Origin of the sequence: Solwaraspora sp. WMMB335 (genome assembly GCF_049179075.1) — a bacterium.
Lineage (GTDB): Bacteria > Actinomycetota > Actinomycetes > Mycobacteriales > Micromonosporaceae > Micromonospora_E.
Window position 1 is genome coordinate 1,551,939 of the sequence record NZ_JBMHMF010000001.1, and the last position, 114,564, is coordinate 1,666,502.

General features: G+C 70.8%; 105 protein-coding genes, 2 pseudogenes and 1 CRISPR repeat array (1 of these 108 cut by a window edge). Of the genes and pseudogenes, 67 read left to right on the top strand and 40 right to left on the bottom strand.

Annotated features, from left to right (window positions below):
* Positions 1-1,360: 1,360 nt before the first annotated feature.
* Positions 1,361-2,833 (bottom strand): ATP-binding protein, encoded by a 1,473-nt coding sequence (locus ACN27F_RS06260; protein WP_421440004.1) that lies wholly within the window; start codon positions 2,831-2,833, stop codon positions 1,361-1,363.
* A gap of 20 nt (positions 2,834-2,853) precedes the next feature.
* Positions 2,854-3,510: a response regulator transcription factor gene (locus tag ACN27F_RS06265; protein WP_421431655.1), complete on the bottom strand. Its 657-nt coding sequence runs from the start codon at positions 3,508-3,510 to the stop codon at positions 2,854-2,856.
* A gap of 86 nt (positions 3,511-3,596) precedes the next feature.
* Between ACN27F_RS06265 and ACN27F_RS06270 the strand changes: the two genes are divergently transcribed.
* The 3 genes from ACN27F_RS06270 to ACN27F_RS06280 all read left to right on the top strand — a co-directional run bounded on the left by ACN27F_RS06270 (position 3,597) and on the right by ACN27F_RS06280 (position 7,104).
* Positions 3,597-4,805, top strand: coding sequence for a LolA family protein (locus tag ACN27F_RS06270; protein ID WP_421431656.1), 1,209 nt, complete (start codon positions 3,597-3,599; stop codon positions 4,803-4,805).
* A 261-nt stretch (positions 4,806-5,066) separates the two neighbouring features.
* Complete coding sequence (locus ACN27F_RS06275; protein ID WP_421431657.1) at positions 5,067-6,491, top strand: cellulase family glycosylhydrolase; 1,425 nt, start codon at positions 5,067-5,069, stop codon at positions 6,489-6,491.
* 181 nt (positions 6,492-6,672) lie between these two features.
* On the top strand, positions 6,673-7,104 hold the full coding sequence (locus ACN27F_RS06280; RefSeq protein ID WP_421431658.1) for an NUDIX hydrolase: 432 nt from the start codon (positions 6,673-6,675) through the stop codon (positions 7,102-7,104).
* Positions 7,105-7,131: 27 nt separating this feature from the next.
* Here ACN27F_RS06280 and ACN27F_RS06285 read toward each other — a convergent pair whose 3' ends face one another.
* The 3 genes from ACN27F_RS06285 to ACN27F_RS06295 form a co-directional block, all read right to left on the bottom strand.
* Entirely contained in the window at positions 7,132-7,827 is a 696-nt protein-coding gene (locus ACN27F_RS06285) for a DedA family protein (protein WP_421431659.1), read from the bottom strand.
* Between the two features lie 328 nt (positions 7,828-8,155).
* On the bottom strand, positions 8,156-9,685 hold the full coding sequence (locus ACN27F_RS06290) for an alpha-N-arabinofuranosidase (RefSeq protein WP_421431660.1): 1,530 nt from the start codon (positions 9,683-9,685) through the stop codon (positions 8,156-8,158).
* Between the two features lie 158 nt (positions 9,686-9,843).
* Positions 9,844-10,671 (bottom strand): SAM-dependent methyltransferase, encoded by an 828-nt coding sequence (locus tag ACN27F_RS06295; RefSeq protein ID WP_421431661.1) that lies wholly within the window; start codon positions 10,669-10,671, stop codon positions 9,844-9,846.
* Between the two features lie 402 nt (positions 10,672-11,073).
* Between ACN27F_RS06295 and ACN27F_RS06300 the strand changes: the two genes are divergently transcribed.
* Positions 11,074-13,155: an endo-1,4-beta-xylanase gene (locus ACN27F_RS06300; protein ID WP_421431662.1), complete on the top strand. Its 2,082-nt coding sequence runs from the start codon at positions 11,074-11,076 to the stop codon at positions 13,153-13,155.
* 232 nt (positions 13,156-13,387) lie between these two features.
* Positions 13,388-14,299: a universal stress protein gene (locus ACN27F_RS06305; protein ID WP_421431663.1), complete on the top strand. Its 912-nt coding sequence runs from the start codon at positions 13,388-13,390 to the stop codon at positions 14,297-14,299.
* Here the strand turns inward: ACN27F_RS06305 and ACN27F_RS06310 are convergent.
* The gene (locus ACN27F_RS06310) at positions 14,197-14,859 is read right to left on the bottom strand and encodes an HAD family hydrolase (protein ID WP_421431664.1); all 663 of its coding nucleotides are present in this window, start codon (positions 14,857-14,859) and stop codon (positions 14,197-14,199) included. The genes ACN27F_RS06305 and ACN27F_RS06310 overlap by 103 nt on opposite strands.
* Positions 14,860-15,007: 148 nt before the next feature.
* Between ACN27F_RS06310 and ACN27F_RS06315 the strand changes: the two genes are divergently transcribed.
* The 9 genes and pseudogenes from ACN27F_RS06315 (at position 15,008) to pflA (ending at position 24,786) form a co-directional block, all read left to right on the top strand.
* Positions 15,008-15,913: a universal stress protein gene (locus tag ACN27F_RS06315; RefSeq protein WP_421431665.1), complete on the top strand. Its 906-nt coding sequence runs from the start codon at positions 15,008-15,010 to the stop codon at positions 15,911-15,913.
* A gap of 122 nt (positions 15,914-16,035) precedes the next feature.
* A complete protein-coding gene (ppdK, locus tag ACN27F_RS06320; protein ID WP_421431666.1) occupies positions 16,036-18,738 on the top strand; it encodes a pyruvate, phosphate dikinase in 2,703 nt (900 codons plus the stop codon).
* A gap of 35 nt (positions 18,739-18,773) precedes the next feature.
* A complete protein-coding gene (locus ACN27F_RS06325) occupies positions 18,774-19,199 on the top strand; it encodes a hypothetical protein (RefSeq protein WP_421431667.1) in 426 nt (141 codons plus the stop codon).
* An 83-nt stretch (positions 19,200-19,282) separates the two neighbouring features.
* Positions 19,283-19,573: pseudogene (locus ACN27F_RS06330) on the top strand (helix-turn-helix transcriptional regulator); the annotation flags it as partial.
* A gap of 134 nt (positions 19,574-19,707) precedes the next feature.
* Positions 19,708-20,163: a universal stress protein gene (locus ACN27F_RS06335; protein ID WP_421431668.1), complete on the top strand. Its 456-nt coding sequence runs from the start codon at positions 19,708-19,710 to the stop codon at positions 20,161-20,163.
* Between the two features lie 17 nt (positions 20,164-20,180).
* Positions 20,181-21,113 carry a universal stress protein gene (locus ACN27F_RS06340; protein ID WP_421431669.1) on the top strand — a complete coding sequence of 311 codons (933 nt, stop codon included), beginning with the start codon at positions 20,181-20,183 and terminating at the stop codon, positions 21,111-21,113.
* Between the two features lie 46 nt (positions 21,114-21,159).
* Positions 21,160-21,693, top strand: a complete 534-nt coding sequence (locus tag ACN27F_RS06345; RefSeq protein ID WP_421431670.1) for a universal stress protein — start codon at positions 21,160-21,162, stop codon at positions 21,691-21,693.
* Positions 21,694-21,740: 47 nt separating this feature from the next.
* The gene (pflB, locus tag ACN27F_RS06350) at positions 21,741-23,984 is read left to right on the top strand and encodes a formate C-acetyltransferase (protein ID WP_421440006.1); all 2,244 of its coding nucleotides are present in this window, start codon (positions 21,741-21,743) and stop codon (positions 23,982-23,984) included.
* A gap of 1 nt (position 23,985) precedes the next feature.
* Complete coding sequence (pflA, locus tag ACN27F_RS06355) at positions 23,986-24,786, top strand: pyruvate formate-lyase-activating protein (RefSeq protein ID WP_421431671.1); 801 nt, start codon at positions 23,986-23,988, stop codon at positions 24,784-24,786.
* On the opposite strand, the gene ACN27F_RS06360 is transcribed toward pflA, so the two are convergent.
* Entirely contained in the window at positions 24,780-26,126 is a 1,347-nt protein-coding gene (locus ACN27F_RS06360) for an NAD(P)-binding domain-containing protein (protein ID WP_421431672.1), read from the bottom strand. The two genes, pflA and ACN27F_RS06360, sit on opposite strands and share 7 nt — an antisense overlap.
* A gap of 229 nt (positions 26,127-26,355) precedes the next feature.
* Positions 26,356-26,850 carry a cyclic nucleotide-binding domain-containing protein gene (locus tag ACN27F_RS06365; RefSeq protein WP_421431673.1) on the bottom strand — a complete coding sequence of 165 codons (495 nt, stop codon included), beginning with the start codon at positions 26,848-26,850 and terminating at the stop codon, positions 26,356-26,358.
* 205 nt (positions 26,851-27,055) lie between these two features.
* On the opposite strand from ACN27F_RS06365, the gene ACN27F_RS06370 reads away from it, so the two are divergent.
* The 5 genes from ACN27F_RS06370 to ACN27F_RS06390 all read left to right on the top strand — a co-directional run bounded on the left by ACN27F_RS06370 (position 27,056) and on the right by ACN27F_RS06390 (position 34,575).
* Positions 27,056-28,123 (top strand): Acg family FMN-binding oxidoreductase, encoded by a 1,068-nt coding sequence (locus ACN27F_RS06370; protein WP_421431674.1) that lies wholly within the window; start codon positions 27,056-27,058, stop codon positions 28,121-28,123.
* Positions 28,120-30,855: a cation-translocating P-type ATPase gene (locus ACN27F_RS06375; RefSeq protein WP_421431675.1), complete on the top strand. Its 2,736-nt coding sequence runs from the start codon at positions 28,120-28,122 to the stop codon at positions 30,853-30,855. Before ACN27F_RS06370 ends, ACN27F_RS06375 begins: the two co-directional genes overlap by 4 nt.
* Before the next feature lie 18 nt (positions 30,856-30,873).
* A complete protein-coding gene (locus ACN27F_RS06380; protein ID WP_421431676.1) occupies positions 30,874-31,890 on the top strand; it encodes an Acg family FMN-binding oxidoreductase in 1,017 nt (338 codons plus the stop codon).
* Positions 31,891-31,899: 9 nt separating this feature from the next.
* The gene (locus ACN27F_RS06385; protein ID WP_421431677.1) at positions 31,900-32,784 is read left to right on the top strand and encodes a universal stress protein; all 885 of its coding nucleotides are present in this window, start codon (positions 31,900-31,902) and stop codon (positions 32,782-32,784) included.
* A gap of 117 nt (positions 32,785-32,901) precedes the next feature.
* The gene (locus ACN27F_RS06390) at positions 32,902-34,575 is read left to right on the top strand and encodes a GAF domain-containing protein (protein ID WP_421440008.1); all 1,674 of its coding nucleotides are present in this window, start codon (positions 32,902-32,904) and stop codon (positions 34,573-34,575) included.
* Positions 34,576-34,604: 29 nt separating this feature from the next.
* Here the strand turns inward: ACN27F_RS06390 and ACN27F_RS06395 are convergent, their stop codons facing one another.
* A complete protein-coding gene (locus ACN27F_RS06395; protein WP_123600861.1) occupies positions 34,605-35,243 on the bottom strand; it encodes a response regulator in 639 nt (212 codons plus the stop codon).
* Between the two features lie 138 nt (positions 35,244-35,381).
* Here ACN27F_RS06395 and ACN27F_RS06400 point away from each other — a divergent pair, with 138 nt between their 5' ends.
* Positions 35,382-36,359: an Acg family FMN-binding oxidoreductase gene (locus tag ACN27F_RS06400; protein WP_421431678.1), complete on the top strand. Its 978-nt coding sequence runs from the start codon at positions 35,382-35,384 to the stop codon at positions 36,357-36,359.
* Positions 36,356-37,222, top strand: coding sequence for a universal stress protein (locus ACN27F_RS06405; protein ID WP_421431679.1), 867 nt, complete (start codon positions 36,356-36,358; stop codon positions 37,220-37,222). The genes ACN27F_RS06400 and ACN27F_RS06405 overlap by 4 nt, the downstream gene beginning before the upstream one ends.
* 27 nt (positions 37,223-37,249) lie before the next feature.
* Here the strand turns inward: ACN27F_RS06405 and ACN27F_RS06410 are convergent, their stop codons facing one another.
* The 3 genes from ACN27F_RS06410 to ACN27F_RS06420 all read right to left on the bottom strand — a co-directional run bounded on the left by ACN27F_RS06410 (position 37,250) and on the right by ACN27F_RS06420 (position 40,043).
* Positions 37,250-37,447 carry a hypothetical protein gene (locus ACN27F_RS06410; protein ID WP_421431680.1) on the bottom strand — a complete coding sequence of 66 codons (198 nt, stop codon included), beginning with the start codon at positions 37,445-37,447 and terminating at the stop codon, positions 37,250-37,252.
* Positions 37,448-37,635: 188 nt separating this feature from the next.
* A complete protein-coding gene (locus ACN27F_RS06415; RefSeq protein WP_421431681.1) occupies positions 37,636-39,684 on the bottom strand; it encodes a glycogen debranching N-terminal domain-containing protein in 2,049 nt (682 codons plus the stop codon).
* A complete protein-coding gene (locus tag ACN27F_RS06420; RefSeq protein WP_421431682.1) occupies positions 39,666-40,043 on the bottom strand; it encodes an SCP2 sterol-binding domain-containing protein in 378 nt (125 codons plus the stop codon). Before ACN27F_RS06420 ends, ACN27F_RS06415 begins: the two co-directional genes overlap by 19 nt.
* A gap of 250 nt (positions 40,044-40,293) precedes the next feature.
* Between ACN27F_RS06420 and ACN27F_RS06425 the strand changes: the two are divergent.
* The 11 genes and pseudogenes from ACN27F_RS06425 to ACN27F_RS06475 form a co-directional block, all read left to right on the top strand.
* Positions 40,294-40,776: pseudogene (locus ACN27F_RS06425) on the top strand (RICIN domain-containing protein); the annotation flags it as partial.
* Between the two features lie 63 nt (positions 40,777-40,839).
* Entirely contained in the window at positions 40,840-41,739 is a 900-nt protein-coding gene (locus tag ACN27F_RS06430) for a pectate lyase family protein (protein WP_421440010.1), read from the top strand.
* Between the two features lie 247 nt (positions 41,740-41,986).
* Positions 41,987-43,099, top strand: coding sequence for a lytic polysaccharide monooxygenase auxiliary activity family 9 protein (locus tag ACN27F_RS06435; RefSeq protein WP_421431683.1), 1,113 nt, complete (start codon positions 41,987-41,989; stop codon positions 43,097-43,099).
* Between the two features lie 226 nt (positions 43,100-43,325).
* A complete protein-coding gene (locus tag ACN27F_RS06440) occupies positions 43,326-44,168 on the top strand; it encodes a nitrilase-related carbon-nitrogen hydrolase (RefSeq protein WP_421431684.1) in 843 nt (280 codons plus the stop codon).
* Between the two features lie 22 nt (positions 44,169-44,190).
* Complete coding sequence (hydA, locus tag ACN27F_RS06445) at positions 44,191-45,597, top strand: dihydropyrimidinase (RefSeq protein WP_421431685.1); 1,407 nt, start codon at positions 44,191-44,193, stop codon at positions 45,595-45,597.
* A 16-nt stretch (positions 45,598-45,613) separates the two neighbouring features.
* Positions 45,614-46,630 carry a TIGR03842 family LLM class F420-dependent oxidoreductase gene (locus ACN27F_RS06450; RefSeq protein ID WP_421431686.1) on the top strand — a complete coding sequence of 339 codons (1,017 nt, stop codon included), beginning with the start codon at positions 45,614-45,616 and terminating at the stop codon, positions 46,628-46,630.
* Positions 46,627-47,505: an ABC transporter permease gene (locus ACN27F_RS06455; protein ID WP_421431687.1), complete on the top strand. Its 879-nt coding sequence runs from the start codon at positions 46,627-46,629 to the stop codon at positions 47,503-47,505. Before ACN27F_RS06450 ends, ACN27F_RS06455 begins: the two co-directional genes overlap by 4 nt.
* 7 nt (positions 47,506-47,512) lie before the next feature.
* Positions 47,513-48,310 carry an ABC transporter ATP-binding protein gene (locus tag ACN27F_RS06460; protein ID WP_421431688.1) on the top strand — a complete coding sequence of 266 codons (798 nt, stop codon included), beginning with the start codon at positions 47,513-47,515 and terminating at the stop codon, positions 48,308-48,310.
* Positions 48,307-49,071: an ABC transporter permease gene (locus tag ACN27F_RS06465; protein ID WP_421431689.1), complete on the top strand. Its 765-nt coding sequence runs from the start codon at positions 48,307-48,309 to the stop codon at positions 49,069-49,071. The genes ACN27F_RS06460 and ACN27F_RS06465 overlap by 4 nt, the downstream gene beginning before the upstream one ends.
* Before the next feature lie 105 nt (positions 49,072-49,176).
* Entirely contained in the window at positions 49,177-50,313 is a 1,137-nt protein-coding gene (locus tag ACN27F_RS06470) for an ABC transporter substrate-binding protein (protein ID WP_421431690.1), read from the top strand.
* 153 nt (positions 50,314-50,466) lie between these two features.
* Positions 50,467-51,573, top strand: coding sequence for an acyltransferase family protein (locus tag ACN27F_RS06475; RefSeq protein WP_421431691.1), 1,107 nt, complete (start codon positions 50,467-50,469; stop codon positions 51,571-51,573).
* 23 nt (positions 51,574-51,596) lie between these two features.
* Here the strand turns inward: ACN27F_RS06475 and ACN27F_RS06480 are convergent, their stop codons facing one another.
* Positions 51,597-52,523, bottom strand: coding sequence for an acetamidase/formamidase family protein (locus ACN27F_RS06480; protein WP_421431692.1), 927 nt, complete (start codon positions 52,521-52,523; stop codon positions 51,597-51,599).
* Positions 52,524-52,615: 92 nt separating this feature from the next.
* Here ACN27F_RS06480 and ACN27F_RS06485 point away from each other — a divergent pair, with 92 nt between their 5' ends.
* Positions 52,616-53,128 carry an NUDIX domain-containing protein gene (locus ACN27F_RS06485; RefSeq protein ID WP_421431693.1) on the top strand — a complete coding sequence of 171 codons (513 nt, stop codon included), beginning with the start codon at positions 52,616-52,618 and terminating at the stop codon, positions 53,126-53,128.
* 23 nt (positions 53,129-53,151) lie between these two features.
* Positions 53,152-53,766 (top strand): DUF1707 SHOCT-like domain-containing protein, encoded by a 615-nt coding sequence (locus ACN27F_RS06490; RefSeq protein ID WP_421431694.1) that lies wholly within the window; start codon positions 53,152-53,154, stop codon positions 53,764-53,766.
* Here ACN27F_RS06490 and ACN27F_RS06495 read toward each other — a convergent pair.
* The 11 genes from ACN27F_RS06495 to ACN27F_RS06545 all read right to left on the bottom strand — a co-directional run bounded on the left by ACN27F_RS06495 (position 53,723) and on the right by ACN27F_RS06545 (position 64,438).
* The gene (locus ACN27F_RS06495; RefSeq protein WP_421431695.1) at positions 53,723-54,412 is read right to left on the bottom strand and encodes a 4'-phosphopantetheinyl transferase family protein; all 690 of its coding nucleotides are present in this window, start codon (positions 54,410-54,412) and stop codon (positions 53,723-53,725) included. The two genes, ACN27F_RS06490 and ACN27F_RS06495, sit on opposite strands and share 44 nt — an antisense overlap.
* Positions 54,413-54,553: 141 nt before the next feature.
* Entirely contained in the window at positions 54,554-56,113 is a 1,560-nt protein-coding gene (locus ACN27F_RS06500) for a hypothetical protein (protein WP_421431696.1), read from the bottom strand.
* A gap of 28 nt (positions 56,114-56,141) precedes the next feature.
* Positions 56,142-56,945, bottom strand: coding sequence for an ABC transporter permease (locus ACN27F_RS06505; RefSeq protein ID WP_421431697.1), 804 nt, complete (start codon positions 56,943-56,945; stop codon positions 56,142-56,144).
* Between the two features lie 2 nt (positions 56,946-56,947).
* Positions 56,948-57,820, bottom strand: a complete 873-nt coding sequence (locus ACN27F_RS06510; protein ID WP_421431698.1) for an ABC transporter permease — start codon at positions 57,818-57,820, stop codon at positions 56,948-56,950.
* A gap of 48 nt (positions 57,821-57,868) precedes the next feature.
* The gene (locus ACN27F_RS06515) at positions 57,869-58,978 is read right to left on the bottom strand and encodes an ABC transporter substrate-binding protein (protein ID WP_421431699.1); all 1,110 of its coding nucleotides are present in this window, start codon (positions 58,976-58,978) and stop codon (positions 57,869-57,871) included.
* Positions 58,979-59,046: 68 nt separating this feature from the next.
* Positions 59,047-59,844, bottom strand: coding sequence for an ABC transporter ATP-binding protein (locus tag ACN27F_RS06520; RefSeq protein WP_421431700.1), 798 nt, complete (start codon positions 59,842-59,844; stop codon positions 59,047-59,049).
* A 71-nt stretch (positions 59,845-59,915) separates the two neighbouring features.
* Positions 59,916-60,959, bottom strand: coding sequence for an isocitrate/isopropylmalate dehydrogenase family protein (locus ACN27F_RS06525; protein ID WP_421431701.1), 1,044 nt, complete (start codon positions 60,957-60,959; stop codon positions 59,916-59,918).
* Between the two features lie 66 nt (positions 60,960-61,025).
* Positions 61,026-61,931, bottom strand: a complete 906-nt coding sequence (locus tag ACN27F_RS06530) for an EamA family transporter (RefSeq protein ID WP_421431702.1) — start codon at positions 61,929-61,931, stop codon at positions 61,026-61,028.
* 22 nt (positions 61,932-61,953) lie between these two features.
* Positions 61,954-62,799: a fumarylacetoacetate hydrolase family protein gene (locus ACN27F_RS06535; protein WP_421431703.1), complete on the bottom strand. Its 846-nt coding sequence runs from the start codon at positions 62,797-62,799 to the stop codon at positions 61,954-61,956.
* Positions 62,796-63,494 carry a hypothetical protein gene (locus tag ACN27F_RS06540; protein ID WP_421431704.1) on the bottom strand — a complete coding sequence of 233 codons (699 nt, stop codon included), beginning with the start codon at positions 63,492-63,494 and terminating at the stop codon, positions 62,796-62,798. Before ACN27F_RS06540 ends, ACN27F_RS06535 begins: the two co-directional genes overlap by 4 nt.
* Positions 63,495-63,505: 11 nt before the next feature.
* Positions 63,506-64,438 (bottom strand): DUF6282 family protein, encoded by a 933-nt coding sequence (locus ACN27F_RS06545; RefSeq protein ID WP_421431705.1) that lies wholly within the window; start codon positions 64,436-64,438, stop codon positions 63,506-63,508.
* Positions 64,439-64,783: 345 nt separating this feature from the next.
* Here ACN27F_RS06545 and ACN27F_RS06550 point away from each other — a divergent pair, with 345 nt between their 5' ends.
* Together ACN27F_RS06550 and ACN27F_RS06555 are read left to right on the top strand one after the other, a co-directional pair.
* Positions 64,784-65,488, top strand: a complete 705-nt coding sequence (locus tag ACN27F_RS06550) for a GntR family transcriptional regulator (RefSeq protein WP_421431706.1) — start codon at positions 64,784-64,786, stop codon at positions 65,486-65,488.
* Complete coding sequence (locus ACN27F_RS06555; RefSeq protein WP_421431707.1) at positions 65,485-66,585, top strand: tartrate dehydrogenase; 1,101 nt, start codon at positions 65,485-65,487, stop codon at positions 66,583-66,585. Before ACN27F_RS06550 ends, ACN27F_RS06555 begins: the two co-directional genes overlap by 4 nt.
* Position 66,586: 1 nt before the next feature.
* Here the strand turns inward: ACN27F_RS06555 and ACN27F_RS06560 are convergent, their stop codons facing one another.
* The 3 genes from ACN27F_RS06560 to map all read right to left on the bottom strand — a co-directional run bounded on the left by ACN27F_RS06560 (position 66,587) and on the right by map (position 67,871).
* On the bottom strand, positions 66,587-66,775 hold the full coding sequence (locus tag ACN27F_RS06560) for a hypothetical protein (RefSeq protein ID WP_421431708.1): 189 nt from the start codon (positions 66,773-66,775) through the stop codon (positions 66,587-66,589).
* Between the two features lie 25 nt (positions 66,776-66,800).
* Complete coding sequence (locus ACN27F_RS06565; protein WP_421431709.1) at positions 66,801-66,953, bottom strand: hypothetical protein; 153 nt, start codon at positions 66,951-66,953, stop codon at positions 66,801-66,803.
* A 99-nt stretch (positions 66,954-67,052) separates the two neighbouring features.
* Positions 67,053-67,871 carry a type I methionyl aminopeptidase gene (map, locus tag ACN27F_RS06570; RefSeq protein ID WP_421431710.1) on the bottom strand — a complete coding sequence of 273 codons (819 nt, stop codon included), beginning with the start codon at positions 67,869-67,871 and terminating at the stop codon, positions 67,053-67,055.
* Between the two features lie 76 nt (positions 67,872-67,947).
* Here map and ACN27F_RS06575 point away from each other — a divergent pair, with 76 nt between their 5' ends.
* On the top strand, positions 67,948-68,214 hold the full coding sequence (locus tag ACN27F_RS06575) for a helix-turn-helix domain-containing protein (protein WP_154943045.1): 267 nt from the start codon (positions 67,948-67,950) through the stop codon (positions 68,212-68,214).
* 67 nt (positions 68,215-68,281) lie between these two features.
* Here ACN27F_RS06575 and ACN27F_RS06580 read toward each other — a convergent pair whose 3' ends face one another.
* A complete protein-coding gene (locus ACN27F_RS06580; protein ID WP_421431711.1) occupies positions 68,282-68,641 on the bottom strand; it encodes a nitroreductase/quinone reductase family protein in 360 nt (119 codons plus the stop codon).
* Positions 68,642-69,227: 586 nt separating this feature from the next.
* Between ACN27F_RS06580 and ACN27F_RS06585 the strand changes: the two genes are divergently transcribed.
* From ACN27F_RS06585 to cas2, 9 genes are all read left to right on the top strand, one after another.
* The gene (locus ACN27F_RS06585) at positions 69,228-69,836 is read left to right on the top strand and encodes a hypothetical protein (RefSeq protein ID WP_421431712.1); all 609 of its coding nucleotides are present in this window, start codon (positions 69,228-69,230) and stop codon (positions 69,834-69,836) included.
* Positions 69,837-70,167: 331 nt separating this feature from the next.
* Positions 70,168-70,929 (top strand): CRISPR-associated endoribonuclease Cas6, encoded by a 762-nt coding sequence (cas6, locus tag ACN27F_RS06590; protein ID WP_421431713.1) that lies wholly within the window; start codon positions 70,168-70,170, stop codon positions 70,927-70,929.
* The gene (locus tag ACN27F_RS06595; protein WP_421431714.1) at positions 70,926-72,380 is read left to right on the top strand and encodes a hypothetical protein; all 1,455 of its coding nucleotides are present in this window, start codon (positions 70,926-70,928) and stop codon (positions 72,378-72,380) included. The genes cas6 and ACN27F_RS06595 overlap by 4 nt, the downstream gene beginning before the upstream one ends.
* A complete protein-coding gene (gene cas7i / locus ACN27F_RS06600; protein ID WP_421431715.1) occupies positions 72,377-73,420 on the top strand; it encodes a type I-B CRISPR-associated protein Cas7/Cst2/DevR in 1,044 nt (347 codons plus the stop codon). Before ACN27F_RS06595 ends, cas7i begins: the two co-directional genes overlap by 4 nt.
* On the top strand, positions 73,420-74,091 hold the full coding sequence (gene cas5 / locus ACN27F_RS06605) for a CRISPR-associated protein Cas5 (protein WP_421431716.1): 672 nt from the start codon (positions 73,420-73,422) through the stop codon (positions 74,089-74,091). Before cas7i ends, cas5 begins: the two co-directional genes overlap by 1 nt.
* A 13-nt stretch (positions 74,092-74,104) precedes the next feature.
* Positions 74,105-76,612, top strand: a complete 2,508-nt coding sequence (gene cas3 / locus ACN27F_RS06610; RefSeq protein ID WP_421431717.1) for a CRISPR-associated helicase Cas3' — start codon at positions 74,105-74,107, stop codon at positions 76,610-76,612.
* Positions 76,612-77,106: a CRISPR-associated protein Cas4 gene (locus ACN27F_RS06615; RefSeq protein ID WP_421431718.1), complete on the top strand. Its 495-nt coding sequence runs from the start codon at positions 76,612-76,614 to the stop codon at positions 77,104-77,106. Before cas3 ends, ACN27F_RS06615 begins: the two co-directional genes overlap by 1 nt.
* Positions 77,106-78,086 carry a CRISPR-associated endonuclease Cas1 gene (cas1, locus tag ACN27F_RS06620; RefSeq protein WP_421431719.1) on the top strand — a complete coding sequence of 327 codons (981 nt, stop codon included), beginning with the start codon at positions 77,106-77,108 and terminating at the stop codon, positions 78,084-78,086. The genes ACN27F_RS06615 and cas1 overlap by 1 nt, the downstream gene beginning before the upstream one ends.
* 4 nt (positions 78,087-78,090) lie before the next feature.
* The gene (gene cas2 / locus ACN27F_RS06625; protein WP_421431720.1) at positions 78,091-78,354 is read left to right on the top strand and encodes a CRISPR-associated endonuclease Cas2; all 264 of its coding nucleotides are present in this window, start codon (positions 78,091-78,093) and stop codon (positions 78,352-78,354) included.
* Positions 78,355-78,471: 117 nt separating this feature from the next.
* Positions 78,472-79,954: direct repeats of the CRISPR family, unit length 30 nt; unit sequence GTCCTCATCCGCCCTACGAGGGATCGCAAC.
* Between the two features lie 42 nt (positions 79,955-79,996).
* On the opposite strand, the gene ACN27F_RS06630 is transcribed toward cas2, so the two are convergent.
* Together ACN27F_RS06630 and ACN27F_RS06635 are read right to left on the bottom strand one after the other, a co-directional pair.
* Positions 79,997-80,467: an NUDIX hydrolase gene (locus ACN27F_RS06630; RefSeq protein ID WP_421431721.1), complete on the bottom strand. Its 471-nt coding sequence runs from the start codon at positions 80,465-80,467 to the stop codon at positions 79,997-79,999.
* 80 nt (positions 80,468-80,547) lie between these two features.
* Entirely contained in the window at positions 80,548-81,786 is a 1,239-nt protein-coding gene (locus tag ACN27F_RS06635; RefSeq protein ID WP_421431722.1) for a helix-turn-helix domain-containing protein, read from the bottom strand.
* A gap of 287 nt (positions 81,787-82,073) precedes the next feature.
* Here ACN27F_RS06635 and ACN27F_RS06640 point away from each other — a divergent pair, with 287 nt between their 5' ends.
* From ACN27F_RS06640 to ACN27F_RS06665, 6 genes are all read left to right on the top strand, one after another.
* The gene (locus ACN27F_RS06640; RefSeq protein ID WP_421431723.1) at positions 82,074-82,481 is read left to right on the top strand and encodes a hypothetical protein; all 408 of its coding nucleotides are present in this window, start codon (positions 82,074-82,076) and stop codon (positions 82,479-82,481) included.
* Positions 82,478-83,197 carry a GOLPH3/VPS74 family protein gene (locus ACN27F_RS06645; protein WP_421431724.1) on the top strand — a complete coding sequence of 240 codons (720 nt, stop codon included), beginning with the start codon at positions 82,478-82,480 and terminating at the stop codon, positions 83,195-83,197. Before ACN27F_RS06640 ends, ACN27F_RS06645 begins: the two co-directional genes overlap by 4 nt.
* A 38-nt stretch (positions 83,198-83,235) precedes the next feature.
* Positions 83,236-84,885, top strand: coding sequence for an APC family permease (locus tag ACN27F_RS06650; protein ID WP_421431725.1), 1,650 nt, complete (start codon positions 83,236-83,238; stop codon positions 84,883-84,885).
* A complete protein-coding gene (locus ACN27F_RS06655) occupies positions 84,882-85,529 on the top strand; it encodes a GNAT family N-acetyltransferase (protein WP_421431726.1) in 648 nt (215 codons plus the stop codon). Before ACN27F_RS06650 ends, ACN27F_RS06655 begins: the two co-directional genes overlap by 4 nt.
* A gap of 754 nt (positions 85,530-86,283) precedes the next feature.
* On the top strand, positions 86,284-86,799 hold the full coding sequence (locus tag ACN27F_RS06660) for a hypothetical protein (RefSeq protein WP_421431727.1): 516 nt from the start codon (positions 86,284-86,286) through the stop codon (positions 86,797-86,799).
* Positions 86,800-87,024: 225 nt separating this feature from the next.
* On the top strand, positions 87,025-87,501 hold the full coding sequence (locus ACN27F_RS06665) for a hypothetical protein (protein ID WP_421431728.1): 477 nt from the start codon (positions 87,025-87,027) through the stop codon (positions 87,499-87,501).
* 295 nt (positions 87,502-87,796) lie between these two features.
* Here the strand turns inward: ACN27F_RS06665 and ACN27F_RS06670 are convergent, their stop codons facing one another.
* Positions 87,797-89,554, bottom strand: coding sequence for an Ig-like domain-containing protein (locus ACN27F_RS06670; protein WP_421431729.1), 1,758 nt, complete (start codon positions 89,552-89,554; stop codon positions 87,797-87,799).
* 175 nt (positions 89,555-89,729) lie between these two features.
* Between ACN27F_RS06670 and ACN27F_RS06675 the strand changes: the two genes are divergently transcribed.
* From ACN27F_RS06675 to ACN27F_RS06695, 5 genes are all read left to right on the top strand, one after another.
* Complete coding sequence (locus ACN27F_RS06675; RefSeq protein ID WP_421431730.1) at positions 89,730-90,746, top strand: dehydrogenase; 1,017 nt, start codon at positions 89,730-89,732, stop codon at positions 90,744-90,746.
* Positions 90,724-91,122 carry a 6-pyruvoyl trahydropterin synthase family protein gene (locus ACN27F_RS06680; protein WP_421431731.1) on the top strand — a complete coding sequence of 133 codons (399 nt, stop codon included), beginning with the start codon at positions 90,724-90,726 and terminating at the stop codon, positions 91,120-91,122. Before ACN27F_RS06675 ends, ACN27F_RS06680 begins: the two co-directional genes overlap by 23 nt.
* Positions 91,119-92,189, top strand: coding sequence for a glycosyltransferase family 4 protein (locus tag ACN27F_RS06685; protein WP_421431732.1), 1,071 nt, complete (start codon positions 91,119-91,121; stop codon positions 92,187-92,189). The genes ACN27F_RS06680 and ACN27F_RS06685 overlap by 4 nt, the downstream gene beginning before the upstream one ends.
* A 44-nt stretch (positions 92,190-92,233) precedes the next feature.
* Positions 92,234-93,091 (top strand): class I SAM-dependent methyltransferase, encoded by an 858-nt coding sequence (locus ACN27F_RS06690; RefSeq protein WP_421431733.1) that lies wholly within the window; start codon positions 92,234-92,236, stop codon positions 93,089-93,091.
* A 106-nt stretch (positions 93,092-93,197) separates the two neighbouring features.
* The gene (locus ACN27F_RS06695; RefSeq protein ID WP_421440012.1) at positions 93,198-94,205 is read left to right on the top strand and encodes a lysylphosphatidylglycerol synthase transmembrane domain-containing protein; all 1,008 of its coding nucleotides are present in this window, start codon (positions 93,198-93,200) and stop codon (positions 94,203-94,205) included.
* A 26-nt stretch (positions 94,206-94,231) separates the two neighbouring features.
* On the opposite strand, the gene ACN27F_RS06700 is transcribed toward ACN27F_RS06695, so the two are convergent.
* The gene (locus ACN27F_RS06700) at positions 94,232-94,924 is read right to left on the bottom strand and encodes a RibD family protein (protein WP_421431734.1); all 693 of its coding nucleotides are present in this window, start codon (positions 94,922-94,924) and stop codon (positions 94,232-94,234) included.
* A gap of 132 nt (positions 94,925-95,056) precedes the next feature.
* On the opposite strand from ACN27F_RS06700, the gene ACN27F_RS06705 reads away from it, so the two are divergent.
* Positions 95,057-95,761, top strand: a complete 705-nt coding sequence (locus tag ACN27F_RS06705; RefSeq protein WP_421431735.1) for a GTP cyclohydrolase II — start codon at positions 95,057-95,059, stop codon at positions 95,759-95,761.
* A 77-nt stretch (positions 95,762-95,838) separates the two neighbouring features.
* On the opposite strand, the gene ACN27F_RS06710 is transcribed toward ACN27F_RS06705, so the two are convergent.
* The gene (locus ACN27F_RS06710) at positions 95,839-97,335 is read right to left on the bottom strand and encodes a family 43 glycosylhydrolase (RefSeq protein ID WP_421431736.1); all 1,497 of its coding nucleotides are present in this window, start codon (positions 97,333-97,335) and stop codon (positions 95,839-95,841) included.
* Between the two features lie 20 nt (positions 97,336-97,355).
* Positions 97,356-98,858, bottom strand: coding sequence for a family 43 glycosylhydrolase (locus ACN27F_RS06715; RefSeq protein ID WP_421431737.1), 1,503 nt, complete (start codon positions 98,856-98,858; stop codon positions 97,356-97,358).
* 433 nt (positions 98,859-99,291) lie between these two features.
* Here ACN27F_RS06715 and ACN27F_RS06720 point away from each other — a divergent pair, with 433 nt between their 5' ends.
* Positions 99,292-100,695, top strand: a complete 1,404-nt coding sequence (locus ACN27F_RS06720; RefSeq protein ID WP_421431738.1) for an AbfB domain-containing protein — start codon at positions 99,292-99,294, stop codon at positions 100,693-100,695.
* Between the two features lie 136 nt (positions 100,696-100,831).
* On the opposite strand, the gene ACN27F_RS06725 is transcribed toward ACN27F_RS06720, so the two are convergent.
* The 6 genes from ACN27F_RS06725 to ACN27F_RS06750 all read right to left on the bottom strand — a co-directional run bounded on the left by ACN27F_RS06725 (position 100,832) and on the right by ACN27F_RS06750 (position 107,109).
* Complete coding sequence (locus tag ACN27F_RS06725) at positions 100,832-102,436, bottom strand: PQQ-dependent sugar dehydrogenase (protein WP_421431739.1); 1,605 nt, start codon at positions 102,434-102,436, stop codon at positions 100,832-100,834.
* A 109-nt stretch (positions 102,437-102,545) separates the two neighbouring features.
* Complete coding sequence (locus tag ACN27F_RS06730) at positions 102,546-103,151, bottom strand: hypothetical protein (RefSeq protein WP_421431740.1); 606 nt, start codon at positions 103,149-103,151, stop codon at positions 102,546-102,548.
* On the bottom strand, positions 103,144-103,821 hold the full coding sequence (locus ACN27F_RS06735) for a nucleotidyl transferase AbiEii/AbiGii toxin family protein (protein ID WP_421431741.1): 678 nt from the start codon (positions 103,819-103,821) through the stop codon (positions 103,144-103,146). Before ACN27F_RS06735 ends, ACN27F_RS06730 begins: the two co-directional genes overlap by 8 nt.
* A 16-nt stretch (positions 103,822-103,837) precedes the next feature.
* Positions 103,838-104,989: an ABC transporter permease gene (locus tag ACN27F_RS06740; RefSeq protein WP_421431742.1), complete on the bottom strand. Its 1,152-nt coding sequence runs from the start codon at positions 104,987-104,989 to the stop codon at positions 103,838-103,840.
* Positions 104,990-104,991: 2 nt separating this feature from the next.
* Complete coding sequence (locus tag ACN27F_RS06745; protein WP_421431743.1) at positions 104,992-106,164, bottom strand: ABC transporter permease; 1,173 nt, start codon at positions 106,162-106,164, stop codon at positions 104,992-104,994.
* A gap of 3 nt (positions 106,165-106,167) precedes the next feature.
* A complete protein-coding gene (locus ACN27F_RS06750; RefSeq protein WP_421431744.1) occupies positions 106,168-107,109 on the bottom strand; it encodes an ABC transporter ATP-binding protein in 942 nt (313 codons plus the stop codon).
* A gap of 196 nt (positions 107,110-107,305) precedes the next feature.
* Here ACN27F_RS06750 and ACN27F_RS06755 point away from each other — a divergent pair, with 196 nt between their 5' ends.
* The 8 genes in view from ACN27F_RS06755 to ACN27F_RS06790 are tightly spaced (at most 22 nt apart) and all read left to right on the top strand, a layout consistent with a single transcriptional unit that may run on beyond the window.
* The gene (locus ACN27F_RS06755; protein WP_421431745.1) at positions 107,306-108,097 is read left to right on the top strand and encodes a sugar phosphate nucleotidyltransferase; all 792 of its coding nucleotides are present in this window, start codon (positions 107,306-107,308) and stop codon (positions 108,095-108,097) included.
* Positions 108,094-109,266 (top strand): glycosyltransferase, encoded by a 1,173-nt coding sequence (locus tag ACN27F_RS06760; RefSeq protein ID WP_421431746.1) that lies wholly within the window; start codon positions 108,094-108,096, stop codon positions 109,264-109,266. Before ACN27F_RS06755 ends, ACN27F_RS06760 begins: the two co-directional genes overlap by 4 nt.
* A 2-nt stretch (positions 109,267-109,268) precedes the next feature.
* Complete coding sequence (locus ACN27F_RS06765; RefSeq protein WP_421431747.1) at positions 109,269-111,017, top strand: B12-binding domain-containing radical SAM protein; 1,749 nt, start codon at positions 109,269-109,271, stop codon at positions 111,015-111,017.
* A 22-nt stretch (positions 111,018-111,039) separates the two neighbouring features.
* The gene (locus ACN27F_RS06770) at positions 111,040-111,351 is read left to right on the top strand and encodes an Os1348 family NHLP clan protein (RefSeq protein ID WP_421431748.1); all 312 of its coding nucleotides are present in this window, start codon (positions 111,040-111,042) and stop codon (positions 111,349-111,351) included.
* 13 nt (positions 111,352-111,364) lie between these two features.
* On the top strand, positions 111,365-112,291 hold the full coding sequence (locus ACN27F_RS06775) for a radical SAM protein (RefSeq protein ID WP_421431749.1): 927 nt from the start codon (positions 111,365-111,367) through the stop codon (positions 112,289-112,291).
* A 2-nt stretch (positions 112,292-112,293) separates the two neighbouring features.
* Positions 112,294-112,995 carry a hypothetical protein gene (locus tag ACN27F_RS06780; protein WP_421431750.1) on the top strand — a complete coding sequence of 234 codons (702 nt, stop codon included), beginning with the start codon at positions 112,294-112,296 and terminating at the stop codon, positions 112,993-112,995.
* Between the two features lie 7 nt (positions 112,996-113,002).
* Positions 113,003-114,262, top strand: a complete 1,260-nt coding sequence (locus tag ACN27F_RS06785) for a DUF6365 family protein (RefSeq protein ID WP_421431751.1) — start codon at positions 113,003-113,005, stop codon at positions 114,260-114,262.
* Positions 114,259-114,564: the 5' portion of a DUF6365 family protein gene (locus ACN27F_RS06790; RefSeq protein ID WP_421431752.1), read on the top strand. It continues 915 nt past the right edge of the window; only the first 306 of its 1,221 coding nucleotides appear in the window; it begins with the start codon at positions 114,259-114,261; its stop codon lies off the right edge, out of view. The genes ACN27F_RS06785 and ACN27F_RS06790 overlap by 4 nt, the downstream gene beginning before the upstream one ends.

The window sequence follows — 114,564 nt, forward strand, 5'->3', positions numbered from 1 at the left end:
CACCGGCGAGAGCGCACCGGCGGGCACCGATCTGCCGTGGCGTGACCTGCCCGATTCGCCCGCCCCGCTGCCGGAACTCGATGGCGACGGTCCGTGGACCCAACGCGGGTGGATCGAGCGGGATCCGGGCGCTACCGACACCACCGACGACCCGCTCTGGTCCCCTAGCGGCTGGCTGACCGACGCCGGCCGACGAGACGACGGGTCTGCCCCGCCGGACCCCGCGTCACCGGCCGACGAGACGTCACCGCTCGACGGTGCCCGCGCCGCCATCCCCCCGCCGCGGGCACCGACCGATACCTCCGCCGGGGACTCCCCGGTCGCCGGGATGGACTCCGACGCCGATCCGCGGCCGAAGCTGTGGCTGTTCGACGAGCCGTGGTGGCCGCCCGAGCAGGCCGAGCCCGACGACGATGCGGACCTGCCACCGGCCGGGTCGGCGGCCGGCGAGTCGATCAGCCCGTTCGGCCCGGTCCGTTACTCCATGACGGGCGGCGCTCCGGCGGGCACCGACGACACCACCGGGCCGCAGGCGCACGCCACCGGGCCGGACGCGCACACCGCGCCGCCGGACGCTTCGGCGTTCGTACCGAACCCGCGCGGACCGTACTCGGCCGGCACCCGGGCGTCGGCACCACCGGCACCACCGGCACCGACCGGCACCGACGCCGGTGAGGACCTGCCGGATCCCGGTGAGTCCGTCGACGAGACGACCGTGCCCGCTGCCGCCGTATCCGTGGCAGACCACGAGCAGCAGCCGTCGGAGGGCGGCTACGCGTCGCCCGGGACCCTCTCCCGGCTGCCCCGACGCGAGTTGAGCCGAATGCCGGATCGCCGGCACAACCTGCCGGTACGACGTACCCGCGGGCAACTCGTACCGGTACACCGGCCGGCACCACCGGCGCCTCGCCCGCGCCCTCCGATGCTGGTCTTCACGGGAGTGGTGGTCGTGCTGCTCGGTGCCGCCGCGGTCGTCGCCGGCGTCAGCCTGGTCGACGACAACCCGACCGGCCCGACGGCCGCGCCGACCGGCGGACCGGCCACCCCGCCCGTTGTCACGGTCAGCCCCACACCACCTCCGGCGCCGCCTGGCTCACCGCCGACCGACGTCAGTCTGCGGGACAACCGGGACAGCGTCAGCCTGGGCTGGACCTACCCGGCGGGCGCCGAAGGCCCGGTGCTGGTGTCCGGCGGTAGCACCGGCCAGCAGCCCCGGGCGTTCATGGAGCTGCCCGCCGGAGCGACCAGCTTCGTCGCGTACGGGCTCGACCAGTCGATCGACTACTGCTTCACCGTGGCGGTGGTCTACTCGACCGACGTCGTCGGACGGTCCGAGCCGGTCTGCACCGATCGGGCCGGCTCAGCGGCCCGCTGACCCCGGCGCCCCGTCGGCGGCGAGCCCGGACTCGGCATCGGCCGCGTCGGCGACGGCGCCGGTATCCGCAGGCAGCCTGACCCGCACCAACAGACCGGAACCTGACGCGGGCTCGTCGAGGTCGACCATGCCGCCGTGCCGCCGTACCAGCTGCCGCACGATCGCCAGGCCCAGGCCGCTGCCACCGGCGTCCTGGGCACGGGCGTCGTCCAGCCGGGTGAACCGGTCGAAGACCCGTTCCCGGTCGGCCGCCGGCACCCCCGGGCCGTCGTCGACGACCACCAGCTCGTGCCAGCCCCGATCGCCGGGTCGGGCGGTCACCAGCACCTCGGTCCGGGCGTGCCGGACCGCGTTGTCGAGCAGGTTCGCCACCACTCTGGCCAAGGCATCGGGATCCCCGGCCACCCACAGCGGCTGGGTCGACCGCGCCACCCGTACCGGCGAACCGGGATAGCGTCGCGCCACCGTCGCGGTCAGCTCGCCCAACTCGACCGGGCCGACCGCGCCGAGCCCCGCACCGGCCCGGCCCGGGTCCGGTTCCTGCTCGGCGCGGGCCAGCAGGAGCAGGTCGTCCACCAGCCGGCTCAGCCGCTGGCTGTCGGTGAGCAGGTCCTCGGCCACGGTCGGCCAGTCGGTGCGTTCACCCAGCCGTAGCGCGACCTCGATCTGGGTACGCAGGCTGGCCAGTGGGCTGCGCAGTTCGTGCGCCGCGTCCGCGACGAAGGCCCGCTGCCGTGCCCGGCCGGCTTCCAGCCGGTCCAGCATGTCGTTGAGGGTCACCGCGAGCCGGTGGATCTCGTCGCGGCCGTCGGGCACCGGCAGGTGCCCGGCCCGTTCCCCGCCGGTGATCGCCGCGGCGCCCGAGCGCAGTTCCTCCACCGGACGCAGCGCCGCCCCGACGGTACGCCACACGATCGCGGCCAGCCCGGCGACCAACGGCGGAACGGCGAGCAGCACCGCCACCCGTACCAACCGGACGCTCCGGCTGATGTCGTCCATCGACCGGGCCACCAGCACGGTCAGTGGATCCCGGTCGGTGCCGGCCGGCACCGTGAACACCCGTACCGGCCCGTGCAGGCCGAGCCGGACGCCGTCGATGGTGAGCGCGGAGCCGTCGTCGAGCCGATCGCGCTCGGCCGCGTACAGCATCGGTACCAGCCGGTCGGCGCCGATCGACGCCGCCCGCACCCGGCCGGCGGCATCGACCACCTGTACCCGTACGTCGTTGCCGGCGACCGGCAGCGGGTCGGGCAACGCGTCGGCGGCCACCAGCCGGGCAATGGCTTCACCGGTGGTGCGGGCGTCGGCCTCGGCGTTGCGGTGCAGGGCGAGGGTCAGTGCGGTGGTCAGCCCGATGCCGCCGACGACCAGGCCGACGGCGACGCCGAGGACGGTGATCGCGGCCAACCTGCTCCGCAGGCTCAGCCGGGCACGTAGGCCCGCTCCGAACCTGGTCACCAGGGCCGCACGGCTGGTGGTCACGGCACCAGCCGGTAGCCGGCACCACGGACGGTCTCCAGCCGGTCCCGACCGATCTTGCGGCGCAGATAGCCGATGTAGACCTCGACCGCGTTCGGCGCGGTGTCGACGCCGGCGTCCCACACGTGGTCGAGCAGTTCGACCTTGGACACCACCGCGCCGGCCTGCCGCATCAGGTACTCCAGCAGCGCGTACTCGCGGGCGGTCAGGGCGATCTCGGCGTCGGCGCGGGTCACCCGGCGCCGGGCCGGATCGAGGCTCAGGTCGCCGGCGGTGAGCACCGCCGGGCGCTGCGGAGCGCCCCGGCGCAGCAGCGCGCGTAGCCGGGCCAGCAGCACCACGTACGAAAAGGGCTTGGTCAGATAGTCGTCCGCGCCGCAGTCGAGCCCGTCCGCCTGGTCGTACTCGCCGTCCTTGGCCGACAGCATGAGGACCGGCAGCCAGTTCTGCTCGGCCCGCAGCTGGCGCACCACCCGGTAACCGGACAGACCAGGCAGCATCACATCCAGGATCATCGCGTCGTAGCCACCGTGCCTGGCCAGATCCAGCCCTTGCGGACCGGTCCCGGCGACATCGACGGCGAACCCTTCGGCCTGCAGACCACGGCGCAATGCCTCCGCCAGCCGGCTTTCGTCCTCCACCACCAGCAACCGCACCGGTCAAGGGTGCCATCATGACGTCCGGCACTCTCAGCCCACTCTCAGCCCGGCCGGCGCACCATGACAGGTAGGAGGTGCCGAAGATGTCGGTATTCACATCGCGGCCGGCGATGCGCTGGCTGGTTCCAGGGGCCGCGGCCGCCGTACTCATCGGGGGCGGCGCGGCGCTCGGCGCGCTCGCCGCGTCCGCGGACCCGGTGCTGCCGCCGCGCAGCGCCGAGCAACTACTGGTCGACCTGCAGACGGCGCAGGTCGACGGGATGTCCGGCACGGTCGTGCACCGGACCGAGCTGGGGCTGCCGCCGGCAGTCAACTTGGCCGCTCAGGTGGGCGGCAACGGTCTCGGCTCGTTGCTCGACGGCACGCACACCGTACGGGTCTGGTACGCCGAGCCGGATCAGGCGCGGATCGCGATGGTCCGCACGCTGGGCGAGACCGACGTGATCCGTAACGGCCGCGACGTGTGGATCTGGTCGAGCCAGCAGAGCGAGGCCAGCCACTTCGAGCTGCCGCAGGACGTCGCGGAGGCGGCGGATCGGCCGGCGCCGGAGGGGTTGGTCACCCCGCAGGCCGCCGCCGACGAGGTCCTCGACGCGATCGACGAGAGCACCGAGGTGTCGGTGGGCCGGTCGGCGGAGATCGCCGGGCGTACCGCGTACGAGCTGGTGCTGACCCCACGCGCGGAGGCGTCGCTGGTCAAGGAGATCAGGATCGCCATCGACTCGGTCGAGTTCGTGCCGCTGCGTTTCGCGGTGTACGCCAAGGGAGCGGATCGGGCCGCGATCGAGATCGCGTTCACCCAGGTCAGCTTCGAGCGCCCGGACGCGGAGCAGTTCGAGTTCAACCCACCGCCCGGCACCACGGTCGACGAGGGCGCGGACAGCGGCGAGCGGCAGTGGCCTGGAAACCACGATCCGGAGCTCTGGGATCCGGAACAGGCCGGGCCAGGTGGTCTGCTGGAGATGTTCGAGGACTGGCCCGGGGCTGCGGACAGCGGTGCCGAGGTGGTGCGCAGCGCGGGCAGCGGTTGGGCCACGGTACTGGTGGTGACGCCGCCGGTCGAGGTTGCCGGCCATGCTTCCGACGGCGGCCCGGCGGCCGGCGCGGAACCGGCCGACGGATCCGGCCCGCTGCTGACGCTGGGCGACCTGCCGGAGGTCAGCGGTTCATGGGGCAGCGGCCGGCTGTTCTCCAGCGCGCTGCTGACCGTGCTGCTCACCGACGACGGGCGGATCCTCGCCGGAGCGGTGGCACCGGAGCGGTTGTACGAGGTGGCCGCGCAAACCCGGTAACTTGACCGGTCCACTACCGGCGCTGGTGCGGTTCAATACCCGCATCAGCGCCGGTAGTGGCGTTCTACGATGTCTTCTCCCAGACCAATGGTCAGGGAAGACGGCGCCAGGAACTTAACCGGTTGCGTCCACCCGATCCATCGGTCTACTCTGATGCCTGCGCGAAGGGCCGGGTAGTTGTCGACACCGTGCTGACCGTTGTACGGGTGTCCCACGTTCCCGTGGTGCCGTCTGTCCACGGGCCTCTACCCGAGGTAGGTCATGAAGACACGACTCAGCGTCGCGGCCGCGACGCTTCTCGCGCTCCTCGCTTCGATCGTGATTTTCGTCCAGCCGGCTCACGCCGCCGTCGGTCTGCGAATCAGCGGCGGCCGATTGGTCGAGGCGAACGGTACCCCGTTCATCATGCGCGGGGTCAACCACGCGCACACCTGGTTCACGAACGAGACCAGCTCGTTCGCCAACATCAAGTCGCTCGGGGCGAACGCGGTGCGGGTGGTGCTGAGCAACGGCGTCCGATGGACCCGCAACGACGCCAACGACGTCCGCAACGTGATCTCGCTGTGCAAGGCCAATCGACTGATCTGCGTGCTGGAGGTGCACGACACCACCGGATACGGCGAGGAGGGCGCTGCCGCGACCCTGGCCTCCGCGGCGGACTACTGGATCAGCCTGGCCAGCGTGCTGCGCGGCGAAGAGAACTACGTGATCATCAACATCGGCAACGAACCGTTCGGCAACAGCGGCTACCAGAACTGGACCAGCCACACCACCAGTGCCGTGCAGCGGCTGCGCGACGCCGGTTTCGAGCACACCATCATGGTCGACGCGCCGAACTGGGGCCAGGACTGGACCTTCACCATGCGCGACAACGCGCAGTCGGTGTGGAACGCAGACCCGGCCCGCAACCTGGTTTTCTCGATCCACATGTACGGAGTGTTCGACACCGCCGCGGAGATCAGTGACTACCTGGGCCGGTTCCGCACGGCAGGGCTGCCGATCGTGGTCGGCGAGTTCGGGCACAACCACTCCGACGGCGATCCGGACGAGGACGCCATCCTCTCCTACACCCAGCAGAACGGGATCGGGTGGCTCGGCTGGTCCTGGAGCGGCAACGGCGGCGGGGTCGAGTACCTCGACCTGGTCAACAACTTCAACGTCAACAGCCTGACCACGTGGGGCCAGCGACTGTTCAACGGCACCAACGGCATTCGGCAGACGGCCCGCGAGGCGACCATCTTCAGCGGCACCACCCCGCCACCGACCACCGCTCCACCGACCACCGCTCCGCCGACCACCCCGCCACCGACCACCCCGCCACCGACCACCGCTCCGCCGACCGCTCCCCCGCCGACCACGGTCCCGCCGACCACTCCCCCGCCGGCCGGCGCGTGCAGCGCGACGTACTCGGTCATCGGCCAGTGGCCGGGTGGGTTCCAGGGTGAGGTACGGGTGACCGCCGGCGGCTCGGCACTGCGCGGTTGGCGGGTGACCTGGACCTTCTCCAACGGACAGACGGTCAGCCAGGCCTGGAACGCCACGATCACCAGCAGCGGATCGAGCGTCACCGCGACCAACGTGAGTTACAACGGCAACCTCGGTTCCGGCCAGAGCACGACATTCGGTTTCATCGGTAGCTGGAACGGAACCAACAGCGTCCCTCCGGTGGCCTGCACCGCCCTCTAGCGCGGCCGGCTCGCCCGGCCAGGGCGACCTCCGGGTGGCCGGACAGGATCGACCTGTCCGGCCACCCCGGCGCGGGACTCGCCGACGGCACAGCCTCGCCGATCGGCACGGCTTCGTCGATGCGCCAGCGCGATCACCCCCGGCTGTGACAGCGTGGACTCGCGACAATCTGGAGGTAACGGTGAGTGATGGTCCTCGACTACGGGTCGGCGCCTACGCGGTGATCGTCCGTGACTCGTCGGTGCTGCTGAGCCGGCTCTCCGAAGCGTCTCCGGTGTTCGATCCCGGAGCCTGGCATCTGCCCGGCGGTGGCCTCGATCCGGGCGAGCAGCCGGGTGACGCGCTGGTGCGGGAACTGCGCGAAGAAGCCGGTCTGGAGGTGACCACATCCCGGTTGCTGGACGCCCGGTCGTACTCGGCGCGCCGCAACGGCACCGACTGGCACGTGGTCGGCCTGCTGCACAGCGCCCAGGTCGGCGATGGTGAGCCGGTGGTCACCGAGGTCGATGGCAGCGCGGACGCGGTCCGTTGGGTGCCGGTGGACCAACTCGACGAACTGCCGCTGTCACCGCCCACTGCAGACGGTCTGCGGCTGGTCGACCTGCTGCGTTGAGCCTGCGTCGACCTGCCGCGTCAAGCCTCACTGGCCCGCGCGGCGGCGGCCCGAGCGGCGACGGTGGGCAGACTCCGGTTCGTTCCCACCGGTCACGCATTCGCGACGGTCCTTTCCAGCCGCGTGTTCGCCGTGGCTTTCCTCAGCCGCGCATTCGCGACGGGCGGACCGGATTCGCCAGATGACGAAGGTGGTCACCGCGAGCACCGCCACCCCGATCGCCGCAGCCGGGCCCGCCACCTGTTCGATCGCCGTATAGGACGTGCCGGCCAGATATCCGATCAGTACCGTGCCGATCCCCCAGACCAGCGCGCCGGTGACGTTGTACAGGAAGAACCGTCGGTACGGCATGTGGGCCGCGCCGGCCAGGGCGGGCATCACAGAATGGAAGAACGTCACGAACCGGCCGACGAAGACGGCCGCCCCGCCCCGTACCGCGAGCTGGTGCTGGGCCCGCTGTACCCAGGCCTGCCGCTTGCGCAGGAAGCGCAGCCGTAGCAGCCGGGCCCCGAACGCCCGGCCGATGAGGTAGCTGGCGGTGTCGCCAGCCACCGCCGCGCTGACCACGACCACCGTGATGCCGGCGAGCGAGATGGTGCCGAGGCTGGCGGCCACACCACCGAGGATCGCGGCGGTCTCGCCAGGGAAGACGAACCCGACGAAGAGCGCGTCCTCGGCGAAGACGAGTACCCAGACGAGCAGATAGACGAAAGTGCCATCCATCGACAGCAGTCGTTCTATCCACTCGGTCGGCACGGCACCCTCCGGTCGAACGGGGGGCCGCGAACACCGAACGTAACATCAGCCGGCGACACGGGGGTGCAAGTCCCGCAGAGTCCGGCGATCGCGTCGAGGCGTCATGGCGGCACCCGTGACGTCCGGCAGGTGCTCGCCGGGTCGCCACGGGCATCCTCCCCACCACAGAGAGGGCAAGCCGGTATCCTTAACCGGTTAAGCGTTAGGCTACGTCGAAGCCGGGAATGCCGTCAAGAGACCAGCTATCGACACAGCCCGCTGGAGAGCGGGTGTCTGCGCAGATCAGCCGAGGTGATCATGGCGAGGCCGCGGACAACCGCACCATCGTCCACGACACCGCTGGCAGGGCCAGCGCCAACCGACCCTGGTCGATCGCCGATCCGGTCACCTTGCGCGGGCGCACCTGGTCCGGCCGCGCCGAGGTGTTCGCCGCCCGTACGTCCGCCTCGTGCAGCCGGACCTGCTCGACCACCCGGTAGCCGGGAAACGCACGCAGGTCGACGTCGAGGGCGAGTTGTTCGTGTGCACTGCGGTTGACCGCGAACAGGGTCAGGGCCGTGGCGTCGTCGTCGTACGTGGCGACGGCGTCCAGCGCGGACACGTCCCCGTACCGACTGGTCTGCAGCAACGGAGCACGGCACTCGACCCGTAGCACGGTGCCGCTGGCGTGCCGGGCGGTGTACGCGAACGGATAGAAGATCGTCTGCCGCCAGGCCGGCCCGCCGGCCTCGGCACGGATCGCGCCGATCGTGTTGACCAACTGTGCCTGGCACGCGGCGGTCACCCGATCACTGCGGCGCAGCAGGGTGATCAGCAGCGAGCCGACCACCACCGCGTCCGCCACCGTGTAGTCGTCCTCGCACAGCGCCGGTGCGTGCATCCATCCCGCCGGGCCGTCGGCGCCGAATATCCCCCGACTCATGTACCAGACGTTCCACTCGTCGAAGGAGATGTCGATGCGCTTCTGCTGGCGGGTCTTGGCCCGTACGTAGTCGCAGGTCGCCACGATGTCGCCGATGAACCGGTCCATTTCCACGCCGCAGGCGAGGAAGCTGGCCAGATCGCCGTCGTGCTCCTCCTGGTACATGTGCGCCGAGACGAAGTCCACCTGGTCGTAGGCGTGCTCCAGCACGGTCGCCTCCCAGGAGGCGAAGGTGGGCATGCTCGGCCCGGAACTGCCGCAGGCCACCAGCTCCAGACCAGGATCGATCATCCGCATCGCGCGGGCCGTCTCGGCCGCCCGCCGCCCGTACTCCTGCGCTGTCTGGTGGCCCAGCTGCCATGGACCGTCCATCTCGTTGCCCAGGCACCACATCCGAATCCCGTACGGCTCGGCCCTGCCGTGCTTGTGCCGCAGGTCGGAAAGCCGGGTGCCGCCCGGATGGTTGGCGTACTCCAGCAACTCCATCGCCTCGGCCGGGCCCCGGGTGCCCAGGTTGACCGCCATCATCGGCTCCACCTTGGCGGTTTGCGCCCAGGTGACGAACTCGTGCAGGCCGAAGGCGTTGGACTCCACGCTGTGCCAGGCCGGCTCCAAGCGGGTCGGGCGCTGCTCCCGCGGGCCCACCCCGTCCTCCCAGCGGTAGCCGGAGACGAAGTTCCCGCCCGGGTAGCGGACCACGGTGACGCCCTGCTCGCGTACCAGGTCGAGCACGTCACGGCGCATGCCGTGCTCGTCGGCGCTGGGGTGCTCCGGCTCGTAGATGCCGGTGTAGACGCACCTGCCCATGTGCTCGACGAAGGAACCGAAGGTCCGTCGTCGCACGGGCGCGATCGCGAAGGCCGGGTCGATGTGAACCGTCACCGGCTGCATGGGCGCAGGCATCCGAACACCTCTCTTCGCGCACCGGATCGTTGCCCGTGACGCAGATGAACAGGCGCGTGAACAGGGTTGAGCGCGACAGCGGGCAGCTTGGCAGGGCCTGACCCTCTGGGACCCAGGGTGTGTTGAACGTTAACACGACCGGGCCGAAGAAGCCGGATTCAGTTCCTGCGGGCCACCGCGCCGACGAACGTGTAGTAGGTGTCCGTCTGCGCGGACAGTGCCTCGTCCGGCTCCGGCCGCCAGTCCGCCAGCGGCACCAGGCCCGGCTCGAGCAGCTCGAAGTCGCCGAAGTAGCTCACGATCTCGTCGTACTGACGCCACCGGCCGGTGCCCATCGTCTGGTTGAAGATCTTCTCCACCACCTGGGCCTTCTTCGCGGCTTCGGGATGGCGCTCGCCGGGATTGTGGAAGTGCGTGATGGCCAGGTAGCTACCGGCCGGAAGCGAGTCACGGTAGGCCGTCGCGATCGCCCCGGGATCCTCGGCGTCGGCCAGGTGGTGCAAGAAGCCAAGCATCAGCAGCCCGACCGGCTGTTCAAAGTCGATCATCGACTGAATCTCCGGGTCGCGCAGCAACTGTTGCGGATACCGTGCGTCGGCCTGGACGACCGTGGTCATCGGAGAGTTGGCCAGCAGGGCGTGACCGTGCGCGAGCACCATCGGGTCGCTGTCCACGTAGACCACCCGGACCTGCGGGTCGACCTGGTGGGCGATCTCGTGCACGTTGCCCTGGGTGGGCAGACCCGAACCGATGTCGAGGAACTGTCGGATGCCATGGTCGGCGACCAGGTGACGCACCGCCCGGCGGAGGAAACCACGGTTGGCCCGAGCCGCGTACGGACCGTCCGGGGTGATCTGCAGCGCCATCTGGCCCGCCTGGCGGTCGACCGCGAAGTTGTCCTTGCCACCCAGCATGTAGTCGTAGACCCGGGCCACGCTCGGACGGGTGGTGTCCACCCCGACCGGTGCTCGTTCCTCACTGCTCATCGCGGTGCCTCCGTGGGGTGTCGGGCCGGCGGATCGCCAGCTGGGAGCGCTGCCGCCGAGCAGTTTAGAGGACTTGGACCACACTCACCGCGCTGGCCCGTACGGCGGTCGGGCCGTTGCCGGGCAGGCGCGTTGACGCGCCTTTGCGGCACCCATAGGATCGATCACCATCGAGGTGGCTCGTGGTGCGTCGAGCACCGGCCACGCGCCCTACGGGAGCCAGCGCGGGCAGCCACCCACACCGGCATGCGGGCTCATGCCGGCCCACCAGCGCGAGATCGCGCCACGCGGCCGAGGCAGCCGCAGGCAGCGGCAGGCGCATCGCAGACCCGCCACCGCCACGGCCGACCCCTGCCACAGCGACACCGGCCAGCGGACGGGCAATCCGGAAAGGACATCAGCATGCGCGCACCACGGACGCGCCGGGCCTGGCCGTACGGCCTGCTCGGACTCGCCGTCGCGGCGTCGCTCGCCGTCGTCGTACCACTGGCCACCGCGCCGGCCGCCCAAGCGGCCGAGCCGGTCGTCGTCGCCACCAGCACCTTCGAAGACGGCACCACGCAGGGCTGGGTGCCCCGCGCCGACGAGACCGTCGCGCCGAGCACCGCAGCGGCTCACACCGGCAGCGGCAGCCTGCTCGTCACCGGACGCACCCGCAGTTGGGAGGGCCCGGTCCTGGACCTGCTGGACACGGTCGAGTTGGGTACCCGCTACACCCTGTCCGTCTGGGTCCGGCTGGCCGCCGGCGAGGCGGACGCCCAGGCCCGGCTCAGCGTCGAGCGGCGCACCGACGGCACGCCCTCCTACGACCAGGTGGTCGGCAACACCACCGTCACCGCCGGCACCTGGGTCAACCTGCAAGGCCAGTACACGCTGGCCCAGGAGGTCGAGTTCCTCACCGTGTACGTCGAGACCGCCAGCGGCACCCCGGCGTTGCACATCGACGATTTCGCTCTGTCGTACGTGCCGGCACTGCCGATCCAGACCGACCTACCGTCGGTGAAGGACGTGCTGGCCGGGGAGTTCCCGATCGGCGCGGCGGTGTCCCGCGCCCAGCTCATCGGCAATCACGCGCAGCTGTTGTCGAAGCACTTCGACTCGGTCACCGCCGGCAACGCGATGAAGTGGGACGCCACCCAGCCGGTGGAAGGCGAGTTCCGGTTCACCGACGCGGACGCCATCGTCGCCTTCGCCGAGGCCAACGGCATGCAGGTCCGCGGACACACGCTCGCCTGGCACAACCAGACCCCGAGCTGGGTCTTCGCCGACACCGCCGGCAATCCGCTGCCGGTCACCGCGGCCAGCAAGGAACTGGTGCTCACCCGGCTGGAGACACACATCCGGGAAATCGCCGGCCGGTACGCCGGCAAGATCAGCGCATGGGACGTGGTCAACGAGGTCATCGACGAAGGCCAGTCCGACGGGATCCGGCGCAGCCGGTGGTACGAGTTGACCGGACTGGACTTCATCCGTACCGCGTTCCGGGTGGCCCGAGAGGTCGACCCGGCGGCGAAGCTGTTCATCAACGACTACAACACCAACGTGCCGGCCAAGCGGGACCACCTGTTCAACCTGGTCAGCCAGTTGCGGGCGGAGGGGGTGCCGATCGACGGGGTGGGCCACCAGATGCACGTCAACGTGGACTGGCCGTCGGTGAGCGAGACCGAGGCGATGCTGACCAGGTTCATCCCGCTGGGAGTGGAACAGCAGATCACCGAGATGGACATCTCCATCTACACCAACAGCGGCGAGTCGTTCCCCACCCCGCCCCAGGATCGGCTGTTGCGGCAGGCGTACCGGTACCGGGACCTGTTCGACCTCTACCGTCGCTATTCGGCCGACATCACCTCGGTGACCCTCTGGGGTCTGGCCGACGACGACACCTGGCTGGACAGTTTCCCGGTCACCCGGATCGACGCGCCGTTGCTGTTCGACCGGCAACTGCAGGCCAAGCCGGCGTACTGGGGAGTGGTCGACCCGAGCCAGATCGGTGTGACGCCGACGCCGACCCCGTCGGGCTCACCGACGAGTTCCCCGTCGCCCACCGCCTCGCCCACCAGCGGTCCGACGCCCACACCCACCACCACGCCGAGTCCGACACCGACAGTGAATCCGACACCGACACCGACACCGACACCGACACCGACACCGACCGTACCGGCTGGTTCGTGCCGGGTGAGCTACTCGGTGGCCGGGCAGTGGCCGGGCGGCTTCCAGGGCGAGGTCCGGGTGACGAACACCGGCACCAGCGCGATCAACGGCTGGACGTTGCGCTGGACCTTCACCGCCGGCCAGCAGCTCACCCAGGCCTGGAACGGCACGGGCGCACAGAGCGGCAGCCAGGTGACGATCACCGCCGCGACCTGGAACGCCAACCTCCCGGCGGGCGCGTCGGTCTCGGTCGGCTTTCTGGCCGACTGGACCGGCAGCAACCCGGCACCCACCGCGTTCACCCTCAACGGCAGCTCCTGCACGGTGAGCTGAGCTGATCCGGTGATCACGCCGCTGGCGGGGCCGGCTCCCGCCCCGCCAGCGGTGTCCCGGCCATCGGTCGACGTGGCCGGACGGCAACGGGCCGGACGGCAACGGGCCGGACGGCCCGGACCGAACGCGGCATTCGGCCCGGACCGCCGGTATCGGCCGGCCCTGACCTCGTCACCGGGCCGACTGCTGGGATAAGGAACACAGGAGCCACGCGGGGGGCAGGGGGTAAGCCATGAGACCGCAGATCGTCGTCGGACTGGGCGGCAGCACCGGTGGGCACGCGCTGGCCTGGGCGCTCGACCAGGCGGCAGGCTGTGCCGGGCAGCTACTGATCTGCCACGGCTGTCGGCCGGACTCGGCACTGGCGACGGCGGGTCCGCATCCGCCGCTGGCGCTGCTGGAACTGGCCGATCCGGCCCTGGCCAGGGCCATCGCCGCGGCCCGCCGTCGACTCGGCGGTGACCGGGTCCAGTTGCTGATCCGGCCGGAACATCCGGCGGGGCTGCTGCTCGACGCGGCCCGGCGGGCCGATCTGGTCGTCGTCGGCGCGGCCACCGGCCGACCGGGCGACGACCGCGACCAACGGCACGACCGGTCCACCGGTACCGCCTACATCGTGGCCCGGCAGGCCGGGTGCCCGGTCGCGGTGGTTCGTCCGACCGGCGGTGCCGGACAGCTCGGACAGGTCGTCGTCGGCGCCGACGACCCGGGTCTGATCGACGCACAGCTGGCCGCCGCGTTCGACTGGGCCGACCAGCACCGTTGCGGGTTGACCGTGCTCACCGGCGGGGCGACGGACCACGACGGGCGACCGCCCGCCGCCCGGCTCGGCCCGTGGCGGCGGGCGTACCCCCAGGTTCCGGTCCAGGTGCGCCCCGCCGGTGCCGATCCGGTGCCGGAGATGCTGCGGTGCGCCCGGGGTGCGCGGCTGCTGGTGGTGGCCAGGGATCCACGGCGACCGGCCGGTCGGCGTACCGGGCGGGCGCTACGCACCTTGCTCACCCAGGCGACGGCGCCGGTCCTGGTCACCGGTGGCGCGGCTCAATCTGCCACGGCGAGCGAGTCGATCCGCTCGATGGTCAGGTCGTGTAGCCCGTCGAGCGTCACGGCGGCACCGGCCAGTGCATCCGGCGCCGGCGGGTAGTCCGGTCGCGGTATCGCCACCACGACCAGGCCGGCGGTGGCGGCCGAGCGCAGCCCGTTGCTGGAGTCCTCCACCGCCAGGCACCGCTGCGGCGGTACGCCGAGCTGGCGCGCGGCCACCTGGTACACCTCGGGGTCCGGTTTACCGGCCGTGCACTCCTCGGTCGACACGGTGAACCGGAACGCCTCGGTGACGTTCGCGCTGGTGAGCACCTGGTCGATGAGACGACGCGGCGACGAGCTGGCCAGGGCGAGCGGGAACCGGGCCGCGAGCCGGTGGACCGCGTCCAGCGCACCGGGGATCAGTGGCAGCTCGGCGCGGTAGCGCTCGGCCATCCGGTCGATGACCTCACGGGCCACCCGATCGGCGCCCCGCCCGACACCAAGATCATCATCGAGGTAGTGCGCCCATTCACCGGTGCTCATGCCCATCAGCCGGGACTGGGCGTCGGGCCGCCATCGCCCCCGTGCCTGCGCGACGTACTCGCGCCGGACCTGCTCCCAGACCGGCTCGGTGTCGATGAGCACCCCGTCCATGTCGAACACGATCGCCGCGATCATGGCCCTATCCTGCCCGGCCTGCCCGATTCGGCGGTCTTCGGGGGTGGCGGCGGGCTAGTCTCGCAGACGAGCTCCCTGTCCTGTCTTTGCCTGTCGGCGAGACGTCGTCGACTCGTCTGACCGGACAAAAGCGATGAAAGGAGCCGAGATGTCCGAGCATTCCGCACCGGCTCGCGACCGGATCGTGGCCGGTGTCCACGACTCGGCCTCCAGCTGGGCCGCAGTCGAACTGGCCGCCCGGGAGGCGGCCACCCAGCACCGGCCACTGCGGCTGGTGCACGCCCTCAACTGGATTCCCGACGAACTCTCCGGTGGCGACGACCAACCGCGTCCGGACGCCCAACAGCTCGTCGAACGGGCCGCCGACCTCGCCCGTGCGGTGGCGCCCGGAATCGACGTGACGGTGGAGATGTCCGAGAGCGCACCGTCCACCGCTCTGCTGCGCGAGTCCCGGATGGCATCGCTGGTCGTGATCGGCGACGGCGACCTGGCGCAGTGGACCTGCCTGCCGTTGGACGCGTTGGCCGTACAGGTGGCCGCCCGGGCCGACTGCAGCGTCCTCGTCGCCCGGGCGAGCGTGCCGTCGGTCACCCGACGGCCGGCGGCCGGCGGCGGACCGGCCGTCCCGCAGCCGGCGGCCGGCACCGCCGTACTGGTCGGGGTGGACGGTTCGACCGGCTCGGAACGGGCCCTCGGATTCGCCTTCGACGCCGCCGCCCAACGCGGTCGCGAGCTGATCGTCGTACGGACCTGGGAGAGCGAGCTGAGCTGGGCGGACACCTCGGCCGCCACCGCGCGGGAGCTCGCCGAGGCGGTGGCTCCCTGGCATGAGAAGTATCCGGAGGTGCCGGTGCGCCAGCAGGTGGTGCACGGTCCACCGGCCCGGGTGCTGATCGACCGCGCCGCCGACGCCGGTCTCGTCGTCGTCGGCGCCCGTGGCGACCACCCGCTGCGGGTACCGCTCGGCGCGGTCAGCCAGGCGGTCCTGCACCACGCGACCTGCCCCACCGCGATCGTCCGCGAGTGCGCCCCGCCGCCGCCGGCCGGCGACTGAGCCACCCGCACCGGTAGGACCAAGGCCCTCGGCGTCGGTCCTACCGGCCCTACTGCACCGGCCCCGCCCGCTGTTACCTCGGAAGGAGAGGGATTCGCCGACCGCACGAGGAGGCGGGCGCCATGCCGAAATATGTCTACGACTTCATCGAAGGCAACCGGGAACTCAGCGACCTGCTCGGCGGCAAGGGCGCCAACTTGGCGGAGATGACCCGGCTCGGGTTGCCGGTGCCGCCCGGATTCACCATCACCACCGTCGCCTGCCGCGCCTACCTCGCCGCCGGCGAGCCACCGGAAGGCATGTTCGACGAGGTCAACCGGCACCTGAGGGCGATCGAAGCCCGGCTGGGCAAGCGGCTCGGCGACCGGCACGATCCGTTGCTGTTGGCGGTGCGCTCCGGCGCCCGGTTCTCGATGCCCGGCATGATGGAGACCGTTCTGGACATCGGGCTCACCGATACCACGGTCGCCGGGCTGGCCACCTTGACCGGCGACGAACGCTTTGCCTGGGACTCGTACCGCCGGCTGGTGCACATGTTCGGTCGGACCGTCTTCGGCGTCCCCGACGAGCTGTTCACCGCCGAGATGGCGGCCGCCAAACGCGCTGCGGGCGTCACCGCCTACTCGGCGCTGAGCGCCGGCGACCTGCACGGGCTCGTCGGTGCGTACCAGAAGGTGTTCCACGAGTACACCGGCCGCGACTTCCCGCAGTCGCCACACGAACAGCTCGACCTGGCCATCCGGGCGGTCTTCGAATCGTGGAACGCCGAACGCGCGGTGTTCTACCGCAGGCAGGAACGCATCCCGGCCGACCTCGGCACCGCGGTCAACGTCATGGCCATGGTGTTCGGCAACCTCGGCCCGGATTCCGGCACCGGCGTCGCGTTCACCCGGGACCCGGCGACCGGCGAACGCGGCGTCTACGGCGACTACCTGGCCAATGCCCAGGGCGAGGACGTCGTCTCCGGATCCCGCAACACGGTGCCCCTGCAGCAGCTCGAACAGATCGACCCGCGCAGTTTCCACCGGTTGATGTCGATCATGGACACCTTGGAGCACCACTACCGCGACCTGTGCGACATCGAGTTCACCATCGAGCGCGGCGCCCTGTGGATGTTGCAGACGCGGGTCGGCAAGCGCACCGCCGAGGCGGCGTTCGTCATCGCCGGCCAGCTCGTCGACGAGGGCATCATCAACCTCGACGAAGCTCTCGACCGGGTCAGTGGCGCGCAGCTCGCCCACCTGATGTTCCCCCGCTTCGACCCGGCCGCCGCGCCCGCACCGCTGGCCGTCGGGGTGGCGGCGGCGCCCGGTGCCGCGGTCGGACGGGTGGTGTTCCACTCGGCCGACGCCGTCTCCGCAGCCGCGCGCGGCGAGCAGGTGATCCTGGTCCGACGCGAGACCAACCCGGACGACCTGCCCGGAATGATCGCCGCCACCGGAATCCTGACCAGCCATGGCGGCAAGACCTCGCACGCCGCGGTGGTCGCCCGGGGCATGGGCCGTACCTGCGTGTGCGGTGCCGAAGCGCTGACCGTCGATCCCGACGCCGGCACGATCACGGTAGCCGGTACGGCGGGCGGCGGTGCGGTCGGGACCGTACTGCGCGCCGGCGACCTGATCTCGATCGACGGCGGCACCGGAGCGGTGTATCCGGGTGCCGTCGCGGTGCGGTCCTCCCCGGTGGTGCGCTACATCGAAGGCGACCTCGCCCCGGAGTCGGACCAGTTGGTGGCGGCGGTGGACCGGTTGCTGCGCCATGCGGACACGGTCGCCAGGATGCGGGTACGCGCCAACGCCGACACCGCCGAGGACGCCGAGCGTGCCCGAGCCTTCGGCGCGGCCGGGATCGGGCTGTGCCGCACCGAGCACATGTTCCTCGGCGACCGGCGCGAGCTGGTCGAACGGCTGATTCTCGCCACCGACGACGCCGGACGGGACGAGGCGCTGGCCGCGCTGCGACCGCTGCAGCGCGCGGATTTCGAGGCCCTGCTCGCCGCGATGGACGGCCAGCCGGTCACCATTCGGCTGCTCGACCCACCGCTGCACGAGTTCCTGCCGGCGCTCGACGAACTGACCGCCCGGGTCGCGCGGGCGCGGGCGCTCGGCACAGATCCGGGACACGACGGGCAACTGCTCGCCGCGGTGCGCCGGATGCACGAGTCGAACCCGATGCTCGGCCTGCGCGGCGTCCGGCTCGGCCTGGTCGTGCCGGGGCTGTTCGAGATGCAGGTACGGGCGATCGCCGAGGCCACCGCCCAGCGCCTCGGCGACGGCGGGGATCCCCGCCCGCAGATCATGGTGCCGCTGGTCGGCGCGGTGCAGGAACTGGAAGCGGTGCGGGCGCAGGCCGAGGCGGTGTTGGCCGGGTTCGACGGGCTGCCGCCGATCCCGATCGGCACCATGATCGAGGTGCCCCGGGCCGCGGTGACCGCCGGCGAGATCGCCACCGCCGCGGACTTCTTCTCCTTCGGCACCAACGATCTCACCCAGTTGGGCTGGGGATTCTCCCGCGACGACGTGGAAGGCGCATTCTTCGGCCGTTACCTGGAACTCGGCATCTTCGCCGTGTCGCCGTTCGAGTCGATCGACACCACCGGCATCGGGCGGCTGATCGCGATCGCGGTCACCGACGCCCGAGCCGTGCGGCCCGGGCTCGAGATCGGGGTGTGCGGTGAGCATGGCGGCGACCCCGAGTCGGTGCGGTTCTTCCACGACGCCGGCTTCGACTACGTGTCCTGCTCGCCGTACCGGGTGCCGTTGGCCCGACTGGAAGCTGGCCGCGCTGCGGTCCGCCCCCTGCACAGCAGGTCCGACACCAGGTAGACGGCAGGTCCGACACCAGGTAAGGAGAGGCCACCATGAAGACGATGCTCGTGGTGCCGGCGGCCACCGCCCGCGCATCGGCGCCGTCCGGTGACGACCAGGCACCCACCACGTTCGGGCTCGCCGTCGAGTCCGGCGCAGACCGGGGAGTGACGGTCATCCCGGTCAGTCGTGGCGACACGCCGCTGGGTGTGTTCGTGGTCGCCGACGGCGGAGTCCGGTTCCGTCCGGTGATCGCGACCGACCGGATCCTGCGCACCGCGCTGGCGGTCGCCGCACTGGCAGCACTCGCCGCCACGGTGGCGACACGCCGCAGGCCGGCCGCGATCCAGACCGTCAGCATGGGACCAGGCGGCTGGCTCAGCCTCAAAGGGGTGCCGGGGCGCGCCCCGGCGGTCCGCTCCGGCGGCCGGCGGCCGTGGTGGGCACATCTGCTGCGGGCGGACCGGTTGCGCAGCTGACCGGCATCGGTCGATGTCGGCGAGTTCGCCGACATCGACCGATGCGCACAATGTTCACTTATTCGTACCCATATGATTACGCTGTGACAGCCCCCGATACGTGGCGCCTGCCGGCCTGGACCCTGCTCAGCAACCACGGACACGTCCTGCTCGCCATCGCCCGAGACCCACGGGCCCGGCTGCGCGACGTGGCGGCACGGGTGGGAATCACCGAACGTGCCGCCCACACCATCGTGGCCGATCTGGAGGAGGCCGGCTACCTCGCCCGACGCCGGGTGGGCCGACGCAACGAGTACACCGTCGATCCCTGTGTGCCGTTTCGACATCCCGCCGAACGTGACCACCTCGTCGGCGAGCTACTCGCCCTGTTCACCGGGCCCGGGGCCACCACACACGCCGAGCCGGACGAGCCAGGTCCGACGGCCCGCGACGGCGGGTCCTTCGCACCTGTGCCGCACCCGTCGCCGGGTGTGGACTGGGCTCAGATGCAGTTGAAGGAGTGAGGAAGATGAGCGCCAGCCACCTGATCGTCGTCGGTGTCGACGGCTCCGAGGGAGCCCGTCGGGCACTGGACTGGGCCGCTACCGAAACTGCGGCGCGCGGTGGCGCGCTGCGCGCGGTCACCGCTTGGCGGTGGGACGGCGGTACCGTCGTCAGCCCCGTCGAGGAACGTCAGCGAGCCACCGAGATGCTCGACCGGGAACTCGCCGAGTTGTCCACCCGGCACGGCTCCGCCCTACCGGTCGTCGGCGAGGTGCACGAAGGCCGCGCCGCCGACGTACTGACCATCGCGGCCCGCTCCGCCGACCTGCTGGTCCTGGGTAGCCACGGACACAGCCGGCTGCAGCACACGGTGCTCGGCTCGGTCAGCGAGGAGTCCATCCGCAAGGCCACCTGCCCCGTCGTGGTCATCCCGGCGTCCGTACCGGTCGCCCCGGCCACCGCCGCCATCGCCACCAGCTGAGCAGGGAGGAGAGCGAAATGACCAAATCGTCCGGCGACGGCAACGAGGGCCGTGGCCTGATCCTCGTCGGATACGACGGCTCGGCCAGTGCCGACGCCGCCGTCGAATGGGCCGTGGCCGAGGGCATCCGTACCGCGACCCCGGTGCTGCTGGCGTACGCGTTCGACTGGTCCGGCGGGGCCGGGCCGATCGTTCCCGGACCGGCCGGCTGGCCGAACGCCGAGGCACGCCGCGACGCCGAGGCCATGGTCCGGGTCGCCGCCGCCGAGGCCGCCGAGGCGCACCCACCGGCTGACGTCTCGGCTGTGCTGCTCGACGGGCCGGCGGCGGTGCGACTACGGGAACGTTCCCGTGGCGCCACCCTACTGGTGGTCGGCAACCGGGGGCACGGCGGCTTCGCCGACCTGCTGCTCGGCTCGACCAGCGTCGCGGTGTCCGCCCACGCGCACTGCCCGGTCGTGGTGGTCCGTGGGGACGACGCGGATGTCGGCACCACTGGTGGTGCCGGTGACGCCACCGGCACCATGCCGGTGGTCGTCGGGGTGGACGGATCCGACGAATCCCTGCTTGCCCTGCGGTTCGCGGTCGAGCAGGCGGCGAGCCGTGGTGTGCCGCTACGGGTGCTGCGGGCCTGGAGCCCGCCCGCCCAGCAGTGGCAGCTACCGCCGTTCGACACCCGCGAGATCGCGGCGGCCGAACGGGCGCTGGTCGACGACGTGCTCGGGCCGTGGCGGGAGAAGTACCCGCAGGTCGCGATGACCGCAGAGGCGGTCGGCGACAGCCCGGGCCGGGTCCTGGTCGATGCCTCCCGCACGGCCGGCCTGGTCGTCGTCGGTTCCCGGGGCCGCGGCGGCTTCACCGGGCTGCTGCTCGGCTCGGTGTCGCAGCAGCTGCTGCACCACAGCCACTGCCCGGTGGCGGTGATCAGAGAATTCATCACGCACCACTGAACGCACCACTGGCGGGGGCCTCGGCAAGGGAGCGGAGGAGTACACGATGGACGAGCGCCAGCCCCGGATCGCCGTCGGACTCGACCGCTCCCCTGCCGCGCACGTCGCGCTGACCTGGGCGGTACGCCTGGCCAGCGTATGGCACGCCACCGTACTGGTGGTCACCGCCTGGCCGGACGCCGACCGGGCGGTGGCCCGCGCCGTCGGCGCCCTGCCCAGCGGCCGGCGGCGGCTGCACCGAATGCAGCGTGACGCGATCGCCGCCGCCGGTAGCGGCCTGCATCCGCTCCCCCTGGTCGTGCGGGAGATCGTCTTCGCCGAGCCCGAGGTCGCGCTCTGCCACGCCGGCAACGGCGCCGACCTGCTGGTGATCGGTGCCAGCCGGCCGCAGCCGGTGCCACTGGCCGCCGTGCTACTCGACAAGCTGGCAGCTCAGCGGGCCCTGCGCGGCAGCGCGGCCCGGCTGGTGGTTATCCCCGCCGACAGTAGCCCGGACGGTAGTCCGACGGCCTGCGGACCCACGACCACCGGACCCGCGACCACCGGGGCCGAACGCGTCGCGCTCGGCGCGGCCGTCTGAAGCGGCAGCGCCCGAACCAGATGGAGACTGACGTGACGACCGAACAGATCCGCGACCCGCAGACCCGCGACGCGTGGCGGACCTTCCAGGGACGGCGGTGGCGCGACACGATCGATGTCGCCGCGTTCGTCCAGGACAACTACACCCCGTACACAGGTGACGCCGGGTTCCTCGCCGGAGCGACCGACCGGACCCGGCAGGTCTGGGACCGGCTGCGGGCGATGTTCGTCGAGGAGCGCCGCCGCGGCATCTACGACGTCGACCCGGCGATTCCGTCGACGATCACCTCGCATGCTCCCGGCTACCTCGACCGGGAGCGGGAGCTGATCGTCGGGTTGCAGACCGACGCCCCGCTACGCCGGGCGATCATGCCCAACGGCGGGCTGCGCATGGTGGAGAACGCCCTCGCGGCGTACGGCTACGCCGCCGACCCGCAGGTGCACCGGGTCTTCTCGCAGTACCGCAAGACCCACAACGACGCGGTGTTCGACGCCTACCCGGCCGACGTGCTGGCGGCCCGCCGCTCGCACATCGTCACCGGGCTGCCCGACGCCTACGGCCGGGGCCGGATCATCGGCGACTACCGGCGGGTCGCGCTGTACGGGGTGGACCGGCTGGTCGCCGAGCGCAAGGCGCACCGGGCCACGCTCGACCTGCTGCCCTCCACCGACGAGGTGATCCGCGACCGGGAGGAACTGGCCGAACAGATCCGCGCCCTCGGCGAACTGGCTCAGATGGCCGCGTCGTACGGCTTCGACATCAGCCGCCCCGCCGCTGACGGACGGGAAGCGATCCAGTGGCTGTACTTCGCGTACCTGGCCGCCACCAAGGAACAGAACGGCGCGGCGATGTCGCTCGGACGGACCGCCACCTTCCTCGACGTCTACCTGCAGCGTGACCTCGCCGAGGGTCGGCTGACCGAGATGGCCGCCCAGGAACTGGTCGACGACTTCGTGATCAAGCTGCGGATCATCCGGTTCCTCCGCACCCCCGAGTACGACCAGCTGTTCTCCGGCGACCCCACCTGGGTGACCGAGGCACTCGGCGGCACCGGCGCGGACGGACGGACCCTGGTCACCCGGACCACCTTCCGTTACCTGCAGACGCTGTACAACCTCGGCCCGGCACCGGAGCCGAACCTGACCGTGCTCTGGTCGCCCTCGCTACCCGCCGGGTTCAAACGGTTCTGCGCCCAGGTGTCGCTGGACACCAGCGCCATCCAGTACGAGAACGACGACACGCTGCGGTCCTGGTACGACGACGACACCGCGATCGCCTGTTGCGTGTCGGCCATGCGCCTCGGCCGGGACATGCAGTTCTTCGGGGCCCGGGCCAACCTGGCCAAGGCGCTGCTGTACGCGATCAACGGCGGCCGTGACGAGATCAGCGGCGAACAGGTCGCCCCGGTGTCCGAGCCGGTCGGCGGCGAGTACCTCGACTACGACGAGGTCCTCGCGGCCTTCGACAAGACGATGGACTGGCTGGCCGCGACCTACGTCACCGCGCTCAACGTGATCCACCACATGCACGACAAGTACGCCTACGAGCGGCTGGAGATGGCGCTGCACGACTACCCCGTGCACCGCTTCCTGGCCTGCGGCATCGCCGGCCTGTCGGTGGCCGCCGACAGCCTGTCGGCGATCCGGTACGGCCGGGTCAAGGTGCTGCGCGACGCCACCGGGCTGGCCGTGGACTACGCGGTGGAGGGCGACTTCCCGGCCTTCGGCAACAACGACGACCGGGCCGACGGGATCGCCGTGTGGCTGGTCGAGACGTTCATGGCGAAGCTGCGTCGGCAGAGCGCCTACCGGGGTGCCGAGCACAGCCTGTCGGTGCTGACGATCACCTCCAACGTGGTGTACGGCAAGCACACCGGGCACACCCCGGACGGCCGGCGGGCCGGCGAGCCGTTCGCCCCGGGCGCCAACCCGATGAACGGTCGGGACCGGCACGGGCTGATCGCGGCGGCGATGTCGGTGGCGAAGCTGCCCTACGACTGCGCCCGCGACGGTATCTCGTTGACCACCACGGTCACCCCGGACGGGTTGGGCCGCAGCCCGGTCGAGCGGGTGACCAACCTGGTCGGGGTGCTGGACGGGTACACCGACGCCGGTGGCTTCCACCTCAACGTCAACGTGCTCGACCGGGCGACCCTGGAAGACGCGATGGTGCACCCGGAGCGCTACCCGCAGCTGACCATCCGGGTCAGCGGGTACGCGGTGAACTTCGTCCGGCTCACCACCGAACAGCAACGGGACGTTATCTCCCGTACCTTCCACACCGGGCTGTGAGATGACCGCCGCCCTCCCCCGGTGCCGCGCCCACGCGGGCGCGGCACCGGGGCACCCCGCGACGGCAGCCGCGATCACCGGCGCCGTCCACTCCTACGATGTGTCGGTCGGGGTGGACGGTCCCGGCACCCGGTTCGTGGCCTTCCTGGCCGGCTGCCCGTTACGCTGCCGGTTCTGCCACAGCCCGGACACCTGGTTCCGGCGCAGCGGAACCGCGACCACGGTGGACGAGATGATGGCGTGGATACTGCGCTACCAGCGGTTCATCTCGGTGGCCGGCGGCGGCGTGACGCTCAGCGGCGGGGAACCGCTGATGCAGCCGGACTTCGTCCGCGAGGTACTGCGCCGCTGCCGGGCCGCCGGCCTGCACACCGCGCTGGACACCTCGGGATTCCTCGGCACCCGCGCCGACGACGCCCTGCTCGACGCCGCCGACCTGGTGCTGTTGGACGTCAAGTCGTCGGATCCGGCGACCTATCGCCGGGTCACCCGCACCGGCCGGCTCGGGCCGACGCTGCGGTTCGCACAGCGGCTGGCCGACCGTGGTACGCCGATGTGGATCCGCTTCGTGCTCGTCCCCGGCCTGACCGACGCTCCCGACAACGTCGCCGGGGTGGCCGAGATAGCCGCCGGGTTGGCCACGGTGGCGCGCGTCGACGTGCTGCCGTTCCACCGGCTCGGCGCGCACAAGTACGCCGAGCTGGGACTGGAGTTCCCGCTGGCGGACACCGAGCCGCCGGATACGGCGTTGCTCGACCGGGTACGCGGCCAGTTCCGCGAGCGGGGACTGACGGTCTACTGATTCGCGTACGGTGTCGCGGACACGGTCTCGTCCGGCTGGGCCACCGGCACGGGTCCGTCCGGATGGACCGGGTGCCATCGGGGCGGCCGGCGGAAGCGGTGGCCGGTGCCGTACCAACCGGTGCCGTACCAACCGGTGCCGTACCAACCGGCGGCGGACGAACCGGCGAGATGCGCGGCGATGGTGCGCACCTGTCGGTAGCCGGTGGCCATCAGGAACGCCGACGCCTGCCCGTAACTCTTGATCCCGGCCACGAAGTAGCCGGGTTCGGGGTGTCGCAACTCGGCGACGCCGTGCGGTGGGGCCGGCAACCGCCGGGTCAGATCCGGGTCGATCAGGGGGGCAAGTCCGCGGCTGGTGCCCAGCACCGGATCGAGATCGAGCCGCAGTTGCGCCGCGATGCGGTGATCGGCCCGGAAGCCGGTGGCCACGACGACCCGGTCGGCGACCACGGCCCGCCCGTCACGGGCGGTCAACCGGACCTGGCTGGCGAGCACGTCCACCCGGCCGGTGACGAATCCGGTGTGCAGGGCCACCGCGCCGGATTCGACGAGTTGGCGCAGTCGGGTGCCGATCGCCCCGCGTGCTGGCAACGCGTCGGGGGCGTCCGGGGCGAAGACCGGGTCGACGCCGACCCGGCGCACCACCCAGGTGATCCTGGTGCCGGGCTGCCGGGCGGCGAGTTCCACCAGATCGAGCAGTATGTTGGCAGCCGAGTGGCCGGCCCCGACGACGACGGTGTGCCGGCCGGCGTGCACCGGTCGGCCGGCGCCGAGCACGTCGGGCAGACTGAAATCGAGGTACGCCGCCGCCTCGGCCTCGCCGATCGCGGGGAGCCCTTCCCCACCGAGATGGTTCGGGTTGTGCCAGGTCCCGGAGGCATCGACGATCGCCCTGGCCAGCAGTTCGGTGCCGTCCATCAGCCGCACCACGAACGGTGTCCCCGCCCGGCCGGTGCCACCCAGCCGGTCCATCCCGTACCGGCCGATGCCGACGACGCGGGCGCGGTAGCGGATCCGGCCGGCCAGCGCGGGCACCCGCGCCAACGGCAGCAGGTACTCCTGGACCAGCTCAGCGCCGGTCGGTCGGTGGTGTGGGTCGGGCGGGGCCCAACCGGCCGCGTCGAGCAGCCGGCCGGCGGCCGGATCGATGTTGTCCCCCCACCGGCTGAACAGCCGTACGTGTCGCCAGTCGCCGATCGCGGCACCGGCCGCGGCACCGGCTTCCAGGACCAGCGGCGGGACCTCGTGTCCGGTGAGGTGGGCGGCGGCGGCCAGGCCCACCGGGCCGGCACCGATCACGACCACGGGTAACCGCCGGGCGGCGTACTCGGTCTTCATCTGTCTCCCCTCGACGTCGTGGCAGCCAGCCGAGGCACACCGCGCAGCGGGCGGACCGGGAGTCAGGCCGGTCCGCCCGTGAAGAATGAATAGATGCGCGCCGACGTCGACCACCACGTCGGCGGCCGTCGAAGCCGCGCATCATGCTGCGCCGCGCCCTGAGCTCCCCAGCTAGGCAGACACGCATCCAACGAAGCCGCCGCGCCGACGGCTCGCACACCGGGTCCGATTACCCACCGGTCATCTGGTCGGCGGGTCCCGGCTGACGCGGGTAGCCGTACAGCTCCATCAGTCGGGTCCGGGCCGCGTGCAGCCGGTCGACGACCACCTGCATGAACCGGGTGGTCAACTCCCGGCCGAGCGCGTCGTCCTGGCCGATCAGTCGCCGGGTTCCGGCCGCGTCGAACTCGATCAGCAGCGTACGTTCGACCGCCACCGCGCCGAACTGCCACTGGTACGGCTCGAACAACCAGGACCAGCCGAGCACGCTGCCGGCCGAGATGGTCTCGATGTCGATGTCCCCACGGCCGGGCACGTGAATGTCCAGGGCGACCTGCCCGGAACGCACCAACCAGAACCGGTCCGCCGTGCGGGCCTCGTGGAAGATCCGTTGGCCGCCGTGCCGCACGCTGGGGCGGGCCTGGTAGGACAACCGTTCCAGCCACGGTCGAGGCAGCCCGGCCAGGAACGGATGGACGTCGAGCAAATCGATCGTACGGATCATCTCGCCCCTCCTGCGGTCACCAGCCGGATGGAATCGACATCTCTATCGCAGCCCTCGACGCGGGCGCGGCGACAGGGCCAGAGGTCCCACGATTCCAGGCCCCCCGGCCTGGCCATGATCGGCGCAACGCCTCTGCCCCCCGAGCGGCCGACCGACGAGAGTGAGGGCTGGGTGAGCAGTCCAGTCCCGGAGGGTGGTGGCGGCGATGAACGCCGGATGGATCTGGAACGGCGGACCTGGCCCGCTGATGGCGGCCTGTCTGCAGGCCGCCGGGGCCGCGCCGTCGGTGCACAACAGTCAGCCGTGGCGGTTCCGGCCGCACCCGGACGGGGTGGACGTCCTCGCCGACCGGGACCGGCAGGTGGACCTGATCGACCCGAACGGACGGGAACTGGTCATCAGCGTCGGCGCCGCCGTGTTCAACCTGCGGGTGGCGATGCTGGCACACGGCCGGGTGCCGATGCTGCGGCTGTTGCCTGATCCCGGCGAGCCGGATCTGCTCGCCCGGGTGGTGGTCGGCTCGGCGATCGAGGCGGACGACACGGTACGGCTGTTGGCTCGCTCGATCGCCCACCGGCGCACCAACCGTCGCCCGTTCGCCGACCTGCCGGTCCCGCCGGAGGTGCTCGACGAACTGGCCGTCGCGGCCCGCACCGAGCACGGCGACCTGGCCGTCGTCGACCCGTTGCTACGCGGGTCGGTGGTGGAGCTGATCGGCCGTGCCGAGGACCGGCGGCGGACCGATCCGGCGTACTGGGCGGAGCTGGAGCGGTGGACCCGGGATCGGCCGGGGCGGCTCGACGGCGTACCGCCGCAGGCGTTCGGGCCGTGGCCGGTGCCGCGCACGGTGCCGATCCGCGACTTCGGGCTGGTCTGGCCGGCCCGGCGCCGGCGGGTCGCCGCGTTCGAGAACGAACCCGTGCTGGCGATCCTCTACGGCCGCGGCGACTCGCCTCGGGACTGGCTGCGCACCGGCCAGGCACTGCAGCGGGTGCTGCTCACCGCCACCGTACGCGGGTTGGCCACGACCCTGCTGACCCAGCCGATGGAGTTCGCCGATCTACGAGCGATGCTCGGCGGTGGCGGTGACCGGCGGCTGGCGCAGGCGATCATCCGCGTCGGTTACGGCCCGCTGAGCCCACCGGTGCCGCGCCGCCCGCTGGCCGAGTTGATCACCGCGATGCGCCCCGCCCCGACCTACTCCACCCCGATGTCCTCCACCCCGATGTCCTCCGCGCCGATGTCCTCGGCGCCGGTGGGTGCTGGCCGGTGACCGCGCGCCTGGCCGCAGCCGCACGGGACGCCCGGTCCGCAGGCCCCGGCCGGACCGGAAACGACGCCCGGGCCGATCAGGCGCCGGCCGGTACCTCCGCGCCGGCCGGACCGCCGACCGGCCCGGGCGGCCTGGACGCCGCCGAGGTGGCCCGTCGGCTGGATCGGTACGGACCGAACAGTGTGCCGAGCGGGCCGGCGAAGGTCGGCCTGCTCCGGCGGGTCGGCCGCCAGCTGACCGATCCGCTGGTCGCGCTGCTGCTCGCCGCCGCAGTGGTCACCACCGTGCTCGGCGACCATCCGAACACGGTGGTGATCCTGCTCGTCGTCCTGGTCAACACCAGTATCGGGGTGGTGCAGGAGGTCCGGGCGGACCGGGCGATCGCCGCGCTGGACCGGTTGGCCGCCCCGACCGCCAGGGTGGTGCGTGACGGCGTCGACCGGGTGGTCCCGGCCGCGCAACTCGTCCCCGGTGACCTGGTCAAGGTCACCGCGGGTGACGTGGTGCCGGCCGACCTGACGCTCACCGACAGTTACCGACTGCAGTGCGACGAGTCCACGCTGACCGGTGAGTCGGTGCCGGTACGCCGCAGCGACGGCGAGCCGGCCCACGCCGGGACGGTCGTGGTCGCCGGCCGGGCCACCGGCCTGGTGTCCAGGACGGGGGGCGGCAGCGCGCTCGGTCGGGTCGCCGCGCTCACCCGGGGCACCCGGCCCGGCCCGACGCCGCTGCAACGCCGGCTGGCCGGGCTGGGCCGGATGCTCGGCGTGACCGCGGTCGCCCTGTCCGGTCTGGTGTTCCTGATCGGTCTCGGCGGTGGGCAGCCCGTCACCGAACTGGCGATCACCGCCGTCAGCCTGGTGGTCGCCGCCGTGCCGGAGTCGCTGCCGGCGGTCGTCACGCTCGCGCTCGCGCTCGGCGCACACCGGATGGCCCGGGTACGTGCCGTGCCGCGTCGGCTGCACGCGGTGGAGACCCTCGGCTCGGTGACCGTCGTCGCCGCCGACAAGACCGGCACGATCACCGAGGGGCGGATGGCCGTGCAGCAGGTGTCGACCCGCTCCGGCGAGTACGCGGTGCACGGCACCGGATACCAGCCGCGGGGACGGATCACCCCGCTGGCGGCGGAGACGGCCGAACCGCCGGGCGTGGCGGGCGTGGCCGGCACAGCCGACCCGGGCACCGACGAGGACCTGCGGCAGCTGGCCCGAGCCGCCCTGCTGTGCAACGACGCCGACCTGGTCGCGCCCAGGACCGGGCAGGACGACTGGGCCGCCGTCGGCGATCCGCTGGAGGCCGCGCTGGTCGCCTTCGCCGCCCGCGCCGCGCTCGACCCGACGCGGGTCCGGCAGGCCTGGCCACGGATCGCGGAACACCCGTTCGATCAGGCGAACCGGCGGATGACCACGGTGCACCGCACCTGCGACGGCCGGTACCTGGTGATCTGCAAGGGCGCCCCGGAGACGGTCCTCACCGCGGAGGTCACCACCGCGGACGGGCAGGAGTTGGCGGACTGGGCGAGGCGGGCCGCCACACTCGCCGGCCGTGGGCTGCGAACGCTCGCCGTCGCGGCCACGGTCACCGCCACGGCGCCGGACGCGGCCCGACCCGCCGGGCTGCGTCCGCTCGGCCTGCTCGGCATCGGCGACCCGGTGCGGCCCGACGCATCCGCCGTCGCCGGCACGTTCGACACCGCCGGGCTACGGTTGCTGCTGGTCACCGGCGACCATCCGGGTACCGCCGCGGCGGTCGGCACCCGGCTGGGCATCTACTCCCCCGGCGACCCGGTGGCCACCGACCCGGACCCGGCGCAACCGGCCCGGGTCTTCGCCCGCATCCAGCCGGAGCAGAAGCTGGACGTGGTCGCCGCGCTGCAGCGGCAGGGTCACGTGGTGGCGATGACCGGCGACGGGGTCAACGACGGGCCGGCACTGCGCCGGGCGGACATCGGTGTCGCGATGGGCAGCGGCACCGACGTCGCCCGGCAGGCCGCCGACCTGGTGCTGGTGGACGACAACCTGGGCACCGTGGCCGCCGCCGTCGCCGAGGGCCGGCGCATCTACGACAACATCCGCCGGTTCCTGCGCTACGCGCTCGCCGGCGGCGTGGCCGAACTCGCGGTGATGCTGCTCGGACCGCTGTTCGGCCTGGCCCTGCCGCTGCTGCCGGCCCAGATCCTCTGGATCAACCTGCTCACCCACGGCGTACCGGGAGTGGCGTTGGGTGCCGAGCCGGCCGAGCCGGACGTGTTGCGCCGGCCGCCCCGGCCACCGACCGAGTCGGTGCTCGGCGCCGGACTGCTCGCCGGGGTGCTCACCACCGGCGCGCTGATAACCACGGTCACGCTGGCCGTCGGCGTCGCCGCGTACCACGCCGGCCGGCCCTGGCAGACGATGGTCTTCGTCACTCTCGGCCTGGCGCAGCTCGCGGTCGCGCTGGCCGTGCGGGCCCGGCGCCCGGCCGCCGGCCGCTGGTGGCGGCCGGGCAATCCGGCCCTGCTCGGCGCGGTTGCGGCGGCCGGTCTGGGCCAGCTCGCCGGTGTCTATCTCGGGCCGCTGCAGGCGTTGCTCGGCACCGAAGCGCTGAGCTTCGCCGAGCTAGCCGCCTGTGCCGCCGTCGCGGTGCTGCCCGCACTGGTGTTACATCTGTCCCGGAGCGGGAACCGAGGCGGTCGGGGTCCGGATTCCCGCACCCGGTTGCCGGTCGAGCAGGCAGCCGCGGAGCAGGCCTGATGCGGAAAGGGACACCAGATGGACGACGCTACGACCGGGACCGAGATCGAGCGACCGCTGGCAGCCGCGCTGGCCGAGGCCGCCGCCGCGGCCGGCTACGCGCCGTCGGTGCACAACACCCAGCCGTGGCGGTGGCGGGTACGGCCGGACCGGCTGGAACTGCACGCCGACCGGGGGCGCCAGCTGCCGGCAACCGACCCGGACGGCAGACTCCTCGTGCTCAGCTGCGGCACCGCGCTGCACCACGCCCGGATCGCGCTCGCCGCGCAGGGCTGGACCGCCGACGTCGCCCGACTGCCGGAGCCGGACGACAGGCAACTACTGGCGGTGTTGCGACCGACCGGGCGGACCCCGGTGCAACCCGAGACCATGCGGCTGGTGCAGGCGATGCAGGTCCGGCATACCGATCGCCGGCCGGTCAGTGACGAACCGCTGCCGGTCGCGGCGGTGACCGCGATCACCGCCGCCGCCGGCACGGCCGTACGGATGCAGATCCTCTCGTCCGACCAGGTCATGCTGCTCGCCGCGGCGGCCAGCCGGGCCGAGGAACTGGAGTCGGAGGATCCACAGATCCGGGGCGAGTTGGACTACTGGACCGGGCTGGCCGCGCCGGCCGGCACCGGGCTGCCCGAGGAGGTGCTGCCCGAGCGGGTGGCACAGACCACCGTCCCCGGGCGTGACTTCGGACGGGCGGGCACCCTGCCGGTCGGCGCCGGGCACGACCGGGCCGCCGTGTACGCGCTGCTGTTCGGCGACGACGACGAACCGGCCTCCTGGCTGGCCGCTGGTGAGGCCCTGTCGGCGGCCTGGCTGACCGCCACCGAGCTCGGCGTGTCGGTGGTGCCGCTGAGCGGCGCGGTCGAGGTCACCAGCACCCGCCAGACGTTGCGGCGTGTTCTCGCCGATCTTGGATACCCGTACCTGGTGCTGCGGCTGGGCATCGCCAGCCCGGACCACGCAGGTCCGCCGCACACGCCGCGAATGCCGGCCACGCAGGTGGTCGACACCAGCGAGGTGCGTGCGACCGAACCCTGAGGAGGCACCGTGAACACCCTGCATCCTGTCCTGGTCGGCGTCGACGGCTCCGAGTCGGCGCTGCGCGCGACCCGGTTCGCCGCCCGGGAGGCGGCGCTGCGGCACCGGCCGTTGCGGATCGTGCACGCTCTCACCTGGCCGGCGATGCAGGTGCCGATGGGGCTGGCACCGGCCGTCCCACCGGCGGACGACATCCGGCGCTACACCCGCGAAATCGTCGACGAGGCGGCCGACGCCGCGGGCAAGGCCGCGCCCGAGGTGGCGATCACCGCCGAGGTCATCGACGGCGCGCCCGCGCCGGTGCTGCTGGCGCAGTCCCGCACGGCCGCCCTGGTCGTCCTGGGCGATCGGGGTTTCGGCCGGATCTCCGGAGCGCTGATCGGCTCGGTCGCCTCCCAGGTGGCCACCCATGCGCCCTGCCCGGTGGCGGTGGTCCGGGGCGAAGGCAGGCCCGACGACGGACCGGTGATCGTCGGTGTCGACGGATCGGAGCTGTCCCGGCAGGCGGTCGACTACGCCGCGGCGGCGGCCAGCCTACGCGGCGTCGAACTGCTCGCCGTGCACACCTGGACCCATCCGCCGTCGATCGGCCCCGGCGACATGCAGCCACTCGTGTACGACGTCGACGCGCTGCAGGCCGAGGAGGACGCGCTGCTGGCCGAGTCGGTGGCCGGCCTGCGACAGCGCTACCCCGACCTGTCCGTCCGACGGCTGACCACCCAGGGGCGGGCCACCAAGGTGCTGGCCGAGGAGTCCGCCGACGGGCAACTGCTGGTGGTCGGCGCGCGTGGGCGGGGCGGCTTCGCCGGGTTGCTGCTCGGCTCGGTCAGCAACGCGTTGCTCTACCAGAGCCGCTGCCCGCTGGTGATCGTCCGCCCCCGCGCGGACGGGTGAGCCGACGCCGCCGGCCCGGTCGTGGCTGATCAGCGGCGAGTCGGTTGGTTTAGCATCGGTGGCGTGGCCGCGCCGAACCCCCTGCCGGAGGAACACCGGGACGCCCCCTCGCTCGGCTTGTCGCCGTTGTCGCGGGTGCGTCTGGACCAGTTGCTGCACGAGATGCTCGACCGGGTCGGTGAGGTGGTGACCAGTCGGGAGCGGCTGCGGGCGCTGCTGGACGCGGTGGTCGGCATCAGCACCGACCTCGACCTGCACAGCACCCTGCGGCGCATCGTCGAGGCCGCCTGCGGCCTGGCCGGAGCCCGGTACGGCGCGCTCGGCGTGATCGGGCCGGACCGGCAGCTGACCGATTTCATCACCCACGGCATCGACGAGGCGGTGCACGCCGCGATCGGCGACCTGCCCCATGGCCGGGGAGTGCTCGGGCTGCTCATCGACGACCCGGCGCCGGTGCGCATGCCGGACATCACCCGGCATCCCCGCTCGTACGGCTTCCCGCCGAACCACCCGCCGATGCACAGCTTCCTCGGTGTCCCGGTGCGCATCCGCGACCAGGTCTTCGGCAACCTGTACCTGGCCGAGAAGCAGGGCGCCACGGAGTTCACCGAAGACGACGAGGAGATCGTGGTGGCGCTGGCCGCCGCGGCCGGTGTCGCCATCGAGAACGCCCGGCTGTACGAACTGGCGAACCGGCGGGAGCGGTGGCTGGCCGCCACCGCCGAGATCACCGGCGTGCTGCTCGGCACGGTCCGTCGTACCGACGCGCTGGCCCTGGTCGCCCGGCGGGCCCGGGAGGTGGCCGAGGCGGAGCTGGTGTTGGTCCTGGTCAACGACGACGACGCGGGACAGTTCACCGTCGAGGTGGTCGACACCGGCCAGCAGACGCGGTCCGGCCTGGTCGGCGCGGTGCTGGCGACCGTCGAGACGAGCTTCGCCGACGCGGTGGCCAGCGGCGAGCACATCATGGTGGAAAGCCTCGCCAAGGCGGCGTCCTGGCCGGTGCCGGTCACCTCCGGGCCGGCCGTGATCGCCCCGCTACGGGTCGCCGAGACGCTGCACGGAGTGCTGGTGGTGGCGCACCGGCCGGACGCCAACGGGCCGACCGACGGCGACGTGCCGCTGCTGGCGAGCTTCGCCGGCCAGGCCGCACTGGCCATCGAACGGGCCCGGGCGCAGGAGGAACGCGAACTGCTGGTGGTGCTGGAAGATCGCGAGCGCATCGCCCGTGACCTGCATGACGTGGTGATCCAGCGGTTGTTCGCCACCGGGCTGCAGCTGCAGAGCGCCATGCCGCTCAGTGGCCGGCCGGAGATCGGCAAGCGGATCAACGCCGCCGTGGACGACCTGGACTCCACCATCCGGGACATTCGGCGGGCCATCTTCGAACTGCGTACGCCGATGAGCGCCGCGCTGCGTACCGATGTGCGGGAAGCGGTCGACCTGGCGGCGGACGGGCTCGGTTTCCGTCCCGAGCTCGAACTGGTCGGTCCGGTGGACAGCGCGGTACCCGATCCGGTCCGCCCCGATCTGCTGGCGGTGCTGCGGGAGGCGCTGTCGAACGTGGTCCGGCACGCACGCGCGACCCGGGTCGGCGTACGGGTGGAGACGCTGGACGGACGGTTGACGTTGTCGGTCACCGACGACGGCGTCGGCGCCGACGCGGCCGACGCCCGCGGCGGGCTGGTCAACATGCGCGAGCGGGCCGAGCAGCACGGCGGACGGTTCGAGGTCACCGCTGGCGTGCCGGGCGGCACGGTGCTGACCTGGACCGTTCCGCTGCGGGACTGACCTGGCCGGCCCGTTGGCCGGGACCGATGTCAGTGGCGCGGGCCGAGCAGGCGGGTGGCGAGCACGGCGGCCTGGGTCCGCCGCTCCAGGCCCAGCTTGGCCAGCAGGCTGGAGACGTAGTTCTTGACGGTCTTCTCGGCCAGAAACATCTTGCCGGCGATCTCCCGGTTGGTCAGTCCTTCGGCGACGTACTCCAGAATCCGTCGCTCCTGCTCGGTGAGCGACTTCAGCTCGTGCGGCTCCTCCACACCGCTGCGGATCCGCTCCAGCACCCGACGGGTCACCGCCGGATCGAGCAGCGACTGGCCGGCCGCCACCCGGCGCACCGCGTCCACCAGGTCGGTGCCCCGGATCTGCTTGAGCACGTAGCCGGCGGCACCGGCCATGATCGCCGCGAACAGCGCCTCGTCGTCCTCGTACGAGGTGAGGATGAGCCCGTTGATCGACGAGTCGACGGCGCGTACGTCCCGACAGACGTCGATGCCGTTACCATCGGGCAACCGGGCGTCCAGGATCGCCACGTCCGGCCGCAGCGCCGGGATGCGCCGGGCCGCCTCCTGGGCGGACCCGGACTCGCCGATCACCTCGATGTCGCCGCTGCTCTGCAGCAGGTCGGCCAGGCCACGGCGGACGACTTCGTGGTCGTCGAGCAGAAAGACGCGGATCATCCCATGTTTGTACCCCGTTGCGGACGGTGATGCCAGGGACCAAAGTCCCGCGCGGGTGGGCCGGGCGGGGCGGGCGGCCCGCGGATTCGGGACGTCCGACCCTGCCGGGCACCATTGCCAATGGCACACCGTGGAAACATGTTGACCACGACGTTCAGCATGGCGCAGCTGTACCCGGCAGTCGCGACGGCGGTCCGCGCCCCGTCGCTGCACAACAGCCAGCCATGGCGGTTCCGGCTCGCCGACGGCGCCATCGAGCTACGCCTCGATCCCGACCGGATGCTGGACGCCTGTGACCCGACCATGTGGGCCGCCCGGATCAGCTGTGGCGCCGCCCTGTTCAACCTTCGGCTCGCGTTGGCCGTGGCCGGCACGCCGGCGCGGGTACAGCTGCGGCCGGAACCGACCGACCCGGCGCTGATGGCCCGGCTGGTGCCGCTTGCGCCACGGGCCGCCACCCCGACCGAGTCACGCCTGCACGCGGCGATCCCCCGCCGCTACAGCAACCGGCTGCCGTTCCGGCCGGACCCGGTGCCGGCCGCTGCCCGTCACCGGCTGATCGAAGCGGCTCGTGCCGAGGGTGGCTGGCTGGAACTCGTCATCGGTTCCACGGCGGTCGGCGCGGTCGCCGAGATCGCGATGAGCGCCAACCGGGTGCTCGACCGCGATCCCGCCTACCAGGCCGAGATCGCGCGGTGGACCCGGCACGGCCCGGCGTCGGATGGTGTCCCGGCCGCTGCCGGTGGTCCGGTCGCCGAGCCGCACGACCTGTTGCCACAGCGCCCGTTCGGTGACTGGCACCGGGCGCCGGGGCGCGACTTCGAGACCGAGCCGCTGGTCGCGGTGCTCGGCGCCGCCGGAAACACCGTCGGCGACCAGCTCACCGCCGGCCAGGCACTGCAGCGGGTGCTCCTGACGGTCACCGACGCCGGCCTGGCCGCGTCGATGCTGTCCCAGCCGATCGAGGTGCCGCAGGCACGCGAGCAGCTCCGACTCGCACTCGGGCGGTTCGGATCCCCCCAAATGGTCATCAGGATCGGATACGGTCAGCCCGGTCAACCGACGCCACGTCGGGATCCGGCCGACGTGATCGACACGGTCCTGGAGGAAACATGACTGACCCGGTCATCGCGGGGGTGGACGGATCGCCGGCGAGCCTGTGCGCGGCCCGGCACGCGGCCCAGGCGGCGGCCCGGCACGGCAGCCCGCTGGTGCTGGTGCACGGCTATCTGCACGCGTTCGGGTACGGGATTCCGATCAATCCGTACGACGGTGAGCTGCCCGGTCCCAACGAGGAGGGCGAGCGGATGCTGGTCGAGACGGCGGCCCAGCTGCAGGCCGCCGAGCCGGGGCTGGTGGTGCAGACCCGGCAGGTGGCCGCCGGCGGGGCACCCACGCTGATCGAGGAGTCCCGGCACGCCGAACTCGTCGTGGTGGGCAGTCGCGGGCATGGTGGTTTCGCCGGGCTGCTGCTCGGTTCGGTCAGCTCGCAGGTCGCCGGCCACGCACACTGTCCGGTGCTGGTCGTACGCCCACCCGACGCACCGATCGACACGGACGGTCCGGTGCTCGTCGGCATCGACGGCTCGGCGCACGCGGATCACGCCCTGCACGTCGCCGCCGACGAGGCCGCCAGCCGGGGCACCGGCCTGGCCGTCCTGCACGTGTGGTGGCCGAGCCCGATGCGCGACGGCGCCGACGGCGGGGACGGGGCCCGGCAGGACGCGGCCGAGTTGCTCAGCGCCGCGGTCTCCGCGGTGCGTGGTCGGCATCCGCAGCTGCCGGTCGAGGAACGTCCGATGGAAGGCGTCGAGGCCGATGCCGTGATGGTGGAGGCCAGCCGCAAGGCCAGCCTGGTCGTGGCCGGCTCCCGGGGCCGAGGCGGCTTCACCGGGCTGCTGCTCGGCTCGGTCAGCCAGACGCTGGTGCACCACGCACACTGCCCGGTACTGGTTGCCCGTCCGCACTCGCACCGATAGACCTCGCGCGTCACGCGTAGCGCGACGTCACGCGTAGCGCAGTACCGCGCCGATACCGTCAAGGACCTGATCGGCGAGGTGCGTGGGAACACTGACCACGTCGGCGCCGGTGACGAGCGCCGCCCTGGTGGCACCGATCTGGGTCTCGCCCGCCACCGTCTCGACCGGCTCCTCGCCGTGCGGCGTCAGCACGGCCAGGTCGGCCCCGGTCCGGTCGGTCGCCACGACCAGCATGGGCCGCGTCCGGGCGGTGGCCGCCGGTGTCGAGGTAGAGCGACACGAACGGGTCAGGAGCGCTGGCCAACTCCGCCACGGTGGTGTGCACCTGAGTCGAGGTCACAAGTCTCCCTTCCGGTGGTAGCGGCGGTGGTCGTCGAGTTGACGTACCCGACGGTGCATGGCGCTACTCCCGGTCAGTGACCGCGCCCGAACGCGTCGACCACCCCCCACCGGCCCGGAATGTCCAGCAGCTCGATCCGTCCGATGCCCTTCGGCAAGCACGGGTGGACGATCAGGTGCTCGCCCTTGGGCTCCAGGCCGAGCATCGTGCGCAGGAACATCAACACCGCTCCGGCCGACCAGGAGTGCGGACTGCACGCCGCCGGAAACTGGACCGGGTACTTGGTCAACGACCGGTCGTAGCCGGCGAATGCGCCGGGTAACCGGCCGTCGAAGAACTGGGCGGCGTCGATCATGGCGCCGGCGATCCGACCGGCTTCCTCGTGGTAACCGTACCGGCGCATGCCGAGGGCGATGAGCGAGTTGTCGAACGGCCAGACGGTCCCCGTGTGGTAGCCGACCGGGCTGTAGCGCCCTTCGCCTTCGGCGAGGGTGCGGATGCCCCAGCCGGAGAACAGCCGGCGGCCCATCAGCCGGGCGACGACCGACGGCGCCTTGTCCTCGTCGACGATGCCACTCCACAGCAGGTGGCCGATGTTCGAGGTGCAGGCGTCGATCAGGTTGCCGTCGGCGTCCATGCCGAGCGCGAAGTACTCCCGGTCGGCGATCCAGAAGTCCCGGTTGAACCGTCGCTTCAGTTCGGCGGCCTGTCTTTCCAGCTCGGCGGCGTACGTCGGATCGCCCCAGACCTCACGGGCCAGCCGGGCGCCGCGGCGCTTGGCGTCGTAGACGTAGCCCTGCAGTTCGCAGGTTGCCCGCGGGCCGATCGGCAGCCGGCCGTCGCGGTACGAGACGCCGTCGGCGGAGTCCTTCCAGCACTGGTTCTCCGCGCCCAGCCGGTCGTTGCGCCGGGCGAACCAGAGGTAGCCGTCGCCCATGATGTCGCCGTACTCGTCGATCCAGCGCAGCGCCTGGCGGGTCTGGAACTCCAGTTCCCGGGCGATCGCGGTGTCGCCGGTCCACCGCTCGTACGCCTCGATCAGGACGACGAACAGCGGTGTGGTGTCCGCGCCGCCGAAGTAGGGACAGGCGGCGATCTCCTCGAATCCGGCCCGTTCGCCGTAACGGAACTCCTGGAGGATCTTGCCGGGTTCCTCCTCGGCGAAGTCGTCGAGCCGGCTGCCCTGCGTGTCGGCGAGTCCGTGCAGGATGTTCGGCACCAGCGACGGCGCGAACGGCAGGATCTGCAGGCAGGTGATGATGCTGTCCCGCCCGAACAACGCCATCAGCCAGGGCAGCCCGGCGGCGAGCAGCATTTCACCCCTGGTGTTGCCCGCATAGCGCAGTGCGGCCAGATCGACGAGGCTGCGCCGGTACGCCTGGTCGAGTGTTTGGGAGTCGCAGCTCAATGTGGGAGCGGCGGCGAGCCACTCGTCCAGCACCCGGCTCATCTCCACCTTGGCCGGGGTGTCGTAGGTCGGCACCGCTTCGCGGATGTCGCGGCCCTGGGCACCCCGGTTCCAGTAGACCAGCTGCAGGGTGGTCTCCCACGCGCTATGCGCAGCGATGCGTACGTCGAAGGTCATCCCGTGGTCGTCCACCGCGGCGGCCGCGCTGCTGGTGATGACCACCTCCCGGTACTGGTTCTCCCGGGCGTAGAGCAGCCGCAGGGTACCTTGCTCCACGGCGGTGGACAGCTTGCCCTTCTTCTGCACGTCGGCGATCTCGGTGATGTCGGCGAAGTCGGTGCCGATCTCCAGCCGGATCCGCAGGTCGGCCTCGACCTCCTGGTGGTTGAGCACGGTGAGTTGTTCGAGGAACAGCCCACCGCCGAGCGATCGTTGCCGGATGATCGAGACTTTCGCGTCGACGTAGTGGGTCGGTTCGCCGGGCACCAGGAAGAAGCGCGACTCGAAGTACTGCAGGTCGTCGACGGACAGGGCGGACAGCGCCTCGCCGTTGACGGTGAGGTTCCAGGTGGACAGGTAACGCATGTCGTAGGCGAACAGTCCGGTCGGCAGCTCCGCCGAGGGCAGGATGTCACCCCGGCCGTCGCTGATCATGAACATGTTGCCGTTGAGGATGCTGGTGTAGCTGAGGTTCCTCACCGGGCTTCCTTCCATCCCTGCGCGAGTTGCCGGGGATGCCGGGCGCCGAGGGTGTCGGGCAGTAACCGGCGGAACATGAGCAGCAGCGGGAACATCCCCTCCAGGGTGAACGCGTAGCGGACGAACGCGGGATCGAGGCGCTCCTCGCCGCGGAGGAGCCGGTCGAACAGCCCGGAGTCGATGGTGACGACGCAGTCCGCCGGGGCGTCGGATTCCTCGGCCCGCACCTCGCCACGGTTCATCCGCAGCAACCAGTGCCCGGTGTGCCCGCCGTCATGAACGTCGAACCGCAGGCTGCCGTCCATCATCGGCGGCACCCGCTGCGAACCGTTGTCGTTCACCTGCGCGAAGAAGATCCGCGCCGCTGCCGACATCCGCCACCCCCGTCGTCGCCTGTGCTGGAGTCTCCCGGCCGGGCCGGTGGCCGGCCGCAAGATGCCCGAGGTTCACCCGGGAAGGTGACGGTCACCGCTGTCGTGGATCGCTCCAGCGCTGGCAGATCCAGTCCAGTTCGCGAGACTCATCGATAGATTCCATTGAAAACAACGAATCGCTTCGATAGCCTGTCGACCACCGGAAAGCGCTTTCCGTCCTGCGCGTTCCCGTACCCGGAAGGAAGCAACCATGAGAGCCTCCGTCCCATCGGGCTCCACCCACCACCGCCGTCGCCACTGGCGGGCACTGGTGGTCGGCGCGACCGCGCTGCTGCTCGCGGGCACCGGCACCGCCGTGGGTGTCACCGCGGCGTCGGCCGCCACCGTCGACACCGGCGCCACCTACGTGTTCGTCAACCGACACAGCGGCAAAGCCATGGACCTCTACAACTGGGCCACCACCGACGGCGCACCCATCGTCCAATGGACCCGCAACGACCTCGCCGTCCAACAGTGGCAGTTCGTCGACGTCGGCAGCGGCTACTACCGCATCCGCTCCGTACACAGCGGCAAGTTCCTCGAACTCCCCAACGCCACCGACGGCACCGCCCTCGTCCAGAACCCCGACAACGGCACCACCCGCCAACACTTCCGCCTCGCCGACTCCGACAGCGGCTACGTCCGCTTCGTCAACCGACACAGCAACAAAGTCATCGACGTCTGGGAATGGTCCACCGCCGACGGCGGCGCCCTCACCGGCTACACCGACCTCAACGGCTGGAACCAGCAATGGCAGATGATCACCGTCAACGGCGGCAACCCGCCACCGGGACCGGCCCCGACCGGCATGGTCGGCTGGGCCACCCAGAACGGCGGCACCACCGGCGGCGGCAGCGCCAGCCCGGTCACCGTCACCAGCTCCTCGGCGCTGGCCTCGGCGATCAGCTCCTCCAGTGCCTCGGTCATCCGGGTGTCGGGCACCATCAGTTGCTCCGGCATGCTCAGCGTCGGCTCCAACAAGAGCATCCTCGGGGTCGGCTCCTCGGCCACGATCGCCGGCTGCGGATTCAACCTCAACGGTAGTGACAACGTCATCATCCGCAACATCAACTTCCGCGACTGGAACGACGACGCGATCAACGTCCAGGAATCGGCGACCAACGTCTGGGTCGACCACAACAGCTTCACCAACGGCTACGACGGCGCCGTCGACATCAAGCGCGGCTCCGACTTCATCACCGTGTCGTGGAACCGCATCTTCAACCACGACAAGTCCATGCTGCTCGGCCACTCCGACAGCAACGCCGGTCAGGACGTCGGACACCTGCGGGTGACGTACCACAACAACTGGTTCGACGGCTCCGGCACGCGGCATCCGCGGGTGCGGTTCGGCAACCCGGTGCACGTGTTCAACAACTACTACTACGACAACGAGTACGGCGTCGCCTCCACCATGAACGCCGGCGTACTCGTCGAGGGCAACTACTTCGAAAACGTCGACGGACCCACGTACGTCGGCTACGCCGCCTCGGACCCGGGCACCCTGGTCCAGCGCAACAACTACTTCGTCAACTCCGGAACCCCGGAATCGGCCGGCAGCGTGGCGAGTATCCCCTACTCGTACTCGCTGACCACCGCCAGCCAGGTCAAGTCGGTCGTCACCAACGGCGCCGGCACCGGACGAATCGGCCTGTGAGCTGACCCCGGCGGCGGGGTCGGGCGGGCGCACCACCGTCCCGCCCCGCCGCCGGCCCCCGCTTCCAGCAAGATCACCACTTCCAGCAAGATCACCATCAATTGACAGAAGTCGATCAATATGTCAGCCTCAGACCAAGACCGGGAGCCGACATCCGCGCGGGGAGCACGGGCAACTCCCCGCAATCAGTCCTGAGTCTTCCCAACCGCGCCGCTGTCCGGCGCACCTAATGAGGTTGGAGTCAACGATGTCCTCTGCCACCGCAACCCGCCGACCACTGGGAGCGTATGCCCTGGTGGTCGCCGTCATCGCCGGGTTGTTGCTCACCACCGCCCTGGCCAACGTCGCCTCGGCACACGGCTCCGTGGTCAGCCCGGCGTCACGCAACTACGGCTGTCTGGAACGCTGGGGTGAGAACCACATGGCCCCGGAAATGGCCGACGAAGACCCGATGTGCTACCAGGCGTGGCAGGCCAACGCGGCCGCGATGTGGAACTGGAACGGCCTCTACCGCGAAGGTGTCGCCGGCAACCACCAGGGTGCCATCCCGGACGGCCAGCTCTGCAGCGGCGGACGCACCGAGGGCGGTCGGTACAACGCGATGGACGCCATCGGCGACTGGCACGCCACCAACATCAACAACTCGTTCACCGTCCAGCTGTTCGACCAGGCCAGCCACGGCGCCGACTACATCCGGGTCTATGTCACCCGGCAGGGATTCAACCCGGTCACCCAGGCCCTGGGCTGGGGCAACCTGGAGCTAATCGCCCAGATCGGCAACACACCCGCCGCCCAGTGGCAGAGCGTGCCCAACGGGGTGCAGATCGGTATCCCGGTCAACGCCCCGGGACGCACCGGCCGGCACATGGTCTACACCATCTGGCAGGCCAGCCACATGGACCAGTCGTACTACTTCTGCAGCGACGTGAACTTCGGCGGCACCGGTAGCACCCCGACCCCGGCACCGACCACCCCGCCCCCGCCGACCACCGCACCGCCGACCACCGCACCGCCGACCACCGCACCGCCGACCACCCCGGCGCCGACCACCCCGCCGCCGGCCGGCGCGGGCTGCACCGCGAGCTACACCGTCGCGTCGCAGTGGTCCGGCGGGTTCCAGGGTGACGTGCGGGTGACCGCCGGCTCCTCGGCGATCAGCGGCTGGACGGTGACCCTCACCTACCCCAGCGGACAGACGGTCCAGCAGGCCTGGAACGCCACTGTCACCGCGAGCGGGTCAACGGTGACCGCCCGCAACGTCAGCTACAACGGCAGCCTCGGCGCCGGAGCGAGCACCAACTTCGGTTTCATCGCCTCGTCGGCCGCCGGGACACCATCGGTGACCTGCGCCGCGTCCTGACGATACGGACAACCCCCCGCCGGGCGGTGCCGCGTTGGCGGCACCGCCCGGCGGCCGTCCGTGCGTGCCGACCGGCAACACGCGTAGTTGACCGCATTACACGTTTGAAACACCCGGTAACACGTACCTGATTGTCAGTCACTGCGGGCGTGGTTACAGTCGTACCTTCTCGACGCCGGGAAGGGCCAGGTCAGGCCGGAATCCGGCCGAGTAGGGAGGATTCGCCATGCCCGAGATCGTCCGAGCCGCCATCGTCCAGACTGCCTGGACCGGCGACAAGGAGTCCATGATCAAAGCGCATGAGGAGTACGTCCGGCAGGCCGCCGCGCAGGGCGCCCAGGTCATCTGCTTCCAGGAGCTGTTCTACGGACCGTACTTCTGCCAGGTGCAGGAGAGCGAGTACTACTCGTACGCCGAGTCGGTCCCCGGCCCCACCACCGAGCGCTTCGCCGCGCTGGCCGCCGAGCACAACATGGTCATGGTGCTGCCGATGTACGAGCGGGAGCAGGCCGGCATCCTCTACAACACCGCGGCCGTGATCGACGCCGACGGCAGCTACCTCGGCAAGTTCCGCAAGACGCACATCCCCAACGTCAAAGGCTTCTGGGAGAAGTTCTACTTTCGCCCCGGCAACCTCGGCTACCCGGTCTTCGACACCGCGGTCGGTCGCGTCGGCGTCTACATCTGCTACGACCGGCACTTCCCGGAGGGCTGGCGGGCACTGGGTCTGGCCGGCGCGCAGATCGTGTTCAACCCGTCGGCGACCAGCCGCAGCCTCTCGTCGTACCTGTGGAAACTGGAACAACCGGCCGCCGCCGTGGCCAACGAGTACTTCATCGCCGCGATCAACCGGGTCGGGGTCGAGTCCGCCTATGGGGACAACGATTTCTACGGCACGTCCTACTTCGTCGACCCGGAGGGCAAGTTCGTCGGCGACACCGGGGATCCGTACCAGCCGGAGTTGATCGTGCGTGACCTCGACCTCGGTCTGATCGAGACGGTCCGCAACCGGTGGGCCTTCTACCGGGACCGCCGCCCGGACGCCTACGGTGATCTCGTGCAGCCCTGACCCCGAGGCCGGAAGGGAACCCATGCCTCTGTTGATCTCCGGCGGCACCGTCGTCGGACCGACCGGACCGCACCCCGCCGACGTTCTCGTCGACGGCGAGACCATCGCGGCGGTCTACGCACCCGGCCGTGGGCCGGCCGACGGCGTCGACGTCCTCGACGCCAGCGGCAAGTACGTCATCCCTGGCGGCGTCGACGTGCACACCCACATGGAGTTGCCGTTCGGCGGCACGTTCGCCTCGGACACCTTCGACACCGGCACCAGGGCCGCCGCCCACGGCGGCACCACCACGATCATCGACTTCGCCGTCCAGCGCGCCGGCGAGGTGGTCGGCGACGGGCTGGCCGCCTGGCACGCCAAGGCCGAGGGCAACTGCCACGTCGACTACGGATTCCACATGATCATCGGTGGGGTCGACGACGAATCGCTCAAGGCCATGGACTCGCTCGTCGCCACCGAGGGCATCACCAGCTTCAAGCTGTTCATGGCCTACCCCGGAGTCTTCTACAGCGACGACGGACAGATCCTGCGGGCCATGCAGAAGGCCCGGGACAACGGCGCCACCATCATGATGCACGCCGAGAACGGCATCGCCATCGACGTCCTGATCGGCCAGGCCCTCGCCCGCGGACAGACCGATCCGATCCACCACGGGCTGACCCGGCCGGCGGCGCTGGAGGCCGAGGCGACCAGCCGGGCCATCGCGCTGGCCGGGGTGGCCGGCGACTGCCCGCTCTACATCGTGCACCTGTCCGCCAGCGAGGCCCTCGCCGCGGTCGCGACCGCCCGCGACGCCGGCCGCAACGTGTTCGCCGAAACCTGCCCGCAGTACCTCTACCTGACCCTGGAGGACCAACTCGGCGCGCCCGGCTTCGAAGGCGCCAAATGGGTCTGCTCCACCCCGCTGCGCAGCAGGCACGAGACCCACCACGCCGACCTGTGGCGCGGGCTGCGCGGCAACGACCTGGCGGTGGTCTCGACCGACCACTGCCCGTTCTGCTTCAAGGACCAGAAGGAACTCGGCCTCGGCGACTTCTCCAAGATCCCCAACGGTATCGGTGGTGTGGAGCACCGCGTCGACCTGGTCTACCAGGGCGTGGTCGACGGCAAGCTGTCGCTGGCCCGCTGGGTGGAGACGATCGCCACCACCCCGGCCCGGATGTTCGGGCTCTACCCGCGCAAGGGCGTCATCGCACCCGGATCGGACGCCGACATCGTCGTCTACGACCCGACCGGGCGGACCACCATCTCGGTGGACACCCACCACATGAACATGGACCACTCGGCGTACGAAGGGTTCGAGATCGCCGGCCGGGTCGACACCGTGCTCTCGCGCGGCACCGTCCTGGTCGACCCGACCGGGGCCTACCACGGACGGGCCGGGCACGGCCGCTACCTGCACCGTGGCCTGTCGGACTACCTGATCTGAAGAGATGGGGCAGCGGATGGACTTCGGTGTCGTCTTCCAATGTGATCCACCCGCCCGCGAGCTGGTCTCCCTGGCGGTGCAGGCCGAGCAGGCCGGCTTCAGCCATGTGTGGACGTTCGACTCGCACGTGCTGTGGCAGGAGCCGTTCGTCATCTACGGGCAGATCCTGGCCGCCACCTCGGCGCTGACGGTCGGCCCGATGGTGACCAACCCGAGCACCCGGGACTGGACCGTCACCGCCTCGATGTTCGCCACCCTCAACGAGATGTACGGCAACCGCACGGTGTGCGGCATCGGCCGGGGCGACTCGGCGGTGCGGGTACTCGGCGCCCGCCCCACCACCCTGGCCGAGCTACGCGAGTGCGTCACCATCATCCGGGACCTGGCCTGCGGGCGGACCGTGCGCTACCGCGACCGTGACCTGCAGCTGCCCTGGGTCGACGACGGCGTGCTGGAAGTGTGGGTCGCGGCGTACGGGCCGAAGGCGCTCGCCCTGGCCGGCGAGGTCGGCGACGGCTACATCCTGCAGCTCGCCGACCCGGACATCGCCGCCTGGATGATCGGCGCGGTGCGCACCGCCGCGCAGCGGGCCGGCCGCGACCCGGACGCGGTCACGTTCTGCGTCGCGGCCCCGGCGTACGTCGGCGACGACCTCGCCCACCAACGGGAGCAGACCCGTTGGTTCGGCGGCATGGTCGGCAACCACATCGCCGACATCGTGGCCCGCTACGGCGGTGACGGCGCCGGGGTGCCGAAGGTACTCACCGACTACATCGCCGGCCGGCAGGGCTACGACTACGCCCAGCACGGACGGGCCGGCAACACCCACACCGATTTCGTACCCGACGAGATCGTCGACCGGTTCTGCCTGCTCGGCCCGGTCGACGAGCACCTGCGCCGGCTCGGCGAGCTGCGTGAGCTCGGCGTCGACCAGTTCGCCGTCTACCTGCAGCACGACGCCAAGCAGGCCACCCTGGCAGCGTACGGGGAGCAGATCATCCCGCGGGTGCGCGGCGAGGTGGTCACCTCTTGACCCGCGACTGGCCGCGCCGGGCACGGGTCGGGGCCGGCACCGGCGTCGCGGCGCTGCTGGTGGTGGGCCTGTGGGAGGGGTACAAGGCGGTCGGCGACCCGGACGGCACCGAACTGCTCGGCGTACGGCTGCTGCCACGCACCGACGACGCGGCGATGCCGCACGTGTGGCAGGTGCTCACCCGGTTGACCGACCCGGACGCGACGGCCGGGCTGCCGGTGTGGCGGGTGGTGCTCGACGCCTGCCTGTTCACCCTCGGGGTGACCACGGTCGGATTCGCCGCCGGCACCGTGATCGGCCTGCTGCTGGCGGTGGCGATGCAGCGACTGCGGATCGTCGAACGTGGACTGCTGCCGTACGTGGTGCTGTCCCAGACCGTGCCGCTGGTCGCGCTGGCCCCGGTGATCGCCGGCTGGGGTGGCCGGCTGTCCGTCGGTCCCTACCCGTGGCAGCCCTGGATGTCGGTCTCGGTGATCGCCGCCTACCTGGCGTTCTTCCCGGTCGCGGTGGGCATGCTGCGCGGCCTGCAGTCGCCGCCGGCGGCCGGGGTGGAGCTGATGCGCAGCTACGCCGCCGGCTGGTGGCGCACCCTGGTGAAGCTGCGGCTGCCGGCGGCGGTGCCGTACCTGTTCCCGGCGTTGCGGCTGGCCGGCGCCGCCGCGGTGGTCGGGGCGGTGGTCGGCGAGATCTCCACCGGCACCCGGGGCGGCATCGGCCGGCTGCTGCTGGAGTATTCCCGGCAGGCCACCAGCGACCCGGCGAAGGTGTACGCCGCGATGCTCGGTGCCGCCGCCCTCGGCCTGGTGGTGACCGTCGTGGTGAACCTGCTGGAGATTCCGCTGACCCGGCACCGTAGCGCCACCGGACAGGGATGAGGTCGCGATGAGTGTCGACGCGGTGGTGCTGGACGGGGTCGGCAAGGTGTTCCACCCCGGCCGTCCGGGTGCGGTGACCGCGCTGACCGGGGTGGCGCTGACCATCGCCGGGGGCGAGTTCGTGTCGCTGATCGGCCCGTCGGGCTGCGGCAAGAGCACCCTGTTGCGGTTGATCGCGGATCTGATCGAGCCGAGCACCGGCTCGGTGACGGTCAACGGCAAGCCCGCCCGACGGGCCCGGCTGGACCAGGAGTACGGCATCGCGTTCCAGCAGGCCGGCCTGTTCGACTGGCGGACGGTGCGGCGCAACGTGGAGCTGCCGCTGGAGCTGCGTGGCGTGCGCCGGGCGCAGCGGCGGGCCCGCGCCGCCGAGATGCTCGACCTGGTCGGCCTCGGCGAGTTCGCCGGCCACTACCCGACACAGCTGTCCGGTGGGATGCAGCAGCGGGTGGCGATCGCCCGCGCGCTGGCGGTGCATCCGCCGCTGCTGCTGATGGACGAACCGTTCGGCGCGTTGGACGAGATGACCCGGGAACGGTTGCAGAGCGAGCTGCTCGGTATCTGCGCCACGGCGCGGACCAGCACGGTTTTCGTCACGCATTCGATCTCCGAGGCGGTCTACCTGTCCGACCGGGTGGTGGTGATGTCGCCGCGACCCGGTCGGATCACCGCGGTGATCGACGTCGACCTGGGGGAACGTTCGGAGCAGACCCGCCAGTCGCCGGAGTTCTTCGCCGCCGTCACCGCCGTACGCCAGGCGCTGCGCGGGACCCGTCCCGCCGACCGGGAACCGGTCACGCCATGAGGTCGGCGTACGCCGTGCTGGCACCGGTCGCGGTCGGGCTGGGCGGGCTGGCGCTGTGGGAGGCGACGGTACGCCTCGGCCGGGTGGCGTCGTACGTGCTGCCGGCACCGTCGGCGATCGCCGAACAGTTCTGGGCGAGCCGCTCCGTGGTATGGCAGGCCAGCCTGGCCAGCGGAGCCAACGCGCTGGCCGGTCTGGTCGCAGCGGCGGTGCTGGGCGTGCTGTGCGCGCTGCTGGTCGGCCGGGTACGGCTGCTCAGCGAGGTGTCGGTGCCGCTCGCCGCGCTGATCAACGCGCTGCCGATCATCGCCCTCGCTCCGGTGTTGAACAACATGTTCGACGCCACCAGCAGCGTGCCCCGACGGCTGGTGGTCGGCCTGGTCGCGTTCTTCCCGATCTTTCTCAACACGTTGCGCGGGCTCGGCGAGGTGCAGCCGATCCACCGCGAGCTGTTGACCAGCTACGCCGCCGGCAGTTGGACCTTCGCCCGGCTGGTACGGCTGCCCGGCGCGCTGCCGTTCGTGTTCACCGGGCTGCGCCAGGCGTCCTCGCTGGCGGTCATCGCGGCGGTGGTGGCCGAATACTTCGGTGGCCTGCAGGACGGCCTCGGTGCCCGGATCACCTCGGCGGCGGCTCTCACCGCGTACCCCCGGGCCTGGGCGTTCGTGGTCGGTGCCTGCCTGCTCGGGCTGGTGTTCTACCTGGCGACGCTGCTACTCGAACGGATCTCGATGCCGTGGCGGGTCGCAGCGGCCCGGTAGGCGGCTCCGCACCGCGCGAGAGTCAGACACCGGTCAACGCTGAACCACCGGTCGGCTTCCGACCACCCACCCATCCATCCATCGCGACGAGGAGGATCGACGGATATGAAAAAATGGCACGGCGCCGCAGCGGCGGTGACGGCGGCGGCACTGGCGCTCGCCGGCTGCGGCACGGCGGACGAGGAGCCGGGCGGCAGCGACGCCACCGGCGGCACCACCAGCATCAAGGTGCAACTGCAGTGGTTCTACCAGGCTCAGTTCGCCGGCTACATCGCCGCTGTCGAGCAGGGCTTCTACGCCGATGAGGGCCTCGACGTCGAGTTGCTCGAAGGCGGCGTCGACATCGTTCCGCAGACGGTGCTCGCCCAGGGGCAGGCCGACTACGCCATCGCCTGGGTGCCCAAGGCGCTGGCCTCACGCGAGCAGGGCGCGGAGATCACCAACGTGGGGCAGATCTTCGCCCGTTCCGGCACGTACCAGGTGGCGTTCGCCGACGCCGGCATCAGCGAGCCTGCGGACCTGCGCGGCAAGAAGGTCGGCAACTGGGGCTTCGGCAACGAGTTCGAACTGTTCGCCGCGATGACCCAGGCCGGGTTGGACCCGGGCGCCGACGTCACGCTGGTGCAGCAGCAGTTCGACATGCAGGCGCTGCTGCGCGGCGACATCGACGCCGCCCAGGCGATGAGCTACAACGAGTACGCCCAGTTGCTGGAGGCGGAGAATCCGGACACCGGTGAGCTCTACACGCCGGAGGACTTCACGGTGCTCGACTGGAACGAGGTCGGCACCGCGATGCTGCAGGACGCGATCTGGGCCGACACCGGCCGGCTGGACGACGAGGCCTACCAGGAGACCACGGTCAAGTTCCTCACCGCCACGATCAAGGGCTGGGCGTACTGCCGGGACAACCCGGAGCAGTGCCGGGACCTGGTGGTCGCCGCCGGTTCCACCCTCGGCGCCAGTCACCAACTGTGGCAGACCAACGAGGTGAACAAGCTGATCTGGCCGTCGGAGGCCGGCATCGGGCTGATCGACGAGGCGGACTGGGCACGCACCGTGGAGTTGTCCCTGGCCACCAGGAACCAGGACGGGCAGACCGTGCTCACCGCGGAGCCGGAAGGGCTGGCCTACACGAACGACTACATCGAGCAGGCGTTGGCGGCGGCGCAGGCCGACGGCGTCGACGTGACCGGCGGCGACTTCACCCCGCTGACGGTGACCCTCGAACCCGGCGGCGCCTGAGCCACGGCGACCGTGAGATCGCCCGGCCGGTCCCGCCCGAGCAGGCGGGACCGGCCGGCGACGACTCGGCCACCAGTCGTTCATCTACTGGCCATGACAGAGACAGACACTTGTCGTACCCAGGCCGGCACAGCCCGTCTACCTTGTCCGGCCATGCCCGCCAGCAGGCCCCCGTGTGAGGACGACCGCGCTGTCGCCGTGCCCGCGCCCCGCCGGGCGGACCCGGTCGCGGGCGACGGCGAGCCGCGACACCGGCCCGCGGGCCGCAGCGGCTACATCGACGCGTTGCGGGCGCTGGCGATCCTGCGGGTCTACCTGCTGCACACCCTGTGGGTGACCTGGCTGCCGATGGTGTTCCCGGCGATGCCGGTGATGTTCGCGCTGGCCGGCTACCTCACCGCCGCCTCGCTAGAGCGCCGCAAGCCGCTGCGGGTGGTCGGGTCCCGGTTGCGTCGGCTGCTGCCTCCACTGTGGGCACTCACCGTGGTGGCCGTACCGCTGATGCTGGCCCGTGGTTGGGGCAACGATCCCGACGGCGGCCCGAGCGTGCTGGATCTTGCCTGGTGGGTGGTGCCGCTGGCCAACCCGCAGTCCAGCGAGTGGGGCGGGCCGTTCTCACTCGGCCTGTGGTACATCCGCGCCTATCTGTGGCTGGTGCTGCTCTCACCGGCGTTGTGGTGGGTGTTCCGGCGGTGGCCGGTCGGCGCGCTGCTGGCCCTGCCGGCGGCGACCGTCGTGCTCTACTCACCGCTGGTGCACGTGCCGCCCACCCCGGTCGGGGATGTCATCTGGTCCAGCGCCGCCTACGGCACCTGCTGGCTGATCGGGTACGCCCGGCACACCGGCCTGCTGGACCGAATCCCGCTGGCGGCGTACACGCTGCTGGTCGCCGCCGTCGGTTTCGGTGCCCTGGCCTGGCTCGCCGAACAGGGCGAAGCCGACCGGCTCGGCCGGCTGGCGTGGGGCTGGACGGCGGTGCTGGTGCTGATGCGGGCCCGGCCCCGGTTGGACTGGTTGGCCCGAGTCCGATGGCTGTCCTGGCTGATCGCCGCGATCAACGCCAGGGCGGTCACCATCTACGTCTGGCACCTGCCGGTGTTGTTCGCGGCCGGCGCGCTGCTCTCGGCGGCGGGCGTGCCCGCCGGCAAGGTCGCCACGTTCGGCGCGGGCACCGTGCTGCTCGCCGCCGTCGTGCTGGCGATCGGCTGGATCGAGGACCTGGCAGCCCGCCGCCGCCCGGCACTGCTGCCGCCGGGCTGACGCGCGGGCGGACGGGCCGGCGGTCAGCGGATCGCGTCGTCGGCCAGTCGGGCATGCACCCCGACGACCTTGTTGACGATCTGGGTCACCCGCACATCGACCACCACGCTGGCGAGCGCGACGGCGTCACCGCGGGCCAGGTCGTACCGGCGGGTCAGCATCGTGATCATGGCGTCGAGCGCGTCGGCGGCGGCCGCGTCGAGGGTGTCCCCGAGGCCGAAGGTGAGCCAGGCGCCATCGACCCGGGCCACCGGCCCGGTCAGCGGCTGATCCTCGATCAGGTCGAAGGTGAGCCGCACGCGGTCCATCGGGCATTCGATCGCCGTGCCGCAGATCTCGCCGTCGCCTTGCGCGGCGTGGCCGTCACCCGCGGAGAACAGCGCGCCGTCGACGGTCACCGGCAGCAGCAACGTGCTGCCCGCGACCAGGTCCTTGCAGTCCAGGTTGCCGCCGCAGCGGCGCGGCGGGATGGTGGAATGCTCGCCCGGCTGTGCCGGCGGCAGGCCGAGCACGCCCAAGAACGGTTGCAGCGCCACCGTGTGACCGAACTGGTTGCGGCCGGTCGACCCGGTCGGGTTCAACTGCCAGCGGTGCACGGTCTCGGCGCCGGCGATGCCGTACCGCTGGTCGTGCGGGGTCAGGCCGGCACCGGCGAGCGTGGTGCCCCAAGCGGCCGGCACCACCTCGTCGATCCGTACCGACAGGGTGGTGCCGGGCCGGGCACCACGGACCGCGATCGGCCCGACCAGCGCATGGCCGAAACCCGGCCGGTACGACGTCACCCGCGGCCGGTCGTCATGGCGACCGCCCTGGTACGGCCCGGCCGACCACCAGCAGTCCAGGGTCCGCAGGGTCACGGTGTCCCCCGGATCGACGGTGAGTACCGGCGGGTAGTCGGGCGAGAAGTATCCGTGCAGGGTCCGGCTGTCCGGCTCCAGGATGTGCCGCATCGCCGCAGGCTACCGCTACCCTCGTCGCACCGGCACCACCGCGGCAGGGCACGGAGGGCCGGGGTGTGCGGCAACGCGTATCGTCGGGCGCTGTGACCGCCACGCCGTACTCGTTCTGCTCGTTCTGCGGTGCCGGCTACCCGGCCGACGCGGCCTGGCCCCGCGAGTGCACCCACTGTGGACAATTTGTCTGGCGCAACCCCGCACCGGTCGCGGTGGCGGTCGTGCCGGTGTGGACAGCGGACGGTGTCGGAGTGGTGGTGCAGCGCCGCGACATCGAACCGGCGCGGGGCAAGCTGGCGCTGCCGGGTGGCTTCATCGAGTACGGCGAGGACTGGCGGGCCGCCCTCATCCGCGAGCTGTGCGAGGAGACCGGACTGTCCGGACCGGTCGACCAGGTGCGACTGTACGACGTACGCAGCGCGCCGAGCGGCGGGACGCTGCTGGTGTTCGGGCTGCTGCCGCCCCGGCCGGCGGCCGAGCTGCCACCGGTGACGGCGACGGCGGAAGCGTCCGAGTGGCTGGTGGTCACCGATCCGGTGGAACTCGCCTTCGCCACCCACACCGAGGTGCTGACCGCGGTCCTGCGCGATCCACCGGGCTGACGTCGGTCGGTACGCTGTGCGGCGTGAGCAACCTTCCTGACCGGCTGCCCCCGGACGAGTTGCGGGCCTCTGACGCGGACCGGGAACAGGTAGCGGAGGTGCTCCGTGCGGCCACGGCCGAAGGCCGGATCGAGCTGGCGGAGTTGGACGAGCGGCTGGGCCGGGCGTACGCCGCCCGCACCTACGCCGAGTTGGAGCCACTCACCCGGGACATCCCGCGGGCCGTCTCCGACGCGGTGGCCAGGCGGGCCGGCCATGACGTCGAGCGGCACCGGCCGCCGAAGTGGGCGATCGGGGTGATGAGCGGGTTCGACCGGCGGGGACGATGGGTGGCCCCGCGCACGTTCCGGGCGCTCGCGTTCTGGGGCGGCGGGCGGATCGACCTGCGGGAGGCACAACTCGACGGCAACGTGATCCGGGTGCGTGCCTGGGCGGTGATGGGCGGGATGGAGATCATCGTGCCGGACGACGCGGACGTGTCGGTCACCGGTCTGGGCATCATGGGTGGCTTCGACCAGCGGGCCAGCGGGTTGGGCAGTCCGGGCGGGCCACGGATCCGGGTGAGCGGACTGGCCTTCTGGGGTGGGGTGTCCGTCAGGCGGCGCGCCCGGTCGCGTCGCTGGCAGCCGGGAGACTGATCGCCGCCACGAGCAGACCGTTGCGCGCCAGCCAGCGTCCGGTGAATCCGGTCAGCCGGATCCCGTCGGGCAGCAGCGGGCCCTCGACCAACAGGCGCGCGGTGAACCCGCCGGTGGCCGGGTCGATCTCGACGTGTGCCTCCTCGAAGCCCAACCAGCGTTGCGCCAGCGGGTACCACGCCTTGTAGACCGATTCCTTGGCGCAGAACAGCAGTCGGTCCCAGCAGACGTGCCGATGGTCGGCGTGCAGCGTCGCCAGCAGTCTTGTTTCGGCCGGCGACGCGATGCTGTCGAGCACCCCGTCGGGCAATGGCCTGTGCGGTTCGGCGTCGATGCCGATCGAGGTCAGGTCCTGGACCCTGGCCACCGCAGCCGCCCGGTAGCCGTCGCAGTGGGTGATGCTGCCGACGATCCCGTCCGGCCAGCACGGCTCGCGACGCGGTCCGGACAGCACCGGTACGTCGACATGGCCCAGCTCGGCCAGGGCCTCATGGGCGCAGCGACGGGCCGTGCCGAACTCGCGGCGTCGCTTGTCGACCGCCCTGCCCCCCAACGCCTTCTCCTCCTCGGGATGCAGGGTGACCGGGACGCTGTCGTCGAACGCCTCCCGGGCCACCGCCGTCGTTGGCAGCAGTTGCTCGATCATCCCGCTTTGTCCTCCGCCTCCGCGTGCGTCCTGTCGGCCGGCCGGCGCCACCGGCGGATCCGCCGCCCGCGCCGACCTCCTGGACCAGTTTGCTGGCCTCCTGCCGGGTCGCGCCACCGGCGCAGGTGGGGCCGATGGCCACTACCGTCGGGGTCTGGCCGTCGACGGTGGAGCCTTCGGCGCGGATGCGTCGTTCGCGTAGGAGCGGGCGATCCGGCGGTGTGCCCGGTCGTCAGTACGGCTCGCCAACGCCCGCAGCTCGGCGTGCCCGGTGCGGCCCTGGTGCGCGCACCAGGCGGACAGCAGCCGGTCCGCACTGTCCGGATCACTGTCGGCGGCGATCGCCACCACCACCTCTGCGGTTTCGTCCAGCAGCTCCGCCACGGTCGGCACCCGTACCCCGTGCTCACGCAGCCGGTGCGCGACCAGCGCGGCGCCGAACGGGGTCAGGGCGACTTCGTCGTCGTCGAGCCGGACCGCGCCGAGCGCGGCGAGCAGCTCGAACAACCGGTCGGCATCGTTGTGCGCCAGCCGGCGCCAGGTCTGCTGCTGTTGCTCGGTGCCGACGCCGGGGATCAGCATCGTATCCTCCACCGCGCGGTACAGCACCTCCCGCAGGGCCGGCACCGGCAGCGGCTGCGGCGTGGTGTAGAGCGCGAGACCCGCGGTGAGCACGGCGTCGTCGAACCGCCACCGCAGCACCGACTCGTGCCAGCCGCTGCCGCACACCGCCGCGCCGATCTCGGGCAGCGCTGCGTACGCCCGGTGGGCCAGCGCGAGCGGATCGGCCAGCACCTTGGCCGCGCTCTTGACCGGCACCAGCCGGCCCTTGACCGCCCGGACGACGCGGGCCGAGCGCGCCCAGGCGACGAGCACCGAGAGCTCGTAGAGTTCCGTACTGCTGCGGGTCTTGTGAACCTCCGCGCCGAGCACGGGATCGATGACGTCGGCGGTGCCCAGCAACGCGATCAGCTCGCGCGCGTCGGCCAGCCGGAGGTTGCCGGTCTGGGTGAGCGTGCGCCCGTCCCCCACCCACGCCACCAGCTGCCGCAGCCGGCGCAGCACAGTGGATGCCTCGGCGGCTGCCCGCAACTCGGCGTCGTCGGGCACCGCCACCAGCGGCATGGCCGGCGACCGGCCGGCGGCCGGCGCGTGGTTGGCCACGACCTGGTCGAGCAGCCCTCGGTCGACGGGAATCCGGCCGGCGTGCACGTCCGCGATGAAGGCCTGCGCGGCGGCCGGATCGGTCGGGTCGACGCCCTCGGTCATCATCCGGGTGGTCCAGTACTTCGCCGGACCGTAGCGGGTCTGGTCGGCCATCGCCTCGGCCACCGCCCCGGTGAGCTTGTCCAGGACGGCGTGCAGCACCCCCTGGTCGGCGCAGCGCCGGTCGGCGAGCCCTTCGTCGAACAGGAAGTCGATGAAGCCGCGTACGCTCGGCACGACACCGGTCCACTCGTCGGGCCGCAGCGTCACCTGCCGGGGGAACCACTCGGTCAGCGTCTCGGTCAGGTCCTCGGGTTGCCAGCGGCCGAGCAGTCCGTCCCCGTCGTGGTACCGGTGGTCCAGCAACGCCTCGATCAGGAACAGGTCGATCTCGGTCCGCCGCCGGGTACGTGCCCACTTCTCGATCCGGTGCATCAGCCGCTGCCGTGCCGTGTGGTAGGTGTCGTCGTCAGCTGAGGTGTAGACCATCCGCATGCCCGGCGACACTACCGGTGGGTGGTGGCTACCGCGCGCCGCCCCGGACGAACCAACGTTCCAGCAGGGTCACCAGACCCATGACGAGCAGGGCCGCGGCGATGATGGTGGCGGTGACCGCCCAGACCCCGGCGATGTTGAACTCGCGCGACGAACGCATCAGCAGCCAGCCGATCCCCGCCGTCGAGATGATCACCTCCGCGTTGACCATGCCCCGGATGCCCCGGCTCACGCCGAGCCGGATCCCGGTGATCGCCAACGGCAGCGCCGACGGGAGGGTGATCTTCATGATCACCTGCATCGGTGAGGCCGCGTAGGCGTGCGCGAGCTGCTCGTGGGCGGGGTCCACCTTCTTCAGCCCGGCCTGCATGGAGACCACGATGATGAAGAAGGAGTAGAGGAACACCACCGCCACCCGGGTCGCCGTCCCGAGCCCGAACACCATCATCAGGATCGGGATGGTCGCGGTGATCGGCACCGACATGCCGGCGTCGATGTACGGGGCGATCACCTGTTCGGCGGTACGCGACAGGCTCATCAGCAGCGCGACCACGATCGCGGTGCCGATCGCCAGCCCGATGCCCATGCCGAAGGTCTTGGCGCTTTCCAGCAGGACGGTGAACAGGACTCCGTCCTGGTAGAACGACAGCCAGGTGCGGTAGATCTCGGAGACCGGTGGCAGCGCCCGGTAGTCGGCCAGCCGGCCGATGATCTCCCAGAGCAGCAGGAACACCGCCAGGGACGCCGCCGTCACCCAGGGGAACCTGGCCGGCAGCGTGGCGATCCAGGATCTGACCGGTGCCGGGGCGCGCGAGGTCAGGGTCACCGCCATGGCTAGTCTCCCGTGCCGTACAGCCCCTGCGGGGCGATCCTGCGTTCGACCCAGCGGCCGAGCGCCATCAACAACAGTCCCTCGGCGACCACGACAGCCACCCCGGCGTACACCACGTCGGCCCGGAAGAAGCTGCGGGCCTCCATCACCAGCCCGCCGATCCCGACGGTGGTGAGAGTCAGCTCGACGATCACCATCCCGACCACGCCGCGGCTGACGGCCACCCGGAACGCGCCGCCGAGCGCCGGCAGCAGGCCCGGCAGGATCACCTTGACCCACAGTTGCCAGCGGGTGGGGGCGAACGCGGTGGCCATGTCGATCAGGTTCGCGTCGACGGTACGGGCACCGGTGCGTACCAGGGAGACCACCAGCGCGAACGCGAAGAGGAACACGACCACCGACCGTGCGGTCAGGCCCAGCCCGAACACGATGATCACGATCGGGATCAGCGCGATCGTCGGTGTCGCCAGGTCGATGTCGATGTACACCCCGAAGATCCGGTTGAGCAGTGATGATCGACCCAACGCGATCCCGATCGGCACACCCACCGCCAGGGCGGTCGAGGTGCCGATCAGCAGCGCCTGGTTACTGCGCCACAGTGCCGGCCCCAACTCGCCCGACACGGTCATGTCCCAGGCGGCGGTCGCGATCGCGATCGGCGTCGGGAACAGGATCGAATCGCTGGTCTGTGCGGCGATCTGCCAGATGACGAGTAACACGAACGGGCTGGCGATCCGGAGCACTTTCGCGGCGCGGGTGGTGCCCTGCGGGGCATCGTCGCGCGCGGGCCCCCGCCGGGGCCGCCGCGTGCGCGGCGGCCCCGGCGGCTGCGACGCCGTCGACGATCTGGAGCTGATGGAGCTCGTCGCGGTCATCTGCGGCTCGCTCTCCTTTCCGGGGGACGCGGTGCGGGCAGACGGCGGCTATTCCAGCAACGTTTCGGCGACCTGCCAGATCGACGGATCGATCAGCTCGGCGCCGGACGGGAAGCTGTCGTCGGGCTCGATCTGCTCGGTCTCGATCATGAGGTCGACCTGCTGGTCGACCGTTTCCGCGGCCACGCCCATGTCGTCGAAGAACAGGGAGAGCAGCACCTCGGCGCTCGGCGAGGTGGTCACCTCGTGGTAGGCCAACCATTCGTCGAGGACGGCCGGGTTGTCGCCGAGTTCGCGCACCGACGCGGCGTGGTACCGCTGGAACTCCTCCAGGAAGACCCGGGTCTCGTCGTCGAAGCTGGCCTCGTTGTAGGTCAGCACGGTGTCGACCAGGAACGGGTACTCGTCCAACGGACGGTAGAGGACGCCGAACTCACCGGGATCGCCCTGGTCGACGACCTCCTCGTCGAAGCCGATGGAGACCGCGGTGGCGTCCAGTTCGCCGGCGACCAGCGCCTCGACCCGGACCGCGGAGCCGGTCATGGTGATGAACTGCGGTTCGACGTCGGCGTCGAGCACCCACAGCCGGGCGGCGAGGGTGCCGGCCGAGATCGGTGCCTGGTAGGCGATCCGCTTGCCGTCGAGGTCCTCCGGGCCGCTGATGTCGGTGCGGCCGACGATGGTGAAGCCGAACCTGGATCCGCCGCCGAACACCCGCAGCGGTACCCCGCCGGCGACCGCGGCGAGCACGGTGGGCAGCGCGACGTTGATCGCGTCGGACTCGCCCTGGACGAGTGACTGCACGACGTTCTCGTTCGCCTCGATGAACCGGGCCTCGACGTTCCAGCCGTCGGCCTTCATCGCCTCGGCCGCCCGTACGGTCGGCATCTTGGCGACCGTGAAGTCGAGGCTCTTGCCGTCGACCACGACGCCCGGGCCACTGGTGGTGACGACCCAGGTCTTCTCCCGCGCCTTGGCCGATTCGAGCACCGCGTCACGGCCCTCGTCGGCGATCGAGCCGCCGTCGCCGCCACCACCGCAGGCGGACAGCAGCAACGCCGTGCTGATCAGGGCGGTCGTAGCGGCCCGCCAGCCGAAGCGCCGACGGCGACGGGCAGGATGATCCGGGCACACGGGTACAACGGGGTATCTATCCATCCCACTGTTCCTTCTCAGTCAGTTGAACGTGCTGGGGACGGGTGCGTGACGCCGGAGAGGTCAGGCGGCTAGGCGGACGCCGCGGCCGGGCTTTCGTCGCCGGAGACCACTTCGTTTTCGATGAGCTTCCAGACCCGGTCGACGTAGTCGGCGAACTCGTGCGAGCGCTTGACCGCCAACGTGCGGGGACGGGGTAGGTCGATCGTCAGGATCTCGCGGACCCGGCCCGGCCGGGCGCCGAGGACGATGACCCGGTCGGACAGGTATACCGCTTCATCGAGCTGGTGCGTCACGAACACCACGGTCTTGCGATCAAGGTCCCAGATCCGCAGCAACTCGGCCTGCATGACCTCGCGGGTCTGGGCGTCGACGGCCGCGAACGGCTCGTCCATGAACAAAATGTCGGGTTCGATAGCCAGCGCGCGGGCGATGTTCACCCGCTGCTGCATCCCGCCGGATATCTCCGAGGGGTAATGCGACTCGAAGCCGGTGAGTCCCACCAGTTTGATGAGCTCCCGAGCCCGGGCCTTGGCCTGGGCGCCGGGCAGGTGGTCGAGTTCCATTCCGAAGGTAACGTTGTCCAGCACGGTCCGCCACGGCAACAGACTCGCCTGCTGCAGGACGAAGCCCCGCTGTCGGGTCGGGCCGTCGATCCGCTCACCGTCGATCAGCACTTCGCCGGTGGTCGGTGCGATCAGGCCGTGCAGCATGCGCAGCAGCGTCGTCTTTCCGCAGCCGCTGGCACCGATGATGCTGACGAACTCGCCGGGCCGGACCGCGATCGAGACATCCTCCAGGACGGTCAGCGCGCTGTCTCGCCTGGTGAAGGTCTTGCCTAGGGATCGACCCTCCAGCTTGTAGCTCATCTTCGTATCGTATATGACTTGTGACGTCACCTCAATGACATCAGCCCGTAAAAATTGAGTCAAGACGCAGGTCAGCGACCCTGCGTACCAGCACGAACGCCGAGCGCGGCGACGATCGCGTCGGTCATCTCGACGCTGCCGGCCGACCCACCGAGGTCGCTGGTACGCGGTCCGTCGGCGAGCACCGCCGCGACCGCCTGCTCGACCGCCTCGGCCGTCTCGGCCTGCCCGAGCTGGCGCAGCAGCATCGCCGCGCTCAGCACCGTCGCGACCGGGTTCGCCCGGGCCTGTCCGGCGCGGCGCGGCGCGGTGCCGTGGGCCGGCTCGAAGTACGACCACCGCTCCCCCACGCAGCCGGACGCGGCCAGCCCGATGCCGCCGGTGACCCCGGCCGCCACGTCGGACAGGATGTCGCCGAACGCGTTCGTCGTCACGATCACGTCGAACTGCTCGGGATGCTGCACCAGGTCCAGCGCGCACGCATCGACGTTGCGGGTGTGGTACTCCACGCCCGGGTAGCGCTCGGCGACCTCGGCCACCGCGTCGAGGAACACCGAGTCGGTCAACCGCAGTGCGCCGATCTTGTGCGCCGCGGTCACCGAACCGCGCCGTGACCGCGCCTGCCGGAAGGCGACCTCGGCGGTACGCAGCGAAGCCCGGCGGGTGACCACCCGTTCCGCGACGGCGCCCGGTTCCTCGGTCAGCGGCCGTTCCCGGCCGGCGTACAACCCTTCGGTTATCTCCCGCACGATCAGCAGGTCGACACCTGGCACCGCCCGCGGCACCCCCGGGAAGCTGCGCGAGGGCCGCAAGCTGGCCACCAGTTCCAGCCCACGGCGCAGGCCGCGCAGTGGATTCGGCACGCCGGCCGGCACCCCGGCGACGTCGAGCGCGCCGAGCAGCACGCCGTCGGCCGCCCGCGCCGCGTCCAGGGTCTGCGCCGGCAGTGGATCACCGGTACGCCGGTAGCAGTCCAGCCCGGCCGACGCGTGGCGCAACCGCAACCGTGGTCCGTCGGACACGCTCGCGGCGGCGGCCCGCAGCACCTGCTCGGCGCAGTCGGTCACCTCCGGACCGATGCCGTCGCCGCCGATCACACAGATCTCGTAGGTCATCGTCGTCTCCTCCCCACCGCCGATCGGTGCGATCAGCCGGTGCCATCCGTCAGCCGGTGCCATCCGTCAGCCGGTGCCGTCGATCAGCGACGCCACGGCGATTCCGCCGAACACGACCAGCGCCCCGGTGACGGTGCCGGCCCGGACCGCCTCCAGGTCCCGCAGCACCACGGCACCGAGCATCACCACGAACACCGGTTGTGCGGCGATGATCGGCGCGACCAGGGAAAGGTCCCCTGCCCGCAGCGCGAGAAACAGCAGGGTCGCGGCGAGCGCGGTCAACAGGCCGTGCAGCGCGAACCACCCGTACGCCGGTGGTGCGCGGCGCAGCGCACCCGGCTCGCGCACCGCCATCACCAGCAGCCACCCGCTCGTCGCGGTGGCGACGCCGAGGAAGGCACCGAGCGCGGCGTCCGGGTGGATGTCCAGCGCGGCCTTGCGCAGCAGGTCCGAGGTCGCCAGCGCCACGCCGGCGGCCACCGGCCAGACCAGCAGCCGGGCCAGGTCCGCCGGCCCGGTCCGCAGCACGGCGATCCCCCGGTTGGCCGAGCCGCCCCGGGCGCTGAGCCACAACCCGGCCACCACGAGCGCCAGCATCAGCAGCCGGCCGGTGGTCGGCTGCTCGCCCAGGAACGCGACGGCGAACCCGGTCGCCGCCACCGGTTGGGTGCTGGACAGCACCGGCGAGGCCACCGACGCTCCGGCGTCGCGGACCGCCCGCATCATCAGCAGCCGGCCCAGCCCGGCGCCGGCGACGCCGGCCAGCACGAACAGCACCGTCGCCGACACCGGCACCTGCCACGACCCGACGGTGGCCAGGCACAGCACGCCCAGCGCGAGGGTGCCCGTGACGAGGCTGACCACGAGGCCGCTCATCACGTTGCCGTGCCGGGTGGCCAGCTTGCTGACCACCTGGCTGCTGGCGTACGCGAACGCGGCCAGCAACGCCAGCAGTTCGATCGGCAGTGTCATCGCCCCGCTGTCCGCACCCGGCTCAGACGATCGCGTTGCGCAGCGTCCCGATGCGGGAGACCTCGCTCTCCAGCACGTCGCCGGGGTGCAGGTACTCCGGGGGCCGGCGCTGGTGGCCCACGCCCTCCGGGGTGCCGGTCAGCACGATGTCACCGGGCAGCAGGGTCAGCCCGGTCGACAGCTCGGCGATGACCCGCGCGATCGGGAAGATCATCTGCCGGGTGTTGCCCGACTGGACCGTCCGGCCGTTGACCCGGCAGGAGATGTCGAGCGACTGCGGGTCGCCCACCTCGTCGGCGGTCACCAGCACCGGGCCCATCGGGCAGGTCCGGTCGAGGCTCTTGCCCTTGAGCCACTGCCCGCCGTACTCGGCCTGCAGGTTACGGGCGGTGACGTCGTTGGCGACCGTGTAGCCGAAGACGTGCCGCAGGGCGGTGTCCTGCGCGATGTCGGTGCCCCCGGTGCCGATGACGATCGCGACCTCGACCTCCCAGTCCAGCTGGCCGGTCAGGTGCGGGTGCGCCGGGATGTCGTCGTACGGCCCGGCGACGCTGCCCGGCGCCTTGGAGAAGATCGTCGGCCGTTTCGGCAGCTCCAGCTCGGGCCGGGAGTGCCGGCCCTCCTCGAAGTGGGCGAGGTAGTTCCAGCCGATGCAGTAGATGTTGCGCGCCGGCGCGGGCACCGGCGCGGCGAGTTCGACGTCGGTCATCTTGACCACCTCCGGCGAGGCCGCGGCGATCAGTTGGTTGGGCGACCAGTCGAGCACGTCGAGCATCGAGGCGACTCCGGCGAGCGGGCGCAGCGTGCCGTCGTCGACGAGGGCCACCCCCGGCCGTCCGTCGAGCCGGTAGGACGCGAGCTGGGTCATGATGGCCGCCGTTCGTATTCGGCGCGCAGCGCCGGTGACAGGGGGTACGCCTCCGCGAGCGGCACGCCGTCACGGATCTTGGACAGGGAGAAGGCGTCCAGCGACTCCTGCTCGACGGCCGCGTCGACGATCTCGGCCACCCGGCCGGCGGGCACCACGGCGACGCCCTCGTCGTCGCCGACCAGCAGGTCACCCGGGTTGACCAGGACACCGGCACAGCCCACCGGGGCGTTCACCTCGATCGCGACGTGCCGGGTCGGGAACGTCGCCGCGTGCGCGCCGGCCGCGAAGACCGGCAGCCCGACGTCGCGGATGCCGGGCAGGTCACGGACGCAGCCGTCGGTGACCACGCCGGCGCCGCCCCGGTTGGCGATCCGGGCGGCCAGCAGGTCGCCGAGGACGGCCGCGCCGAGCTCACCACGGGCGGCCACCACCAGCACCTCGCCGGCGGATATCTCGTCGATGGCGATCCGGTGCGGGTCGCTGGACTTCGGCTTGGCCCGCCGCTCGGCGAGCACGTCCTCGCGCATCGGCTCGGTGCGCAGCGTCCGCGCGATCCCGATGAACCGCGACGCGCCGGGGGTGACCGGGCGGATCGGCAGGAAGCAGTGGTAGAGGCCGGCGTGCTGCAGCACGTACACCACCGTGCCGACGCCGATGCCGGCCAGTTTCGTCCGGATGTGTGCGAGATCCATGCCGTCGACCGTCACAGTCCGAGCAGCCGGGCCGGGTTGGTCTTGGCCATCGCGACGATGTCGTCGAGGGCGACGCCCTGGAAGTAGAGCATCTCGCAGAGCACGTTCATGGTGATCGCCGGCATCGGGTTGTACGGCTGTCCGCCGTCGGTGATCAGGTTGCAGTTCTCCGAACCGACCTGGCCGATCAGATCGACGAGTTCGTCGAAGTTCCGCCGTCCCATGATCGGCTGGTACGGGTTGTAGGACATGTTGAACGTCGTGCCGCAGTCGATGAGCCGCTGGTAGTCGTCCCGGCTCCACCAGTCGCTGGAGTTGGGGTGCTCGATGACCTTGTTCGCGATGCCCAGGTCGGCGGCCCGCTGCATGATCGGGATCGCCTCCTCCGGCCCGAGGTGCCCGGCGGAGAGGATGGCCTGTGGGTGGTCGGCCACCGCCTGCAGCACGTCCTCGGTGTGCGGCAGCACCTTGCCGTCCTCGACCGCGAGGATCGGGGTGATCTGCTGGCCGAACGAGTGCTGGACCTGGATCGCGCCCGGCTTCTTCTTCTGGATGTACCGGATGCCGTCGAAGGTCGGGAACATCACCACCCGGGCGCCGCCGGCGAGCGCGGCCAGGACCGGACGCACGGCGATGCCACCGGCCGTGCCGTTCATGGTGATGCCGCCGAAGACCTGCAGACCGTCCACGACCTGATCGGTCAGCACCGCCTTGGTGTACGACGGGAAGAGGTGGTCCTTGAGCACGATCGCCTTCATGCCGGCCGCGGCTGCCGCGCGGGCGATGTCGACGCTGGTGCCGATCCGGTCGATCGCGTCGGGACCGCTGTGAACGTGCAGGTCGACGGCATCGGTCAGGAAGTCCGGCCGCGGCCCGGGGTAGCCGATGGAGATCATCGACGCGGGCGGCACGGCCTCGTATGGGGAGAAGTCGTCATTGCACATGCGTGGGCTCCTCAGGTTGGCGTCATATACGATATTACGCAGACCGGCAACACGCCCGCAACCAACCGATCATCAACCGGGCCACCGCAGACAGGCCCTCCGAGCTGGGCATTCACCCCTGCGGTGAGCGGCGTGGGCCGTCGTCCGCGCAGGGGCCGCGCCCACGACCGGTCCCCCACCCGGCCCGACGCGACCGGGCCGGAACCATCGACGAGTGATGCTGCCCACCAGTGGGCCGAACCGGTCTCACGGGGCAGAGCGATGTGGCGAAAATGGTATAGTATCTTGTACGCCGACGCTCGTCGGCCGCCCCGGTATCACCACCACCTACCGAGAGAGGCCGGAGTGTCCAATCTCAAGTCGTCCGAGCTGTACCAGTCCCTGCGTACCCGCATCATCGACGGCGCCTACCAACCCGGCGACCGTCTCGTGCTGCGGCGCATCGCGCACGAATACGACGTCAGCGAGATTCCGGTGCGTGAGGCGATCCGGATGCTCGAACGCGACGGCCTCGTCGAAATGATCCCCTACACCGGTGCCCGGGTGATCACGCTGTCGCCGCAGAAGATCCGGGAGTCACTGTTCGTCCGCGGCCATCTGGAGAGCATCGCCACCGGCCTCGCCGCCACCCGGCTGACCGCCGGTCAGCTCGACGAGTTGAGCGCCCTGATCAGCGACATGGAGAACGCGGCGGCGAACCAGGCCACGGTGGAGTACGCGGAGATGAACCGCACCTTCCACGGGCTGATCATCGCGGCCAGCGGCAACCAGGTGCTGTGCGACACACTCGCCGACCTGGAAGGCGCGCAGATCGGTTTCCAGGCCCTGTTCCGGCTGCGGCCCCGCCGGTTCGACGTCTCGGTGCACGAGCACAAGGAGATCCTCGGCCACCTGCGTGCCCGCGACGCCGACGCGGCCCGCGAGGTCGCGCTGCGGCACAAGTTGGGCGCGTCGGCCGAGCTGGAGGCGTTCTTCCTCGAACACGACGGCCGACCGGCGACGACGACGGCGAAGGAAGCGACAACGACGAAGGAAAAGGTGACCGCGTGACGTCGCGTCGATACGACATCGCCGTCCTCGCCGGCGACGGGATCGGCCAGGAGGTGGTGCCGGCGGCGATCGCCTGTCTCGACGTGGTCGCCGAACGGCACGGCTGCGCCTTCGACTGGCGACCGTACCCGTGGGGTTCCGACCACTTCCGTCAGCACGGCCGGATGATGCCGACCGACGGCATCGACCAGCTCCGCCGCCACGACGCGATCTTCCTCGGCGCGGTCGGCGACCCGGAGATCCCCGACACCGAAACGCTGTGGGGCCTGCTCATCCCGATCCGACGGCACTTCGACCAGTACGTCAACCTGCGGCCGGTCCGCTCGCTGGCCAGCGTCCCCACCCGGGTGGTCGACGCCGACGACATCGACCTGGTCATCGTGCGGGAGAACGTCGAAGGCGAATACAGTACCGTCGGCGGCCGGATCTACCCGGGCGACGACCGGGAGGCGGCGGTCCAGCAGACGATCTTCACCCGCATCGGGGTGGAGCGGGTCGCCCGGTTCGCCGGGGAGCTCGCCGCCCGCCGCCGCGGGCTGGTCACCTCCGCGACCAAGTCGAACGGCATCATCCACACCATGCCGTTCTGGGACGAGGTCGTCGAGCGGACCCTGCGCGACATTCCCGGCGTACGGCTGCACAAGGAACTGGTCGACGCGCTCGCCGCGAAACTCGTCCGCGACCCCATGTCCTTCGACGTGATCGTCGCCTCCAACCTGTTCGGCGACATCCTGTCCGATCTGGCCAGTGCCGCCGCCGGCTCGATCGGCGTCGCGCCCAGCGCCAACCTCAACCCCGAGCGGGTCTTCCCGTCGATGTTCGAGCCGGTGCACGGCTCCGCCCCGGACATCGCCGGCCAGGGCGTCGCCAACCCGGTCGGGCAGATGTGGGCCGGCGCGCTGATGCTGGAGCACCTCGGTGAGCCGGCCGCCGCCGCCGAACTCGTCGCCGCGTTCGAGGCCTGTCTCGCGGCCGGGGTGCGCACCCGGGACCTCGGCGGCACCGCCGGCACCCAGGAGTTCACCAACGCCGTCGCCGCCCACCTGCGGGCGCTGCCCGCACCGCTGGTCACGTCGCCGGCACGATCGCGGGCGTAGATCACGGCAGCAGAAGAATGGTGACGAGAGCCACGTAGAGAAGCCCGATCATCACGATGACGGCGTTCGAGGCGCGGACCATGCGGAATCGATCTTCCCGCCGTACCGCTGACGGATGTTCCTTTCCGTCGAGGACGATCGTCTGCGTCTCCCCGTGCGCGAGCGGAATCCCCCGGCTGAGGGTACGCACTGGACGCAGGTAGCGCTCCTCCAGCTCACGGGCGGAAAACAGCCAGTAGAAGAAGTAGGTTGCCTTCGAACGCCATCAGCGAAACCGCGGCCTGATAGCCGACCCGGGCGTTTTCCAGCTGGGCATCGTCGTCCTTTGCGGACTGCAGGAGCGGTCGCGTATCGGAATCAACGGCCATGCATGCACTGTAGGTCGGGTAGGCAAATAGGTCGGTCGGTCGGCCGACGCGATGCCGCGCCCGGCGTCGCCCAGTGCCGACCCGGGCTGTGACCCGGAGTCAGGAGGCGGCGGCCCGCTTCGTGGTGGACCGGGTCGAGCTGGCGCTCTGGGTGGGACGGCCCGTCAGGACCTGGGGGCCGGACGGCGTGATGGCGACGGTGTGTTCGGAGTGGGCGGTGCGCGAGCCGTCGGCGGAGCGGATCGTCCAACCGTCGGCGTCGAACCTGATCTTGTCGGTGGAGCGGCAGAACCAGGGCTCGATGGCGATGGTGAGGCCGGGGTCGAGTCTCAGGCCACGGCCGGCGCGGCCGTCGTTGGCGACGTGCGGGGCCTCGTGCATGGTGCGGCCGATGCCGTGGCCGCCGAACTCGCCGTTGACCCGGTAACCGTAGGAGCGGGCGACCTCGCCGATCGCGGCGGACACGTCGCCGAGTCGGCCGCCGGGCTGGGCGGCGGTGATCGCGGCCCGCAGGGCGACCTCGGTGGCCTCGATCAGCGTCAGGTCGGCCGGATCGGGCGTGCCGACGACGACCGACAGCGCGGAGTCGGCGGCCCAGCCGTCGATGCCGACCGCCATGTCGATGCTGAGCAGGTCACCGTCGCGCAGGACGTAGTCGTGCGGCAGTCCGTGCAGCACCGCGTCGTTGACCGACAGGCACAGCACGTTGCGGAACGGGCCACGACCGAACGACGGGGCGTAGTCCCAGTAGCAGGACTCGGCACCGCGATCGGCGATCCGGCGACGGGCGTGATGTTCGAGGTCGAGCAGGTTGACGCCGACCGCGGCGATGCCGCCCAGCTCGGCGAGCAGCTCGCCGACGAACTGACCGGTCACCGACATCCGGGCGATCTCGTCGGTGGACTTGAGCTCGATCACGACAGCCTCCCTCTCCGTATCCGGTATTTTTATACCACGCCGGCACGAGGGCGCACCGGACGGCTATCCTGCTGGCATGGTTCGCCAACCGCTCACCGCCGAACAGATCGCCGCTGGCCAGCGTCTCGGCGCCGCGCTGCGGGCGGCACGGGCCGGTCGCAGCCTCGTCGAGGTGGCCCTGGCGGCCGGCATCTCCCCCGAGACACTGCGCAAGATCGAGGCGGGCCGGCTGCCCGCACCGGCGTTCGGCACCGTCGTGTGCCTCAGCCAGGCCCTCGACGTCCCGCTCAGCGACCTGGCCGACGTCTGGCTGGCCGACATGCCCGTCCGCCAGGCGTCCTAGGGCTGGCCAGATGGGTTGCGATCGGCGCCCTGGGCAAATCGGGTAAGCCGCTACCCAGATGTCGTTGCTACCGGTCCGACCTGGGCACGAAGACATCGATCGAGGTCTCGGTGGAGCGCAGCGCGGCGTAACCGTCGAGGTTCGGATCTCTCTCGCGCAGACCCGCCCACAACCGCGACCGGTCCTCGCCTGCTGCGGCGTGGGCACGCACCAGGCGCCGCCCATCGACCAGGTCGACCGCCGCGTCCGGATGTGCCTGCAGGTTGAGCCACCAGGCTGGCTCGCCCTCGCCCAGCCGTTCATCGCCAATGCGATCAGGTTCGGCCCATCCTCGAAGTACGCGAGCATGACGCTGCGCTGCCGACCGGTGCGGCGTCCGGTGGTGGTCAACCGCAGTGCACCCCAGCCGGTGCCGCGCGGGCGCCACAGCCCGACCCGGCTGCGGAAGATCCGATACACACCCCGATGCGCCACCCAGAACAGCCGGATGAACCAGCGCGGCGGAACACGTAGAGGCTTCGCCGGCCGCTCGATCGGCACAACGGTCTCCTTCAATCAACGGTTCGCTCGCCAGAGTACGACCGGGACGCGAGTTCCAGCCTCGACAAGATCAGGTCGAGTCGGCACCCCAAGACGCGCGCGGAGCTGACAGCAGTTTGTCCATGTTGCGATGATTTATTATCGCCGGCCGTCATGAGTTTCGGTCATCCGGTACTCTGTCTCGGTCTACAGACAGACGCGTCGGTTCAAGCATGATCGGAATCCCGAGATGACAAATAATGGCATCAGCTTCGCACTATCATACCAACGTTTCCCACTAGGCCGAAAATCAGCCGTTACCACCTAATAGCAGTAGTGCACCATCCAGTCCAGTCAAGGCCACTATCATTTCTCAAGCATCCCTAGAAGTCGAACGAAATGGCGCAATTAGAGTGATGGCCACGAAAGATGGTCGCGCAAGCGAAAGCCGGCAGGGCCAACTGGGAACCACCGTAAATACAATCGTCGGAATCTTGGGAACTATAGTCACTGTCGGCTCCTATGCTATCGGCTGGTCACTGCTGGCAATAGCCTCCGGCTCCCTCCTACTTTTCATGGGCATCATGCTCTTGATCAAAAGTTGGAAAAGACGGAGGGCAATGCTAGCAACAGTTGCTACAGCCACAATATCGATTTCTTCCTTACTGATAGGCGGCGGTCTAGTGCAGCTTCTTTCTCACTCGCCCGGTTTCGAGGAAGATGCAAGTATCAAACGAAGTACTGGCGATAAACCCATAACCCTGACCGGGGGCTACTCGGTAAATCTCGACTCCGATGAGCCCAACTGGGAGATAAAGCAAGGACCAGGGGGTGACCTCTATCTCTGGGGAGGCCTGAACAGCGGCCTCGGCATGGCAACATCGGGCAGCGTTTCGTATGTTGAAGGAAAAATTGACATCACCCGATGCAAGGAGGCAACAGATCTTCAGCCAGAAGTGGCGAGTCAATATCTCCGGACAGGCACGGCATTCTGCCTCGTAGGCACCAGCGAGAACAGAATCGCTTGGGTGTCTATCGCCGGAAGAAAGGACGATCCATACCAAATCCGCATCGAGGTAACCGTATGGAATGAGAGTGCATAGCGGTCGCCTCAGCAAACCAATAACGTAGTGCCATCGACCCCGATCGCCGCCACCTCGAAACCTACGTGGTCGCGCTCCCCAGACCAAGCCCAACACAGCGTGCGACTTGGAGTCGACTCTGCCTCTGCATATGGATCTGTACTGCCGACATCATCTGTCCACAAGGATCGCAACTCATTCGTGATATTGTGCTCGCATTTGGCCAGGCAGCTACGTTCTGAGGCCCAGCAGTGGGCGATGTAGGAGTCAGGTAGGCGACAGTCCTCGGGTTCTGTCGGACGTACGTTGTAGCGTTCCGCCGGTCTCGGCACGGCTAGTCCAAGGAGGGCTGATGCGTCTGCAGATCGAGGTTGTCACCTCGGCCACCGAACTGCCCTGGTCCAGTGTGTTGGCTCCTGGGCGGAGCCTGGCGTACGACTTGTTGTCCCGAATGGCACGCGGGCTCGGACAACGGCTCCACGACGACGGCTGGGGTCCGCACCGGATGACGCCGTTCGGCCACAGTGCTCCGATCTTTCCGAACGCGCCCCGCGTGCCCGGCAGGTATGCGGCCGGTGGGCACGGGTCTGTCGAATTCGGCAGCCCGGTGCCCGACATCGTCGAGGCGTGGGCGGCCGGCGTGCGGCAACGCGAGCTGATCGACTGGGGCGGGGTGGCGTTGCGGATCACCCGGGTCAGCGCGATCGATCCGCCGGATTTCAGCAGTGGCATCGCACGGATGCGGACCGCCACGCCGGTGGTGATGAAGGGTTCCGGCCGCAACGAGGACGGTGAGCGGACCACCCGGCAGGCGTTCCTGTTCCCGCAGGACGCCGAGTTCCCGGCGTACTTCGATCAGAATCTGCGGCGGAAGATGGAGACGTTGGGTCTCGATGCCAAGGTTGCTCTCGAACGCGTGACCTGGGTGGGAGCCAAGCGGTCGTTCTCGGTGGGCAAGGGCGGCAAGCCCGGCATGCCGATCGAGGTCGAGCTGCGTGGCGACCAGGAAGGGCTGCAGGCGATCTGGAGCTGGGGCCTGGGTCAGTCCAACCCGGCCGGGTTCGGCTGGGTGGCCGCCGAGGATCGAGTAGCAGCCGAAGGCAAGGCCGGGTGAGCACGCCGTCACCTGACCAGGTCGTGCTGACTCCGCATCCGCTGCAACGGGTGGGCGCCTACGCACTCGCGGTCCTGGCGAAGACGCCCGACCCGCAACGGCTGACCGCCGACAGCTTCGGCGACGCGGTGGCGGCCATGAGACGCGACGCGGTCGGCGCCGCGAGGATCCGCGACACGAAGGCGGCGCGGGGCTACTGGTTGAAGTGCAGCTTGTCGTTCTTCCCGAACTCACCGATGAACCATCCGAGCAACGGCAGGAAGTCCGTCGAGACCATCACGGACGCCGTCGAGCGATGGCGGACCAGGCCGGTGGAGCAGAGCTGGCCCGGGGTGCCGTGCGCGTTGTGTGGGCGGGAGGCGGTGCGCTTCTTCGGCAAGGTCGACGTACCGTTGGCCGAGAGCGACATCTATCGCAACAACACGCCTCGCGGGCATGACGGGTTGGCGCTGTGCTGGCCGTGCGCGTGCAGTTTCCATGCGCTGCCGTACGGGTGCCAGCTCACCGGCGGCCCGGCGATCGCCGTACACAGTTGGGACGAGCGGTTCCTCGCCTTCAGCGTGCGGCGACAGGTGCGCGGCAACCGGATGGTCATCGACATCGGTCGGGAGCCACGCCAGCCACCTTCGCGCGAAGTGCTGGCGTTACGGCGGCTGCGTGACTACACCCATCCACTCGACGCCGGCATCGAGCTGATCGTGTTCAGCAACAACAACCGTGGGCAGACGCTGGAAAGCTACGCGCTGGATCAGCCGTTGGCGGAGTGGCTCCGCTCGACACTGGCCGGTGCCCGGCACCAGGGCAGTTTCTGGTCGCTGTTGACGGCACATCGCAGCAAGGACCGGCCGGGCATCGTCAACCTGGCCCGCAACGTGTTCCGCAATCCGCAGCGAGTGGTCAGCGCCGGTGCCCGCTACCTGGCGTCGGCCGCCGTCACCGGTCACCTCCGGCCGGACACCGGTCGGCTCGCCGCCATCTGTTACTCGTACTCGATCGAGGTTCTCGACATGGATGAAAGCGCACTGAAGGAACTCCGGGAGACGGCGGCCCGGGTCGCCGCGCTCCTGGCGGCCGAGGACAGCGCCGGCAAGGTCCGCGCGTTCTACGCGACCTTCCAGAAGCCGACGGCGCTGGGGACCTGGCTGCGTCGGCGGGCGCTGGACTGGATGCTTCAGCCGCCGACCACCACCGCCGATTCGACGGCTCCGCTGGTGACCACCTACGGCTACGAGCTGCTGTTCGACCCGAGTGTGGACAACAAGGCGTGGTTTCACCGGGAGGTGTTCCTGATCGCCGTGCTGGAGGAGCTGCACCAGCGGCAGTGGCGGCCGTCCGACGCCGCGAAGGTGGCTGCCGAGCTGGCCGATGACGAGGACGACGATCCAGACCAGACCGACATCACGTTCATGAACCGCAGTGACGGAGACGATGACGAGGAGGGTCAGCGGTGACCTACCTGGTGGGCAAGGTGGCGCTCGGGGTGGTCGCCGGGGCACCGAACAACGGACTGGGTGAGGACAACGTCGCCAAGGTCAAGGCGATGCGGGTCGGCCGGGACGTCTTCCCGTACGTGTCGGCGCAGGCGTTCCGCCGCTGGCTGCGGGACTCGTTGCCGGCCGACGAACCCCGGTCGCCGGTGATCCGGGCCGGCAGCGGCAAGAAGCAGCAGGCGTACACGTCCGGCCGGCCGCACCGCTACCTCGACGACGATCTGTTCGGTTACATGGTGGCGGTGAAGAAGGACGCCGACGGCAGGTCGGGCACCTGCCAGCGGGACACGGTCCTGGCCACCGGCACCCTGGTCGCGGTGGCTCCGCGCTACCCGGAGTCCGACTTCGGCACGATGAGCCGCGGGTTCGGTGCCGGGGAGAACCCGGTCATCCACGGGCACGAGTTCTACACCGCCGAGTTGGCCGGCGACGTCATGGTCGACCTGCCCCGGGTCGGGGTGTTCGAGACCGACGGCTCCGGGTTGAAGGTGGCGTTGACGGCGGTCGGTGCCGCCGAGGCCAAGGAGGGCGGTGCCGAGCCGACCGAGTTCCGCGACGCGCAGGCGCTGCGGCTGCCGCTGGCCGAGCGCCGCCGGCGGGTCGCGCTGCTGCTGCGTACGCTCGCCGCCGTGCGCGGCGGTGCCAAGCAGTCGCTGCACTACGGTGACCGGGCTCCGGCTCTGGTGCTGCTGGCCCCGGTCAAGGGCGGGGTGAACCCGTTCACCCGGGTGTTGGCGGCGCAGGACCGGCAGACGGTGTTCCGGGCCGACGTGTTGCGCGAGGAGCTGGCCGCCTGGGCGGACGAGCTGGACGGGCCGGTACTGCTCGGCTGGGCACCGGGTTTCCTCGGCGACCAGCGGGAACGCGTCCGCCGTGAGCTGGCCGACCTGATCGAGGCGGGGCGGGTCGTGTTCGGACACCCCCGATCGTTGCTGAACGAGCTGGCCAAGGAGTTCGTCGAGGGCGGGCGCGACGCGTGGTTCGAGGACGCGAAGCGCTGATGCCGGGTGAGCTGCGTGCGCTGGAGGTGACGGTCACCGCGCCGGTGGTGTCGTTCCGCAATCCGTTGTACGCCGGGGTCCAGGTCGGGTTGCCGTGCCCGCCACCGGCCACGGTCGGCGGGATGCTCGCCGCCGCGGCCGGTGGTTGGCACCGGATCGACCCGGGTCTGCGGTTCGCGATGGCGTTCCGGTGCGGTGGCTCCGGCGAGGACCTGGAGACCTACCACCCGTTGGAGTCGTCCGGCCGCAAGGCGGAGCCGACGCCCCGGTTGCGGGCGTTTCTGGCCGACGCCCGGTTGACGGTGTGGCTGGTCGACGGCGCCGACGGAGCCGTCGGCGTCGACGGCTGGTGGCGGCGGTTGCGACGGCCGGTGTGGCCGCTGCGGCTGGGCCGCAGTCAGGACCTGGTCGGGGTGCGGCTGCGCGAGGTGACGCTGCGGTCCGGCGGCGGTCGGCAGGGCGCGGCGGTCGTGCCGGGGACGGATTCGTCGTACGGGTTGCGGCTGCGCCTGCCGACGGCGGTGTCGCTGGACCGGGCGCGGACCCGGTGGGACGACTACCGCTACGACGCCTCCGGCCGGGCCGGTGTGATCGGGTCGCCGTGGTCCGACCAGGATGGTCAGGCGGTGACGCTGCTGCCCGCACCGCACCCGTCGCTGGCGGCGCGATGACGGCCACGGGGCGGTGACGGCAGCGGGCCGGACCCGGTCGGCGCTCCCGCCGCCGGGTGCCGCGCTGAGCCGGGTGCTGGCCAAGAGCGCACAGCGCGGCCGGGCGGCCGAGTCGTTGACGGATCATCTGGCGGCCACCTTGGCGGCGGCGGGTGACCTGGCCGGGCGGGTCGGTCGGATCGCGGTGGTGGAGACGGTCGTCGGGGACATGTTCTGGCCGGCGGTGCGGTGGGCGGCGGTGAGCCACGACGCCGGGAAGGTAGCCGACGGCTTCCAGGCCATGATCAGTGGCAGGTCGGCGGCGTGGGGGCAGCGGCACGAGGTGCTGTCGCTGGGTTTCCTGCCGCTGCTGATCGAGGACGAGGCGCTGCGCCGCTGGGTGGCGTTCGGAGTGCTCACCCATCATCGGGCGTTGGCCCCGTCTGTCGACGGCACCGGCAGAGCGTCGATCGCCCAGACGTACGGCCACGGTGGCCTGTCGTTGGCGGATTTCCGCGCCCGGATCGGCCGGGTCGACCCGGTGATCGTCGCCGATCTGTGCCGTTGGTTGGCCGGCACAGGGGTCGGGATCGGGGCCGGGATCGGGGCCGGAGCCGGGGCCGGAGCCGGGGCCGGAGCCGGGCACGACGCGGGCCGGGACGTGGTCGCGCTGGCGCACACCGTGCTGGCGGACACGCTGCGCTACTGGGAGGAGCAGGGCTGGGCCGGCGAGGACCACGATCTGACGGCGATCCTGGTCCAGGGCGCGGTGACGTTGGCCGACCATCTGTCGTCGGCGCACGGCTCGCTGCACCATGCCCAACCGATCGGTCCGGCGTTCGCGGCCGGGCTGGCCGGCGACTTCTCCGCCGCCGGCCACGCGCTGCACCGGCATCAGGAGCAGGCTCGGGACGTACCCGGGCATCTGTTGTTGCGGGCTCCGACCGGGACCGGCAAGACCGAGGCCAGCCTGTTGTGGGCGGCCGGCCAGGTCGCGGACCTGGCGGGCACGGTCGGCGGGGTGCCGAGGGTGATCTACACGCTGCCGTACCTGGCGTCGATCAACGCGATGGCGGACCGGCTCGGCGTGGTGCTCGGCGACGCCGAGCTGGTCGGGGTGTCACATTCGCGGGCCGCGTCCTATCACCTGGCTACGGCGATCCGCGCCGAGGACGACAGCGCGGCGGCCACCGGCGGCGGCGAGCCGGACGTCGAGGACGCCCGGCGGGCGGCGGCGGCCCGCAAGGCGGTGTCGCGGGCGGCGGCGACCCGGCTGTTCCGCGAGACGGTGCGGGTGTCGACGCCGTACCAGTTGCTGCGTGGTGCGCTGGCCGGTCCGGTGCACGCCGGCATCGTGCTCGACTCGGCGAATTCGGTGTTCATTCTGGACGAGCTGCACGCGTACGAGCCGGTGCGGTTGGGCTACATCCTGGCGGCGGCCCGGCTGTGGGAGCGGCTGGGCGGGCGGGTCGCCGTGCTGTCGGCGACGTTGCCGACCCCGCTGGCCGGGCTGTTCGCGGACACGCTGCGGGCGCCGGTGCACCAGGTGTCGGCCGCGCCGGGCTGTGTCGCGCGGCGGCACCGGATCCGGGTCCGGGACCACGCGTCGACCAGCCCGGACGCGGTGGCCGAGATGCGTGGGCGGCTCGCCGCGGGCGAGGCGGTGCTGGTGGTGGCGAACAACGTGGCGCACGCCCAGCAAATCTACGACGAGCTGGCGGATGCCGGCCCGGCGGTCCTGCTGCATTCGCGGTTCAAGCGGGGGGACCGGTCCCGCGTCGAGCGGCGGATCACCGACCGGTACGGCACCCGGGTCAGCGCGGCCGGGCTGCGACGGGGCGGGCTGGTGGTGGCGACCCAGGTCGTCGAGGTGTCGCTCGATGTGGACTTCGACGTGCTGTTCACCTCCGCCGCCCCGCTGGAGGCGCTGCTGCAACGCTTCGGCCGGGTCAACCGGCTGGGCCGTCGCCCGCCGGCCGATGTGATCGTGCATCCGGCGGCGTACGGGCCGCGTCGCGGGGACCGGTCCGGCGGCGACTTCGCCGACAGGGTCTATCCGCGGGAGCCGGTCGAGGCGGGCTGGCGCACCCTGTGCGGGCACGACGGGCAGCCGGTCGACGAGATCGAGGCCGGCGGCTGGTTGGACGACGTGTATGCCACCGCGTGGGGTCAGGCGTGGCGGGCCGAGGTCGAGCAGGCGCGCGACCGATTCCACGAGGACTTCCTGTCGTTCGCCGAGCCGTACGCGGACCGGTCGCCGCTGGCGGACCGGTTCGACGAGTTGTTCGACGGCACCGAGGCCATCATGCAGGACGATCTGGGCGACTACGAGCGGGCGTTGGAGCTGGCCGATCAGAAGGCGGCGGGCCGGCTGCTCGCCGACGACTTCCTGATCCCGATGCCGGCGTACGCGTCGCGGCTGGCCCGGCTCGACCGCCGGCTCGGGGTCCGGGTCGTCGACGGCGAATACAACGAGGAGTACGGCTTGACGACGGTCAACGCGGTCGAGGGCGAACGCTACCGGCTGGGTGAGGTGTTCTGATGCGACCCGAGGACATCGGCGGCGTACACATCAAGTATCTGCACCATTGTCGACGGCAGCTTTGGCTCTATGCCCGTGGGGTGCGGCCGGAGCAGCTCAGCGCGGCCGTGCAGTTGGGTGAGGCGGTGCACGACCTGTCGTACCGGCGCAACTCGCCGGTGGATCTCGGTGCGGCGGTGCTGGACTTCGTTGACGGCGAGCAGTGGGTGCACGAGGTGAAGTCGTCGTCGCGGTCGACGACCGCCGACGAGGCGCAGGTGGTGCACTACTGCTACCGGTTGCGGCAGGTCGGGGTGGCGGCGCGCGGCGCGGTGCTGCACTACCCGAAGACCAGAAGGACCAAGAAGATCGAGTACGGCGACGCCGAAGCGGCCCGCGCCGAGCGCGACATCGCTGAGGCGTTGGCGGTGACCGACGCCGCCGAATCCCCACCCCGACTGTCCCGGTCCCGCTGCCGAGGGTGCAGTTTCGTCGACTACTGCTGGAGCGACTGATGCCCGCCGCCACCCGCACGTACTGGCTGACCAGCGCCTGCCGGATCCGCCGGCAGGACCAGTCGCTGGTGATCGAGCGTGAATCCGGTGACAAGGTGCACGTGCCGGTGACCGACGTCCGGGACATCGTCGCCGTGCAGCCGGTGGACATCAACACGGCGGTCGCGTCGCCGCTCAATCGGCACCGGGTCAGCGTGCACCTGCTGGGCCACTACGGCGACTACGTCGGCTCGCTGCTGACCAGCGAGACCAGCGTCTCCGGGGAGACGGTGCTGGCGCAGGCCCGGCTGGTCACCGACCCGGCGGCCAGCCTGCGGGTCGCCCGGGACCTGGTGGTGGCGACCGCGTTCAACGTGCGCCGGGTGATCGACCGCGATCTGCTGGCCGCGCCGTACGCGACGGTGAAGGAATCGGCGGCGAAGGCGACCAGCGCCGCCCAGTTGATGGGTGCCGAGGGCACGTTCCGCCGCTCGGCGTGGGAGATGCTCGACACCCGGCTGCCCGACTGGTTGCAGCTCGGCGGCCGGTCGCGACGGCCGCCGAGCAACGCCGGCAACGCGTTCATCAGCTACGTCAACGGCATCGTGTACGCGCGGGTGCTGACCGCCGTCCGGTTGACGCCGTTGCACAGCGGGCTGGCATTCCTGCACTCCACGATGGAGCGGCAGCGGCATTCGCTGGTGCTGGACCTGGCGGAGGTGTTCAAGCCGTTGTTCGCCGAGCGGCTGCTGCTGCGCCTCGCCGGCCGTAACCAGCTCAAGCCCGAGCACTTCGACAGCGACGTCAACCAGGCGATGCTCAGCGAAACCGGCCGCCGGTTCGTGGTGCAGACCGTCCGTGACGAGCTGGGAACCACGGTGCAGCACCGCAGCCTCGGCCGGAAGGTCGCCTACGACGAGCTGCTCTACCTGGAGGCGCTGCGACTGGCCCGGCACTGTCTGGAAGGCGAGCCGTACAAGCCGTTCCGGATCTGGTGGTGACCGGGTGTACGTGATCGTCGTCTACGACACCGCCGCGAAGCGCAACCCGTTGATCCTGCGGACCTGCCGGCAGTACCTGCACCACGTGCAGCGCAGCGTCTTCGAGGGCGACCTCAGCGAAGCGCAGCTGCGCCGCTTCCGGGCAGCCGTCGAGGAGGTCATCGACAGCGGCTACGACAGCGTCCTCGTCTACACCTTCCCGCCCGGCACCAGCGGCCAGCGACAGGAGTGGGGCCGTGCCCAGCCCGCGCCGTCGGACATCCTGTAGATCAACAACACCGATTTCAGCGACACGCCGGGGTAGTCTGCACAACCGGAGGTTCGCTGCAAAACCCGGCCCGACGCCGACCCCGACAGGCCGCCTGACCTGCGACTTAAGCTTCGGGTCCTCATCCGCCCTACGAGGGATCGCAACCCACAACGGCGAGCCGGCATACTCGGCCGGCACCGAGTCCTCATCCGCCCTACGAGGGATCGCAACAGGCCGACGAGCCGGCCGACACTGACCCTGACGAGTCCTCATCCGCCCTACGAGGGATCGCAACACTGGCCATGGTGGTTTGCCGCGCGCACCGTGTCCACCGGTCCTCATCCGCCCTACGAGGGATCGCAACTCACCGATCGCCGTGCTCTACGACGAGTACGTGCCGAGTCCTCATCCGCCCTACGAGGGATCGCAACACATCGCGGCAACCAGGTCGCCGACGTTGATGCGGAGTCCTCATCCGCCCTACGAGGGATCGCAACACGGCCAGGAGCAGACCACGGTCACCGCCCTGCCCGGCGGTCCTCATCCGCCCTACGAGGGATCGCAACCATCGTGCTCACGCTGGCCGAGTTGCAGCCCTACAGGTCCTCATCCGCCCTACGAGGGATCGCAACATGGTGCACGGCGGTGAGCGCCACTGTGAGCACCAGTCCTCATCCGCCCTACGAGGGATCGCAACGTACACCGGGACAGCTGGTGCACGATGACGTGAAAGTCCTCATCCGCCCTACGAGGGATCGCAACCCTTCGAAGCCCTGCTGAAAGAAGCAGGAATCGACGAGTCCTCATCCGCCCTACGAGGGATCGCAACCGCCAATCAGGGACTTGCGCTGCCGGCCCAGCGCCTTGTCCTCATCCGCCCTACGAGGGATCGCAACGGCAGGCGCCGATGGATGCCGCGGTCCGCAACGCCAAGGTCCTCATCCGCCCTACGAGGGATCGCAACGTGTTGGACGGCGCCCGGAACCGGTGGTGCGTCGAGTCCTCATCCGCCCTACGAGGGATCGCAACACGCCGAGCCGAGCGCGGCCGGGTCGGTGCAGCTGATGTCCTCATCCGCCCTACGAGGGATCGCAACGCGGATGTCGTGTCGTTCTCCGGATCAGGCTGGGGCGTCCTCATCCGCCCTACGAGGGATCGCAACGCGAGGGCCTGGCGGGCGTCCGCGTCGAAGACCTGCAGTCCTCATCCGCCCTACGAGGGATCGCAACAATCCGTCGACGATGCCGGCGACCATCTCGCCGGTCGTCCTCATCCGCCCTACGAGGGATCGCAACCGGCGTCGCCGCGCAGATGGTGCACAACTCGACACGTCCTCATCCGCCCTACGAGGGATCGCAACCGGTGCAGGCTGGGGTAGAGCTGCTTGGCGATCTGCCGGTCCTCATCCGCCCTACGAGGGATCGCAACCGGCGGGACGGAAACGGTAGAGGGGTCAGAATGCGCAGGTCCTCATCCGCCCTACGAGGGATCGCAACTGTGCGGGTTGCTGCCGCTGTACGGCCGCCACGGGCGTCCTCATCCGCCCTACGAGGGATCGCAACCCCTCGCTGCTACCGCCGAGGTGTCTGTCCTCATCTGCCCTAAACGGGACCGCAGCCAGAACGCACCGATGCGACATATCGTGCGCAGCATCCTCAAATTAGCCGATGTACGGCTTGTCGCGATCCTCGTAGCCATGGTCAATACGGAGTCTCATGGAAGGATGAATCTGACGGCTGTTCAGATCACTCCTGGTGATCCAGTCGACCTCAGATGACTCGTCGCTCGTAGTCGGCACTCCAGCCACGTACCTCGCACGGAAGCAGATGGAAAACTGCTGCCGCACCTCGCCATCGCTATACTCAACTAAATGGTTCGGATTTGTATAGATGCCAACTACGTCCGTTACTTCAATCTCAACGCCGGCCTCTTCTCTGGTTTCACGTACCGCCGCCTCAGCGATGTACTCGCCGAAATCCTGCGCACCACCGGGAAGTGCCCACAGGCCATTGTCGGTCCGACGAATGAGCAACACTCGACCTTGATCGTCGAGGACGAAGACGGTCACCGCGACGACGATCGAGTTCGGTCGCGGCGCGTTCGGGTTGTTGAAGTGTTCGATTCTAGCCACGGATACAGCCTGCCATAAGCCCGCTCCCGACCGTTAAATCAAAATCCACATCCAGCCCCAACATTGGGTAAGGGCCACAGCTACCGAAGGCTGACAGCTCGAACCTCTGCGTTCAGCATTACCGCTTCACGAGAGCGGACATAAGGTTTTTGCAGCAGCATGTCCGCAAACCGGTTAAGTCGCTTCCGAATCCAGCTGATATGCCGCTCGCGTGGCAAATCAAGGACCGGCCGGACCGCCGCCGCAGCGGCATCGAGCTGCCCGAGCTGCAAATGCGCCGTTCCCTGATAGATATGCGCAAGGGCCTCGTCATCCAAGGATCGCGCCGCAGCTGGCTCCTTCTTCCACAACTCAATTGCTTCGGTCGCTTCGCGTACAGCACGGTCGGCGTCAGCGCGGCTATCAAGCCAGATCAGGCTGCTGCCAGCGTAGTAGTGCTGCTTGGCCTCGCTGAACCCGAAGACCCCCTGCGACAAGTCGAGGCTGGGTGACTTTTCACGTACACGCTGCGCCTGATCGAGAGCGCGGTTACTCCCCCGCGAGTCGCCGAGATTCGCATGGCACTGCGCGTAACCGCAAAGCAGTCGGAGCTTACCTTTTCCCTCATCTCGTAGCCCGTCAGCGATGTAGGATAAGGCCCGAGTGTAGTCGCCATCGAATCGAGATATCAAACTCTGAGTGCCGCGAACCCAGGAACGAAGTTCTCGGTCGCCGGCCCGATCAGCGCAAACCAGGGCAGCATCCGCGTGGGTCATCGCCGCCGAGGAGTCACCGAGATCGAGAGCAGCGTAGGCAAGGATTCCTTGTAGCCGACCGGTGATGACGTATAGATCCGCAACCTCTCGCGGACGGTATTGGTGGCTCCGCAGACGCCGCAGTGCTTCGCTCCGTAGCGCCACGGCGTCCTGCAGCATCGGCCCCGGAGACTCACTGAGGTACGACACCGCGAGTTGCTGCGTCGCGTGATGCAGATCAGCGAGTTCCATACCCTCATCCGCACTGGCGATCATGCGGAGCGAGTCTCGCGTCGAGGCAACCAACAGCCGGCCTGTCCTCAGCGCTTCCTGCCGGTCATCTGCTATCGCCTGCCAGGTTGCCAGCAAGCTCCCAGCCGCACCTAGCGTCCGGTCAGCAAGCTCCGCGAACTGACGCTCCGGAAATTTCTCACCTTGCTCAACCTTGCCGATGTAGCCGCGGTTGAAGCGAATGCGATTGGCAAGATCACGCAGAGACCAACCGTGCGCGGTCCTCAGCGAACGCAGCAGGTCGCCGAACCGCGAAGAGTTGTGCCCAGCCACGCCATCGACCTCGGCTGCCACCGTGCCCACCCCCTGCTGTCGCCCACTGGTGTGTCGGGGTCACAGACGACACCTTACCTCTGTTGCCGGCTATCACGGCCGGTCCACTGTATGCGGTAGCAGTTGGCCGATCGGATTTCCTGTACTCGAAATGATCAAAGACCGGGACACGCACTCGTCTTCGCGTCAGCTCACACGCTGGATTGCGCCGTCCTGCCACGGGAGGAAGCGTTGTGTCTTTTCGTAGTGATCATGGTTGGTGTGGTGGCCGGGCTTGTCGGGGTGGTGGGCGGGTTCGCGTTGTGCCGATGCCGGCACCGGTGGTGCCCGCGCTGCGGGCAGACGCTGACCTGCCGGGACTGCACCGCCCCGATCGACCGCACCTGGGGTCTGGGGCGGCCACCGGCGCAGAGCAGCCGCCGCTGGCCGACCCGCCGCCCGCGCAACCAGGCCGGCGTCCAGAACCGCTGACCAACCCCGACGCCGTCCTGCACCTGCCCGTACGACCGACCTGGACCTGCACCGGCTGCGGGCCGGACACCGGCTGGCCGTGCGAATGGGCCCGCGCCGAACTCACCGCCAACCTCGACCCCATCTCCCGCGCCATCTACGCCGCCGAACGCATGACCGAAGCCGCCGCCGACCTGTGGCGCACCGCCACCCCCGGCGAGCTGTACCAGCGGTTCCTCTCCTGGACCAGGCAGCCGCGCCGATGACCACCTACCGCACCCACACCCCGCCCCGGCGGTCCGCCGCCGCGTCACCACCGCCGCCACCGTCAGGGCCGCCGCGACCGGTCGCCGGCCGGCAGCTCGCCGACGAGTACTTCCTGATCGCCCACCACGACGTCACCGGCCGGCTGCTGACCACCCCACGGGCCGCCGGTCTCGGCCTGGCCGCCGCCCTGCTCACCGACCTCACCTGGGCCGGGGCGATCACCGTCACCGCCGCCGGCACCCTCACCACCACCGACCCGACGACCGCCGTCGACCCGTGGGGGCAGACCGTCCTCGGCTGGGTCGCCGCCGAACCCGGCCACCCCGCGTCCACCTGGCTACCCGTACTCGCCGGACACGCCCGCCGCACCGTCGCCCACCGGCTCACCACCCGAGGCGTCGTCCGCCCCCGCACCGCCCGCCGGCTCCTGCGCCGGCACACCACCTACTCACCGGCCGACATGAACACCGCCGCCTGGTCGTGGGCCCGCATCACCACCCGGCTACGCCGCCACGAACCCCTCGACCCGTTCGACACCTGCCTCGCCCGGCTCTGCGTCGACACCGGCCTGACCGGTCAGATCTGCGACACCACCACCGCCGACGTCCACCGCCGCCTCGACCGGCTCGTCACCGACGTACCGCCGCAGGTCGACGCCCTGCTGCGGCACCTCGCCGCCGCCGCCGGTCGGGCCGTGCTCGCCGGCCGCGCCTGACCCCGACCCGACCCGCCGACCCGACCGGAGTCTGCACCGTGCCCACACCACCCGGCCGCCCCCGCCGCGCCAGCGTCGCCGCCGCCCTCGCCCGCTCCCGCCTCGGCGTACCCCAGGTGTTGTTCTTCGTCCTGGCCGCCGCCGCGCCGATGACCGTCGTCGCCAGCGCTGTGCCGACCGCGTACGCGGTCACCGGCCTGCCCGGCGTCCCCGTCGCCTACCTCGCCACCGCCGCGATCATGGCCCTGTTCGCGGTCGGCTACGTCACCATGTCCCGGCACGTGGTCAACGCCGGATCCATGTACGCCTACGTCGCCCACGCCCTCGGCCCGGCCGCCGGTGTCGCCGCCGCGTTCGTCGCCGTCACCGCGTACGCGATCATGCAGATCGGCCTGTACGGCGCCTTCGGTGTCGTCGCCGCCGGCACCGCCGCCGCCCTGTTCGGCGTCAGCCTGCCCTGGTGGTTGTGGGCGCTCGCCGGCTGGGCGCTGATCGCCGGCCTCGGCCCGGCCCGCGTCGACCTCAACGGCCGCGTCCTCGGCGTGCTGCTCGTCGCCGAGGTCGGCGTCGTCATCGCGTACGACGTGGTGCTCGCCGCCCACCCGGCCGCCTCGACCATCCTGCCGGTGACCTATCCCCTGCACCCGGCGCACCTGCTCGCCCCCGGCATCGCGGCGATCCTGGTCGGCGGCATCGCCGGCTACGTCGGCATCGAAGCCACCACCGTGCTCGCCGAGGAGACCCGCGACCCGCGCCGTACCGTCGCCCGCGCCACCTACCTCGCCATCGCCGTCACCGCCATCCTGTACGCCGGATCCGCGTGGGCGATGGCGGTGGCCACCGGAGCGGACCGCGTCGTCGACACCGCCGCCCGCCACGGCCCCGACCTGATGTTCGCGCTGGTCGCCGCGCACCTGCCGGCAGCCGCCGTCGACGCCGGCCGGCTGCTGCTCGCCACCAGCCTGTTCGCCGCCCTGCTCGCCTTCCACAACCTGGTCGCCCGCTACCTGTTCGCCCTCGGCCGCGAGCGGGTGCTGCCGGCGCGGCTCGGCCGCACCAACCGGCGTACCGGCGCGCCCGCGCTCGGCTCGTTCACCCAGACCGTCCTGTCCGCGGTGGTCGTCATCGGGTACGCGGTCGCCGGCTGGGACCCGATCGTCCACCTGTTCTTCTGGCTCACCGTCACCGGCGGGCTCGGCGTCCTGATCCTGATGACCGCCGCCACCGTCAGCGTGCTCGTCTTCTTCCACCGACACCGACACCGACACCCGCACCAGCAGTGGCAGCAGCACCAGCACCCGCACCAGCGCCCGCAGGCGCGCCGGCTCGGTGAGAGTCGCTGGTCGACGCTCGTCGCGCCCGGTCTGGCGCTGGCCGTGCTGACCGTCGTGCTCGCCGGCACCCTGATCGGCTTCGGTGACCTGCTCGGTGCCGCGCCCGGCTCTCCCGTCCGCTGGGCACTGCCCGGCCTGTACGCCGCCGCGATCGCGGCCGGCCTGACCTGGGCAGGCGTGCTGCGCGCCAGCCGGCCACACGCCTACGCCGCCGTCGGCTACGGCGCCGACGCCAACGTCGACACCACCCGCCCCGCCGTCCCGACCCCCCGCCCGCCCTCGCCCCCGCCCTCGCCCCCGCCCTCGACCACGACCCCGACCCCCATCCCCACCCGGCAGGAGACCCGACCGTGACCGCCACCACCAGCACCACCATGGTCCGCCGCGCCCGCCCGGACGACATCCCGCACCTCGCCCGCGTCCTCGTCGCCGCCTTCGTCGACACCCCCGACATGGCCTGGCTCGTCCCCGACCGCCGCGACCGGCGCCGCATCCTGTCGCTGCTCGCCCCCGGCATGGTCGCCCACGCGATGACCGCCGGCTCGGCCTACACCACCGTCGATCGGGCCGCCGCCGCGCTCTGGCTCCCCTACGGCGTCGCTTACACCACTCCCGCCCACCACGCCCGCCGCCTCGAACGCATCGCCGGACCGTACGCCGACCGCTTCGCCCACCTCGCCGCCCTGCTGCGCACCCACGCGCCCCGCCGTCCGCACACCTACCTCGCCCACCTCGGCGTCCATCCCGCCCGCCACCGTCAGGGCCTCGGCACCGCACTGCTCGCCCACCGGCACGTTCTCTGCGACACCGCCACCACCCCCGCCCACCTCATCGCCACCACCCCCGCCGCCCGCAACCTCTACCACCGCCTCGGCTACCAGCCGACCACCGCACACCCGCTCGCCCTGCCCGACAACGGCCCACCACTGTGGCCGATGTGGCGCGAACCCGGCGCAGGTACCAGCCGGAGTGCCGGCCCGAACGACACCAGCGACTGACGGGCACGCACAGTGCCGCACCGGTCCCGTCCAGCGCGGCACCGTGTGTCTCGTGTCAGTGGTGCGGTTGAGCCTTCGTCGCCGGAACGTATCGGGTGGGTCAACCGTCGTGGTCGCGAGTCAGCGCCGGAGCCTCGAGAAACCGCCGACTGTCCACCCGCAGGCAGCCAGACGCGCCAGGCGAGAAGCGCAGCGGTCGGTGCTAGTTCATGTGGTCGGAGAACGAAACCTACGGCGATCACTACCACGCGGCATACGCCGTCAGCGACTTGCCAGCTCGGCCCTAAGCGGGCCGGGGCACCCGTGCTGTGGAGAACCTGTCATGGGAGTCGAGGTAAGCCTTCGGACACAGTGAAGCTCGTCTGCGCTGCAAGTGATCATGTCATGAGGATGCCGACGATCATCGAGACACATCAGAGTGTTGCGCAGATCACAGAAGTACCCCAAGGCCATCAATCATCACCACGAGTAACGGACTCTAGCTAAAAGTGCCCAGTACCAGACAAGCTCCGATCACGGAGAGCAACTTCGCCAGCGGCAGTCATCAGGCAAACAAACTCAAACAGAAACGATCATAGTCAATGTTGTGCTATCAAAGTTTCAACGAGAGGTTCGCTTTCTGCAAACGACCGGTCCCCACAGTCGCCGACCTCTTAGTCCCGCCCCTTTGCAAGGAGGACCCATGCAGTTATACCCAATTCTACGTGCCGTCACAGTCGCAACGGCAGTCTTGGCAGTCGGTAGCCTTTCGCCAGTGCCCGCCTACAGCGCCGAGCAGGTACCTCAGCCCGATGGCGCCTCGGTGTACATCGAGGCGCCAATGAAGCGCGTCGGTGTCGACCATCAGATCGCCGAGTCGAACGGCTACGAAATCCGCATCGATGCCAACGGCATCGAGTATGCAATCAAGAAGGGCGCTATCGCACCACTCGACGAGGTAAGCGGCACCTGCGGCACCTCGTTTGTCTACTGGACCTCCGTGGACACCTCAAAGCACAGCGCAACGATTTATACTGGCCACACCATTTACAGTTCGTTTCCTGGAGCAATCTACACAGACTGGGCCGTTGGAGTGATTGACAGCTACGGGTCAAGCACGAAAAATTGGCACGATCCTTCGACACCAACACACTTTTGGGCAAAGAATCACCTATTCACATCCAGCGGTTCTGGCTGGGCATACGCTGACGTACTCCTAGGAAGCATCGCTACCCTCTCCAACGGCACCATATGCTTCGCCGGTAGTCCAACTGCCAGTGTGTACCTGTAATGACAGCCCGATCCAGGGTAGCATGACGACGACGTAGGAGAACTTGCATCTAGAGAGGCCTCCAGCATGGACCACCTCCCCGGGCAGCCAGACCGGCATGATCCGAGCAGAGCGCCACAACGGCCTACCGCAGCGGATGTCTACCGCTGGCTCGGTGCGAGGTTCGCCGTGTTGGAGGCACCTCAGACTCGCTCCCGCGTCGTCGGTCGGCAGTGGGAGACCATCGTGGCCGACGCTCACGGCGTTGCGCGTGATCTGGGACAACCCCGGTGCCTAGAGGTCCGCATCGGGCACGAACTTAACGCGGGATCCCATGTCGATGTCACCACGCTCAGGGATGACACGGGCGGTGCCTCTGTGGTTCACCATCTGTGGAAAGGACTCATCGACTACCAGTTCGCGCTGGCGGGACGCCGAGGCGCGCCCCCGTGGGGATCCGGGCCACCTCCGCCCGAGTACGTCGACCGACTCGATGCCAACAACCCACCTCAGACGACCCAAACGCGCACGCTAGCGGTTGATGGCCAGGTGTCGCCGAACTGGACGTACCTGACCTGCCCAGACCTGGCCACCGCGCAACCGCTCGCGGCATGCGGCAAACACATCTCGTCGGCATTGGTCATGGTCATCGGCCCGGCCGCTGCGGTCGAAACCGCCCAGTTGCGCATGTGCCCTGACGATCACGAGCCGGTTATCCAGTAGCCAGGGCCCCGCCTGCAGGAAGCGCTGGCTGGCTACCTCACCGCTGTTCCGGCAAGAAAGGTCACGGGTAGATCCCCGTTCACCGTAGCGAGGGTTCCCCGGTCAGGGCCGTCACGTCGTACTCGAAGCTGGCCATCTCCCGGAGGTGCTGGCGGACGCGCTCGCGCATGGCCTGCCGTCGCTCCGGTGGCCACCCGGCCTCGACGGCGGTCCGGCGGGCACGGCAGCGGCCACGCCCTGCCCGGTGACCTTGACACCGGAGATCGACAGATTCCTCACTTCCTCACCGGCCTGGTCAGGCCGGCGAGGATGCTCTGGTGGCACGCAGCTGGGCCTTCACGCCGGCCCCGTACGGCGTCGGCCGGCCGTTGTAGTCGCGGATCAGCGCCGGCACGTCGGCGTAGCCCTCGGTGTGCCACACCGACCCGAGGAAACCGAGCCGGCGGTCGTCGAGCCAGTCGATCGCCGCGTCGACGAACCGGTGCCCGCCGGTGTCCTCACTCATCTCGGCGGCGAGCAGCGGCACGACGGCGGCGACCGGTGCGACCTGCTGGTCCCAGCAGCTGCGGGTGCCGCACGCCGCGTCGTCGTCGACGTGCCAGCCGGCGACGAGGTTGCCGCCGGCGTACGGGTCGGCGGGCCGGTGGGCCAGCCAGCCGGACAGGTCGTTGCCGCCGTCGAGGCCGCTGACCAGCAGGGCGTTGTGGCTGCCGGCGAAGTACCGGATGTGGTAGATCAGGGCGTCCGCGCCGAAGTCCGGCCAGCCGGGCGGCAGACCGGCCGACGGTCGGCCGTCGCGCCACGCCTGCCAGGCCGCGTCGGGGGTCAGCCCGCCGACCGCCGGGTACGCGTCGCCGTGCAGGTCGAACACGATGCTGTTGTCGTCGTCGACGTGCGCGGCGACGTCCACCCAGAACGTCCGTTGCAGCGAGGTCGCCGGGCCGTGCCAGGACAGGATCGGGGTGATCCCGTGCCGGACGAGCCGCCGCGCGTACCCGATGATCGCGTCCCGGTAGACGGCGCCCCGGTACTCCGGCGGGACCGTGTCGCGGCCCAGCCAGCATTCGGGGTCGAGCAGGATCCGTACGGCGTTGATCCGCCACCGCCGCATCGCCTGCACCGAGGCGTCGTCGACCGGGCCGTGGAAGACGCCGGAGCCGTCGCGGCACAGTGTCTCGGCGCCGGCGCGGACCACGCCGCGCAGCTGGTAGGGCCGGGCCGGCTGGTCGACGGTGACCAGCTGGTTGCCGGCCACGGTCAGCACCGGGGCGTGACCGGGCGGCGCGGGGCGGACCACCCGCACGCCGCGTACCTCGGCGGTGGTCCGGGCACCGGCGTCGTCGTGGGCGGTCGCCGCGATCCGCATCCCGTTGCTCGGCGGAGGGCTGCGCCAGGTGAAGGTGTACGGGGCGGTGGTGTCGGTGTGCAGCAGGGAGCCACCGGAGTGGAACTCGACCCGGGTGATCCGGCGCCCGGCGGCGGGGGTGACGTCGGCCGCCACCGGGATCTCCCCGGTCGTGGCGAAGATCTGGTTCAGCTGCGGGCTGCGCAGCGCGACGGCCGGTGGGCTCGGATCGACCGGTGGGCCGCTCGGGCTCGGCGGTGGCACGCTCGGGCTGGGCGGCAGGTCGGGGTCGACGTTGCAGGTCCGGCCGTCGAGGTGGTAGCTCGTCGGTGGCGGGTTGGCCGCCGAGTAGCTGCCGCTGAACTGCACCTGCACGGACGCGCCGGTGTCCAGGGGGTACGCCCCGGCGTCGGAGCGCAGCTCGTACGGCCAGGTGAGCGAGCTCAGGATGAGGCCGGGCGGCAGCTGCCGGTACGCGGAGTTGATGGTCTGCTGGGCGCCCGGGGTGAAGGTGAGTCGCCAGGTGGCGACCGGCGGGCCCAGGTTGGTCAGCGTCATCCGGGCGACGAACCCGTGTGACCACTCCCGGGTGACCTGGTAGTCGACGGTGCAGTGGAGCGCCGCGTAGGCGGGCCGCAGCGCGAGCCCGAGCAGCCCGCCGGTGACCGCGAGCAGGCTGGCGACCGCAGCCGCGATGGACCGTCGCATGTGCACCCCTCGGATCGGGAACAGCGCCGACAGCATCCACATTCAATCGTCAATCATCTATCTGTCAACCTTCTTGCACTCACCTGCACATCGCGCTGCCGATCACGAAAAATCACCCTCCGTGCCCGGCTATGGTTACCGGGGCCGCCGGGACGACAGACGAGGGGGACGGCCGATGACGCTGCGCGAGCACGCGTTCTGGCTGCGCGCCCCCGGCGACGGCGAGATCCGCCCGGTCGAGGTGGGCCCGCCCGGCCCCGGCGAGGTGCTGGTGCGGACCCGGTACACCGGGCTGAGCCGGGGCACCGAGACGCTGGTCTTCCAGGGCCGGGTGCCGCCGAGCCAGCACGCGGCGATGCGCGCCCCGCACCAGGACGGCGACTTCCCGGCCCCGGTCAAGTACGGCTACCTCAACGTCGGGCAGGTCGAGCAGGGTCCAACCGGCCTGGTCGGCCGGACCGTCTTCTGCCTCTACCCGCACCAGACCCGCTACGTCGTACCGGCCGACGCGGTGACCGTGCTTCCCGACGACGTGCCGGCGCGACGGGCGGTGCTGGCCGGCACGGTGGAGACCGCGGTCAACGCGCTGTGGGACGCGGCACCGCTGGTCGGCGACCGGATCGCCGTGGTCGGCGCCGGGATGGTCGGCGCCGCGGTCACCGCCGTGGCGGCCGGCGTCCCCGGCGTACGGCTGCAGGTGGTCGACCCCGACCCGGCCAAGGCGCCGGTCGCGGCGGCGTTCGGCGCCGACTTCGCCCACCCGGACGACGCCGCCGGCGACTGCGACCTGGTGATCCACGCCAGCGCCACGGCGGCCGGGCTGGCCCGGTCGCTGGAGTTGCTCGCCGTCGAGGGCACGGTCGTCGACCTCAGCTGGTACGGCGACCGCCCGGTCAGCGTGCCGCTCGGCGAGCACTTCCACTCCCGCCGGCTGACCATCCGCAGCAGCCAGGTCGGCCTGGTCTCCCCCGCCCGGCGGGGCCGCCGCGACTACGCCGACCGGCTCGCGCTGGCGCTGCGGCTGCTCGCCGATCCGGCGTTCGACGCCCTGCTCACCGGCGAGAGCGAGTTCACCGAGCTGCCCGCGGTGCTGCCCCGCCTCGCCAGCGGCGAACTGCCCGCCCTGTGCCACCTGATCCGCTACCCAGCACCAGCACCGGAGGATGAGCATGTTCAGCGTCACCGTCCGTGATCACATTATGATCGCCCACAGTTTCACCGGTGACGTGTTCGGCCCGGCGCAACGGTTGCACGGTGCCACCTTCGTCGTCGACGCGACGTTCAAGCGCACCGGCCTCGACGCCGACAACATCGTCGTGGACATCGGCCTGGCCGGCGAGCAGCTCAAGGCCGTACTGGCCGATCTGAACTACCGCAACCTCGACGACGAGCCGGCCTTCGCGGGGATCAACACCTCCACCGAGTGGCTGGCGAAGCTGATCGCCGACCGGCTGGCCGACCGGGTGCACGCCGGGGACCTGGGCGACGGTGCCCGTGGCCTGGCCGCGATCGGCATCACCCTGCACGAGTCGCACGTGGCCTGGGCCAGTTACGAACGCGCGCTGTGACCGAGGTCGTCGCGATCCTGCCGGGCACCGTCGCCGACCCGGCGACCCCCAGCGGCGGCAACATCTACGACCGGCACCTGTGCCAGGAGTTGGCGGCCGCCGGCCGGCCGGTACGCGAGATCGCCGTCGACGGCGACTGGCCGCGCCCCGGCCCGGCCGCCCGCGCCCGGCTCGCCGACATCCTGGCCGGACTGCCCGACGGCACGGTGGTGCTCGCCGACGGCCTGGTGGTCTGCGGCGTGCCCGAGGTGGTCGCCCCGCATGCCGGGCGGCTGCGGCTGGCGGTGCTGGTGCACCTGCCGCTGGCCGACGAGACCGGGTTGGCGCCGGCCGACGCGAGCGCGCTGGACGCCGCCGAACGCGCGACGCTCGCGGTGGCCGACGCGGTGCTCGCCACCAGCGACTGGACCGCCCGGCGGCTGGTCGACGGGCACGGGCTGGCCGCCGGGCGGGTGCACGTCGCCCGGCCCGGCGTGGCACCCGGCCCGCTCGCCGCCGGCAGCCCTGGCGGTGGCCGGCTCGCCTGCGTCGCCTCGGTCACCCCGCGCAAGGGGCACGACGTGCTGGTCGACGCGCTCGCCACGGTCGCCGACCTGGACTGGGAGTGCACCTGCGCGGGAGCGTTGACCGCCGCCGGGCACGTCGAGCGGGTACGGTCGAGGATCGCCCACTACGGCCTGACCGAGCGGGTGCGGCTGGTCGGTCCGCGAGCCGGCGCGGCGCTGGCGGCGACGTTCGGCGCGGCCGATCTGTTGGTCCTGCCGTCGCACGCCGAGACGTACGGCATGGTGGTCACCGAGGCGCTGGCGCGGGGGGTGCCGGTGCTGACGACCGAGGTCGGCGGGGCGCCGGAGGCGCTCGGCCGGGCCGGTGACGGCAGCCTGCCCGGGATGCTGGTGCCGCCCGGCGACCCGGCGGCGCTGGGCGGCGCGTTGCGCCGCTGGCTCACCGACGCGGGGCTGCGCGAGCGGCTGCGGGCCGCCGCCGGACGCCGCCGGGCCGGGCTGGCCGGTTGGGACGCGACCGCCGCGACCGTGGCCGGGGTGCTCGACGGCCTGCGTCGGTGACGGACGGGGGGACGCCGCAGCGCGCGGCGAGAAGGGGGAAACGCATGGAAACGATCGAATCCGCCGGACACAGCTCGGCCGGACACAGCTCCGCCGGGTACAGCCCGGCCTGGTTGGACCTGCGGGAACCGGCCGACGCGCAGGCCCGTTCGGCGGAGCTGGTGGCGGAACTGCGCCGGCTGCTCGCCCCGGCCGGGCACATCGAGGTGCACGACCTGGGGTGCGGGACCGGGTCGATGGGACGGTGGCTGGCCCCGCAGCTGCCCGGCAGCCAGCACTGGGTGCTGCACGACCGGGACCTGGCGCTGCTGGGGCACGCCCAGGCGCGGATGGCACCGACCGCCGCCGACGGCGCGCCGGTCACCGCGACCACCCGCCGCGACGACGTCACCGCGCTCACCGAGCATGATCTCGCCGGTGCCGGGCTGATCACCGCGTCCGCGTTGCTCGATCTGCTCACCCGCGACGAGGTGGACGCGCTGGCCCGGACCTGCCTGGCGGTGGGCTGCCCGGCCCTGCTCACCCTGACCGTGGTCGGGCAGGTCGAGATCCGTCCGGCCGACGAACTCGACGGTGAGCTCGCCGCCGCGTTCAACGACCACCAGCGCCGGCACAGCGCCGGGCGGGCGCTACTCGGCCCGGACGCGGTCGAGGTGGCCACCGAGGCGTTCACCCGCCACGGCGCGAAGGTCCTGGTCCGGCCGAGTCCGTGGCGGCTCGGTCCGCCGCAGGCGGCGCTGGCCGCGCAGTGGCTCGACGGCTGGATCGCGGCGGCGTACGAGCAGCGCCCGGAGCTCGCCGGGCGGCCCGGCGGCTACCGGCGGCGCCGGCATGACGCCGCCGCCGCGGGTGAACTGACGATCGACGTGGAACATCGTGACATTCTGGTGCTGCCCCGGTGAACCGCAGGCGACAGTGGCGCGTATCAGTCGGCGGAGGTTCATCGAGGGGGGTTCGGATGCGCAGGGCGTGCTGCCCGCCGCGCACGGCCGGCACTGGCCGTGACACATCGTGAAGGGCAAGGTCTGGCCCTGGTTGAGGCTGCTCGGCGGGCTGGGGATCCTGGCGCTGCTGAGTTGGCGGCTCGGCACCGGGGCGTTCCTCGACGGGCTGCGGGTGATCGACGCCGGGACGCTGCTGCTGGCCGCCGGCATCGGACTGCTCATCACGGTCTGCAGCGCCGGGCGGTGGTGCCTGGTGGCCCGTGGGATGGGACTGGCGCTGCCGCTGAGCGGCGCGATCGCCGACTACTACCGGGCGATATTCCTCAATGCCGCCCTGCCCGGCGGAGTGCTCGGTGACGTCCACCGCGCTGTCCGCCACGGGCGGGAGGTCGCCGACGTCGGCCGGGGCGTCCGGGCCGTGGTGCTGGAACGAACCGCCGGCCAGATCGTGCTGTTCGCGGTCGCCGCGGCGGTGCTGCTGACCCTGCCGGTGCCCGCGCCGGCCGGGCTGCTCACCGCAGCGCGGATCGGTACGGGAGTGGTGGTGTTGCTGGCGGCGGTCGTCGTGCTGACCGCGGTGTTCCGGCGGCGCCGCCAGCAACGGCGCCGCCAGCAGCGACACGCGGCACCGGCGGCCGGCCGGTCGTGGTGGGCACGGGCGGTCGAGCGGACCGGTGCGGACCTGCGTGGCGGTTTGCTGGCCCGGCGCAGCTGGCCAGGGGTGGTGGTGCTGTCCACGCTGGCGCTCGGCGGGCACCTGGCCACCTTCCTGGTCGCGGCCCGCGCCGCCGGGTCGTCCGCGCCGCTGCACCAGTTGGCGCCGCTGATGGTGCTGGCGTTGCTGGCGATGGCGGTGCCGTTGAACGTCGGTGGCTGGGGGCCACGGGAAGGAGTGACCGCGTGGGCGTTCGGCGCCGCCGGGCTCGGTGCCGGCCTGGGACTGACGGTCGCGGTCGTCTACGGGCTGCTCGCGTTGACCGCGAGCCTGCCGGGGGCCGCCGTGCTGGTGGTACGTGGGCTGCGGCGGTTGTCCGCCGCGCGTCGGCGGGTCCGGCTGCAGCCTGCGACGTGACCGGCGGAGCAGCCCACGCCCGGCGGCTAGGTGCCGTCGAAACGCCGCGACAGGGCGTAGCGCAGCAGCGCGACGTCACCGATCTGGCGGACCTCGGCCAGCGCCGCCCGCCGGTCGCCGCGCCAGGGGAAGTCTCCGTCGCTGACGAACCGGGGGGCACGCGAGTCACCGACGAACAGCGGCGCCACCACCAGGTGCAGTTCGTCGGCGAGCCCGGCGGTGAGGAACTGGGTGTGGATGCGACCGCCGCCTTCGACCATGAGCCGGCCGACGCCGCGCGAATGCAGGTCGCCGACCACCCGGGTCAGGTCGATCGGGTCGCCACAGTCGATCACCGTGGCGACCCCGCCGAGCCGGTCCCGGGCGCACCCGAGCGTGCCGCTCGCGCAGTAGACCAGCTTGTCGATGTCACCGACGGTGAAGAACCGGGCGGTCGGGTCCAGGTCGCCGCGACCGGTGACGGTGACCTTGAGCGGAGTGGGCCGCAGGCCGCGTGCTTCGCGCTGGCGCCGCCGGGCCGGCGAGCGCACCAGCAGCCGGGGATCGTCCTGGCGGATCGTGCCGGCACCGACGAGGATCGCGTCGCAGCCGGCCCGGACCGCGTCCACCCGGTCGAAATCCGCGTCGTTGGACAGCAGCAGTCGTTCCCCGCCCGCGTTGTCCAGATAACCATCGATCGACATGCCGCAGCTGAGCAGGACGTAGGGTCGCTCAACCACTGATGGCACCTCCGAGTCGATCAAAAGATAGCCTGCTGGTGAGGCCGGCACACATTCTCCCGCACCGTCGGCGCGCCGGCACCGCTCACGTCGCCCCCGCCGCGCCCGACAACCACCCGATAGGAAGAACCCATGCTCGAACTGCCGCCCGACGTACCTGTCAACGGTAAGGTCGCCGCCAGCGGGACGGTCCCCGCGCCATCGGCCGCGATCCGCCGGCAGGTGACGGTACCGCTGCGGTTCGCCGACGGGTACGCCACCACCGCCCGCGTGTTCACCTTCGACGGGTTGACCGACCCGGGCGAACACGTGGCGCTGGGTCTGGGCAACTGGCGACGGGCGTTGGAGCAGTCCGCCCAGGGTGGCCGGCCGCCGCTGGTCCGCCCGCACAGCGAGTGCCTGACCGGTGATGCCTTCGGCAGTGAGCGCTGCGACTGCGGCCCGCAGCTGCGCGAAGCCATCGAACGGATCGCCGCCAGCGGTGGATTCCTGCTCTACCTGCGTCAGGAGGGCCGGGGCATCGGGCTGTACGCCAAGCTCGACGCGTACGCGTTGCAGGAGGCCGGCCTGGACACCTTCGAGGCGAACGTGGCGCTGGGGCGCGGCGAGGACGAGCGCGACTACACGGTCGCCGCGCAGATGCTGCTCGCGCTCGGCGTCCGGCGGGTCGCCCTGCTGAGCAACAACCCCGACAAGGCCGCTCAGCTCGGCCAGCTCGGGGTGACGGTGACCGAGCAGATCCGCACCGGCGTCCACGTGTCCGCGGCCAACGTGCGCTACCTGGCGGCCAAGGCCAATCACGCCGCGCACACCATCGACCTGTCGGTGGCCGACTAGCTGCGGCTGCCGCCGTAGCGGCGTCCGCGCCAGCCGGCCACCGACGGGCGGTCACCGGTCGTCGATGGACGAGCAGGTCACTCGCCGGACGGGGCGGTCAGGGTGACGCCGAGCCGGGCCGGGGCACCGAAGTTCGGCGTACCGTCGGCGTTCCAGGTGAACTTCTGGGCACGGGTGGACCGGTTCATGTCGCACCCGCCGGACGCCGAGTCGTTGCCGTGGTAGACGATCCAGTCCTCGGTGCCGTCGGGCGAGGTGAAGAATCCATTGTGGCCGGGCGCGTAGACGCCGTTGGCGTCGCTGCGCTGGAACACCGGGTTGGGGTGCTTGGTCCACGAGGACGCGCTGAGCGGGTTGCTCCCGGTGAGGGTGAGCATGCCGAGCTTGTAGTCGGGTCCCCAGCAGGCGCTGGCCGAATAGATGATCATCGTCCGACCGTTGTGGTAGAGCGGCTCCGGGCCCTCGGTCACCGGATGGGTCTGCCGCTCCCAGCTCAGCGTGGGCGAGGTGAGCCGGACCCGCGAGCCGCTGATCGTCCAGGGATTGCTCATCGGGGTGATGAACAGGCTCTGCCCGTTGCTGCCCGCGTTGTAGGTGCCGAGCAGGTAGAGGTTGTTGTTCACCCGCAGCACGCTGGCGTCGAGCTGCCAGTCGCTGCCGAGGTCGGCCTTGAAGGTGTACGGTCCCATCGGGTCGGTGCCGGCGCTTTCCAGCACGTGCAGCCGCTGGGTCGGGTTGAAGTCGGTGACGTTCTGCCCGGCCACGTAGTACAGGTACCAGCGCCGCCCGTTGGGCCCGTCGAGCAGATGGAACTCCGGTGCCCACATGTTGCAGCAGCCGTTGGACCGCCCGGCCAGGTTGAACACCACCTGGTCCGGCGCGCTGGACAGGCCGGCGAGGGTCGCCGAGCGGCGCATGGTGATCGTCGAGTTCCAGGTGGTGGTGGCCAGGTAGTAGTACCCGTCGTGGTACTGCAGCCAGGGGTCCGGGCCGTTGCGCTTGATCGGGTTGGTGAACGTGCCGGCCGGCGGGGTGCCGACCGAGTCGACCGGGATCATCTGCCACTGCTGGTTGTAGCCGTCGAGATCCTGGTACTGCGACACCATCGCACCGTCGGCGGTGGACCACTCCCACACGTCGACGGCCTTGCCGCTGTGCCGGTTGATCAGTCGTACGTGGCCGCCGGCCGAGTCGGCCAGCCGGAAGTGCTGCCGGGTGTCGCCCCGGTCGGCGTTCTGGATCAGCTGGATGCCGTCGTTGGCGTTGGGCAGTTCGAGGACCTTGCCGCTGTGCCGCGACTGCACCCGGTAGTAGCCGTTGCCGGCGTCGAGGAAGCGCCACTGCTGCCAGGCGCCGTCGTTGCGGGCGTACTGGTTGATCGCCGCGCCGTCGTCGGTGGCCAGGTTGTACACGTCGAGGGCCTTGCCACTGTGCCGGTTGACCAGCACGTAGTAGATGTTCGGATCGGCCGTCGCAGCGGAGGCCGCCGGTGCGGCGACCGCCGTCACCGCGGCGGCCACCGCCACGGTGACGGCGCCGGCCACGCCGGTCCGCAGGTGCCGGGCGAATCTCATCGCAACTCCTTCACGAAGGTTCAGTACACGAAGGGCCAGCCGGCGGCGTCGTAGCCCAGCCGGTTGATGCCGAGCAGCGAGGCGCCGTTGGCGGCGTAGTAGTGGTAGACGAGGTAGTCGCCGTCGCTGTCGGCGAGCACCGCCTGGTGACCCGGTCCGTTGATGCCGCCGTGCCCGGCCAGGATCTGGGTGCCGCCACCCGAGGTGAGCTGGTTGCCGGCCCGGTCGGTGAACGGACCGGTCACGCTGGTCGAGCGGCCGACCATCACCCGGTACGTGCTGGCCGCACCCTGGCAGCACCGGTCGAAGGAGACGTACAGGTAGTAGTAGGCACCGCGCTTGACCAGCGTCGGTGCCTCGATCGCGCCGCCGCCCCGGCCGGCGAGGCTGTACAACGCCGAGCCGGACCGCTTACCCGTACCCGGGTCCAGGGCGATCATCTTGATGCCGGACCAGAACGATCCGAAGCTCAGCCACCAGCGGCCCTGGTCGTCGACGATCAGGTTCGGGTCGATGGCGTTGAAGTTGTCCGCGCTCTGCGACTCGATGACCAGCCCCTGGTCGGTCCAGCTGCCGGAGGCGCCGGTGGAGCTGGTGGCCAGGAAGATGGCGGACCGGTTCGAGCCGAACGTCGACGCCGAGTAGTACAGGTAGTACCGGTTGTTGTGGAACGACAGGTCGGGGGCCCACAGGTTACGGCTGCCGCCGGTGTACGGGGTCGTCCACGGCGCGCCGCCGGGGAAGACCGACCCGGCGTTACGGAAGCTGACCCGGTCGGTGGAGGTCTTCAGCGCCACGCCGTTGCCGGTGTGTGCCATCAGGTACCCGCCGGTGGGCCGGCGGATCATGCTCGGGTCGTGCACCCCGGTGTCCCCGGTGACCCGCATCGGGTCCGGATACGAACCCGGTGGAACGCCGGGGGTCGGAGTGGGCGTGCCAGGGCTCGGGGTCGGCACCGTCGGGGTGGGCGTCGGTGCGCCGGGAGCGTCGACGCGGACGAGTTGCCACTGCTGGTTGGTGCCGTTCCAGTCGGTCCACTGGCTGATCCGGGCACCGTCGGCGGTCGAACGCTGCCACACGTCGAGGGCCTTGTCGCTGTTGCGGTTGATCAGGCGTACGTGGCCGGCGTCGGAGTCGGCGAGTCGCCACTGCTGGCTGGTCCGGTTGACGTCGGTCCACTGCACGACGTCCGCGCCGTCGGCCGTCGACGAGTCACGCAGGTCGAGGACCTTGCCGCTGTGCCGGGACCGGAGCCGGTAGTAGCCGTTGCCGGCGTCGATGAACTGCCACTGCTGCCAGATGCCGTCGCCGCGCGGCCACTGCACGATCCGCGCGCCGTCGCCGGTGGCCCGCTCGTACACGTCGAGGGCTTTGCCGCTGTGCCGGGCGACGAGCACGTACCAGGCGGTGGTGTCCACGGTGGCGGCGGAGGCGGTGGGCGGCGCGGCGGCGATGGCGCCGCCGGCCAGGAGTACGCCGGCGGCCAGTCCGACGGCGACGAGCGAGGCTCGGTTCCGTCGCACGGGTGTTCGGCGCGGCTGGGAGATGGATGTCGCCGGGTGTACCGGGGGTGCGGGGATGGTGGACATGCCGGATTCCTTCCGTCGGGCCGCCGCGACCTCGACGACAGGCACCGCGAAGTCGCGACGGGCCGCGCGACCGGAGGACGGGCCGGTCGCGCGGAGCTGGCCACCCGCGCCGGCCGGCTACGGGCCGCCAGCGGCCCCGGCAACGGGTGTGGCGTCTTGCCCGGACGTATCGATGATGTTTGCGATAACAACGATAGATGTCAAGAGATCAAGCGGACCGGCCATCGACAGATGGCGACAGCCTTAGCAGGCTCTTATGCAAACTTCCTGCAACACCAGTCGAAAGAATTTCTTGACCAATGTCTATGTTCACGATAACACTGGGCACGTAACCCGTTGGTAACGATCGATACGGAAGGTGTCGGCGATGGTGACGAGAAGGCAACTGCTTGCCACGACCGTGCGGTCCGCGGTGCTGCTCGGCGCAGGCGCGGTGGCGACGTCCGCCGCGGCGCCGCGCGCCGCGGCCGCCGAAGCCTACGCCGGCTACGTCATGGGCTACTTCACCGAGTCGCCGGCCGCGCTCGCGGAGAACTACGGTCTGCATCTGGCGGTCAGCGCCGACGGGTTGCACTGGACCCCGCTCAACCAGAACAACCCGGTCGCCACTCCCACCGCCGGAACGCTGGGCCTGCGGGACCCGTTCATCCTGCGCAAGCAGGACGGCACCTTCGTGATCCTCGCGACCGACCTCAACGGCAAGGACTTCACCCAGCAGAACCAGTACATCCACCTCTGGGACTCGGTCGACCTGCGCAGCTTCACCGGATACCGGCGGGTGCGCATGCACTCGATGCCCACCCACACCTGGGCACCGGAGGCGTTCTGGGACGCCGGCCGCGGCCAGTACGGGATTCTCTACTCGGCCCGCAGCGGCAACCGGGACTCGTTCTTCGTCAACTACACCAGCGACTTCCGCAGCGTCAGCGCGCCGCAGCTGTACTTCGACCCAGGCTTCAACGTGCTGGACGCCACCATGCACAGCCGCAACGGCGTGCACTATCTCTACTACAAGAACATGGACGACGGGCGGTTGTACGGCGCCCGATCGGCCAGCCTGGCGCCGCGCAGCTTCGACAACGGCACCTACACCAGCGGCGTGGTCAGCGGCGGCATCGAGGCACCGATCGTGGTCAAGGCCAACGACCGCGACGAATGGTTCCTCTGGGGCGACTCCTACTCCCCGGTCAACGGCGAGTTGTACGCCTGGCGCAGCGGCGACATCGGCGCCAACAGCTGGTCGGCGCTGAACAAGGCGCAGTACACCCAGCCGCTGAACGCCAAACACCCCACCATCGCCCCGATCACCGCCACCGAGCGGACGAACCTGCTCGCCCGCTGGGGAGCACCGGGCTGGAACCGGATCAAGTCCTACAACTTCCCCGACCACCTGATCCGGCACGCCGGCTACGCCGCCCGCATCGACCCGTACCCGTTCGACCCGTACCCGGACTCGCAGTGGCGGCTCGTTCCCGGGCTGGCCAGCTCCTCCGGGGTGTCGTTCCAGTCGGTCAACTTCCCCGACCGCTACCTGCGGCACGCCAACTACGAACTGGTGCTGGCCGTCGACGACGGCTCGTCGCTGTTCGCCGCCGACGCGACGTTCCACCGTACGCCCGGTCTGGCCGACGCCGCCTGGACCTCGTTCCGGTCGCACAACCTGCCTGAGCGCCACCTGCGGCACGCCAACTACGTCCTGCGACTGGACCCGGTTTCCAGCACCTCACCGGCACTGGACCGGCAGGACGCGACGTTCCACATCGGTTACTGAGCGGACGAGCGCCGGCCGGGCGGGCGGAGCCCACCACGGCCGGCGCGTCCGGACGTTCAGCCAGGCCGGACCGTCTCAGTCAGGCCGGACCGTCCCAGTCAGGCCGTCCCGGCCCGGCTGTCTCAGCCGGGTCGCCTCAGCTGATCTGGCACGCGGTCCCGTTGAGCCGGAAGTCGGTCGGGCTGGGGTTGCTGCCGCTGTAGGTGGCCTGGAAGCCGAAGTTGACCGTACCGTTGGTCGGCAGGTTGCCGTTCCAGGCGGCGTTGCGCGCGGTCACCGCCTGGCCGGACTGGCTGATCTGGCTGTTCCACCCGTTGGTGATCTGCTGGTTGCCGGTGAAGGTCCAGGTCAGTGTCCAGCCGCTGAGCGACGCCCCACGGTTGGTGATCCGCACGTCCGTGGTGAAGCCGTTGCCCCACTGGTTGACCTGGTAGGACACCTGGCACGTGGTGGCCGGCGGCGGGGTCGTCGGCGGTGCGGTGGTGGGCGGCGGGGTCGTGGGCGGTGCGGTGGTGGGCGGCGGGGTCGTGGGCGGCGGCGTGGTCGGCGGTGCGGTGGTGGGCGGCGGGGTGGTCGGCGGTGCCGTGGTCGGCGGCGGCGTCACCGGGTCCAGGGGTGGGAAGCGCAGGATCCGGTCGTCGTTCGACGCCGGCACACCCCGCCCGTCGCGGTTGCTGGTCGTCACCCAGAGCCAACCGTCCGGGCCGTACTCGACGGTGCGCAGCCGCCCGTAGGTGCCGAGCAGTTCGGCGGTCGGGTTGCCGACCCCGCCGGCGCCGTCCAGCGGTACGTTCCACAGCCGGTTGCCCCGCAGCGCCGCCACGAACAGCCGGTTCCCGGCGATCGCCGCCCCGCTCGGCGAGGCCTCGGCCGGGGTCCAGATCAGCAGCGGGTCGCGGAACCGGGGGTCGTTGCCCCGGCCCTCGACGATCGGCCAGCCGTAGTTGCCGCCGGCGACGATCAGGTTGATCTCGTCCCAGGCGTTCTGCCCGAACTCGGTGGCGTACAGCCGGCCCTGGGCGTCCCAGGCCAGGCCCTGCACGTGGCGGTGGCCCAGGCTGTAGACCAGCGAGCCGGGGAACGGGTTGTCCGACGGGACGCCGCCGTCGGGCCGCATCCGCAGGATCTTGCCGTTGCGGCTCTGCTGGTTCTGGGCGTTGGCGGTCTGCCCGGCGTCGCCGACCCCGGCGTAGAGCATGCCGTCGGGGCCGAAGGCGATCCGGCCGCCGTTGTGGATGGTCGCGCGAGCCAGTCCGGTCAGGATGGGCTCCTGGTTCTGTGGCGAGGTGAGCCGGAACCGGGCGATCCGGTTGTCGTTGGCCGTGGTGAAGTAGACGAAGACGTAGCCGTCCTGGGCGTACGTCGGGGAGACGGCCAGACCGAGCAGGCCGCCTTCGCTGACCGGTGTCGCCCCGGAGATCTGGGCGACCGGTTCGGGCTGCTGCCCGGGGCGGACCCGCACCACCTGTCCGGTGCTGCGTTGCGCGACCAGGGCGCTGCCGTCGGGCAGGAAGTCCATCCCCCAGGGGACCTGCAGGCCGGTCGCGGCGGTCTGCGGTCGGGAGAAGTCGAAATCTCCCAGGGCCAGGGCGTCGATCGGTGCCGCGTCGACGGGCGCCGCGTCGGCCGTGCCGGCCGGGGTGCCGCCCGGCGGGGCCGCGTTGGCCAGGGCGGCCGCGCCGACGGCGGTGACGAGCAGAGTTGCGGTGAGCGCTGTGCCGAGGACGGATCGGATCTTCATGAGCGCACCTCTCACATAGAACGACATTCGTCAATGTAACAGGAGCGCGGACAGCTGTCCGGCGAGCGCGGCGTCGAAGCCGGGCACCCGGAGCAATCGATGTACGACGTTACCGGTCCTCGCCCGTCAACAGCCGTTGGAGCCGGTCCGCCGCCTGCTGGCTGGCCTGCCGTTGCAGCCGTTGCAGCGGGTCCCCCAGATGGAAGCCACGGTGCTGCAGCATCGGGCGGAACTCCCGCAGGACGAGATCACGGTCGAGGGTGTCACCCCGTCGGCTGATGATGCCCGCGACGTCGCGCCAGTCGCTCTCCCGCCCGCACAGCGCCTTGTGCACGATCAGGTCCTCGGCGCTGAACGTCCGCACCGCGACGCTTCCGACCTGCCACGCGGTCGCCCGTTGCATGATCCGGTGCAGCCGTCGCGACGTACCGAGCGCCACGTCCACCGCTGTCCCGTTCGGCGCCCAGAACTGGACCACCCGGCTGTCCACCGCGAACTGGCGCGAATCCGCGAAGCGCGGCTCGAACCGGTCGAACAGCAGTTCCGACGCGGCGGCCCAGTCTCCGTAGCCCGTCTCGACGAGCAGGTCGACGTCCTTGGTCGGCCGTGGCCGCCCCCACCGCAGCACCGCCAACCCACCGACCACGCAGCAGCCCCACCCGTTGTCGTGGCACACCTGCTGCGCCGCCGTCGCCGCCGCGAGCAGCTCATCCATGGTCCACCACCAGCCGGTCCGTGGTCGTCAGCGCCTGTCGGAGGCGGGCCACCGCGGCACCGTCGCCGTGGTCGTTGAGCTGTGCGAGCGGATCCCCGAGGTGATGGCCCTGCGTGCGCACCGGACCGAACTCCCGCAGGATCAACTCCCGATCGAGTCGGGCACCCTGCCGTTCGACGATCCCCGCCACGTCGTGCCAGTCACGTTCCCGGTCGGAGATCGCCTTATTCACGATCAGATCCTCGGCGCTGCAGGTCAGCAGCCGCGGCCCGGTGCTCTCCCACCACGACGCACGGTCCATCGTCCGACGCAGCCGCCGCGACGTGCCGAGCGCGACGTCGACCGCCACCCGCTCGCCCGCCCAGAGCTGCGCGATCCGGTGGTCCACAGCGAACCGATGGGCATCGGCCGAACGCGGTTCGAAGCACCCGAACAGTGCCTGCGCCATCTCGCCCGCAACACCGTGGCCCGCCTCGACGAGCAGGTCGACGTCCTCGGTCGGCCGTGGCCGCCCCCACCGCAGCACCGCCAACCCACCGACCAGACAGGACCGCCAACCGCGCTCGCCACAGAGTCGCTGAACCGCCGCCGCCGCCGACAACTGCCGACCCATCGGCACGTCCGGACGGTCGCCACCGCTGTCCTGATGCACCGTACGCTCCGATCTCACCGGATGACGCTCGATCTCACCGGACGATGCTCCGACGCAACTGGCGGGCGCCGAGGGCGAACAGCACCGCCGCGAACCCGGCGAGCGCTCCGAGCTGCGGGGCGATGTCACCGATGCCGCCGCCGTGGCGGACCAGCTCCGTGAAACCCTGGTACGCCCAGGCGTGCGGGGTGAGCCGGGCGAGGTGTTGCGACGTGTCGCTCAACAGTTCCAACGGCACCATGGCACCGCCGACGGCACCGAGTCCCAGGCCGAGACCGAGACCGATGCCCAACGCCTGGTTCTCGTGCCGCAGCCCGGCGCCGAGCAGCATCGCCAGCCCGCTGGCGGTGAGGCAGAACAGCACCAGCAGGGCGGCCGCGCCGAGCGGGGATCCCCAGTCGACGCCGAAGAACAGCGCCGAACCGGCCATCACGATCAGCCCCTGCACCAGGGCGATGCCGAACCGGCCGAGTGCCTCGCCGGCCACGATCGTGCCGATCCCGGTCGCCGTGGCGTACATCCGGCGGGTGATCCCCCGCCGCCGGTTCTCGATCATCCTGATCGCGGCGGTCAGCGAGGTGAGGAAGACGTACAGCAGCAGCATCGACGGGGCCAGCAACGCGAACGGGTTGATCCCGTCCGGGATCGGGGCCTCGCCGACGGTCGTCGCGTCCACCGCGATCCCGGCCACCGGGACCGTCGCGGCGCGGGCGAGGTTGTCGGGGAACGTCCCGGCGCCCTCGGCCGTGGCGGCCTGCGCCGCCCGGACCAGCGCGGCCTGTTCGCCGATCACCGCCTGGACCCAGACCCGCAGGTCGGCGGCGAGCGGGCTCTTCGGTCGGGCCAGGTAGGTCACGCCGACCTGGCCGCCGTCCCCGACCACGGAGTCCAGTCCGGCCGGGATCACCAGACCCGCGTGGACGATCCCCCGCTCGACGTCGGCGCGTAGCGCGTCGACGTCCGCCGGCCGGACCACCTCGAACCGGTCGTCGGTGGCGAGCGCGTCAACCAGCTGGCGCGCCACCGGGCCGTCCTGGCCGCCGACCACCGCCAGCCGCGGCGCCTGCCCCCCGCCGAACTGGACGCCCAGCACGAAGACGAACAGCAGCGGAGCGACGACCAGCCAGAAGACACTGAGCCGTTGCCGCAGCAGCAGGCGCAGCTGCACCCCGGCTATCGCCAACACCTTCATACCGTCATCAGCTTTCCGATCCGGAGCAGGGCCACGGCGGTCGTCGTCACGGCGAGGCCCGTCAGCACCGCGACCGGCAGCAGCACCGCCTGCACGTCACCACCGGCCAGGTCGGACAGACCCTGCAGGAACCAGCGGTGCGGGGTGAGATAGCTCAGCACCCACAGGCCGCCGAGCTGGGACAGCGGCGCGAACGTGCCGCCGAACATGCCCAGCAGCACGGCCAGCCCGGACATCCAGGTGGTGGCCTGTTCACTGCTGCGGGCCACGGTGGCGACCAGCGCCATCAACCCGGTCGCGGCGAGCACCAACGCCACCACCAGCGCCGCCACCCCGGCCGGTGGCCCCCAGTCGGCACCGAGCAGCAGGGTCGAGGCGACCACCAGCACCGTCATCGCCGCCACACCGGTGCCGACGCCGCCGAGGAGCTTGCCGACGAGGATCGCCGGCCGGGGCACCGGCGAGGCCAGCAACCGGGCGAGCGTGCCGGTGCCACGCTCGGCCAGGATGCTGTTGACGCTGAGCATCGCCACGAAGAACAGGAAGAACACCGCCATGCCGGCCGGGTAGAAGGTCCGGCTGGCCAGCACCCGGTCGGTCTCGGTCACATCGGCGGCCAGGGTCAGCGGCGCGGGCAACTGCCGTACCCGCGCAGCCAGGGCGTCCGGATCGTCGACCGGGACACCGCCGGCGTCGGTCAGGGCGACCGCGAGCTGGACGCCCCCGACGTCGGTGGCGTACGACCGGGCGATCTGATCCGCCACGTAGGCCGCGAGCGGCGCGTCGGCACCGCCCACCACCCGTAGGGTGGCGGTGCGGCCGGCGTCGACGGCGGCGGAGAAGCCGGCCGGCAGGACGAAGACGGCGTCGGCGGCACCCGTGTCGACCAGCCGGGTCGCCTCGGCGACCGACGCGGCCCGGTCGACGGCGAAGGTGGACTCCTCGGCGACCGCGCCGAGCACGTCGTCCACGAACGCGTCGGCGGCCGGCCCGTGGTCCTCGTCGACCACCAGGTACCGGGCCTGGAAGCCGCCGCCGGGATCGTCCAGAACGGTGCTGAACAGGGCGGCGATGCCCAGCGGCAGCACGATCGCGAACAGCAGCAGGGTGCTGTTGCGCAGCTGCTGGCGCAGATCCTTACCGGCGATGACGAAAACGCTGCGCACCATCGCTCAGTCCCGCAGTGCCCGGCCGGTGAGGTGCAGGAAAACGGCCTCCAGATCAGGTTCGCGGACCTGCACCGAACGCACCGTCAGCCCGGTGCGGGCCGCGGTGGCGAGGACCGTCGGCAGCGCCGCCGCCGCCTCGGCGACCAGCAGCACCACCGTGGAGTCGGCACGGTCGACCCGGGTCACCTCGGGCAGCTCGGACAGTGCCCGGGCGGCGGCCGCGAGGTCGCCGTCGGCGAGCAGCCGCACCTCGTCGTCGCGGCCCAGCAGGCTGATCAGGTCCCGGCGGGTGCCCTCGGCCTTGATCGTTCCGGCGTCGAGGATGCCGACCCGGTCGCACAACCGCTCGGCCTCCTCCATGTAGTGCGTGGTGTAGAGCACGGCGATGCCGGTGCCGGCGAGCTCGTGGACACTGTCCAGGATGGCGTTACGGCTCTGCGGGTCGACCCCGGCCGTCGGTTCGTCCAGCACCAGCAGCCGGGGATCGTGCAGCAGCCCGACCCCGATGTGCAGCCGCCGGGCCATGCCGCCGGAGAAGGTCCGGACCCGGTCACCGGCCCGCTGCGACAACCCGACCACGTCGAGCACCTCGTCGGCGCGCCGGCGCAGCCGTCGGCCGGACAGGCCGGCCAGGCGGCCGAAGAAGCGCAGGTTCTCGGCGGCGGTGAGATCGGGGTACAAGGCGAGTTCCTGCGGTACGTAACCGATCAGCCGTTTGACCGAGGTGCGGTGCACATCGTGCGGTCGGCCGTCGATGGTGACCGTGCCCGCGTCTCGGGAGAGGATGCCGACCACCATCGAGATGGTCGTCGTCTTGCCGGCACCGTTCGGCCCGAGCAGGCCGTAGGTCTCCCCCTCGGTGATGTCGAAGCCGACCCCGTCGACCGCGACCCGCGCGCCGTACTTCTTGTGCAGCCCCTCGCAGCGCAGCACGACCTCTGCCATCCGGCTCATCCCTCCGCTGTGGTCGCCACTCGGGTGAGACGAAGCGTAGACGCGGCCATGGACCGTGTCAGCGGCCCGCCGACGCACCACAGCACGACCGCAACAAAACCGCAGCAGTCAATCAATAGCTTGCCGTGGTGGGTGACCCGCGTACGGACCGGTCCCGGTCCGTACGCCCAAGTGGCCGGGGGGACCAGTGACCGCAAGACGCTTCGGAGTCGTACCCGCCGCCGGTTCGGGTACCCGGTTGCTGCCGTACCGGGCGGCGAAGGAACTCATCCAGGTCGGCTACCGGACGGTGGACGGCCGGCCGCTGCCCAAGGCCGCCATCGAGCACGTGCTGCTCGCGATGCGCACCGGCGGGGTCGACAACGTCCTGCTCGTCCTGTCCCCGGACAAGGGCGACGTGTTCCGCTATCTCGGCGCCGGGCAGCAGCTCGGGCTCGACCTGGCGTACCTGTGCCAGGAGCGACCGCTGGGCCTGCCCGACGCGCTGAACCTGGCCACGCCGTACCTCGGCGACGAGACGGTGTGCATGGGGCTGCCGGACACGATGTGCACCCCGGCCGACTGCTTCGCCCAGCTGTTCGACTTCCACGAGGCGCAGCGGGCGGACCTCAGCCTCGGGGTGTTCCCGACCGGGCAACCGCAGGCCCTGGCCCCGGTCGTCGTCGAGCCCCGGTCGCATCGGGTGCTGGCCGTGGTGGACAAACCCGAGCATCCGCCGGTGTCGAACACCTGGGGCATCGCGGTGTGGTCGCCGGCGTTCACCCGGTTGCTGCAGGAGTTCGTCGCGAACACCGCCGAGCCGCGCGGCGAGTCGCTGCTCAGCGACGTGTTCGCCACCGCGGTCACGGCCGGACTGCGGGTCCGGGCACTCACCTTCGACGCCGGGGAGTACCACGACATCGGTACGCCGGACGGGGTCGTGCGGGCACGTCAGTGGCTGGAGTCCGAGGCCGGGGTGCTCACCGGACCACGCGTATGACCCGCGTCCTGCTGGTGCCGTTCCACCCACCGGGCCACGCCGAACCGATGGCGGCGCTCGGTGCGCAGCTGCGGGCCCAGGGCCACCCGGTCACCGTCTTCGCCGAGCAGGCGGGCGGGCGTTGGCGGCGCGACGCCGCCGTACCCGCGTCGATGCTGGCCACTGCCGACAGCGGTGCCCTGTTCCGGCACCTGTTCCTCGGCGACGTCGCGGACATGGCCCGGGACATCGCGCGGCTGGCCGCCGACTGCGCGGCCGAGCTCATCGTCGCCGACGTGATGATGGCCGGTGCCGCGCTGGCCGCCCAGCTCACCGGCCTGCCCTGGGTGTCGCTGTGCTGCAGTCCGCTGCCGGTGCTGGACGCCTACCGCAGCTTCATCCCGGAACACGCGATCGGCGCGTTCGATCCGCGTCCGGTCGCCGAGTCGCTGGGGCTGACCGGCGACGACGGGCGCAACCTGCTCGGGCGTACCGGTGATCTGCTGCACCTGATCCCCACCACGGCGCGCTTCGCCGGCTGTCCGCCGCTGCCCGAATCCGTCGCCCTGGTCGGCCCGCTCGTGCCGGCGCCGGCGGGCGGGCCGCCGGTGCCCGGCGGGTCGGCGCGACCGCTGGTGGCCGTGACCACCAGCACCGCCACCCCGGCCAGCCTCGGCGGGTCGGCGTTCGCCCAGGACCGGTACGTCGCCGCCGCGGTGGCCGCGCTCGGCACGCTCGACGTCGACGCCGTGGTGACCAGCGACGCCGTGGTGACCAGCGACGCCGTGACCGGCCGGGGCGACGGAGCGACGCCGGCCAACGTCAGGTTCGTCGGACGGACGCCGCACGACCCGCTGTTCGACCGGGCCGACGCCGTCGTCACCCACGCCGGCTGGGGAACCGTCTCCCGGGCGCTGGTGCGCGGACTGCCGATGGTGCTGGTGCCGATCGCCAACGACCAGCCGTACATCGCGCAACGCTGTGCACACCTCGGCCTCGGCGTCGCGCTCGACGCCGAGGACGTGACCCCGGCGCGGCTACGCGCGGCGGTCCGCGCCGTGTTGTCCGAGCCGGGCTACCGCGACGCGGCCGCCGAGTTCGCCGCCGAGCTGGCCGCCGCACCACCGCTGCCGACCGCCGCGTCGCTGATCACGTCCAGGACGACTCCGCTGCCCGCTCGGAAGGGTTGACCATGAAGGCTGCCAACCGGCCCCGTCCAGCCCAGGTGCTGTTCATCGTCGCGCCCGGGGAGCAACCGATGTTCACCCGGATGAACCTGCCGCCGTTCGGCACCGGGGTGGTCACCGCCAGCCTGCGCGACGCCGGGTTCGACGTGGACCTGCACGACCTCAACTCCGACCTGGCCCGGATGTGGCACGGCGGCGAGTTCACCAAGGCCGAGCTCCAGCCGTTCTACGACGAACGGGCGGTCGTCGACTACGTCGGCGGCGGGCGCAACGACTTCCTCGACACCTTCGCCGGCCGGCTGCTGGCCGGCAAGGACGTGGCCGCCGCCGACGTGGTCGGCATCTCGGCCGGTGGCGACTTCTCGTTCCTGGAGATGAACTCCGCGGCGGTGCTGGGCGCGCACGTCAAGCGCCACTACGGCAAGCCGGTGGTGCTCGGCGGCAACAACCTGGACTACCTGATGCAGTTCAAGGACGCCTTCCACCGCTGGTGGGCGGCCTGCGTGCAGCACCTCGACGCCGCGATCACCGGCCCCGGCGAGGACGTCTTCGTCGACCTCGTCCGGGCGCTGGCCGGCCGGCGGCAGCTGCTGCCGATGCCCCGTCCCGGGCTGGCCCGGGTGCAGGGCGATCAGGTGCTGCGCGCGCCGGACGCCGTGCACCGGGTGCTGCCGCCGGACTTCGACGGGCTCGCCCTGGCCGACTACCACAACTACGTTCTCGACCGGCCGCAGGCGAGCCCGCGCAAGCAGGCGACCGACGAGCAGCTGAACCGGATGCAGCTCTACCGCTTCCCGTCGTACCTGAGCTGGTTGGCCAACGACGCGAACGCGGCCAACCTCGGCAAGGGCGTGGCCGGCAAGCTGGTGATCCCGTACGTGTTCAACTACAACTGCCCGTACTCGTGCGCCTTCTGCACCGAGAGCCTGGAGCGCACCAAGCTCGTCCACGCCACAGTGGACGACATCATCGGGCACATGGTCGGCCTGTCCGAGAAGTATCAGACACCGTACTTCTACCTGTTCAACAACTACTTCAACCTGGTCAACGGGTTCGTCGAGGAGTTCTCCAGCCGGGTGGTGCTCAACGGGGTGGAGCTCAACTGGTCGGACTGCGGACGCTTCAACAGTCTCACCTACGAGCGGCTGGCGATGCTCGCCGACGCCGGCTGCCGCAAACTGACCTTCGGGCTGGAAACCGCGAGCACCAAGATGCTGAAGATCATCGACAAGCGGGTCAAGCTGGCCGAGGCCGAGCAGGTGCTGCGGTGGTGCAAGGAGGTCGGCATCTGGGCCGACCTGGAAATCATCACCGGGATGCCGCACGAGGACGAGGGCAACTTCGCGGAGACCACCGACTTCCTGCAGCGCAACGCGGAATACATCAACTACTTCAACGTCAACCGGTACTTCGTGGCGCCCAAGTCGCTGATGGGGGCCCGCCCGGAGGCGTACGGGATGCGGCTGCGCAAGTTCCCCGACGCGGCCCAACGGCTGATGAGTGCCAACTACCGGTGGCTGGTCGAGGACCGCGACTGGTCGTACAAGCCGCAGAACTTCCGGGTCTACGAATTCGACGAGATCGACGGGCGCAGCGCCGAGCAGCTGACCGAGGACATCGGACCGAAAATCGCGAAGCTGAACGCCATTCAGAGCAACGACTTCATGGACGCCTGGTACGTCCTGAGCATTCGACAGAACCGTCCGGGCCGGCTCCCGACCCGGTTCACCAACGAAACCATGGCGCTGGCCTAGTGCCAGGCGCGGAAGGAGCACCGTGACCACGGCCGAGAGCGTCCCGAGCGAGGCGGATACCAACCAGATCAAGGACGTGCTGGAGCGGGCGATCGCCGACCCCGAGTTCGGTCGGCAACTGCTGGACGATCCGGACACCGCGCTCGCCGACTACGTCCTCAGCGAGGTGCAGTTGCTGTTGCTGCGCAGCCTGGACGAGGAGGACCTGGTGAAGCTGACGCCGGAGAACCTGGAGGAGTTCTTCGCGGTCGACTCCGCCGTCTACACGCCGGAGGACGTCCGGATGGTGCAGCAGGGCTACGAGGTGTACGACGCGGACGAACTCGACGAGTAGCGGAGGCCGCACCGTGAAGGCGCTCAGCATCCACCTGACCGACGTGTGCAACAGCAAGTGCACGTTCTGCATCGTCGACTCGCCGTACATGAAGCAGGACACCATCATGCGGCGGCGGGTCTCCCGGTTCCTGCGGGAGAACGCCGGGCAAGGGTACGAGGCGGTGAACCTGCACGGCGGCGAGGCGACGATCCGCCGGGACTTCCTGGAGATCCTCGACGAAATCCGCGAGCTCGGCTACCCGACGGTGTTCCTGCAGACCAACGGCCGCAAGTTCGCCCGCATGGAGTACGCGCGGACCGTGGTGGACAAGGGCGTCAGCCTGTTCGTCGTGTCGATGCACGGCGCCACCGCCGTCACCCAGGACCGGATCAGTCTCTCGCTCGGCTCGTTCGACCAGGCGGTCCAGGGCATCCGCAACATGAAGGAACTGGGCGCCACGGTGCGGACCAACTCGGTGGTCTGCAAGGACAACTTCCGGGAGCTGCCACAGATCGTCGACCTGTGCCTGGACCTCGGCGCCGACATGATCAACATCTCGGCGCTGCACACCTCGGGCACCGCGTTGCGCAACTTCTGGGACGTCACCCCCCGCTACGACGAGATCCGGCCGTACGTGCTGGCCGCCTGCGAGCGGGCGGTCCGCCGCGACGCCCGGCTGCTCATGGAGGGCTTCCCCTACTGCACCGTGCCCGGCTACGAACGCTTCCTGGTCGACTGGGAACACAACCGATTCAAGGTCCTGTACCGCAGTTTCGTGATGGAGGACTACGAGGACCACATGGACGACTTCGAACGGGTCAAGGACGCCCGGTGCGGCGGCTGTGCGTTCAACAGCGTCTGCGGCGGGGTCTACAAGGAGTACGCCGACCGGATCGGCTGGGACGAGTTCCACCCGGTGACCGACACACCGACCGACTACCTCGCCCAGGTGCAGTGATCATGATCCAGATCACCGCGGCCGACGAGGAACTCTTCGCCACCGTGCTGGCGGCGACCCGGCTCGGGCGGGCCGACGCCATCGTCGAGCGGCTGAGCGAGCAGTACGAGAAGGACTGGCAGAACCCGCTCGCCGGTTTCCCGTACGCCCTGTCGATGGTGGCCAAGATGCAGGTCACCTGGGCGAACGAGGCGGTCGACGAGGGGCAGGCGCTGGCCAGCTACAGCGAGATCATCGAGTCGCTCGGCGACCTGCTCTACGGTGAGCCGGACCACTGGCTCGGCCGCTACCTGCGGGTGCGGATCCGCACCATGATGATGCCGCCGGACCATCTCGACCACCCCCGGTTCGTCACCGACGAACGGGCCAGGGCCGCCGACGACGCCCGGGAACTCATCGAGCGGCAGGCCGGCGACGACTGGCGGCCGTGGTTCGCCTGCCCGTACCTGCTCGCCGCCCGGCTCGCCTGGGAGTCCGACGGGCGGGACCCGGCCGAGGTGGCCCGGCTGGTCGCCACGGCGGCGGCCCGGCCCGCGTCGGCGGTGCCGTTCCGGGCACTCGGCGGCATCCTGAGTGAGGGCTTCGTCTGGTACGACAGCCAGCCCGACCTGCCCGAGCGCGGCACCGCCCGCCGGCTGGCACGGGCGCTCTTTGCGGGACAGCGCGCGGTGCGGGCCGCCGCGGCGCCGGCGGCTGCGAGCTGACCCGCGGATGACGAGTCGACGACGGACCGTCCTGTTCCTGGTGACCAGCTACTGGGCGCACGGCGAGCTGGCGATCGCCACCGAGTTCGCCCGCCGGATGGCCGGGACCGGGTTCCACCCGCTGTTCCTCATCCCGCCGACGCACCGCGAGCTGATCGCCGCGTCCGGGCTCGACCACCAGGTGATGATTCCCGGCGCCGGCAAACTCAACCGCATCCAGCTGCGGGACATCCAGCACGTGCACCGGCCGGCGCTGGTGGTGCTCGCCGACTTCATGAACTACGACTTCTGCGACCGTCACTACGGCCTGACCCGGGCCGACCTGTCGGTGTTCGACTGCCCGGTCGGCACGTTCGACAACTTCTCCTGGGGCCGCGCCGACGCCTGGCTGGACACCTACGGCTTCAAGGCCAAGTACGAAGGGGACATCACCCTCGACGGGCTCGCCTTCCGGCTGCGGCCGTGCCCGTTGAACAACCCGGTCGACACCCTGGCCGGACCGGACGTGCACCCGTACCCGCTGCTGGAAAGCGTCGACGACGTGCCCACCACCGACCGCGCCGAGGTACGGCGCGAGATCGGCGTCACCGGGGACCGCCCGGTGGTCCTGGTCACCGGCGCGACCTGGCAGCGGATGCACGCCGCGTACCCCCGGGTCACCAACTTCGTCGACGCCAGCCACACCATGCTGGAACAACTGCTCACGAAGCTGCTCCGGTACGCCGACGTGGTCGCGGTCGGACCGCAGCTGGTGTTCCACGACCGGGTTCCCGACGGCTTCCACCCGCTCGGCCCGATGGAGCCCGGCCGGTTCCGGCGATTGATCCAGGGCGTCGACCTGCACATCTCCAACAACATCGTGTCGGTCAGCCTGCACCGGCTGGCGCTGTCCGGGATCCCGTCGGTGGTCCTGATGAACTCGCTGACCAAGCGCAACGGTCGGCTGCGGTGGCTGCCGCCCGGCGGGCCCGAACTCACCGACTTCGCCCGGCAGGTGGTGGCCGACGTCGACTACCTCTACCCGTGCCGGATGTTCCCGGTCGGCTGGCACCGGTTCCTGCGCTCGCTGCTGGCCGACAACCCGTTCAGCGACACCGTCGCGCACGTGGAGATGTTCGACGAGGAGGGCGCGCTGGCCACCATCGTGCCGCTGCTGAGCGACGGGCCGCGGCGCGACGCGCTCGCGGCGGCGCGGGACACCTACCTCGCGGCACTGCGCAAACTGTCCGATGTCGACACTATCCTCCGTCAGGTGGCCGCCGCATGAAGCTGCTGTTCCTCGCACCCAGCCGGTTGTCGAGGGGAGACGCCGGCATCGCCGCCGATCTGGCGCGCCAGTTGCCCCGCAAGCAGTTCCAGGTGGGGTTCGTCGCCGCCGCCGAGGCGGTGCCACTGCTGCACGATCTCGGCATGCCGACGCTGGCGCTGTCCGGTGGCGCCCCCGGCGGGAACCTCGCCGCGCTCGACCGGATCGTCCAGGGGTTCCGTCCGGACCTGCTGATCGCCGCGGACGCGTTCGCGCTGCACCAGTCCCGGGAGTGGTCCGGGCTCAGCCTGGCGCTGCTGCGC

What these genes read in the sequence shown, in the direction of transcription:
- ACN27F_RS06270 (WP_421431656.1), top strand. Translation starts at nt 3,597, where the DNA reads ATGTCGGTATTCACATCGCGGCCGGCGATGCGCTGGCTGGTTCCAGGG.
- ACN27F_RS06275 (WP_421431657.1), top strand. Translation starts at nt 5,067, where the DNA reads ATGAAGACACGACTCAGCGTCGCGGCCGCGACGCTTCTCGCGCTCCTC.
- ACN27F_RS06285 (WP_421431659.1), bottom strand. Translation starts at nt 7,827, where the DNA reads ATGGATGGCACTTTCGTCTATCTGCTCGTCTGGGTACTCGTCTTCGCC.
- ACN27F_RS06290 (WP_421431660.1), bottom strand. Translation starts at nt 9,685, where the DNA reads ATGCCTGCGCCCATGCAGCCGGTGACGGTTCACATCGACCCGGCCTTC.
- ACN27F_RS06295 (WP_421431661.1), bottom strand. Translation starts at nt 10,671, where the DNA reads ATGAGCAGTGAGGAACGAGCACCGGTCGGGGTGGACACCACCCGTCCG.
- ACN27F_RS06300 (WP_421431662.1), top strand. Translation starts at nt 11,074, where the DNA reads ATGCGCGCACCACGGACGCGCCGGGCCTGGCCGTACGGCCTGCTCGGA.
- ACN27F_RS06305 (WP_421431663.1), top strand. Translation starts at nt 13,388, where the DNA reads ATGAGACCGCAGATCGTCGTCGGACTGGGCGGCAGCACCGGTGGGCAC.
- ACN27F_RS06310 (WP_421431664.1), bottom strand. Translation starts at nt 14,859, where the DNA reads ATGATCGCGGCGATCGTGTTCGACATGGACGGGGTGCTCATCGACACC.
- ACN27F_RS06315 (WP_421431665.1), top strand. Translation starts at nt 15,008, where the DNA reads ATGTCCGAGCATTCCGCACCGGCTCGCGACCGGATCGTGGCCGGTGTC.
- ppdK (WP_421431666.1), top strand. Translation starts at nt 16,036, where the DNA reads ATGCCGAAATATGTCTACGACTTCATCGAAGGCAACCGGGAACTCAGC.
- ACN27F_RS06325 (WP_421431667.1), top strand. Translation starts at nt 18,774, where the DNA reads ATGAAGACGATGCTCGTGGTGCCGGCGGCCACCGCCCGCGCATCGGCG.
- ACN27F_RS06335 (WP_421431668.1), top strand. Translation starts at nt 19,708, where the DNA reads ATGAGCGCCAGCCACCTGATCGTCGTCGGTGTCGACGGCTCCGAGGGA.
- ACN27F_RS06340 (WP_421431669.1), top strand. Translation starts at nt 20,181, where the DNA reads ATGACCAAATCGTCCGGCGACGGCAACGAGGGCCGTGGCCTGATCCTC.
- ACN27F_RS06345 (WP_421431670.1), top strand. Translation starts at nt 21,160, where the DNA reads ATGGACGAGCGCCAGCCCCGGATCGCCGTCGGACTCGACCGCTCCCCT.
- pflA (WP_421431671.1), top strand. Translation starts at nt 23,986, where the DNA reads ATGACCGCCGCCCTCCCCCGGTGCCGCGCCCACGCGGGCGCGGCACCG.
- ACN27F_RS06360 (WP_421431672.1), bottom strand. Translation starts at nt 26,126, where the DNA reads ATGAAGACCGAGTACGCCGCCCGGCGGTTACCCGTGGTCGTGATCGGT.
- ACN27F_RS06365 (WP_421431673.1), bottom strand. Translation starts at nt 26,850, where the DNA reads ATGATCCGTACGATCGATTTGCTCGACGTCCATCCGTTCCTGGCCGGG.
- ACN27F_RS06370 (WP_421431674.1), top strand. Translation starts at nt 27,056, where the DNA reads ATGAACGCCGGATGGATCTGGAACGGCGGACCTGGCCCGCTGATGGCG.
- ACN27F_RS06380 (WP_421431676.1), top strand. Translation starts at nt 30,874, where the DNA reads ATGGACGACGCTACGACCGGGACCGAGATCGAGCGACCGCTGGCAGCC.
- ACN27F_RS06395 (WP_123600861.1), bottom strand. Translation starts at nt 35,243, where the DNA reads ATGATCCGCGTCTTTCTGCTCGACGACCACGAAGTCGTCCGCCGTGGC.
- ACN27F_RS06400 (WP_421431678.1), top strand. Translation starts at nt 35,382, where the DNA reads ATGTTGACCACGACGTTCAGCATGGCGCAGCTGTACCCGGCAGTCGCG.
- ACN27F_RS06405 (WP_421431679.1), top strand. Translation starts at nt 36,356, where the DNA reads ATGACTGACCCGGTCATCGCGGGGGTGGACGGATCGCCGGCGAGCCTG.
- ACN27F_RS06415 (WP_421431681.1), bottom strand. Translation starts at nt 39,684, where the DNA reads ATGGAAGGAAGCCCGGTGAGGAACCTCAGCTACACCAGCATCCTCAAC.
- ACN27F_RS06420 (WP_421431682.1), bottom strand. Translation starts at nt 40,043, where the DNA reads ATGTCGGCAGCGGCGCGGATCTTCTTCGCGCAGGTGAACGACAACGGT.
- ACN27F_RS06430 (WP_421440010.1), top strand. Translation starts at nt 40,840, where the DNA reads ATGATCACCGTCAACGGCGGCAACCCGCCACCGGGACCGGCCCCGACC.
- ACN27F_RS06435 (WP_421431683.1), top strand. Translation starts at nt 41,987, where the DNA reads ATGTCCTCTGCCACCGCAACCCGCCGACCACTGGGAGCGTATGCCCTG.
- ACN27F_RS06440 (WP_421431684.1), top strand. Translation starts at nt 43,326, where the DNA reads ATGCCCGAGATCGTCCGAGCCGCCATCGTCCAGACTGCCTGGACCGGC.
- hydA (WP_421431685.1), top strand. Translation starts at nt 44,191, where the DNA reads ATGCCTCTGTTGATCTCCGGCGGCACCGTCGTCGGACCGACCGGACCG.
- ACN27F_RS06450 (WP_421431686.1), top strand. Translation starts at nt 45,614, where the DNA reads ATGGACTTCGGTGTCGTCTTCCAATGTGATCCACCCGCCCGCGAGCTG.
- ACN27F_RS06460 (WP_421431688.1), top strand. Translation starts at nt 47,513, where the DNA reads ATGAGTGTCGACGCGGTGGTGCTGGACGGGGTCGGCAAGGTGTTCCAC.
- ACN27F_RS06465 (WP_421431689.1), top strand. Translation starts at nt 48,307, where the DNA reads ATGAGGTCGGCGTACGCCGTGCTGGCACCGGTCGCGGTCGGGCTGGGC.
- ACN27F_RS06470 (WP_421431690.1), top strand. Translation starts at nt 49,177, where the DNA reads ATGAAAAAATGGCACGGCGCCGCAGCGGCGGTGACGGCGGCGGCACTG.
- ACN27F_RS06475 (WP_421431691.1), top strand. Translation starts at nt 50,467, where the DNA reads ATGCCCGCCAGCAGGCCCCCGTGTGAGGACGACCGCGCTGTCGCCGTG.
- ACN27F_RS06480 (WP_421431692.1), bottom strand. Translation starts at nt 52,523, where the DNA reads ATGCGGCACATCCTGGAGCCGGACAGCCGGACCCTGCACGGATACTTC.
- ACN27F_RS06495 (WP_421431695.1), bottom strand. Translation starts at nt 54,412, where the DNA reads ATGATCGAGCAACTGCTGCCAACGACGGCGGTGGCCCGGGAGGCGTTC.
- ACN27F_RS06500 (WP_421431696.1), bottom strand. Translation starts at nt 56,113, where the DNA reads ATGCGGATGGTCTACACCTCAGCTGACGACGACACCTACCACACGGCA.
- ACN27F_RS06505 (WP_421431697.1), bottom strand. Translation starts at nt 56,945, where the DNA reads ATGGCGGTGACCCTGACCTCGCGCGCCCCGGCACCGGTCAGATCCTGG.
- ACN27F_RS06510 (WP_421431698.1), bottom strand. Translation starts at nt 57,820, where the DNA reads ATGACCGCGACGAGCTCCATCAGCTCCAGATCGTCGACGGCGTCGCAG.
- ACN27F_RS06515 (WP_421431699.1), bottom strand. Translation starts at nt 58,978, where the DNA reads ATGGATAGATACCCCGTTGTACCCGTGTGCCCGGATCATCCTGCCCGT.
- ACN27F_RS06520 (WP_421431700.1), bottom strand. Translation starts at nt 59,844, where the DNA reads ATGAGCTACAAGCTGGAGGGTCGATCCCTAGGCAAGACCTTCACCAGG.
- ACN27F_RS06525 (WP_421431701.1), bottom strand. Translation starts at nt 60,959, where the DNA reads ATGACCTACGAGATCTGTGTGATCGGCGGCGACGGCATCGGTCCGGAG.
- ACN27F_RS06530 (WP_421431702.1), bottom strand. Translation starts at nt 61,931, where the DNA reads ATGACACTGCCGATCGAACTGCTGGCGTTGCTGGCCGCGTTCGCGTAC.
- ACN27F_RS06535 (WP_421431703.1), bottom strand. Translation starts at nt 62,799, where the DNA reads ATGACCCAGCTCGCGTCCTACCGGCTCGACGGACGGCCGGGGGTGGCC.
- ACN27F_RS06540 (WP_421431704.1), bottom strand. Translation starts at nt 63,494, where the DNA reads ATGGATCTCGCACACATCCGGACGAAACTGGCCGGCATCGGCGTCGGC.
- ACN27F_RS06545 (WP_421431705.1), bottom strand. Translation starts at nt 64,438, where the DNA reads ATGTGCAATGACGACTTCTCCCCATACGAGGCCGTGCCGCCCGCGTCG.
- ACN27F_RS06565 (WP_421431709.1), bottom strand. Translation starts at nt 66,953, where the DNA reads ATGGCCGTTGATTCCGATACGCGACCGCTCCTGCAGTCCGCAAAGGAC.
- ACN27F_RS06575 (WP_154943045.1), top strand. Translation starts at nt 67,948, where the DNA reads ATGGTTCGCCAACCGCTCACCGCCGAACAGATCGCCGCTGGCCAGCGT.
- cas6 (WP_421431713.1), top strand. Translation starts at nt 70,168, where the DNA reads ATGCGTCTGCAGATCGAGGTTGTCACCTCGGCCACCGAACTGCCCTGG.
- cas5 (WP_421431716.1), top strand. Translation starts at nt 73,420, where the DNA reads ATGCCGGGTGAGCTGCGTGCGCTGGAGGTGACGGTCACCGCGCCGGTG.
- ACN27F_RS06615 (WP_421431718.1), top strand. Translation starts at nt 76,612, where the DNA reads ATGCGACCCGAGGACATCGGCGGCGTACACATCAAGTATCTGCACCAT.
- cas1 (WP_421431719.1), top strand. Translation starts at nt 77,106, where the DNA reads ATGCCCGCCGCCACCCGCACGTACTGGCTGACCAGCGCCTGCCGGATC.
- ACN27F_RS06640 (WP_421431723.1), top strand. Translation starts at nt 82,074, where the DNA reads ATGCCGGCACCGGTGGTGCCCGCGCTGCGGGCAGACGCTGACCTGCCG.
- ACN27F_RS06645 (WP_421431724.1), top strand. Translation starts at nt 82,478, where the DNA reads ATGACCACCTACCGCACCCACACCCCGCCCCGGCGGTCCGCCGCCGCG.
- ACN27F_RS06670 (WP_421431729.1), bottom strand. Translation starts at nt 89,554, where the DNA reads ATGCGACGGTCCATCGCGGCTGCGGTCGCCAGCCTGCTCGCGGTCACC.
- ACN27F_RS06675 (WP_421431730.1), top strand. Translation starts at nt 89,730, where the DNA reads ATGACGCTGCGCGAGCACGCGTTCTGGCTGCGCGCCCCCGGCGACGGC.
- ACN27F_RS06680 (WP_421431731.1), top strand. Translation starts at nt 90,724, where the DNA reads ATGTTCAGCGTCACCGTCCGTGATCACATTATGATCGCCCACAGTTTC.
- ACN27F_RS06690 (WP_421431733.1), top strand. Translation starts at nt 92,234, where the DNA reads ATGGAAACGATCGAATCCGCCGGACACAGCTCGGCCGGACACAGCTCC.
- ACN27F_RS06705 (WP_421431735.1), top strand. Translation starts at nt 95,057, where the DNA reads ATGCTCGAACTGCCGCCCGACGTACCTGTCAACGGTAAGGTCGCCGCC.
- ACN27F_RS06710 (WP_421431736.1), bottom strand. Translation starts at nt 97,335, where the DNA reads ATGAGATTCGCCCGGCACCTGCGGACCGGCGTGGCCGGCGCCGTCACC.
- ACN27F_RS06720 (WP_421431738.1), top strand. Translation starts at nt 99,292, where the DNA reads ATGGTGACGAGAAGGCAACTGCTTGCCACGACCGTGCGGTCCGCGGTG.
- ACN27F_RS06725 (WP_421431739.1), bottom strand. Translation starts at nt 102,436, where the DNA reads ATGAAGATCCGATCCGTCCTCGGCACAGCGCTCACCGCAACTCTGCTC.
- ACN27F_RS06730 (WP_421431740.1), bottom strand. Translation starts at nt 103,151, where the DNA reads ATGGATGAGCTGCTCGCGGCGGCGACGGCGGCGCAGCAGGTGTGCCAC.
- ACN27F_RS06745 (WP_421431743.1), bottom strand. Translation starts at nt 106,164, where the DNA reads ATGGTGCGCAGCGTTTTCGTCATCGCCGGTAAGGATCTGCGCCAGCAG.
- ACN27F_RS06750 (WP_421431744.1), bottom strand. Translation starts at nt 107,109, where the DNA reads ATGGCAGAGGTCGTGCTGCGCTGCGAGGGGCTGCACAAGAAGTACGGC.
- ACN27F_RS06760 (WP_421431746.1), top strand. Translation starts at nt 108,094, where the DNA reads ATGACCCGCGTCCTGCTGGTGCCGTTCCACCCACCGGGCCACGCCGAA.
- ACN27F_RS06765 (WP_421431747.1), top strand. Translation starts at nt 109,269, where the DNA reads ATGAAGGCTGCCAACCGGCCCCGTCCAGCCCAGGTGCTGTTCATCGTC.
- ACN27F_RS06780 (WP_421431750.1), top strand. Translation starts at nt 112,294, where the DNA reads ATGATCCAGATCACCGCGGCCGACGAGGAACTCTTCGCCACCGTGCTG.
- ACN27F_RS06785 (WP_421431751.1), top strand. Translation starts at nt 113,003, where the DNA reads ATGACGAGTCGACGACGGACCGTCCTGTTCCTGGTGACCAGCTACTGG.